Below are 115,343 nucleotides of genomic sequence, written 5' to 3' on the forward strand. Positions count from 1 at the left end.
CGCACAGGAGAAGGCCCTGAACGAGCCCGCCATGGAATGCCTGAGTGAGGTCGGGCTCGGCGCCCGCGCCCACATCCCGGCGGGGCTCCTGTCCCACGGCGAGAAGCGCCAGCTCGAGCTCGCCATCGGGCTCGCGACACAGCCGAAGCTGCTGCTTCTCGACGAGCCGCTCGCCGGCACCGGCCATGACGAATCCCAGCGCGTGGTCGAGACCCTGCGCCGCCTGAAGAGCCGCCTCACGATCGTGCTGATCGAGCACGACATGGACGCGGTCTTCTCCCTGGCCGACCGCGTGTCCGTTCTCGTCTACGGCCGCGTGATCGCCACCGACACGCCGGAGCGGATCAGGGCCCATCCGGAGGTCCGTGCGGCCTATCTCGGCGAAGAGGAGACGGTCTGATGCTCTCCGTCCGACAGCTCCAGGCGTCCTATGGCGCCGCCCAGGTGCTCTTCGACATCTCCCTTGAGGTGAAGGCCGGCGAGGTGGTGACGCTGCTCGGCCGCAACGGCATGGGCAAGACCACCACCATCCGGTCCATCATGGGCCTGCTCCGCCCCCGCGGCGGCGAGGTGCGGTTCGACGGCGCCGCCGTGACGGGCCTCGCGCCCTACCGCATCGCGCAGACCGGCATCGGCCTCGTGCCGGAGGGCCGGCAGATCTTCCCGACCCTGACGGTGGAAGAGAATCTCGTCGCCACGGCCTCGGCCCGGACGGGCTCGCGCCGCTGGACGCTCGAGGCTGTCTACGACCTCTTCCCGCGCCTGAAGGAGCGCCGAAGCAACCTGGGCACCCAGCTCTCGGGCGGCGAGCAGCAGATGCTCGCCATCGGCCGGGCCCTCATGACCAATCCCAAGCTGCTCATTCTCGACGAGGCCACCGAAGGGCTTGCGCCCTTGATCCGCGCCGAGATCTGGACGTGCCTCAAGCGCCTCAAGGGCGAACGCCAGTCGATCCTGGTGATCGACAAGAACATCGGCGCCCTGGCGAGCTTCGCCGACCGTCACGTGATCATCGAGAAGGGCCGCTCGGTCTGGACCGGGACGAGCGATGAGCTGATGACCGATCCAAGTCTCAAGGACCGGTATCTCCACGTTTGAGGATTCCTTCATGGCAGCCGACGATCTCGACCTCGAGGCCGAGTACAACAACCGGGCGCGCGTTCCCGAACACCCCGTTCACATCGCCGGCTGGCAGCGGGATTCGGCCGCTTACCGCGAAAGCGCACGCTGCGAACTCGATCTCGCCTACGGACCTGGCGAGCGCCACCGTCTCGACCTCTTCCACCCGCCGGGCGGGGACGCGGGCGGCCCGGTCGTGCTGTACATCCATGGCGGCTACTGGCAGTCGCTCGACAAATCCACGTCGAGCCACCTGGCCCGCGGCGCCAACGAGCGCGGGCTCACGGTGGCGATCCCGAGCTACACGCTCGCGCCGGCCGCAAGCCTCGCCGCGATCGTGTCCGAGATCGAGGCCGCGGCCGATTTCGTCATGCAGCGCACGGGCCGGCCTCTCGTGGTCAGCGGCCATTCCGCCGGCGGGCACCTGACGGCGTGCCTCATGGCGCGCTCCGGCGGGCTCCAGTTTCCGGTCCGGGTCGCGATGCCGATCTCCGGTCTGTTCGATCTGCCGCCACTGGTCACGACCTCGATCAACAGGGCGCTCGGGTTGAGTATCGAGGAAGCGCACCGCCTGAGCCCGCTGGAATGGGATCCGCCCGCGGGCGGTCGTCTCGTCGCAGTGGTCGGGGGAGCGGAGAGCGACGAGTTCCGGCGCCAGTCCCGCGCCATCGCGGATCGCTGGGGCGAGGCGGGCGTTGCGACTCGCTATCACGAGGTGCCGGGCGCAAACCACTTCGACGTCATCGCCGGGCTCGCCGACCCGAGCGACCCGCTCGTGGACCTGATCATGGATCTGGCAGCCGACGCTTGAGCGACCTGCCGGTCGAACGGGAACCCGCGCCGCCGTCCGACGTTGCGATTCTCGGTGACGCTGACATGGATCGGCTGGTGACGCATGCCTGTCGCGCTGGCACTTCTTCTCCTTTTCGCGATGGCCTGGCCGCAGGCGCTCCTGGCGTCGGAGGATGCCTGGCAGGCGTTGCGGCACGGAGGCACCGTGGCGCTCTTTCGTCACGCGCGCGCGCCGGGGACCGGCGACCCGGCCGATTTCCGGCTCGAGGATTGCGCGACCCAGCGCAACCTCTCGACCGAGGGCCGAACGCAGGCGCAGGCGATCGGAGCGGCGTTCAGGTCGCGGCAGATTCCCGTTGAGCGCGTGCTCTCGAGCCGCTGGTGCCGCGCGCTCGAGACCGCCCGCTTGGCCTTCGGCGCCCTGGCGGAGCCCTTCCCGCCGCTGGATTCCTTCTTTTCGGGACAGGAGCAGGAGCCGGCACGGACCGAGGCCCTGCGCCGCACCGTTCAGGAATGGCGCTCGAACGGCGTCCTGGTGCTCGTGACGCATCAGGTCAACATCACGGCCCTCACCAGGATCTTTCCTGGCGAGGGAGAAATGCTCGTTCTCAGGCCGAAGCCCGGCGCCGGGTTCGACGTGGTGGGACGGGTGAAGCCTTAGCGCATCGTGAGGAAAAAATGGCCCGGTATTCACTAGCGTGGCCCTTCGGGTCGCTGACGCGGTCCTGCGGGTCACTCGAGCCTCGGACGGGAAAAGTGGACACCCCTTTCGGGATTCATCCGAGGCTCCTTCTCTTGACCGGCGCATCGTGCGAGCCTTCGGGTCCGCTGAGCATCGGACGATCGGGATGGCCGGCACGAGGCGGGTGATGACCGGCTGGCCATGACATGGGAGGTTTCGACCGTGACGGGAGGGTGCCACCTTCTCCCCGTCATCACCGGGCTCGTCCCGGTGATCCCGCTTCTGAGAGGCGCTGCGCCTCACCGCATCGGGATGGCCGGCACAGGGCCGGCCATGACGTGGTGAGGGTGGCAGGAAGGGCGGAGGATGCCATGACGTGGGGAGGCTATCATCACCCGCTCTCACCATCCTCCCACGTCCCCACCGGGTTCGATCCCAACCTGGACCCGCTTTTCACGTCCGAGGCTCCCTCTCTGGACCGGCGCATCGGATGAGGCGGACCCAGCGGGCCGCGCCAGCGAAAACCGGATCCACTTTTCACTGCCGTGGCCCTCTGGGTCCGTCTGATGCGCTAGACGTTACGTATCAGCCCTCAACTGCTCGACGACACCCTGGCTCATATAAGGATGGCCCGCCTCGTTGAGCGCCCGGTCCAGAGCCTCGATGGCGACGAGGACCTTCGTGAGCTCCTCAGCCATCTCGATGGAGGGCAGCGGCGCCTCGGAAATCTGACGCGCCATCTCCCTGCGCCGCTTCACGAGGTTTTCGCGTGCAGCATTGAGCTCACTGATCTCTTCGGACGTCATGGCTTCCTCACGTTCAAGACCGTTTTACTATCAAGTCGGCTGGGCCGGATCCGTTCACGGCATTTCCGCGTCGAAGTCCCGGAATTGCGGGAGATCGTTCATCGGTCAAGCGTGCCGAGCAGACCCAGAATACGCGTGTGCCGCTCGTCCGCGTGCTCGCTCGACGCCGAGAAGATGAGCCGCTCCTTGCTCCAGTGCAGCGTCCCCTGCGATTCGTCGATCATCCGCTGCAGGGCAGGCTTCTCCGCCGCGCCAGGCCGAAACGTCAATGCGATCGCCTGAGGTCCCGCATCCACGCGGGCGATTCCGATCCGCCGGCAGAGCTGCCTGACGTTCGCCAGCCTCAGGAGGTTCTGAACCGGATCAGGGATGGGACCGAACCTGTCCTCGATCTCCGCTTCGATCTCGTCGATCGTCTCCGACGACTCGAGGCGCGCCAGACGTGCGTAGAGATTGATCCTCATCTCTGGATCGTTCACGTACGCGTCGGGAATCGTACCGGTCAGCCCGACGTTCAATTCAGGGGTCCAATCGTCATCCAGGGTCTCGCCACGCAGAGCGTGTTTGAGCATGTGCTGGTAGAGATCGGTGCCGATGAGCTTGACATGACCCGACTGCTCCTCTCCCAGAAGCGCTCCCGCCCCGCGCTGGTCGAGATCCTGCGCGCTGATGGCAAATCCCGCTCCGAGGCGATCGAGAGCAGTGAGCGTCCGCAGTCGCTTCTCCGTGGCTTGCGGAAGCTCCTCGCCAGGCTCCGTCAACAGGTAGGCCACGCCCCGGATCCGCCCTCGCCCGACGCGACCGCGCAGCTGATGGAGCTGCGCCATCCCGAAGCGGTCCGCGCGCCACACCAGCATGGTGTTGGCGCGGGGAACATCCAGGCCGCTCTCGATGATGTTGGTGGCGAGGAGGACGTCGCCCTCGCCATCGGCGAAACGGATCATCACCTCGTCGATCTCCGACGGGTTCATCTGGCCATGGGCGACCATGATTGTCAGTTCGGGAACGAGCTTCGCGAGCCGCTCTCGCATCGGCTCGATGTCTTCGACCCGGGAGCAGACGACGAAACTCTGGCCGCGGCGGCGGCGCTCGCGCATGAGGGCTTCCCGGACGCTTGCGGAATCGAACGGCGTGAGAAACGTGCGGATCGGCTGCCGGCGCGCGGGAGGCGTCGCGATGATGCTCAGTTCCTGCAAGCCGACCAAGGCGGACTGGAGCGTCCGTGGGATCGGCGTGGCCGTCAGGATGAGGACATGCCCGTCTTCCGCGAGGGTTCTGAGTTTCGCTTTCTGAGCGGCGCCGAACCGCTGTTCCTCGTCGATGATCACAAGACCGAGATCCTTGAAGGTCACCCCTTTCGCCGCAAGCGCATGAGTGCCGATGACGATGCGGATCGATCCGTCCGCCAACCCCTTCTTCACTGCCCGGGCCTCGGCCGGCGACACGAGCCGGGAGAGCTGGGCGACCTCGATGCCCAGACCGGCAAAACGCCTCTGGAAGCTCCGCACATGCTGGCGCGCAAGCACGGTGGTGGGCGCGACGACGGCCACCTGCCTGCCGGCAAGCGCGACGGCGGCGGCGGCGCGCAGGGCAACCTCCGTCTTGCCGAATCCCACATCACCGCAGACCAGGCGGTCCATCGGTCGACCAGACGAGAGATCGTCGAGAACTTCCTCGATGGCGCGGATCTGATCGGCTGTCTCCGAGAAAGGGAAGCGAGCGACGAACCGTTCATAATCGCGGCTTGGGGGCACGAGCGGCTCCAGTTTCGTGCCCTTGCGGGCTTCGACGAGTCCCGTGATCCGTTCGGCCGTGTCCTTGATCTCCGCTTCGATCGTCTCACGTCTGAGCGACCACGCATCGCTGTTCAGTTTATCGAGGGAGATCGAGTCCGTCATCGGGCCATAGCGCCAGATGCGATCCATCTCTTTTGCCGGCATCAGGAGCGTCGTGTCGGCCGCGTATTTCAGTCTGACGGCGTCGCCCATGCCGGCATCACCCGCGGGAATGGTCTCCATTCCTTCGAGCACCCCCATGCCGTGATCGATGTGGATCACGGCATCGCCGACGTGAAAACCCCCATCCATGAGACTGGAAGCGGCAGAGCTGACATCTCTCTCGACCCCGCTGCTGATACGGCTGCCCAGGATATCGCCGGCCGTGATCAGCACGATGCCGTCGCGCTCGTCGATGAAGCCTTTCCTGAGCTCGACCTGCAGGGCGAACCATTCCGCGGGAGGTCCGTCTACGACATCGCCCCAGCTCTCGACATTCTCGGCGCGCCCGATGGATTGAACGCGGCGCTTGATCCGACCGAGATCCGAGCGGGCGGCCGCAGCCAGGATGATCTTGCGGCCAGCCTCCATCTGCGCACGCAGGAATTCGGCGAGGTCCTTAGAGGGCCTCGACGCGATCGCAAAGTTCGGCACCGCAACCTGCCGTGTATCGTCCTCCGATGCGGCGTGGATATAGGTGACCCGTCGCCTCGACAGAAGGTCCGCCCACTCGTCGTCCGGCACAAAAAGCCGTTCGGGCGACACGGCGGATGTTTTGGCGCTCCCCTGCCCGCGCATGCTCGTTCGGTTGTCGTACGCATCGGCGACCTGCTCCATCACGAGCGGTCGCCTCTCCTCCGCCTTTCCGTCCACGATGACGGCCGCATCCGGCCAATAGTCGAAGACCGTCACAAGGCGCGGGCAGTATTCCGGCAGGAGATGCTCGATCCCATCGAACCGGTCGATGGAGGGATCGCTCTCTTCCGTCTGCGGCAGAACGAGTTCCGAAGCAGGTCCGATCAGGAGATGCTCGACTTCGGTTTCGGTGAGCTGGGAAATCGGATCGTAGGAGCGGATGGCCACGATGCTTCGCCCGTCGTGTTCGATCCGATAGGGCGAGGAATGGTCGGCGGGAAACAGATCGATCACCTGTCCCCGGAACGCCGCCTCCCCCGGCTCGTCCACGCGCTCGTCGAGGATGTAGCCGGCGCGATGAAGATAGTCCTTGAGGGCGTCCGACGACAGCGCTCCGCCGGTCGTGAGGCCAAAGACCGCCTCAGCCGCGATGCTGGGCTGCGGCACGCGCTGAAGGGCGGCCGCCGCACTCGCGACAAGGAGCCGCGGCTTCGCGCTCGTTCCGCTCATGCGCCGGAGCACCGCCATGCGCCGCCCCATGATCTCCCGCGAAGGCGAAGCGCGGTCGTATGGAAGACAATCCCAGGGCGGCAGGAGATCGACGTCGAGGTCGGGAGCCAAACCCCTCAAGGCCTGCACCAACAACTCGGCCCAACGCTCCCCGCCGGCGACATAGATCGCTCCGGATGGCCCGGCCGCCGTGACCTGCTCGAGCAGGCGGATGGCATGGAGTCCAAGGAGAGATGGCAAGGTAAGGTCGATCCGCCTGATATCCTCAGAGGGGGCAGGCTTGGCACGCATGGGGCACTCTTGTGACGGGGCTCGGGACCGGGGACAACGTTCGGGCGCCGTCCCAGTTGCAGGCATGCCTCCGTCGCCCCTCCGACAGCATTTTGTAAACCATCCTTGTCCATAGTCGAAGCATGACCTACGGGAATGCAAAACGTCTCTGCCTTGGACTGGCTCTGCTCTCGTGCTCCACCTTCGGGAGCCATGCGGATGCCTTTGCGGCCGCTGAAAACCCCAATCCTTCCAGCCCGGTCCAGGCATCGCCGAGCAACCCGGCCGCCCCCGCCGCGGGGACCGACCTGCGGCCGAAAGCGGCACCTGCGGCACCGGTCAAGCCGATGGAGAAGACCGTGTCCGCCCCGGTGGTCTCGATCTCGCAGGATCCCCGCCCGACCCTGGATGGGAGCACCTTCATCAACACGATGCGAGCGGCGTGGACCTACAAGCGCATCGCCGAAGCCGGAGGGTGGCCCAATCTGCCTGCCGGCACGGTTCTCAAGGCCGGCGACAAGGGCCCGCTCGTCACGACCTTGCGGCAGCGGCTCGCCGCCGAGGGCGACCTTCCGGCCGATCTGGCTTCGAGCACGACCTTCGATGCCGATCTGACTGGAGCGGTGAAGCGGTTCCAGGCACGCCACGGCCTGCCGGAATCCGGCGCAGTCCGGGCCCGGACCCTGGAGGCTCTGAACGTCCCGGCGCTCACGCGGCACCGTCAGCTGACCGCCTCCGCCCAAAGGCTCGCGGGATCCACGTTTTCGTTCGGCGACCGCTATGTCGTGGTGAACATCCCGTCGGCCGCAGTCGAAGCCGTGGAGCGCGGACAGGTCGCCCGGCGCTACGTGGCCATTGCCGGAAAAGTCGACCGTCCCTCGCCGACCGTCGAGACCCGCGTGACCGCCGTCAACGTCAATCCCACATGGACCGTACCGGTCTCCCTGATCAAGAAGGACATCATCCCCCACGTTCGGAAGGATCCCGAATATCTGGAGAAGATGAAGATCCGCATCATCGACGCGAAGGGACAGGAGGTCGATCCCAAGACCCTCGACTGGTCGACGGACAATGCGGTGAACTATACGCTCCGCCAGGATCCCGGCGCGATCAATTCGCTCGGGCAGATCCGCATCGACATGCCCAACAAGCACGCCGTCTACATGCACGACACGCCCAAGAAGCAGCTCTTCGCGCAGGACGCCCGCTTCCATTCCTCAGGGTGTGTCCGCGTGGCCGAAGTCGCCGATTTCGCCGAGTGGCTCCTGCGCGGCACGAACGGGCAGGCCGGCGGCTGGACGAAGGACGCGATCACCACGGCCATCGCCAACGCAAACCGTCAGGACATCCGTCTCGAAAAGCCCGTCCCCGTCACGTGGGTCTATCTGACCGGATATGCGACGGCGGATGGCGCCGTGCATTTCCGAGACGATGTGTACGGGCTCGATGCGGCGAAGAGCGATCCCGTTCCGGAGCCTCAGATCGTCGATGTGCCCGCGACGGCGTCGATCAAGCCCAAGCGCCTCTGACACGGCGCGGGATGCGCCATGGGCTACAGGCTCTTGCGGCGCAACAGCCGTCCGGATGACGGGATGGCCGCACGGGCCTTGTGCGACTCGAAAGCGGCATCCTGGAACACATCGATCGCGGCGACGGCCTGCGCCCGCACGGCCGCAATCCAGGCCGGATCGCGCTGCGAAAACCGGTCCGTCGCATGAGCCAATTGACGGCACCGTTCCTCGACGACACGGCGGGCTTCTCTCAGGCGGGGATTCGGGGCTGCGGACATCGCCACCTCGTCACAAAAGCGGAGCACGTCCTGGGTAAGATTCTCACCCGTGTAGAGCCCCGAATAATGATCGATCATGCTGCGGACGAATCCGAGAGAATCACGGATCTCCTGCCGCAATAGTGTCTCGCTGCTCATCGCATCCTGATCCGAAAAGAAGCCGCATTCGCGCCGGGACCGGCGACGATGTGGTATGGCCCAGAGACCTCTAAAAAGGTGTTAGCCCGGCTGCCCTGCCTGAGATTCCGCCGGGACTTTGGGTGGCGCCGGCGCCGGCACAGGCGCACCGTTGTTCTGGGTGACCGTCAGGCGAGACGACCACACTCTTTCGAGGAGGGGACCTGCAACAATTCCAGCGACGAATGCGAACGCAGCCACGATCAGGCCAATCCGGCCGCAAAGGCTCAGCACATCCCTGTATGCCATAACCCTTCCTCCCGTCTGCTTTGTTGAGAGAATCCTAAGGGACCTCTCGTTGGCAGCCAAGAGACAAACGCGCAGATTGTCGAAACGGCACCAGCTGGGCGGATGAAAAACAAGTCAGAACGTGAGGAAAATGCAAAGCTTTTCGCTCCCGCGAACCTGTGCATTATTTTTGCGCACGAGCTTCGGAGAGCGCGGCGTTGCCACAATTCGAAATATTGTAACGCCATCCATCATGACCGTCGATGTCCCGTCGAGCGGCTCTCGCGGGGGCTGCCATCGAGGTTCGCTCGATCACCCGCTTGAACTCGCTGGGAACATCTGAACATTTCGAGCGCCGTGGGATTGAACACGAGTTCACGGGATACGATGCATGCCGCCCTCCGCCGCATACCGCGCTTCGATGCGCCATCAGGAACTCGGTCCGGACTTCTACGACATCGTTCATCCGGCGCGGTTCCCGCAGCATATTCTGCGCTATCGCAACCAGCGCTGGGCGGAGCGGATCGGGCTCGGATCCCTCGGCGACGACGAGTGGCTCGATCATTTCGGGCGCTTTGAGCCGCTCCCCGGCAGCCTCCGGCAGCCCCTTGCCCTTCGCTACCACGGCCATCAGTTCCGCACCTACAATCCGCATCTGGGCGACGGACGCGGGTTTCTCTTCGCACAGCTCCACGACGGCCAGGATGGCAGGCTCCTCGACCTCGCCACGAAAGGCAGCGGTCAGACCCCGTGGTCGCGCCACGCGGATGGCCGCCTGACCCTGAAGGGCGGCGTGCGCGAAGTCCTGGCGACCGAAATGCTCGAGGCGCTCGGCGTCGAGACATCGAAATCCTTCAGCCTGGTGGAAACGGGCGAGGAACTGGAGCGCGGCGACGAACCCTCGCCCACACGCTCGTCGGTTCTTGTGCGCCTCAGTCATTCCCATATCCGTATCGGAACGTTCCAGCGGCTGCTGTACCTAAACGAGACAGACAATCTCCGCCGGCTCCTGGACTACACGATCCAGACCTATATGCCGCACGCATGGCGCGACGACGAAGCCGGTCGTGCACCGGCATTCCTGGAGGAGGTCTGCCGGCGCGTGGCCCGCATGGGCGCGCAATGGATGGCGGCCGGTTTCGTGCACGGGGTGCTCAACACCGACAACATCAACGTCACGGGCGAAAGCTTCGATTATGGGCCGTGGCGTTTCCTGCCCGTCTACGAACCCGGCTTCACGGCCGCTTATTTCGACGAGACCGGTCTCTATGCCTTCGGGCGCCAGCCCGACACGCTGCTGTGGAACCTGTTCCGCCTGGCCGAGTGCCTGCTGCCGCTTGCCGAGCAGAGCAGTCTCGAGCAGGCGCTGGGCGCCTTCGAACCCGCCCTGCACCGGGAGTTCACCGGCGCTATCATGCGCCGCCTCGGCCTTCAATCCAGGGGCTTCGAGCAGGATGGAGCCTTAGCCAAGGCGTTATGGACCTTTCTCCATGAGACCAAGGCGCCTTTCGAGCAGACCTTCTTCGATTGGTACGGCGGTCGTGCGCGTGCGGAGCGCGCGGCCGGGAGCCCCTCCGCGAATCTCTACGCGCAGGCATCCTTCGAGCCCGTTCTGGCAGCGCTCGGCACCTTCGATCCGGCCCCCGGGCTGCGGCTCGACCATCCCTATTTTTCCCGCATCACGCCCTGCACCATGCTGATCGACGAGGTCGAGGCGCTCTGGGCGCCGATTGCCGCGTCGGACGACTGGGAGGTGTTCAGGTCCAAGCTGACCGAGATCCGCGGCATGGCCGAAGCCTACGAAACAGATCGTCCCGCGCAAGCTTGATGAATGCAGGCCGGGCCTCACAGCGAGCACCGCTGCTCAGCTCGGACACCTCGAACGTCGCCAAAGCTCCCATTCCGAAAGGAGCATCATTTTCCCCACGAGATGGAACGTTATTTCCTTATGAGCGTCTTCTAGCCAAGCGGGCCGTTGCGAATGCGGCTCATCACCGAACCTATCTTGATGCAGGTGAACCCTATGAAGCGTTCATGCGCTCTCGCTTTGTCCAGCACGGCCCTCCTCCTCGTCCTGACAACGCCATCCGATGCCCAGAGTGTCGGAACCGGCCGGCAATGCGTGCCCGCCGTTGCCGATGCCTCCTTGTACCGTAACTGCCGGCTCCATGTGGTCCACGGCCAGGAAACCTGTCGCTGCGTGGTTCGACCGCAAGCGATGCGCCGGTTGGACCGTCCGGTGGACAGGGACCGGCCGGACACCGTGACCGGATCCATCGGCAGCGGTTCTGCCACCAGTCCCGGGACTGATCGTGGTGCGCCCGGGACAGTCGGCAGCGGCACGCTTGGTCCAGGCAACGCGGGCGTGACCGGCGGCAGCGCGACCCCGGGCCCTGGCGGGGCCGTGGCAGACAGCGGCACGCCCGGTCCGGCCAGCCCCGGCGGCCACAGCGGTGGCAATGCGAGCGGCTCGGCCGGCTCGACCGTCGGCGCAGGCGCAAACACGGATGCCGGCGTCGGCAGTCGCGGCAGCGGCTCATCCCATCCGGACCGCTCAAGCAACGGTGACGGCCCCGACCAGGACGGACGTGCCGGCCATGGCAATGCCGGGAACGGCGGCGGCCACGGCAACAACGGCCACGGAAACGACGACGACGGCAACGACTCGTCCAATCCGGGTCGCTCCAACAACGGCGACGGGACCGATCAGGACGGCCCTGCCGGGAATGGCGGCGGCAATGGCGGACACGGCAATGGCGGCGGCAAGCGCTGACTCGGCCTGAGCTTCATGCGACAGGTCCTTGGCGGAAGGCATCAACCAGGGACCTGCATGGTGCCATCACGTCTTCGTTCGAACGACGGCGGTACAGAGAATCGCCTCGGATCGAACGTGCGTACTCTATCCAATGAGGAGAACCAGGCCCCCAACCGCAATTGCCGCGCCGGCCAACCGGCCGACATGCGCCTGGCGGGCTGTGATGGTCGCGACCGTCATGCCGGCTCCATGCAGCAGGACGGTCGCGAGGCTGAAGCCGAGGCTGTAAAGCGCGACGCTGGCCCCGGACGGGATCTCCACACCGTGCGCATGGCCATGGAAGAGCGCGAAGACGCCGACGAAAGCGGCCGCGGCTTGGATCGGCCATTGCCGGCCCCATGTGACGACGGCGCCCAGCACGACCACGGACAGGGTGATGCCGAATTCGACGGCCGGAATCGCGATGCCAGTCAGGCCTAGGATTCCGCCCGCCAGCATCATGCCGACGAAGCTCGCCGGCAGCGCCCACATGGCCCGCCCCCCGAGCAGGGCCGCGAACAGGCCGACGCTCACCATGGCCAGCACATGGTCGATCCCTCCCAGAGGATGCGAGAATCCGGAGACGAAGCCCGATGCCGAAGCATGACCCGTATGGGCCAGGGCCGGCATGGCTGCCGCCATGAACAGCGTGGCAAGAACCGAGCGTTTGAACATGTCGATGATCCCCCTGTTAGGCTGCCGCCGACAGACCGCCGGCCCGCTCGATGAACGTCGCGATGGCATCGACACCGACGCCGTCGCGGATGTTGCTGAACACGTACGGACGCTGGCCGCGCATGCGCCTGGTGTCCTCCTCCATGATCGCGAGATCGGCCCCGACATGGGGCGCCAGATCGATCTTGTTGACCACCAGGAGATCCGAACGCGTGATGCCGGGACCGCCCTTGCGCGGGATCTTTTCGCCCCCGGCGACATCGATGACGTAGATCGTCAGATCGGCAAGTTCAGGCGAGAACGTCGCCGCCAGATTGTCGCCGCCGGATTCCACCAGCACGATGTCGAGGGCCGGGAACCGCTTGCGCATGGTGGCGATGGCCGCAAGGTTGATGGAGGCGTCCTCACGGATCGCCGTGTGCGGGCATCCTCCCGTCTCCACGCCCATGATGCGTTCCACAGGCAGCGCGCCGGCGACGGTCAGGAGCCGCGCATCCTCCTTGGTGTAGATGTCGTTGGTGATCGCGCAGATGTCATAGCGCTCGCGGAACGCCTTGCACAGCGCTTCCATGAGGGCCGTCTTGCCGGACCCGACCGGCCCGCCGATGCCGACCCGCAGGGGTCCCGTGTGAGAAGTCATGATCGAAACAACCTCGTATACTGGTTCTCATGATGGAAGGAGCCGAGATCGGCCCGGAAGGTCGAGCCGCCGATGTCGTCGAGCGTGAGACCGATCGCCTCCCGGGCGACGTCCTGCACCGGACCTGCCAAGGCGGCGGACACCCGGATGCCTGCCGTCTGGCCGATGGGCGCCAGGCGGATGGCCGCCGACACGAGCGTCTGCACGAGCCCGAAGAGATAGGCGGGCGATGTGATCGCCAGGGGAACGGCATGAGCCGCCGCCGCCATGCCGATGGCGACCGGGAAAGCGACGTCGCCCTCGAGGGGCGTCAGCCGGGGCGACGGCCATGCGGCAAGCGTCGCATCCAGGAAACTGCGCCCCTGCTGGCTGGTCTCGAGATGGAGCTCGGCGGAAGGCGACAGGGCGAGAGCGAGTTCGTTGACGGTCTCGAGAGCCTCTCGATCATCCTGCGCGATGGCTCTGTAGGCATGGCTCAGGAGAATGGCGTCGTTGCGCCCCAGGCCGAGCGTCAGGAGGTCATGCAGCCAGGCCACGAGCGACGTCTCATCGGTGATGTCGCCGGCCTCCACGGCCCATTCGAGGGTATGCGAATAGGCATAGCAGCCGACCGGATAGGACGGCGACAGCCAGGCGAAGAGCGGCAGGATCGCCGCCGTCTCGTCCAGTCCGCGCCCCTTCGGGGATCCGTCATCCATGGCCGTGCCCGTGATGGTGGGAATGCCCGCCATGCTCGTGGTGATGATAGGCGCCGCGGACCGGTCGGAAAGGCCGCTCGACGATCTCGACCCGGGCACCCAATCCGATCAGCATGTCGACCAGCACATGATCGTACCCGATGTAGATCGCCGCGCGGGTGATCTCCGCCGGCACGTGCCTGTTGCCGATGTGCCAGGCGAGGGTCAGGAGATCGAGGGGATCCTCCGTGGTGATCTCCACGAGCTTCTCCGGCGCGGCCCGCACCTCGACGAGCCAGCCGCTCTCGAGCCGAATGGCATCGCCGTCCTCCAGCACGTCGGCCCGGTCGAGATCGAGCAGGAAGGCGGTTCCGCCGTCGGCATGGAGCATGATGCGGCGGCGATGGCGATCGCCATGGTCGAGAGTGATGACGTCGACGATGCGGTCCTGCTCGACGGCGTCTCGGCGGATGATGGATGTGGCGCGGATCATATCAGAACAGGAAGTATCGTTGAGCCATGGGAAGGATTGTCGCGGGTTCGCAGACGAGCAGCTCGCCATCGGCACGGACGTCGTAGGTTTCGGGATCGACCTCGATGACCGGGGTCGCATCGTTATGCACCATGTCCTTCTTGCCGATCCCGCCGCGGACGTTCTCGACCGCGACGAGCGGCTTCTGGACGCCGAGCTTTGCCGCGAGCCCGTTCTCCACCGCGGCCTTCGACACGAAGGTGAGCGATGTCGTGGCGAGCGCCCGGCCATAGGCGCCGAACATCGGCCGGTAATGGACCGGCTGCGGCGTCGGAATCGACGCGTTGGGGTCGCCCATCAGGGCGGCCGCGATGGCGCCGCCTTTGAGCACGAGATCGGGCTTCACGCCGAAGAAAGCCGGAGTCCAGACCACGAGATCGGCAAGCTTGCCGACCTCGACCGAACCGATGTGCCGGGACACGCCATGGGCAATGGCCGGGTTGATCGTGTATTTCGCCACGTAGCGCCGGGCGCGGAAATTGTCGTTGCCGCCGCTGTCGCCCGGCAGCGCACCGCGCTGGACCTTCATCTTGTGCGCGGTCTGCCACGTGCGGATGATCACCTCGCCAACGCGCCCCATGGCCTGGCTGTCGGACGACATCATCGAGAGCGCGCCGATGTCGTGCAGGATGTCTTCCGCGGCGATCGTCTCCTTGCGGATTCGGCTCTCCGCGAAGGCAAGATCCTCGGGGATCGACGGCGACAGGTGATGGCAGACCATGAGCATGTCGAGATGCTCGTCGATGGTGTTCACCGTATAGGGTCGCGTCGGGTTGGTGGAGGACGGCAGCACGTTGGGCAGGCCAGCCACCTTGATGATGTCCGGCGCATGCCCGCCGCCTGCGCCCTCCGTGTGGAAGGCATGGATCGTGCGGCCCTTGAAGGCCGCGATCGTGTCCTCGACGAAGCCGGATTCGTTGAGCGTGTCGGTGTGGATCATCACCTGCACGTCATAGGCGTCGGCCACCGACAGGCAGCAATCGATCGCCGCCGGTGTCGTGCCCCAGTCCTCGTGCAGCTTGAGCGCGCAGGCGCCGGCCTCGATCATCTCCTCCAGAGCATGGGGTTTCGAAGCATTGCCCTTGCCCGTGAAGGCGAGGTTCATGGGAAAGGCATCGGCGGCCTCGATCATGCGGGCGATGTGCCACGGCCCCGGCGTGCAGGTGGTGGCGAAGGTGCCGGTCGCAGGTCCCGTGCCGCCCCCGAGCATCGTGGTGATGCCCGACATGAGCGCCTCCTCGATCTGCTGCGGGCAGATGAAGTGGATGTGGGAGTCGAAGCCGCCGGCGGTGATGATCTTGCCCTCCCCGGCGATGATCTCCGTGCCCGGCCCGATGACGATGTCGACGTTGGGCTGCACGTCCGGATTGCCGGCCTTGCCGATGGCGGCGATCCGCCCGCCCGTGATGCCGATATCGGCTTTCACGATGCCCCAATGGTCGAGGATCACCGCATTGGTGATGACCGTATCGACGGCCCCATGGGCGCGGGCCGCCTGCGACTGCCCCATCCCGTCGCGGATGACCTTGCCGCCGCCGAACTTGACCTCCTCGCCATAGGTGGTGAAGTCCTTCTCCACCTCGATCACCAAGGCCGTGTCGGCGAGGCGGATGCGGTCTCCCGTGGTGGGACCGAACATGTCGGCATAACCGGACCTCGAGAGGGAAGCTGGCTTTCTCGCGTTCGACATCAGAGCGCTCCCATCACGGCCTGACGGAACCCGTGGACCTCGCGCCTCCCGGAGAGCGGAACGAGCGCCACCTCGCGCGTGGCGCCGGGCTCGAAGCGCACCGCCGTGCCGGGCACGATGTCGAGACGCATGCCGCGCGCCTTCTCCCGGTCGAACGATAGGGCCGGATTGGTTTCGAAGAAATGATAGTGGCTGCCGACCTGGATCGGCCGGTCCCCGGTATTGGCGACGGTGATCACGGTGCGCTCGGCGCCCTCGTTGAAGACGATCTCGCCATCCTGCGCGGTCACCTCGCCGGGCACCTCCTTCGAGGCTGCGCCCCGGATCGGGTGATGCACGGTCACGAGCTTGGTGCCATCCGGGAAGGTCGCCTCCACCTGCACGTCATGGATCATCTCGGCGACGCCTTCCATGACCTGATCGGCCGTGATCACGTGCGCGCCGGCCTCCATCAGCTCCGCGACGGAGCGCCCGTCACGCGCGCCCTCCACGACCGTGTCGGTGATGAGAGCGATGGCTTCCGGATGATTGAGCCTGACGCCGCGCTCCAGCCGGCGGCGGGCCACCATGGCCGCCATGGCGATCAGGAGCTTGTCTTTTTCACGGGGAGTGAGTTGCATGGTTCGACCCTAGCTGAGCCAGACGCGGGGCAATGGCTCGCCGCGGAAGGCGAGCAGAAACGGGACAGCGGCCCTGCGCAGCGAATCGCTGGTCATGGCGCAGAAGCGGACGACGAGCAGCCCGTTCCAGGCACTCGCCGCCGCCTCGCAGCCGCCGGTGGAGGAGAGGTGGTCGCGCACCTCGTCGAGCCGCGCCTCGGCGTCCGGCGCCACATGGATCATCGTTGCAAGGGCGCGGGCGCCCTTTGCGACGCTGGGCTTCCGGAGGCGGTCGGCGATTGGCCCGTCGAGGCGCAGCGTGTCGGCATAGACGAGGCGCCCTCCCCGCCGGATGCGCCAGCGATCCTCGAAGAGACCGTCCGTGACGTGCTCGTCGCGCGCCTCGCGCCCGAACACGACGGCCTCGAACAGGGTCAGGCGCGCATCCTCGGGCATGTCGGCCGCGAGGCTGCGGCGCAGGCGCGCCTGGTGGAACAGAATGGTTTCCTGCGGCAGCCAATCGAGCCGACCACCGGACCCCACCTTCAGATCGACGGACAGCTCCGCGACCGGCCCGTCCGAGCGGTAGACCTTCTCGGCGGCCGGCGTCGCCACGGTGACGACCGCGCCTGAGCGCGCCTCGACCGCGACGGAAAAATGATCCCCGCAGGCGATGCCTCCCGCCGTGTTGACGAGAACGGCATCGAGCCCGCGCCCCTCGCCCTTCGGGAGCCTGATCCTCATGGATCCGCTCTCCTCGATCCGCATGGGCCGCGTGCGGCCGCCCAGACCCGCCGCACTGAACGCAACCCGTCCGACGGCACGCTGACGCTGTTGAGAGACCGGCTGGGAACTGCCATCAAATGGCCAAGCGCTGACGTACATCGTCTCCCTCGAGCGCCGAGCGGTCGCCATCCTGCACGATCTCGCCGCGCTCCATCACCACGAACCGGTCGGCCAGGTCGCGCGCGAAGTCGAAATATTGCTCGACCAGGAGGATGGCCATATCCTTCCGTTCGCGCAAGTAGGCAATCGCCCGGCCGATATCCTTGATGATCGACGGCTGGATCCCCTCCGTCGGCTCGTCGAGCACGAGCAGGCGCGGACGGGTGACGAGCGCCCGCCCGATCGCGAGCTGCTGCTGCTGGCCGCCGGAGAGGTCGCCGCCCCGGCGGCCCAGCATGGACTTCAGGACCGGAAAGAGTTCGAAGACCTCGTCGGGAATCCGCTTCTCGCCGCGCCTGAGCGGCGCGAAGCCCGTCTCGAGGTTCTCCTTGACGGTCAGGAGCGGAAAGATCTCCCGGCCCTGCGGCACGTAGGCGATGCCGAGCGCCGCCCGCTCGAACGGCTTCAGGCGCGCGATGTCCCGGCCGTCGAACCGGATGCTGCCGCCGGCAATCGGCCGGTGCCCGGCGATGGCGCGCAGGAGCGACGTCTTGCCGACGCCGTTCCGGCCAAGCACGCAGGTGACCTCGCCGACGGACGCGGAGACGGACACACCGCGCAGCGCCTGCGCGGCGCCGTAATACAGGGAGAGGTTCTCCACAGACAGCATCGTCATCGCCCCAGATAGACCTCCACGACACGCTCGTTGGCGCTCACGGCGTCGAGCGTTCCCTCGGCCAGCACCGAGCCCTCGTGCAGGCACGTGACCTTCACGCCGAGATCGCGCACGAAGGTCATGTCGTGCTCGACCACGATGACCGCCTGGGTCCTGGCGATGTCGCGCAGGAGATCGGCCGTGTCGGCGGTCTCCTGATCCGTCATTCCCGCAGCGGGCTCGTCGATCAGGAGGAGCTTGGGCTGCTGCGCCAGCAGCATGCCGATCTCGAGCCACTGCTTCTGTCCATGCGACAATTCTCCGGCCTTGCGGCGGCGATGGGCGGTCAGGCGCACGCGCTCGAGCAACGCATCGATCCGCTCCCGCTCGCGGGCCGTGCGCCGCGACAGCAGGGTCGCCAAGGGAGAGCGGTTATCCTTGAGGGCGAGCAGAATGTTGTCCTCGACGCTGTGCATCTCGAAGACGGTCGGCGTCTGGAACTTGCGGCCGATGCCGAGCTCCGCGATGGCGGCCTCGTCGAGCGCGGTCAGGTCGTGGGAGCCCTCGAACAGGGCCGTGCCCTCGTTCGGGCGCGTCTTGCCGGTGATCACGTCCATCATCGTGGTCTTGCCGGCGCCGTTGGGGCCGATGATGGCCCGCATCTCCGCATGGTCGACGGCAAGCGACAGCGCATTCAGGGCACGAAACCCGTCGAAGGAAACGGACACGTTGTCGAGGTAGAGAAGAGCCGGGGTGACAGGTGCGCTCATGGGTTACTCCGCCGCCTGCGAGACCGGCTCGGACACCGGCCTCGGCTTCAGCCGCTGCCCGGCCTGGGCATAAAGATCCTTGGCGGCGCCGAGTATGCCGCGGGGCATCAGGAGCGTGACGAAGACGAAGAGGCCGCCGAGCGCGAAGAGCCAGAACTCCGGCAGCACGCCCGTGAACCAGGTCTTGCCGGCATTGACCAGGAGAGCGCCGAGGATCGGGCCGGCGAGGGTGCCGCGGCCGCCCACGGCCACCCAGATGACGACCTCGATCGAATTGGCCGGCGCGAACTCGCTCGGGTTGATGATGCCGACCTGCGGCACATAGAGCGCGCCCGCGACGCCCGCCAGCATGGCCGAAAGGGTGAAGACGGCGAGCTTGTAGTGCTCGACCCGGTAGCCGAGGAAGCGGGTACGGCTCTCCGCGTCGCGAACGGCCACCAGAACCTTGCCGAACTTCGAGTTCACCACCCAGCGGCAGATGAGGTACCCGCCGGCGAGCGCTGCAACCGAGAGCACGAACAGGACGACACGCGTCGAAGCGGCCTGGATGGGGAAGCCGAGAATATCCTTGAAGTCGGTCAGCCCATTGTTGCCGCCGAAGCCCATGTCGTTGCGAAAGAACGCGAGCATCAGGGCGAAGGTCATCGCCTGGGTGATGATGGACAGGTAGACGCCCGTCACCCGCGAGCGGAAGGCGAACCAGCCGAACACGAAGGCGAGGATGCCCGGCACGACGAGCACCATGAGAGCCGCGAAGGGGAACCAATCGAAGCCCTGCCAGAACCAGGGCAACTCCTTCCAGTTCAGGAACACCATGAAATCGGGCAGGACCGGATCCGCATAGACGCCGCGCGGCCCGATCTGGCGCATGAGATACATCCCCATGGCATAGCCGCCGAGGGCGAAGAATGCGCCGTGTCCCAGAGAGAGGATGCCGCAGAAGCCCCAGATCAGATCGACCGAGAGGGCGAGCAGCGCGAAGCACACGTACTTGCCGAGCAGCGGCACGAGGTGATCCGACAGGTGGAACGGGGATCCCGGCGCTACTGCGCCGTTCAGCACCGGCACCAGCACGGCGGCTGCGGCCAGCAGGAGGAGGACGATGATGCTCTGACGATCGAGCACGGATTGCGTTGTCATGCTTCGACCGCCCTGCCTTTCAGCGCGAAGAGCCCGCGGGGACGCCTCTGGATGAACAGAATGATCGCAACGAGCAGCACGATCTTGCCGAGCACCGCGCCCGCATAGGGCTCGAGCAGCTTGTTGGCGATGCCGAGCGTCATGGCGCCGACCAGCGTGCCCCAGAGATTGCCGACGCCGCCGAACACGACCACCATGAAACTGTCGATGATGTAGCCCTGCCCGAGATTGGGGCTCACATTGTCGATCTGCGAGAGCGCCACGCCGGCGATCCCGGCCACGCCGGATCCGAGGCCGAAGGCGAGCGCGTCGATGCGGTTCGTCCGGATCCCCATGGAGCCCGCCATACGCCGGTTCTGGGTGACGGCCCGGACATAGAGGCCGAGCGACGTGTAGCGCAGGACGAGCAGCAGGGTGGCGAAGACCGCAAAGGCGAAGATCACGATGGCGACGCGGTTATAGGTGAGGCTCAGGCCCCCGATCTCCAGCGCGCCGCTCATCCAGGCGGGCGTTCCGACCTCCCGGTTGGTGGGGCCGAAGATCGTGCGCACCCCCTGCTGCAGGATGAGCGAGATGCCCCAGGTGGCGAGCAGCGTCTCGAGCGCCCGCCCGTAGAGGAAGCGGATGACCGTGCGCTCGATGAGGATGCCGATCAGACCGGCCACGAGGAACGCGAGCGGCAGCGCGATGAAGAGCGATACGCCGAAGAGGCCGGGCGCGTGGGTGCGGATCGCCTCCTGGACCAGGAAGGTCGTGTAAGCGCCGATCATGACCATCTCGCCATGGGCCATGTTGATGACCCCCATGGTGCCGAAGGTGATGGACAGGCCGATGGCCGCGAGCAGCAGAACGGACCCGAGGGAGATCCCGTACCAGACATTCTGCACGGCGTTCCAGAGCGCCAGCCGCGAGCGGATCCCCTCGGCCGCCTTGATGGCGGCCTCCGACACCCCCGCGGGTGTTCCCTCAGGAAGGGAGGAGAGAAGCGCCAGAGCGTCCTGATCGCCGCGGGCGCGGAGGGTTTCCACGGCGGCGAGCTTATCGGACGACGAGGCATCCGGCTTTGCCAGGAGGACGGCCGCGCGGGCGCTCTCGAGAGCTCCCTTCACGGCCGCGTCGCTCTCCTGCCCGATGGCCTTCTCGAGGGTCGGCAGTGCGGCCGCATCGCGCGAGCGGAACACAGCGCGGGCTGCGTCGAGGCGTATTCCGGCATCGGGGCTGAGCAGGGTCATGCTGCCGAGCGCGGCTTCGACGGCGCGGCGGACGCGGTTATTGACGCGCACGGGCTTGGCGCCTACGGGGGCCTCCATGGATCGCCCGGTCGCCGCCTCCACGAATTGACCTGCCGCATCGCGAATATAGACCTGCCCGGCGCCAACCATCAGCCGCCCGTCGCGCAGGGCTTCGACGAGGTTCAGCGCCTGCGCGTGACCGCTCCCGGCAACGGCGCCGATGGCGGCCTCCGTGTCGGCGTAGCTGTCGGCCGCGAACTTTGGCAATGCGTCTTCATAGGGTCCCGCCACGACGGCGGACACCATTCCGATCAGCAGAACGAAGGCCTGCAGAAGGCGGCGCAAGCTGGTCATGCAATCTTCTTCGAACGGAGGACAAGGCGAGGACGGCCGCAACGGCCGCCCTCGTTTTCGTCAGGCGGTCAGGCGCCGCACTTCTTCGTGACGGTGTTGTAGTTGCCGCACTTCAGGTCCTTCCAGTCGGCAATCAGGTCCTTCGAGCCGTCGAGATACTTGGACCAGGCGTCGCCCGGCACGAGCGCGTCGGTCTGCGACACGGTCTCGAACTGCCCGTCCTCCTTGATCTCGCCGATCAGCACCGGCTTGGTGATGTGGTGGTTCGGGAGCATCTTGGACGTGCCGCCCGTGAGGTTCGGGACCTCGACGCCGACGATCGCGTCGATCACCTTGTCAGGATCGGTGCTGCCGGCCTTCTCCACTGCCTTGACCCACATGTTGAAGCCGATCACGTGCGCTTCCATCGGGTCGTTGGTGACGCGCTTGTCGTTCTTGGTGAACGCCTTCCATTTCTCGATGAAGGCCTTGTTCTCCGGCGTATCGACCGACTGGAAGTAGTTCCAGGCCGCCAGGTGGCCGACGAGCGGCTTCGTGTCGATGCCGGCGAGTTCCTCCTCGCCGACCGAGAAGGCCACGACCGGAATGTCGGTCGCCTTCACGCCCTGGTTGGCGAGTTCCTTGTAGAACGGCACGTTGGCATCGCCGTTGATCGTGGAGACCACGGCGGTCTTCTTGCCGGCCGAGCCGAACTTCTTGATGTCCGCCACGATGGTCTGCCAGTCGGAATGGCCGAACGGCGTGTAGTTGATCATGATGTCCTCAGCCTTCACGCCTTTGGACTTCAGATAGGATTCGAGAATCTTGTTGGTCGTGCGTGGATAGACGTAGTCGGTTCCGGCGAGTACCCAGCGCTCGACCTTCTCTTCCTTGGCCAGGTAGTCGACTGCGGGAATCGCCTGCTGGTTCGGCGCAGCACCCGTATAGAACACGTTGCGCTCGCTCTCCTCGCCTTCGTACTGCACCGGGTAGAAGAGGATGCTGTTGAGCTCCTTGAACACCGGCAGCACGGACTTGCGCGACACGGATGTCCAGCATCCGAACACCGCCGAGACCTTGTTCTGGCTGATCAATTCGCGCGCCTTCTCGGCGAAGAGCGGCCAGTTGGAGGCCGGATCGACCACGACGGCCTCGAGCTTCTTGCCGAGCAGACCGCCCTTCTTGTTCTGCTCCTCGATGAGCATCAGCATGACGTCCTTCAGCGTCGTCTCGCTGATCGCCATCGTGCCGGACAGGGAATGCAGGACACCGACCTTGATGGTCTCCTGCGCCTGCGCCGTTCCCATCACGGCGCCGGAAACCAGCGCGGCAGAGGCCAGCGCCATGAGGTGTCTGCGGGTCACATTCAACATCGACATAGGTCCTCTCCCTTGGCTGCCCTGTTTCAGGTGCAGCAGCGGGACCTAACGCAAGAACCATGCCAGCAACGATCTCCTCCGGCGGCGCAGAGTGTCGGAGCCTCCGGACGAAGGACGCGGGAAAACCGCGCATGCTTGCTTTGCCCGAAAAAGCGGCACAGGCTTAAGAATAAGGCTGCAACATCATGACATGGATGACCGCCGAATGGTCGTGTTGAACGAAAAATGGGCTGAACGCGGGTTCAGCCCATTCTCTCAGCGATCCATGTGCGGCTAGGGTCACGCAAGCGCCGCCTGACGTGCCCGTTCGTAGACCTCCTGATACCGCGATGCGGAGCGGTCCCAACCATGCGGCCGCTTCATGGCAGCGCGGCGCATGGCGGTCAGGCGTGGACGCGAGCGGAACGCCTCGAGCCCGCGCTTGATCGCATCCTTGAAGCGGTTCAGCGACGGCTCGCCGAAGAGGAAACCGTTGACGCCATCCTCGATGGTATCGGCAAGGCCGCCGGTCTTATGAGCGATCGGCAGCGAGCCGAAGCGCTGCGCGTACATCTGGCTGAGACCGCAGGGCTCGAACCGCGACGGCATGAGCAGGAAGTCGCTGCCCGCATACATGCGCCGCGCGTCTCCCTCGTCATAGCCGATCTTGACGCCGACCGAGCCGGGATGGCGGTTCGCGAGCGCCTTAAGCTCGGCCTCGAAGCGCGGCTCGCCCTGGCCGATGACGGCGATCTGGCCGCCCTGCGACACGATGGTCTCGGCCGCCGAGATGGCAAGATCAACGCCCTTCTGGTGGACCAGACGGGAGACGACCGCAAAGAGCGGCCCGCTCGACAGGGCGAGTCCGAAATTCTCGCGCACGTTGTTGGCGTTGGCGCGCTTGCCCCGGCAGTTCTCGGCCGAGAACGGGCTGACGAGATAGGGATCGGTGCTCGGATCCCAGCTCGCGTCGATGCCGTTGATGATGCCGTCCAGCCTTCCCTGCTCCGCACAAGTCCGCAGCAGCCCGTCGAGACCGCACCCGAATTCCGGCCGGGTGATCTCGTGGGCATAGGTGGAGCTGACCGTCGTGATGTGGGACGAGTAATAGATGCCCGCCTTCAGGAAGGACAGCTTCCCGTAGAACTCGACGCCGTTGATCTGGAAGGCCGCGTCGGGAATGCCGAGATGAGACAGCCGGTTGCGGTCGAAGATGCCCTGATAGGCCAGGTTGTGAATAGTCAGGATCGTCGGGATGTGCTGCCCGCGCCAGGCGAGATAGGCCGATGCGAGTCCCGACGGCCAGTCATTGAGGTGGAGAAGATCGGCGCGCCACAGATGGTCGCCATTGCCGCAGGCGATATCCGCGGCCGCAAGGCCGAGCCGCGCGAAACGGATGTCGTTGTCGCTCCAGTCCGCACCGAAGCCGTCCACGTAAGGCGAGCCGTCACGATCGTAGAGCTCGGGGCAGAGCAGAACGTAAACGGTCAAGCCGTCCTGCGTCGTGCCGCGCCCCAGGCCGCAGGCGGGAATGCCGTAGGAGGCCGGCAGCCGCGCGATTTCCTCGACATGGCCGATCGCCGCCAGAACCTGACGATAGCCCGGGATCAGGATGCGCACGTCGTAGTGATGACGGAGCGCGCGCGGCAAGGCGGCCGACACTTCACCGAGACCGCCTGCCTTGATGTAATCGGCGATTTCGGATGTCACGAAAAGAATGGACTGACGGCGTTTGACCGAAATCGACGGCTGGACGCCGCCCTGCAATTCGGCATGCGCCACCGTCGGGTAAGCCCCACGGGCTTCCAGTTGAAATGATTCCAGCATGTTCGCTCAGGCGGCGCGATCCCCAGCGACCCCCCGCGCCACAGGCAGTCGCGCTGTCTAACTCTCGCACCTGCGAAATGGTTCCGAAGAAATTTCAGAAAATTTCTGGCTAGCCCGATCGGACGGATTTCCCATTCGCTTACTGCATAGCTTGGGGTGCCTGGATGCGAGCTTGGCCGTTTTTTTGCCGGCCCCTGGAACATTGCCTTATCATGCTCGTTCGCAAGTGCTTTCCTCGATGTTTTCCGGAGATCAGATGCGGCGTGTTCACTCCATGCCCTTCGGGGCTGAGATAACCCCCGATGGCGTTCGCTTTGCCCTGTGGGCGCCAACGGCCGGCGATGTGCGTCTCGTTCTCGACGGGTCCGAATTGCCGCTGAGCGCGGACCGGGACGGCTGGTACCGCGTCATATCGCCGGAGGCTCGCCCGGGGAGCCGCTACGGATACAAGATCGACGGCAAGCTCACCGTTCCTGACCCCGCATCCCGCTTTCAGCCCGACGACGTCCACGGGCTCAGCCTCGTCGTCGACCCGCTATCCTTCGAATGGTCGGATTCCGCGTGGACAGGCCGACCCTGGGAGGAAACCGTCCTCTACGAGGTCCATGTGGGCACCGCCACGCCCGAGGGCACCTATGCGGGCCTGATGGCCAAGCTCGAGGGTCTGCGCGACCTCGGCGTGACGGCGATCGAGCTCATGCCGATCGGCGAGTTCCCCGGCCGGCGCAACTGGGGCTATGACGGGGTCCTGCCTTATGCTCCGGACGCGGCCTATGGCAGCCCTGAGGACCTGAAGCGCCTCGTGGAGCGGGCACATGAGCTCGGCCTGATGGTGTTCCTCGACGTGGTCTACAACCATTTCGGGCCGTCCGGGAACTATCTCCACGCCTATGCGAAGACGTTCTTCACCGAACGGCATCCGACCCCCTGGGGCGCCGGCATCAACGTGGACGGCGAAGGCAGCTCCGTGGTTCGCGACTTCTTCTTCCACAACGCGCTCTACTGGCTCGAGGAATTCCACATCGACGGCCTGCGATTCGATGCGGTCCACGCCATTACCGACGATGGGGATCCGCACTTCATCGAGGAGCTGGCGAACCGCATCCGCCGGGCGGTGCCCGGCCGCCATGTCCATCTCGTGCTCGAGAACGAGGCCAACCAGGCGCGCTGGCTCGGCCGAGACGACGAGCTCAGGCCGAGGCTTCACACGGCGCAGTGGGCGGACGACATCCACAATTCCTGGCATGCCCTCCTGACCGGCGAGAACGAGGGATACTACGAGGATTACGCGAACAGGCCGCTCCAGCATCTCGGCCGTGCGCTGGCGGAAGGCTTCGCCTATCAGGGCGATCCCTCGCCTCACAAGGATGGCGTCGTTCGTGGCGAGAAATCGGGCCATCTGCCGCCGAGCGCCTTCGTGGCGTTCCTGCAGAACCACGACCAGGTCGGCAACCGGGCCTTCGGCGAGCGCCTGTCGCACCTGATCCCGCCGGATCGGCTCGCCCTGGCGCAAGGCATCTTCCTTCTCTCGCCTCAGATTCCGCTGCTCTTCATGGGCGAGGAATGGGGAGCCTCGACGCCGTTCCAGTTCTTCGTCGATTTCGAAAGCGAGCCCGATCTGGCAAAGGCCGTCCGGGACGGGCGGCGGGGCGAGTTCAAGCGCTTCAAGGCCTTCACCGATCCGGAGATGTCTCAGAAAATCCCCGATCCCACGGACCGGAGGACCTTCGAGCAATCCCGGATCGACTGGTCGGAGACGGGCCGGTCACCGCACCGGGAGGTTCTGTCCCAGACCCGTCATCTCCTCGATCTGAGGCGGACGGAGATCGTTCCGCTGCTCAAGAGCGAATATGGCGGCTCGGACTACAAGCTGTCGCCGGACAAGACGCTCGACGTGACCTGGACCTTCGCCGGCGGATCCCTTCGCCTTCTCGCGAATTTCGGCGATGCGCCCGTGAGCGGGACCTTCGAGAACGGGGCGCGCGTGCTCTGGTCCAGTCCGGGTGTCGACCCGGTCGGCACGAACCTGCGACTTCCCCCTTGGTCCGGCATCATCCTGAAAGGACAATCGGCATGAGCAAGCTGGACGCTCTCGTGGAGCGCATGGCCGCCCTTGTCGGTATCTCGCCCGACTACACCGACGCGTTCGGCCAGAGCGTCGAGACGAGCCCGTCGACCCGGCAGGCGCTCCTCGCCGCGCTGGGCCTCGACGTTTCGTCCGAGGCAGGCGCACAGGAGAGCCTGGCCCGGCTGGAACGTTTGAAGCGCGGGCCGGTCCCGGCCGTGGTCACGGTCGATGCGGACAAGGCCGCGACCCTCGCGTTCCGCGCCGCGCCCGGGCCCCTGTCCTGGATCCTGATCGAGGAGGACGGCGCGGTCCATGAAGGGCGGCTTGCCAGGACTGACGCTGCCGTCGACATTCCCGCCCTGCCGATGGGCTACCATCGCTTCCGGCTGGGCGACAGGGAGACGACGATCATCGCGGCCCCGTCCCGATGCTTCGAGCCCGAGGCCCTTCAAGGAGAAGCCCGGCTCTGGGGCGCGGCCGCCCAGATCTATTCCCTGCGCTCGGAGCGGGATTTCGGCATCGGCGACTATGCCGACGTGGCCCTGTTGTCCGAGACTGTCGGCCGCCTCGGCGGGGCGTTCCTCGGCTTGAGCCCCGTTCACGCGCTCTTCGCCTCGGATCGCTCGAAGATTTCGCCCTATTCCCCATCCTCGCGCCTGTTCCTCGAATCCCTCTATGTCGACCCGACCGCCGTGGAGGGCTTCGTCGAGAGCGGCGCCCAGGGACTGCTGGAAGCTCCCGACCTTCAGGAGCGGCTTGCCCGGCTCAGGCGCGCTCAGCTGATCGACTATGCCGACGTCTGGGCGGTCAAGCGTCCGCTGCTTGAGGCCCTGTGGGCGCATCATCGGACATCGGGCGACCATCTCGCCTTCGAGGCCTTCCGGCGCGCAGGCGGCGAGGCCCTGGAGGCGCACGCCACCTTCGAGGCGCTGTCGGAACATTTCCGGGATCAGGGGCGGTTCTGGATCGGCGATTGGCCGGAGGAATACCGCTCGGTCCATTCCGTGGCGGTCCGCCGTTTCCGCCTGGACCACCCGGACCGGGTGGCGTTCCATGCCTGGCTGCAATGGGTGGCCGACCTCCAGCTCGCGCAGGCGGCCGAGCGGGCCCATGAAGCGGGGCTGCCCATCGGCCTTTACCGGGATCTCGCCGTGGGCGCCGACGGAGGCGGATCCGAGATCTGGGCCGCGCCGGAGCGCTATGCCCCGAAACTCTCCATCGGAGCGCCGCCGGATCCGCTCGGCCCTCAGGGCCAGGATTGGGGTCTGCCGCCCTTCAACCCGCTGACCCTGGAGGAGCAGGGGCTGGCCGCCTTCCGCGATCTCGTGGCGGCCAACATGCGCCATGCGGGCGCAATCCGGATCGACCACGCGTTTCAGCTTCAGCGGCTGTTTCTCATCCCTTCGGGAGCTTCCGCGTCTCAGGGCGCCTATGTGGATTACCCGTTCGAGGCGATGCTCGCGATCCTGCGCGTGGAGAGCCACCGCGCCCAGTGCCTGGTGATCGCCGAGGATCTCGGCACGGCTCCGGAAGGCTTCTCCGACGCCATCATGGAATCGGGCGTCCTGAGCTACCGGGTGCTGCCCTTCGAACGGGAGGGAGCGGCCTTCAAGGGGCCGGGCGATTATCCCCGCTCGGCGCTCGCCGTCCTCACCACCCACGACCTGCCGACCTTTGCCGGCTGGTGGCGTGGCCTCGACATCGACCTGCGTCAGACGCTGGGCATCTTCGAGCCGGCGCAGGCGGCCGACGAGCGCCTCGCGCGGGCAGCCGACAAGCGGCACCTCGCCGAGGCCCTCGCCCAGGAGGGTCTCCTTGCGTCTGCGCAGGTTCCGGAGACGCCGCCCCTCGAAGAAACAATCCGTTATCTCGGCCGCACGTCGTCGGTATTGACGGGCCTGCAGATCGAGGACGCTTCGGGCGAGATGAACCAGCCCAACATGCCGGGCATGGATGTGGGCCACCCCAACTGGCGCCGGCGCCTGTCGAACACGATCGAGTCCATCGGCGCGCCCGGCGGCCTTATGCCCCGGCTCGCCGTCGCCCTGTGCGAGGAAGGGCGGGACGTCCGTTCCCGTCGAAACGCCCTTGCCTCGCCGCCGCCGCGGGCAACCTACCGCCTGCAGTTCCACAAGGACTTCACCTTCGACGACGCGGTGAAGATCGTGCCCTATCTGGCCGATCTCGGCATCAGCCACGTCTATTCCTCGCCGATCCAGACCGCAGCCCCGGGATCCACCCACGGATATGACATCGTCGACCATTCGACGATCAACCCGGAACTCGGCGGCGAGGCCGGGTTCCGCCGCCTCTCCGATGCTCTCAAGAAGCACGGCCTCAAGCTCGTCCTCGACATCGTGCCCAACCACATGGGTGTCGGCGGGAAGGACAACGGCTGGTGGCTCTCGGTGCTGGAATGGGGCCGGCTCTCGCCCGTGGCCCGGGCCTTCGACATCGACTGGGAGCGGCCAGGCGCCGACGGCAAGCTCATTGTTCCGTCCCTGGGCGGGCTCTACGGCGAGGTTCTGGAGAAGGGCGAACTGCAGCTGAAGTTCGATGCGGCGCAAGGCTCCTTCAGCGTCTGGCACTGGGAGCACCGCTTTCCGATCTGCCCCACGGCCTATCCGGCCTTTCTCGACCGCGCGCTGGCCATCCTCGACGATCCGGCGAAGGCGGGAGAGTTGCGTCGCATCACGGAGCGCCTGCGGGCGCTGGAGGATGGCGCATCACGCGGTGGCCAAGCCGACCTGCCGGATCAAGGAGAACGGCTGAAGCGCGACCTCGCGCAAGCAGTCGGCACCTCCCCCGGACTGAAGAAGGCCATCGAGAGCGCCGTTGCAGCCCTCAACGGCGTTTCCGGGCACCCTGCGAGTTTCAACGCCCTGCATCGCCTGCTCGAAGCACAGGCCTACCGCCTCTCCTACTGGCGGGTGGCATCGAGCGACATCAACTACCGCCGCTTCTTCGACATCAACACCCTGGCCGGCATCCGCGTCGAGATCCCGGAAATCTTTGAGAAGACGCATGAGCTCATCCTCCGTCTCGTCAATGAGGGCCTCGTCGACGGTCTGCGGATCGACCATATCGACGGCCTCGCCGATCCGGAGGGCTATGCCTGCGCGCTCCAGCGGAAGGTGGGACCAGGCTTCTACGTGGCGGTCGAGAAGATCCTGGAGCCCGGCGAGGAGCTCCGCCCCTGGCCGGTGGCCGGAACGTCGGGTTACGACGTGCTCAACGTGATCGACGGCGTGCTGGTGAATGCGCGGGCGGGTGACCGGTTCGAAAGCCTCTATCGGCGAGCTTCGGAACTTCAGGGCTCCTATGACGACCTGCTGAAACTCGCCAAGGTCGAGATCACCGAGAAAAACTTCGCCAGCGAGCTGGAGGTTCTCGTCTCCGACATCAAGGCGATTGCGGACGCCGACCGGCGCACGCGGGACTATACGGCCTTCTCCCTCCGCCGGGCCCTGATCGAGATCATCGCGGCCTTCCCGGTCTACCGCAGCTATCTCCGCGACGGGGACCCGGCAGCCGCAGACATCGCATTGATCGGCGAGACCATCCTGGCGGCCCAGGAGGCCAGCACCCTGGCGGATCGCAGCGTCCACGCCTTCATCGCCTCCGCCCTCCTCGGCAAGGCGGTGGCGGATCCGGCCGATATCCGGCGATTCCGGCGGCGGTTCCAGCAGCTGACCGGTCCCGTCATGGCCAAGAGCCTGGAAGACACTTTGTTCTACCGCTATGGCCGCCTGATCGCCCTCAATGAAGTCGGCGGCGACCCGGGTCATTTCGGCCTCTCTCCCGACGCCTTCCACCGGGCGAATGCGGACCGCGCCCGCGACTGGCCCCACGCCATGATCGCCACCGCGACCCATGACACGAAGCGCGGCGAGGATGCGCGGGCGCGTCTTCTCGCCCTGTCCGAGATGCCCGAGGAATGGGAGCGGGCTCTCGATCTCTGGCGCGAGGCTGCTGCCCCTCACCTGTCGCAGACGGATGGAGCGACCGCGCCCGACGCGAACGACCAGGTGATCCTGCTTCAGGCCCTGCTCGGCGCATGGCCCCTGGAGCTCCTTGAGAAGCCCGACAGCGAGCCGCTTGCGGCGTTTCGGGAACGTATGGAGGAATACCTCACCAAAGCTCTTCGGGAGGCCAAGCGGCATACGAGCTGGGTGGCTCCGAACGACGCGTATGAAGGGGCGGCCCGCAGGCTCCTCCATGCCGCGCTCGATCCCGCCGCACCCATCCTCGATCGCCTGCGGCCTTTGGGCCGGCGCCTCGCCGTTCTCGGCATGCTGAACGGTCTGTCGCGGACCATCCTGAAGATGACGCTGCCGGGCGTACCCGACATCTATCAGGGGACCGAGTTCTGGGATTTCTCGCTCGTGGATCCGGACAACCGCCGCCCGGTGGACTACGAATCCCGCAGGGCGGCGCTCGCCGCGAACGAGCCCTTGTCGACGCTTCTGAAAACCTGGCCGGACGGGCGGATCAAGCAGCATGTCCTGATGAGGCTGCTTCACGATCGTGCCAAATCTCCCACACTCTACGCCGAGGGCGGCTACCAGCCCCTGTCGACCGAGGGCGAGCAGGACTCTCGCCTCATCGCGTTCGTCAGACAGCAGGGCGAGGCGGCCCTGGTGGTCGTCGTGCCCCGCCTCTGGAGCGAGGTGTTGCGCACGGAAAGCCCGGTCGTCGATCCATCCGTCTGGGGCAACGCGGCAATTTCTCTGCCTCACGGACGGTGGCGCAACATTCTCACAGGAGACGATAGTCTTATCGACGGCGATCGGCAGCAGATTGCGTCGCTCATGTCCTCCGTTCCCTTCCTCGTCCTGAAGCGTGAGTGAGGCGGGCGCGGCGCATTAACAAAGATAGCCGCAACCTCGGCGAGAGGACCCCGATGGTTCTGGTCCAAGCCTTGGCGTGCTCCATAATGAGATCTCTCAGCGAATTGCCATGGGACGAGGCCGCTCGTCGGCGGCCACGGGACAGCATATGAAGGGGAACAGCCGAATGGATCAGCACCGCCGTGGATCGCAGAGCGCGCCGACGCGCCCGGCCGAGCCGCCATCGGTTGCGGAGATCGTCAATTCGGGCGATCCTTTCTCGGTTCTCGGCCCACACGAGATTTCTCCGGGCCGGTGGGAAATCCGAGCCATCGTGCCGGATGTCGAGGCCGTGTCGGTTGTGGGCCAGGACGGACAGACCGTTCTCGGCACCATGGAGCGGATGCCGCCGGACGGTCTCCTCGTCGCGTCCTTCAGCGCCTCCGAACGGCCCGACTATCGGCTGCGGATCGAGAAGCAGGGCAACACCGAGATCCGGCACGATCCCTACAGTTTCGGCACCTTCCTGTCGCATGACGACCTCATGGACGTCGGCAATCCGGCGAGCGATGCCGTCTACACGAAGCTGGGCGCGCATTTCCTCGATCTCGGCGGCATCCAGGGCTTCCTCTTCACCGTCTGGGCCCCCAACGCCCGCCGGGTCAGCGTCGTGGGCGATTTCAATGCATGGGATGGGCGCTGCCATCCCATGCGCCGCCGCCATGAGGGCGGAATCTGGGAATTGTTCATTCCGGACGTAAGGCCGGATCAGCGCTACAAGTTCGAGATCATCGGCCTGCACGGCAATCTTCTCGCGCTCAAGGCCGACCCCATCGCGTTTGCCGCGGAGCATCCGCCCGCGACGGCATCCATTCTCAGACACGCACCGACCTTCGACTGGCAGGACGCCGCATGGATGACCGCGCGGTCCGCGCAGAACCACCGCAAGGCCGCGATGTCGATCTACGAGTGTCATCTCGGCTCCTGGGCCCGCGTTCCTGAGGAAGGCAATCGCTATCTCACCTATCGCGAATTGGCCGTGCGCCTCATCCCCTACGTGAAAAATCTCGGTTTCACGCATATCGAGCTTCTGCCGATCACCGAGTATCCCTTCGACGGCTCATGGGGCTACCAGACCATTTCGCTTTACGCGCCCACGAGCCGCTTCGGCACGCCGGAGGACTTTGCAGCGTTCGTGGAGGCGGCGCACGCAGCCGGGATCGGCGTCATTCTCGACTGGGTTCCGGCGCATTTCCCGAACGATCCGCATGGATTGTCCTATTTCGACGGAACACATCTCTACGAACATGCCGACCCCCGGCTGGGATTTCACCAGGACTGGGGCACCTACATCTACAATTTCGAACGCCGGGAGGTGATGAGCTTCCTCGTGGCGAACGCCCGCTTCTGGCTGGAGCGCTACCATCTCGACGGGTTGCGGGTCGACGCGGTCGCGTCGATGCTCTATCTCGACTATTCGCGCAAGCCCGGCGAGTGGATCCCGAACCGCTACGGCGGCAACGAGAATCTCGGCGCCATCGACTTCATCCGCAAGATGAACGAGGTGGCCTACGCCACCTCGCCGGGCGCGATCACCATAGCGGAGGAATCCACCGCCTGGCCGGGCGTTTCACAGCCGACCTACACGGGAGGCCTCGGCTTCGGATTCAAATGGAACATGGGCTGGATGCACGACACCCTCCGCTACATCAGCAAGGACCCCGTCTTCCGCCAATACCACCATCACGACCTCACCTTCGGCCTGCTCTACGCCTTCTCGGAGAACTTCATCCTGCCGCTGAGCCACGATGAAGTCGTCCATGGCAAGGGGTCGCTCATCAGCAAGATGCCGGGCGACCGCTGGCAGAAATTCGCCAATCTGCGCGCCTATTTCGGCTTCATGTGGGGGCACCCCGGCAAGAAGCTCCTGTTCATGGGAGGCGAGTTCGCCCAGGAGCGGGAGTGGAACCACGACGAGAGCCTCGACTGGCATCTCCTTGGTGACTCCTCCCACAAAGGCATGCAGACGCTCATCGGAGATCTGAACCGCGCCTACCGGGCCATTCCCGCCTTGCACGAGCGCGATTGCGAGGCGAAGGGATTCGAGTGGCTCGTGGCGGATGACCGCGACAACAGCGTCATCGCCTGGGCGCGGCGCGGGGACGACGAGAACTCGCTTGCCGTCGTGGTGTCGAACTTCACGCCCGTTCCTCGCGAAGCCTATCGCATCGGCGTCCCTCTGCCGGGCTTCTATCGCGAGGCGGTCAACACGGATGCTGCCCAGTACGGCGGCGCCAATGTGGGCAATCTCGGCGGGGTGGTGGCCGGCGACACGCCGAGCCACGGCCAGCCCTGCTCCCTGACCCTCACGATTCCACCCCTGGCGACGCTCATTCTCGTCCTCGACCAGGATGGATCGGGTGCGAACATATAGTTCCGCTTGCGTGGGACTTAACTCAAGCCTCGCGCGTTGATGAAATGAACGTTTTGCTCCGCTTGGTTTCCGAGATTCCAGATGAACGACAAAGTCGATACCCGTGAGTTCCCGGCCGCTCAGATCGTCGCTCCGAACGTGAGACGCACGTCCCGCGTGCGGGAGGGATTGCCCTACCCGCTCGGAGCCACCTGGGACGGACTGGGCGTCAACTTCGCCATTTTCTCTGCCAATGCCACGAAGGTTGAACTCTGCCTGTTCGATCTGGAAGGCCGCAACGAGTTGGAGCGCATCGAGCTGCCGGAATACACGGACGAGGTCTGGCATGGGTACCTGCCGGATGCGCGGCCGGGAACCACGTATGGCTACCGCGTCTACGGCCCCTACGACCCGAAGGAGGGCCACCGCTTCAACCCGAACAAGCTCCTGCTCGACCCTTATGCCCGGCAGCTCGTCGGCGATCTGGTCTGGAACCCGGCCCTGTTCGGCTACACGATCGGCTCTCCGGATGCGGATCTGTCGTTCGACAAGCGGGACAGCGCGCGCTTCATGCCGAAATGCCGGGTCGTTGAATCGGCCTTCACATGGGGACGCATGCGCCGGCCCCAGACTCCGTGGGAGCGCACGATCATCTACGAGACCCATCTGCGCGGCTTCACCATGCAGCACCCGGCCGTACCCCGGGAGCTGCGCGGCACCTTCTCGGGCCTCATGCAGCACGAGGTGATCGAGTACATCAGGAGCCTCGGGGTCACCGCCGTCGAGCTGCTCCCCATCCACGCCTTCGTCGACGACAGCTATCTCATCGAGAAGGGATTACGGAATTACTGGGGCTATAATTCCATCGGCTTCTTCGCCCCGCAGCCGCGCTACCTCGCAACGCCTTTCGTGAACGAAGTGAAGGAGATGGTGAGCCATCTCCACGACGCCGGAATCGAGGTGATCCTGGATGTGGTCTACAACCACACGGCTGAAGGAAACGAGCTGGGGCCGACCCTGTCCTTCAAGGGGATCGACAACGCTTCCTATTACCGACTGGCTCCGGACAAGCGCTATTACATCAACGACACCGGCACGGGAAATACGGTCAATCTCAGCCATTCCCGCGTGCTCCAGATGGTGACGGACAGCCTTCGCTACTGGGCCCAGGAGGTGCAGATCGATGGCTTCCGCTTCGATCTTGCGACCATTCTCGGCCGCGAGCCGCACGGCTTCGACGAAGACGGGCGTTTCCTCGATGCATGCCGCCAGGATCCGGCGCTCAGCCAGGTCAAACTGATCGCGGAGCCCTGGGATTGCGGACCGGGCGGCTATCAGGTCGGCCGCTTCTCGCCCGGATGGGCTGAATGGAACGATCGCTACCGCGACACGGTGCGGGCCTATTGGAAGGGCGAAGAAGGCAAGCTGCCGGAACTGGCCTCCCGCCTCACCGCGTCGGCCGACATCTTCAACAAGCGCGGGCGCCGGCCCTGGGCCTCCGTCAACTTCATCACCGCCCATGACGGCTTCACGCTGAACGATCTCGTCTCCTACAACGACAAGCACAACGAAGCGAACGGCGAGGACAACAAGGACGGCCACGATCACAATCTGTCGTTCAACTACGGCGCGGAGGGTCCGACGGACGACCCGACGATCCGCACGCTCCGACTGCGCCAGATGCGCAACATGCTTGCCACCCTGCTCTTCTCGCAGGGCACGCCCATGCTGCTCGCCGGCGACGAGTTTGCCCGCACCCAGCAGGGCAACAACAACGCTTATGCCCAAGACAACGAGATCTCCTGGATCGACTGGGAGGGCATCGACGAAGACGGCATCGAGCTTCTCGAGTTCACCCGCAAGCTCATCCGGCTCCGCCAGGATCTGCCGATCCTGCGCAGGGGACGGTTCCTGTCGGGCGTCTACAACGAGGAGCTCGACGTCAAGGACGTGACATGGCTCACGCCTGCCGGGGACGAGATGACCCCTGAGCACTGGCAGGATCCGAATGCCCGCTGCATCAGCATCCTGCTCGACGGCCGCGCCCAGCCGACCGGCATCCGCCGGCGCGGCACGGACGTGACCCTCCTGCTGATCCTCAACGCGCACCATGACGTCGTGAAGTGCACCCTGCCCGAGGTGGTCGGCGGGGAAGCCTGGATGTGCCACATCGACACGAACCAGCCCGACCTGGAGGTGCCGACCGAGTTCAGGTTCGGAAAGGAATACACCGTCACCGCTCGTTCCCTGCTGCTCTTCCAGCTTAAGCCGGAAAGGCAGCGCAGGGCGGAGAAGAAGAAGACCACCTGAACGAGCATCGGTGGCTTGACCAGGATGGGCAGCGCTGTCCATGGTATGCGGCTCGCTTGGTGCCGGAGGAGACGCAGCATGGACCGTTTCACGGGAGGTTGCCTGTGCGGCAATGTGCGGATCGTGGCATCGGGACGGCCCTATCGCGTCGGGCTCTGCCACTGTCTCGACTGCCGCAAGCATCATGGGGCCCTCTTCCACGCTTCTGCGATCTTCCCTCAGGAGGCGGTGACAATCGATGGCGCGACGGGGGACTATGCCGGCCGGCATTTCTGCGCCCGCTGCGGCTCGTCCGTATTCGCGCGCAGCGCAGACGAGATCGAGGTGAGCCTGGGCTCCCTGGATGCTCCAGACCAGTTGATGCCGACCTACGAGCTCTGGACCATCCGCCGCGAGTCCTGGCTGCCGCCGTTCCCTCTCCGGAAGCGCTACGACCGCGACCGCGACGCGACGAGCCGTTCCGAAGAATAGCGCATCGTGCGGACCCAGAGGGCCGCGTCAGCGAAAAGTGGATCCGGTTTTCCGCTCTCAACGATGCTCTCATCTAAAGAGAATGCATCGGACCCAAAAGTGGAATCCACTTTTGGGTCCGATGCTCTAACGCCCGCGCCACTCCCGGACAGGATCGAAACGCTCTCCCGTCATGGCCGGCCGGTCATCACACACCGCTCGCCGGCCATCGCGATCTGGTGAGGTGCGGCGTTCCCAACAATCGGGATCACCGGGACCAGCCCGGTGATGACGTGGAGGGTGGTGTGAGCGGGTGATGACGTGGAGTGCTGGTAGAAGCCGGTGCTGCTCTCTCCACACGTCATGGCCGGCCTTGTGCCGGCCATCCCGATGCTGAAAAGCGCCGCGCCTCAAACAATCGAGATCACCGGGACAAGCCCGGTGATGACGACGGGGTGACCATCTGGTCGAGCCAAGACAGGGTTCCGTCCGATGCGCTAGGCCGTCACGACAGGCGCCGTGCCGGATCCACCCTCCTGCGCGGAGGGGAGCTCGTCTCGCCTCAAGGCGCTCCGGCGCACGAGCGATAGAGATTGGCGTATTGCCTCGCCGGACGGTGCCAGCTCACATCGGCCCCCATGCCGTTCATCTGCAGGCGACGCCAGGCATCCTTGTCGCGCCACAGGTGCTTTGCCCGGTCGAAGGCATCGAGCGCCGCGCCGAGAGTCACGGGCCCGAACTGGAATCCCGTTGCCGCCCCGGTGGCGATGGCCATCTCGTTCGCGTCGATGATGGTATCGGCCAGCCCTCCCACCCGTGAGACGATCGGGATGCTGCCGTAGCGCATGGCGCAGAGCTGGGTCAGGCCGCAGGGCTCGAAGCGCGATGGGACGAGAAGCGCATCGCTTCCGCCCTGGATCTGGTGGGCCAGCGCCTCGTCATAGCCGACGAAGCAACCCACCTGGCCGGGATAGACGATGCGCGCCGTCTGAAAGCTGTCTTCGAGAGCTTTGTCTCCTGCGCCGAGCAGAGCCAGTTGCGCGCCGTCCGCGAGCAGGCGGGACAGACCGGTGAGCACGAGATCGAGCCCCTTCTGCTCCGACAGCCGGCTGACGACGCCGAACAGAAGAGCATCCGGATCGGGCGCGAGCCCAAGGCGCTCCTGCAGCGCCTTCTTGTTGGCCGCTCGCGCGTCGAGGCTGTCGCGGCCGTACGATTGCGCCAGGTGCGCGTCCGTCGAGGGATCCCATACCTTGTCGTCAATGCCGTTGAGAATGCCCGACACCACGTTCGAGCGCGCGCGCAGCAATCCGTCCAGCGCCATCCCGCCTTCGGGCGTCTGGATCTCCTTGGCATAGGTCGGCGACACGGTCGTGATGCGGTCCGCAAGCTGCAGGCCCGCCTTCAGAAACCCGATCTGCCCGTAATACTCGACCCCATCCACCGTGAAGACGCTGGTGGGCAGGCCGAGCTCGAACAGGAGATCGGCCGGGAAGATACCCTGGAAGGCGATGTTGTGAATGGTGATGATCGTGCCCGGACGCGGGCTGTCGCTGAGGCTCAGATAGACCGGCACGAGGCCCGCCTGCCAGTCGTGAGCGTGAATGACGTCGGGGACGAAACCCGGGGTCAGCCCCTGGCCGATATCGGCGGCGGCCCGTCCGAGCGCCGCGAAGCGCCGGGCATTGTCGGGCCAGTCGCGGCCGTTCGGAGCAAGATAGGGAGAGCCCGGGCGTTCGAAGAGATGAGGCGCGTCGATGACGAAAAGCTCGAGGCCGGCTGCCTTGCCGGAGAGAAGTCGAGCCGCTCCGCCGAAGAAGCCAGGATATTGGTGCAGGACCTCTTGACGTTCCAGCGCCGCCAGAACCGAGGGATAGCCGGGCACGAGCGTGACCACCGTCACGCCCTCCTCGGCCAGCGCGGACGGAAGCGCTCCGGCCACATCGGCCAGGCCGCCTGTCTTGATGATGGGAAAGACCTCCGACGTGACCGACAGAACGCTCAGAGGCTTCATCCGGCCAGTCTCTCGATCATCGGCTTGGTGATGAGGCAGATGCCCTTTTCGGTGCGGCGGAACCGTTGCGCATCCTGTTCGGGATCCTCACCGACCACCAGTCCATCGGGGATGCGCACGCCGCGATCGACGACCACGTTCCTCAACCGCGCTCCGCGGCCGATTTCGACATAGGGCAGCAGGACGGCGCCCTCGACGTCGGCATGGGAATGCAGGTGCACGGCCGTGAAGACGAGCGACCGGCGCAGGGCCGCGCCGGAGACGATGCAGCCGCTCGACACCAGGGAGTTGATGGCGTGCCCGCGCCGGCCTTCCTCGTCATGAACGAATTTGGCCGGCGGCCATGTCTCGGAAAAGGTCGAGATCGGCCAGTCGCGGTCATAGAGGTCGAGCGACGGAACGATGGCGGTGAGGTCGATATTGGCCTCCCAATAGGCATCGACCGTGCCTACATCGCGCCAATAGGCCTCCGCATCGCTGCCGCCGGCCTCCGCACCCGAGCGGACGCACGAGGTCGTGAAGCGGTGCGCCACCGCCTTTCCGTGCTCGACCAGATAGGGGATGATGTCCTTGCCGAAGTCCCGGTTCGAACCTGGCGTCGACGCGTCGCGCCGCAGCTGCTCGAAGAGGAAGCGGGTGTTGAAAACGTAGATGCCCATGCTGGCCAGCGCCATGTCGGGCTTGTCCGGCATGCCCGGAGGGTCGGCCGGCTTCTCGAGAAACGAGATGATGCGGTCGGTCTCGTCGATGGCCATCACGCCGAAGCCGACGGCTTCCATGCGCGGCACCTCGAGACATCCGACGGTTACATCGGCTCCCGAGTCCACATGCTGCCGAAGCATGATCTCGTAGTCCATCTTGTAGACGTGATCGCCTGCCAGAATGATGATGTACTCGGGGTCGATGCTCGAGATGATGTCGATGTTCTGATACACCGCATCGGCCGTGCCCTCGTACCACATCGTCTCGGATACGCGCTGGCTCGCCGGCAGGATGTCGAAGCTCTCGTTCCGCTCCGCACGGAAGTAATTCCAGCCCCGCTGGAGATGGCGGATCAGGCTGTGCGCCTTGTACTGCGTCGCCACCCCGATGCGCCTGATGCCGGAATTCAAAGCATTCGACAGGGCGAAATCGATGATCCGCGTATTGCCGCCGAAATAGACGGCGGGCTTCGCGCGGATGTCGGTCAGCTCCATCAACCGACTGCCGCGTCCGCCGGCGAGAACATACGCCATTGCATGGCGGGAGAGAGGTGCGTGGGAAACGCTGGAATTCGGCAAGACCGGGTCCTCACATCAAAGGCAGCCACCTGCCCCGCTCTGTAGACGCTGAAACCGGCCGCGAGTTCTCGCTGATCTGTTCCGGATTCAGTTTTGCACTTGCCCCTTGAGCCTCCGGCCGCACGGGTCGGAGGCTCGTGTCACGACTTGCGTCAGGAGACCCGGGTCGTGCGCCGACGCTTCGGCGCTGCCACGGGGGTCTCGCTGGCTTCTGCACTCCCCTCCGCGACGGGAACGGCGGCCGGGCTGCGTCTCTTGCGGGTTTTCGGGGCGACCGGGCTCGAAAGCTCTTCGTCCGCCGTCATGCTCGTCATGCCCAAGGGGGCAGGATCGATGATCGGCGCCTTCGTGGCGTTCCCCTCGTCGCCCTCGCCGAGAACCTCCCGTTCCGCCTGATACCAGTATTCGTCCGCGCGGCCATGGATGCTCCCATGCCGCATCCAGAGCTCATAGGCCCGCTCGCGGATTCTTTCTTCGGTCTGCTTGTCCATGATTGCCCTTCAACCTGATGCCGTGCCTCGCCCCAAGGACGCGCCGAGCCGACCGGCCTCGCCGGTCGTCACAAGGTTACGCGTCCATCGGATATGAACTGTGTAAATTATTAGGCGGTTCCCGCGAATAGCAACGGCTGCATACCGAATCTGCGGCAAATGTCTGCCTGGAGTCGAACCATCGCCGAGGAAGCTTTCAGCGCTCCTCTCGGATAGGCGCCGGAGACTTGAAGGTGAAGACCCTATAGCCGTACCAGATCGCCAGCCCGGCCACGACCACGTTCGAGACCGGGTTGAGCCATTCCGAGACGCGCTCGTACTGGCTCTCCAGCAGATAGCCCGCGCCGGCCAGCAGCAGAGTCCAGAGGGCCGTTCCGAGGGAACTCCACAAAAGGAAGGTCGGGACCGGAACGCAGTTCACGCCGGCGGGAACGGAGATGAGCGACCGGATGGCGGGAATGAGGCGTCCCACGAAAAGCGCCACGCCCTGATGACGGGCGAAGAAGGCCCGGGCCTGCTCCAGCTCGTCGGGATGCATCGTGAGCCAGCGGCCGTGCCGGGCCGCGAACCGCTTCAGGCGCTTCGGACCGAACCAGCGCCCGATCAGAAACCAGAAATAGGCGCCTGCGAGAGACCCGGCCGTCCCGGAGGCGACAACGCCGGCGAAGCTGAGCGTACCCTTGGCGGCGGAAAAGCCCGCCAGAGGCATGATCACCTCCGACGGGATCGGAGGGAACACGTTCTCCAGCAGCATGAGGACCGCGATGCCGACATAACCGGCCCTATCGATGAGGCTGACAATCCAATCGAACACGGGGCTTCACCATCGTCCCAAGGCGGAGTTGCCGGCTCTATATGGCCCTAGAGCATCGGACGTGAAAAGTGGGTCCACTTTTGGGATCCATCCGATGCTTTCTTCTTGAATGAGAGCATCGGTCAGAACGGACCCAGCGGGCCGCGCCAGCGAAAACCGGATCCACTTTTCACTGGCGTGGCCCTTCGGGTCGCTGACGCGGCCCTCTGGGTCCGTCCGATGCTCTAGGCGCACGCCCGATCCACAGGGACAGGGCTCGAATCCGGCTCGGCCCCCCTCCCGGAACCTTGGCTTCAGTCCTGAGTTGGCAGAATATTCCGTTCGAGAACGTGGCTGACGTGCAACTTTTGGAAGAATCGACAGGAGCGCAGGCCATCGCCCAGGGCCATGGGTCCGCACGCGGATCAGCGGGCCCGATTCTGCGTCCGGGCCACAACTGCTGGCGCGTGGCTCAGGCCGACCGGGCCAGCGTGCTGGTCGACGGAGCACCCTATTTCGCGCATCTCGAAGCCGCCTTGCGCCGGGCCCAGCGATCGATCCTCATCATCGGCTGGGATTTCGACGGCAGCATCCGGCTGCGTCCGGACGCGAGCATCGAGGAATCGCCTCCGCTCGGTCCCCTGCTGCGCTCGCTCGTGGAGGACAATCCCGATCTCGTTGTCCGCATTCTCGTGTGGAGCGTCGCCGTCGTGCATGCCCCCGGCGCACCCGGGCCGCTGATCTTCGGTGCCGACTGGCAGAACCACCCGCGTCTGCAACTCAAGCTCGACACGCATCATCCGCTCTACGCGGCCCATCACCAGAAGATCGTCTGCATCGACGACGCGCTGGCTTTCGTGGGCGGCATGGATCTGACCGTCGAACGCTGGGATACCCACCACCATGCCTGTGACGATCCGATCCGGCTGAAGGATGACGGGACCATCTACGAGCCCGTTCACGATCTTCAGATGCTGGTCGACGGCGACGCCGGGCGGGCGATCGCCGAGGTCGGTTACGGACGCTGGAAATTCGCCACCGGTGAAGAGCTGGGCCCCGCTCCCGCCGGACCCGACCCCTGGCCACCCGGCCTGGAACCCGACTTCCGCCAGGTGCCGATCGCCATTGCCCGAACCTACCCGGCCTGGGGAGAGCAGCCTGCGGCCCATGAGGCGGCCGCCCTGACCCTCGATGCCCTCGCGGCGGCACGCAGGACCATCTACATCGAAGCCCAGTACATGACGGCACCTGCCGTAGGCGACGTCCTGGAGCGGCACCTCGCCGATCCCGACGGCCCCGAGATCATCGTCATCCAGACCCACGAATCGCACGGCTGGGCCGAGGAACTGGTCATGGGCACCAATCGGGACCGGCTGATCCGCCGCCTGCGCAAGTGCGATCATCACGGCCGCCTGCGGGTCTATTACCCGGTCATTCCCAACGACCAGGGTGGAGAATGCCAGGTCCTGATCCATTCCAAGCTCATCATCGTCGACGACGTGTTCCTGCGCATCGGGTCTTCGAACCTCAACAACCGCTCGATCGGTCTCGACAGCGAGTGCGACGTGGCGATCGAGGCCACTGCCGAGGAAATGCGCCGGACCATCGCGCGGCTCCGGGACCGTCTGCTGGCGGAGCACCTGGACATCAGCCCGGGAACGTTCAGGAAAACCGTGGACCTCGCGAACGGATCCGTCCTCGCGGCCATCGAGACGCTCAACACCGGCCCGCGCGGTCTTCGGGCGTTCGGCGCGATGTCGGACGACGGCCCCGACGTGCCGGCCGCCGGGACGGGGCTCCTCGATCCTCTCGAGCCCTTCGAGCCTCTCTCCCTGTTCCGCCGCCGGAGGGAGTAGCCGTCAGGCCTTCGCCTCGACCTCTGCACCCGGCGCGTAGGCGGTATCGCTGCGGCGATGGACCAGTTCCGTCACGGCGAACAGAGCGATCCCCAGGATCAGCGGCACCAGGAAGTAGACGAACCGGAACACCAGGAGCGGCCCGATCAGATCGGTCTGCGGCAGCAGATACATGACCACGCTCTCGATCACCCCCAGGCCACCGGGCACATGGCTGACGAGGGCCGTGGCGTTGGCGATCACGTAGACGGACGCCACACCCAGGTAAGGCACCTCGGCGACGGCCGCGAGCGCCTGATGAAGGCAGGCCGCCACGAAAGCGAAATTGATGGAGCCGACCAGGACCTGCGCGACGGCAAGCTTCAACGGCGGCATTTCGAGGGTCCATCGCCTGATCCTCAAAGGCCTCCGGACGAAGGCGGACAGGATCAGGTAGAGAGCGGGCAGCGCAAGGCAGCCGACTCCCAGCGCCAGGACGACCGGCCGCGAGAGACCGGTGATCTCCACCGCCAGCCCGGAACGCAACAGGAGCGCGCCGCCGCCGAGGACCAGGAGGCCGAGCCCGACCGTGACGCCGCAGAAGACGATCACCTTGGCGACCTCGGCGGTCTTCAAGCCCCAGCGGGTATAGAAACGGTAGCGGACCGCGCCGCTGCTCAACGCGGCCAGGCCGATGTTATGGCCGAGGGACAGGGCCGTGAACGAGGCCAGGGCGGCTTTCGGATAGGGCAGCGGCCGCTTCACGTAATGCAGAGCCAGATAGTCGAAGAATGTCAGGCACAGGTAGCTCGCGGCGGCGAAGCCGAAAGCGCCCAGAAGCCTGGGTCCGGGAACGGACGCCACGGCGGCCGTGAGCTGGTCCAGGCTGTAGCGGCTGAGCGTGCGGTAGAGCAGAAAAGCTGCAAGGCAGACGGCCGCCGCAGCGATCACGTATTTCCAGTACCGCATCCACTCTCCTTGCTTCCATCCATCCGGCCCGCAGGCAACCACTGAGGTCCATGGAACTCAACGCCGTGGCGAGCCTGGCGATCCGTCGCAGCCGCCCCGGGCCGTCTATTCCTGTGCATGGGCGAAACCGGGCTTGTTGACCTGCCCATGAGCGACCTGGAATTCGACCAGGAGGGGCAGGTGATCCGAGGCCACGCGGGCGAGCGGGGTCCGCACCGTTTCGACCCGCAAGACGCGGATCGAGCGGCTCACGAAAACATGGTCGATGCGCAGGAACGGCAGGCGGGACGGGAAGGTTGCCCTGGGCTTCGGGAGCCGGGCCTGCGCGTCCCAGAGCTGCGAAGCCAGCCGCAGGTAGGCCCGCGAGCGAGGCGTCGCGTTGAGGTCGCCCACCAGGATCACCGGCTCTCGGCAGGCCCGATGCCCGAGCCAACGGGGGCCCAGGAGAGCCTCGATCTGGGCAAGCCGCTCGTGCCGGCGCAGGCCCAGATGGGTGTTGATCACCTGGACCCCGGCGCCGCCGATCTGGACCTCCGCCCAAAGGGCACCCCGCGGCTCCAGCCCCGGCTTGCCCGCCCAGCCGGGCAGCGCCTCCGCCTTCACCAGATGCGACGGCCTGTGGGTCAGGATGGCGTTGCCGTATTCCTCCTCGAGAACTTTCAGGCTGGCGTGGAAATGCACCTGCATTCCGAGAGCCCTGGCGATCGCCAGGGCCTGATCGATCCCGCCGGTCCGGGCGCGCCCCACGTCGAGTTCCTGAAGCGCCACCACGTCCGGCTCATAGGCTGCAATCACATCGGCGATCCGCGCCGGGGAAAGCCGACCGTCCGTGCCGAGACAGCGGTGCACGTTGTAGGTCAGGATTCGCGGCACGTGGCCCCCTCTCGTCATCCACCCCGTGAAAGCGGCCGCTTCGGGAGGTCGATCAAACCGGTTTGAGGCCAAACACACACCAGGGCGGCTTGGATCCCCGCCAAGCCTGACAATTTACTCGGGGCTTTGCTCGCTCTTCCGGGACTTCGGACGAAGAGTCAGGAGTGCCGCCGCCAGGGTCACGGCGGAAATCCACCAGCCCTGCCATGCGCCGTGGCTGACCAGCGCGATCGCGCTCGCCGACATGAGGGTCATCAATCCGACCCCACGGATATCGTCCGGTGCTTTGGCAAGACACCCCATCACCCAGAGGATGAGCAAGCTCACCCAGAGAGCGCCAACCGCCCCGAGTTCGACCCATACCTGAAGGAAAGCATTGTGGGGATGGCCGACTTTCAGCATCTCACGATAAGCAGGATCGATGTCAGCCGCGACCGGATGATGGTCCATATGCGGCGACGATGCGAAGCCCGTGCCGAGGATCGGATAACGACGGGCAACGTCGCTGAAGGCTTGCCAGAGCGCGATGCGCTCCCGCGTGTGGGCCCCCTTGGTCGCCTCGACCACGCTGTCGGGCATGGATCTGACAACGATGCTGCCGAAAAACGGCTGCACCCACACGAGGCAGAGGAGCGCGACCGTCAGGAAGCGCCTCACCCAGGCGAAGGGGGCATAGCTGAGCGCGACGGTCCCGACCGCAGCCAGCAGCCCGAGCTTCGCGGCCTCGCTGTCGGAAATGAGGACGGTCGGGACCGTTGTCAGCAACAGCGCCAGACAAAGCGTCCGCCGCTTGCGCAACCCGAGCACGGCGATCACGGGCCCAAGCAGCAGAAACAGCGTCACGGTTGGTCTGTTGTGAATGAAGGTCCCTACGCGGTCGCGCAGGACATGCCGCAACGGGAAGTGGAGCAGGAGCTCCGCGGCGATCAGCGCCGCCGCGATCATCAGTGCCATGGCCAAGGCTCCGGCCAGCCATCGAGGCGGGGGCGCCGCGCGCCAGCTGAGGATCAGGATCGCGCTCGATGCGGCCGGAAGGACGGCCTCGCCCCAGGAAAAAAGCCCCACGGCCGGCTTCATGGCCCAGCCGAGCGTGACCAATGGATAGGCGATCCCGCAGAGGAGAAGGACAAGGACGCCTTTTCGCGGGATTCGCATGGCCCACCGATGCGGAGCCACAGCGCCGGTGATCAATCGCGCGACGAGGATGAAAAGAGCCGCACTGGTGAGAAGCAGAGGAGACGACCGGTTGGCGGCCACCATGGCGACCGGCAGACTGACGATCAGACCGTGCCCAATATTGTCGAAATGAAGAGCAAGGCGACGGTTTCGTTCTGTAGATCGCCTCCTGTCATTCATCTCAGCTGTCGCAAGACTTGTCACATCGTCCGCATGTTCTTGCCTATAGGCAGGTCTATATTCAGCAAACATGCGAATTCTCTTAATCTCGCCACTTCGATTTGACAATTCGATCGCCGCGGGTTCTGCAACCTGATCCTGAGCAGTCACATCGACAATCGATATGCAACACCATATCCAGTCCGAACAGGGGCGACGCTCCCGGGCCGGCTGAATCACGCAATGCCCACCCGACCCTTGCCGGGGCGGAACACCCTGACGGCGCAGAACCACGATAGCCGATGGGTCAGCTTCGCGGCAATGGATCGCTGCTTCAGCAGGATGGGACCCAGGCATGCACCGAGAGGACGACATCTCATCGGCGCACGGCGGGACAACCGAGGGCCCTTCGGCGCGATTGACTGGGTTTGGGAGAAGGCCGAAGCCAGGATGACAAGCCCGTGCCACAATGGAACGGGAGCCGTGCGTACATCCGGCAACGGCTCCCGTCTCCTTGACCGGCTGGCGCTGCAACCGGATTGAGTCATCATACTCCAGGCCTGTTCCGGGGGGACGGGGCATAGGAGGTATGAGGCTCCCCCGGTCGAGGATCCTCTCTGGCAGGCATGGGCTCAATGCACGGAAGGGGATTTCCGCGACCGCTGAGGCGGAGTATGGCATGCCGGCGCAAGGCCAAATGGAGCTGACATGTCCGAAATGTTCTCTCTTCAGAAAGACAAGATCCGCGTTCTCTTGCTCGAGGGGGTGAACGACAGCGCTGTCGAGCTGATCAGAGGCGCCGGCTACACGAACCTGACCTATCTCAAGACGGCTCTCGACGAAGATCAACTGATCGAAGCGCTGCAGGGCGTCCATCTTCTGGGCATCCGCTCCAGGACGCAGCTGACGCGGAAGGTCTTCGAGGCCGCGAACCGGCTGATCGCCGTGGGCTGCTTCAGCGTCGGCACGAACCAGGTCGACTTGGAAGCGGCCCGCCACGCCGGCATTCCGGTCTTCAACGCCCCCTTCTCCAATACCCGGAGCGTCGCCGAACTGGTGATCGGCGAAATCGTCATGCTGCTGCGGCGCACCTTTCCCAAATCGACCGCCGCTCATGCCGGGCAATGGGACAAGTCAGCGGTCGACAGCCACGAGGTCCGCGGCAAGACGCTCGGCATCGTGGGCTACGGCAATATCGGTTCGCAATTGTCCTACCTGGCCGAGGCGATGGGGATGCGGGTGATCTTCTTCGATCAGACCGACAAGCTGCGCCACGGGAACACCGAGCCGGCCGACAGCCTGAACGCGCTGCTGAGCCAGAGCGACGTGGTGAGCCTTCACGTTCCGGAGACGCCGGCCACGCACGGCATGATCGGACGAGCCGAGATCGCCGCCATGAAGAAGGGCGCCTATCTCATCAACAACAGCCGCGGCACCGTGGTCGATCTCGATGCACTCGCGGAGGCTGTGAGGAGCGGACACCTCCGCGGCGCGGCCGTTGACGTCTTTCCGGTCGAGCCGGCCTCCAACAAGGAGGCGTTCGTCACTCCCCTCCAGGGGGTCCCCAACGTTATTCTGACACCCCATATCGGCGGATCGACGGAAGAAGCGCAGGAGCGGATCGGCGCCGAGGTCGCGAAGAAGCTCGTTGAATATTCGGACGTCGGCACGACGGTCGGGGCCGTCAACTTCCCGCAGGTCCAGCTCCCGTCCCGCGCAGCCGGCACGCGCTACATCCATGTGCATCGCAACGTGCCGGGCATCCTCGGCCGCCTCAACAACGCGTTCTCGCAACGCGGCCTCAACATCACGGGCCAGCACCTGCAGACCGATGGCGAGATCGGATATGTCGTGATCGAAGCGGAAGGCTTGCCGGAGCAGAGCCGGGAGACTCTGGACGAGATCCGCGCCCTCGATGGGACCATTCGGGCGCGGCTGCTCTATGCAAGGGGATAACCTGTCCCGCGCGTGCGAGAGCTTCCTGAAGCATTTCCCCGGAAGTCATGTTACCGTCGGGCGCCTTTCTCTCGAGGAGGCTGCGTGCAGGTTGGCGGGAGCAGACGTGGGATCGTGATTGCCGATGTTCAGGTGAGGGTGCGTCGATTCGTGCGACTGGCGATGTCCGGGTTCACCCGCGCGACAGGTCTGCCCAGGATCACTGCGGACGAGTCGGAGGCTGTGCCCCATCCGTCCCCATCCCTGACAATCACCCCTCCGTCGGAGGGAACGGATCGGCTGTCAGCCGCGCTGCACGCCGTCAGCGAGTCGCTCCGGCACCAGGTCGCCGCAGACTTTCAGCCGCCTCCTCTCACCAAAATCGAAGAATTGGGACGCCTATCCGACATGAACGCTTCAGTGGATACCCTGGCCGAACAGATGCTGACCCTGGTGGAGATCGTCTCGGCTCAGGAAAGGGACATCAAGGCCCTCAAGGAGCAATGCCGCCGCCTCGAAGAGCACGATCAGGCCATCGCCGTCGCCTTCTCGACCTTTTTCCACGTTCTCTCGGCAGGCCGCGTCGCCAAGCTGAGCGAGATCGCCCACATTCTCAACAACATCATCAGGATCGCCGAACAGGAGGGCCGCCCGCCCGCATCCGTCAAGTTTCTGCAGGATCTCGCCGGCATGCTTCCGGACGACCAACGCTGAGACAGGCGGCAGCTGCCCGGAAGGCGCAGGATCTCCCCGGCGCCATGCTTAACCGTTCATTAACCATGCTCCTTCACGGTGAGCAAAGCCGCAGTGGAATTGGAGCGTGCACTGGCCTGAGTCTTTGACTCGCGGACACGGCGCATCCATGTCCCGGGCGCAGACGTGAAGGAAGCTGTTGATGTCGACGGACAGGGTCGGGGCTGCCGTAGAAACCGCCATCGCCGAACACGTCGCGGACGCATTCCGGCGCACGGCCAGGAACGAGAAGGCCGCCTCGCTCACCTCCCTCGTCCGCACTCGGATCACGGACCGACTTCCTCATGACGGGATCGAGACCGAGCAGGATAATCACCCGCCTGCACTCGTGGCCTTCTATCGGCGCATCGCCGCAGCCTTCGTGGCAGCCGAACGTGAGCCTGAAACGGCGGAACGAGACCCGCACCTGACGCAGATCAAGGGCTCTCTCGAAACCCTTCGCAGCACCCTTCCCTCGATGGCGCAAAGGGCCAGGCTCGACCACGCGAGAGGTCAGCTTCTGATCGAGCGGCAGCACTTGCTCATGAAGAACGAGTTGACGGAAGGCTTCGGGCGGATCGAGGTCTGGATTCTCTCAGTCGCGTTCCTCGCGCTGGTTCTCCAGAACGCGGTCGGGCTTCTCTGGGCCCTGCCCTTTCTGGGACTGAGTATCGGAAGAGCCTGGTACCTCGACGGGCAATGCAAGCGCCGGCTCAGGAAGATCGCCGAGATCGACGCCCTGATCGATCGCATCGGGCTGGCCGGCTGATCGCCCCTCGCAGCCTCTATCGCTGCCGCAGAACGGCCGACGCCATCACGATGCCCTGAACGGCCAGTCCGGAGAATGTCGAAACCGTAATCTGATCTAGAGCATCGGACGGACCCAGAGGGCCGCGTCAGCGAAAAGTGGATCCGGTTTTCACTAGCGTGGCCCTTCGGGTCGCTGGCGCGGCCCGCTGGGTCCGTTCGGACCGATGCTCTCATTCGAGAAGAAAGCATCGGATGGATCCCAAAAGTGCAAGTCCACTTTTCACGTCCGATGCTTTAGCATCGCGCGTCCCTGCGCCGTGCCCATGACGATCTCGCCGATTTCGAGCACTCTGCTCAGGACGGCATCGGGATCGTATGCCCGTCCCAGCTCGCCCCGCGATCCGGCCTGGCGCCTGCTGTCCGTCACGACGATATCGGCCTTAACCTCGCCCTGCTCTTCCAGCCCTACGCGGACGTCGTGCTCCACGATCTCGTGACCGAGACCGTGGTGCATCTCTCCAATCCGTTTTCCAAGCGGGAGCTCGGCGAGCCGTCGCTTCTGCACGAGATCGATTTCAAGCCGTCCGACATCATCATCGGGTCCTATGAGAAAGTGAACTGGGACGGCCGCCGCATCAAATCCGTCAGTGCCGTCCTGCGCACGAACGGCAAGTCCATCGGTATCCTGTGCATCAATATGGACGTCTCGCACTTTCATGCGGTCATGCAGACGCTGAATGCGCTCGTCGCCGTGCCGCAATCGCCCGGGAAGCCCGCCTCCCTGTTCAAGGAGGACTGGCATGACCGGATCAACGAGTATATCCAGTCATGGACCCGCGCACGCGGTCTCGCCGTCACCGAGATGAGCCGCGCACAGAAACAGCAGCTCGTCGCGGATCCGGCCGGCGATGGAGCGTTCGGCGGACGCAATGCGGCGGCCTATATCTCCCGCGTGCTCGGCCTCGGCCGCGCGACGGTCTACAACCATCTCAAGAAGGATCAGGCCCGAGGCGGAAGGAGCGCGTCGCGGATGGCCTGCCAGCTCTCCCTGTCCGGCGCGCTGATGAGACCGCCGCTGCGAGTCACGGGGCGGTAAGGCGAACCGTCGAAATGCGCCGTGTAGCCGCCGGCCTCGCGATGGATCAGCCATCCGGCCGCATGATCCCACGGCATCACGCTGGACGAGAACGAGAAGTGTAGGTAGCCGGCCGCAATCTGGCGGTAGGTGTGGGCCGCACACCGGAGATCGGCCGCCATCGCGACCTTCGGCAGGCTCCCCGTTACCGTGGGGCGAAGGTCTTCGGGCAGATAACGCCACGAGACGTTGCCCGCCATCTGTGACAAGGGCACTGGCGCGGCAACCTGAAGCGGGCTGCTGCTGCCGTCCGGGCGCTGAATCCACGCTCCTTCGCCGCGAACCGCCATGGACCAGTCGTCAGAGATCGGATCGAGGATCACGCCACCGACAATCTCGCCTTTCATGACCGCCGCCGCCATCACGCCGAAGAGCGGCAGGCCGGAGGCGAAATTCAAGGTGCCGTCGACGGGATCGAGAATGAACGCGAGGTCGGCGTTGCCGAGACCATCGAGCAGGCTCGCGTCGCGGCTCACTCCCTCCTCGCCGATGACCAGAGCTCCCGGGAAGCGGCGCAGGAGCTCGGCTTCGATGACGCGCTCGGCGGCCTCGTCGGCATCCGTCACGAGGTCGAGCTGGGAGGATTTGGTCCGGATGGAATCAGCCGACAGGTTTCGGAACCGCGGCAGGATCTCGGCCTGAGCCGTCGTCCTGAGGATGTGCGCGACGTCGAGTGCATCGGCTCGGGTGAAGGTCATGGGCGTCCGGTCTCCCTCTAGTTTCTCGGCAACCTGTCAGATCATCTCGAGTGGGCGCTTGCGCCGGGGCGGAGGAAATTCTGCGTCGATGGCTTCAAGATCCTCCGGACTGAGCCGGATCTCAAGCGCTCGATGATTGTCCCGCACATGATCGGCACGGGACGCCTTGGGGACCGCGATCACGTTCGGCTTTTGCAGAAGCCAGGCCAAGGCGATCTGGAACGGGCTTGCGCCGTAAGATTGCCCGATCGTCTGTAAAGCGCCCCCGCGAGGGAGCCTGCCCTGCTCGACCGGACTGTAGGCCATGAGCGGCATGCGGCGCTTGGCCATCCACGGAAGGAGGTCGAATTCCGGTCCACGCCGCGTGACGTTGTAGAGCACCTGGTTGGTCGCGCAGGTCTCGCCTCCCGGTGCCTGAAGCAGTTCCTCCATGTCATCCACATCGAAATTGCTGACGCCCCAATGGCGAATCTTGCCGGAGCGCCGGAGCTCCTCGAATCCGGCCACGGTCTCCTCCAGCGGCACACCCCCACGCCAATGCAGGAGGTAGAGATCCAGCCGGTCCGTCCGCAGACGCTTGAGACTCCGCTCGCACGCCTCGACGACGCCCTGTCGGCTCGCATTGTGGGGATAGACCTTGCTCACCAGGAAGAGGCGATCACGCTGGTCGGCAAGGGCCTCGGCCACGAGTTCCTCCGCGGCTCCTTCGCCGTACATTTCGGCGGTGTCGATCAGGGTCATGCCGAGTTCGACGCCGAGGCGGAGCGCTTCGACCTCCTCCCTCCGTCGGCCCGCATTCTCGGCCATATGCCACGTTCCCTGCCCGAGAGCCGGAACCGTCCCGCCGCCTGGCAGGGTTGCATTGAGGCTCATGTCGCAACCTCCTCGTCGGTTGTTGATAATCGGGACCGCACGAGCCGTAGCGGAAAACAATGTCGTCCGCAGTGCCTCGGCACGTGCGTCGACCCTTTGACGGCTACTGCAAACGGGGTCCCTTCATGAAGCGGCTCCGGTCGGCGGATCGTATCGTCACATCGAACCTGTCTCCTTCCCGCTCAAGGGTCAGGGGAACGTCGACGCCGGCAGCGCCAAGAGCCCAGATGGCGCGATAGAACTCGGCCAGCGATGTCACCGGCTGGCCTGCAACCGCATGGATCTGGTCTCCGGCCCGCAGGCCGGCCCGCTGTGCGGGCGCATCCCCGGCGAGGCCTATGATCATGATCTGATCGTCCTCCGCCTCGGCGACATAGAATCCGAGCCAGGGCCTTGGCTGGTGCCCGGTCCGACCATGGGTCAGAAGCTCGTCCAGAATTGGCTTCAGGAGATCGATGGGCACGCTCATGTTCAGAGGAACCACGGTGCCGCCGGAAGCCTGATGCTGGAGTTGCAGGGACCCGATGCCGATCAGGTCTCCCCGTGGACCGATCAACGCCGTTCCGCCCCAATTGGGGTGGGCCGGCGCGGTGAAGATGGCCGGATCGATCAGATATTCCCAGTAACCGGCAAACTCCTGACACGCGACGACCTGTGCGGCAAGCGAATGGCTCTGGCCTCCGCTGCCTCCCACGACGACCTGGTCACCGGGCTGCAAACGCCGGGAGTCTCCGAGGGTCAGGACCGGCACTCCCAGAGGCTCGAGCGCCTGCACCAGTCCGAAGCCGCTCTCGTAGTCGTAAGCGAGCACATGTGCCTGAACGACGCGACCCTTGTTGGTGGTGAGCCAGACTTCCTCCGCCTCGGCAATCAGGTACCCGATGGTGACGACCAAGCCGTCATCCCGGATGACGACGCCCTGCCCGGCCCGTTCCGTCCCAAGCGTTTCCGCCGTGAAGGCGTCGTCGGGCACCCGTGCCCTAAGGGAAACTACGGCGGCCAGGGCGTTCTTGAGATCATAGTCGAGGGTTCGCGGATCGGGCTGGTACTCAGGAGGGATTTCCCATTCGTCGGGTGATTGCATGAACAGCTCCTCAGGCTCCCTGCAGAGAGCCTGCACCCTTCAAAATGGCAGGAAACGCGGCGCCTTCAACAGGCCTCCCCCTTTTGACGCACAAAAACCGGACCTCGGCCAGCGGATCCGGCAACGATGGGCAGCCTCGGGACGAGCCCGACGCGATGAAGGCAGAGGGAGTGCGTTACGCCGCTTCGCGGGTTTCCACCACAGCCACGGTCCGGGCTTCGACCCAGATCTGCTCCTGCTTCTTGTCGAGAGTGCGCAGTGCATGCCGGGCATAAAGACGAAACTCGTGCTTGAGAACCCGCGACGCAGTTTCCCAAACCCCGGTCTCATGCCGAGCGACGAAGAATGCCCGAGCGATCTGCTCGATTTCCTGGTCTGTCTGATCCACCTGTGCCCCCACAGAAGCCCTGACGGCTCCGTCAACTGCACCGAAACGCACTTTCGGCTGCAACTGTCGGCAAGGTGTCTGATTTGCGGACTCGTGTCTGTACCCCAAAAGACACGATTCCGCCGCAAATGCGCATCGGCAGATCGTCCGCTATGGGCAGGGCAAAGGCTTCGCCGTCGGATCCGATCCGCTTCTTCAGGCGCGCTCTCAGTGTCCGCCTTGTCGAATGAAGACGGTCCGATCCGTCCTGCTCGGCATCACACCCCTGCTCAGGCGGCCCTCGCCGTCGCCAGGAACAGGTCGATATCCTGCCTCAGGCGGCGAAGCTGCTGATCCAGGGTCTGCTTCGCGCTCGAGACGTGCTGCGCCGCCGCTGCCGCGGATGCCGTCGATCCGGTCAGAGCTTCGATGCTGCGAACGACCGCATGCGTGTGATCGGTGGTCTGGCTGACGTTCACGGCAATGTCCGATGTGACCGCGGCCTGTTCCTCGACCGCGGCCGCGATGGCCGTAGCGATACCGCTCAGTTCCTCCATGATGCGGCCGATGTCGTCGATGTCGGATACGCTGCGCTGCGTCGCCTCCTGGATCGCCCCGATGCGGGAGCCGATCTCCGTGGTCGCCTTGGCGGTTTGGTTGGCGAGGGTCTTGACCTCCTGCGCGACGACCGCGAAGCCCTTGCCCATCTCTCCCGCGCGGGCCGCCTCGATCGTGGCGTTCAGGGCAAGCAGATTGGTCTGAGCCGCGATGCGCTCGATCAGGTCGACCACATCCCCGATCTGTCTTGCCTGCTCGGCCAAGCCGTTGACTGTCTCCTTCGTCCGCTGCGAGCTCTGCAGAGCATGGCGCGCGACGTCGGCCGACCGGCTCGCCTGCTGCCCGATCTCACGCACGGACGATGCCAGCTGCTCCGTTGCGGCGGCTCCCGACTGCATGTTCGACGCCGTCTGCTCGGCCGCCGTCGTGACCTGAACGGCGAGGCTGCTGGCACTTCCGGTTGCCTCGTCGAGAACCGTCGCGCTCTCGGACAGAGCGCCGCTCGCCTGGCCCGAGATATGGAGGCTCTCCTGCACGGCGTCCGAAAAGGCGGCGACGGCCTGCGACAGAACCTCGCCTTTCTTCTGGCGATCCTGGACGAAGGCATCCTGATACACGGAGATCGCGAAATCCATGTCCAGCATGACCGCTTGGTTCACCACGGTCAGCTTGCGCGCGAGCGCTGTTCCGTTGAAGCGGTGCTTTTTCGCCAACGCCCTCACCAGCTCGTTCATGATGAAGGCATAGCCGCCGATGTACCACCGAGGCTCAAGGCCGATCTTGTTGTGAATGAGCCCGATGCGCCGGATCCCCTCGACATAGGATGCGTCGAACCTGCCGCTGAATAGCCTGCTCCAGTGCTGCATTTGAGCGGACACCAGCCGGGATTGCTGGGTTCCGATCATCGTGGACAGGTGCGGCTGCCGATGCATATGGGCATAGAACAGTTCGAGGATCCGAGGCAGTTCGGACGAGATGTCCTTCCAGATGGAGGGGAGATCCTGACATACCCCTCCATCGATGCCCATGAACGCGAGCCGCTCTGCGAGCGATGAGTCATTTTGCACCGGACTTCCCCAAGATTCGACAATCGGCGAAATCTCTAGAGCGCCATGCTTGGCCGAAGCTGATCCCTCGCTCCGGCATCGGCCCGCAAGCTGCGTCAGTTTGTGCCTGTCCGGGCTGAAACCATTCCGTGAACCGAGCGTTAACCTTAGCGGTTCTGCGGGGCTTTGAGATGCTTGATAACATTGCAAACCATTCGGGTTCCTCCCATTCCGGTTCGCGGATGCTTCCGGCGAGGCACAATGTGCCGCCGCTTCCCCATGCGGTGCAGGAACATCTCGGTCAGATGCTGAGAGCCGACTATTATGAGAGGACGGAAAAGCCGCGTTACCTCGGCGATTCTGCGCTTCCGCTCGAATTCGACCCATATCTCTACCGACTCGAGCAGAAAGAGCGGGCTCTCAGGCTCATGAGGGCTCGGGAACAGGGCACGCGGGCGGTCGCCGACGCACTCTCGGGGCTCGAGTTCTAGAGCATCGGACGTGACCCAGAGGGCCGCGTCAGCGAAAAGTGGACCCACTTTTGGGTCTGATGCTCAGCCCTTTGAGGGGCGCACCGCTCGACGCGAAAAACCGGGCCCGCTTTTTCGCACGGTGCTCCACTCTTGGCTGGCGCACCGCTCGACGCGAAAAACCGGGTCCACTTTTTCGCACGGTGCGCTTGAGTGCATTCGCGGCGAGCGGAGTTCCTTGCATTCCCCGTCCCGCCTGACGGCAGGCGCCGATTCAGGTCGCGTTCAAGGTCCATGGCTCAGAAGAGCTGAACTCGAGGAAGAGCCTGGCCATCGTGCCGGTGCGTCCTGGAACTCCTCTCGCCGATGGATATGTCGAAGAGCATGGAACATGAAAGCGGAAGAGCCGTTCTGAGGCGGGCGTTCAGGCGGCTGGAGCAGGAGGTGCCGGGCAAGATCGCTCGCATTCTTCGCAGCCTCCGTCATCCGGACTCGCGCTGGGTGAGGATTCCCGCAGGGATCCTGCTCATCCTGGGGGGGATCTTCTCGATTCTGCCGTTTCTCGGCCTCTGGATGCTCCCTCTGGGCCTGCTCCTGATCGCATACGACATCCCCTTCCTGCAGAAGCCGGTCGGTCGCTTCACCCTCTGGGCGATCCAGAAATGGGCATCCTTCCGGCAATGGTTCTTCCCGCAGCCCCCGAGGGGCTGAGGCCGGTCGCGAGGACCGGCCAACCGGGTCGCGCGGGACTGCCGCTCACCTCGGAATGACGCCCCCAAGCTCATCCTCGATGTAGATGGAGATGATCTCGTCGAAACTGGATTCGGCGCGGAAACCGAGGGACTCGGCGCGGCGGGCATCGAAGCGGCGGGGCCAACCTTCGACGATCCGGATGACGGCGGGATCGGGTTCGTGACGGATCCTGGCGACGGCCTGATCCCCCGCGACGCGCCGGAGCGCATCGATCTGCTCGCCCACGGTCACCGACACGCTCGGCATGGTCAGGCTGCGGCGAGGGCCGATCTTCGACGTGTCCATGCTCGCCGCATGGATGAGGAAATTAACGGCCGATCGGGGCGAGGCATGGGCATGCCGGACATCTGTCGAGACCGGCAGGACCGCCTCCTGACCGTTGAGCGGCTCACGGATGATGCCCGAGAAGAAACCTGAAGCGGCCTTGTTCGGCTTGCCGGGGCGCACGCAGATCGTGGGGAGCCGGATTCCGACGCCGTCGAAGAACCCGCGTCGGGTGTAATCGGCCAGCAGCAATTCACCGATTGCCTTCTGCGCGCCGTAGCTCGTGAGCGGCGTCAGGAAGAACTCGTCCCCGATCGCATCCGGGAAGGGAGCGCCGAAGACCGCAATGGACGATGTGAAGACGAGCCGCGGTTTGTACCCGCCCCCGACGACCCGCACCGCATCGAACAGGTACCGGGTGCCGTCCAGATTGATCCGGTAGCCCTTGTCGAAATCGGCCTCGGCCTCGCCGGACACGATGGCCGCCAGATGAAAAATCACATCGGGGCGGCCGGCGACGAGCTTCTCCGCCTCTCCCGGCATGGAGAAATCCGACGTCATCGTCTCGACCGCGAAGGGAGCATCAGGACGCTCGGGCTCGACCACGTCGTGGAGGTCGAGATGCGTGATCGCCTCTCCCCCCAGCCGACCGTCCTTCACCAGGCGTTCCGTAAGCTTGCGGCCGACCATGCCGGCCGCTCCAAGAATGAGGATCCGCATCGATCAGCAATCCTTTCAGGTCATGCCCGGCGGCCACGAGGGACTTCCAGGTCGGGGATGTTGGCTGGCGCCGCCGCTCCGGGTCCGAGTTCGCTCAGCGCCGCTGGTTCGTTCAGACAGAATAGGTCATTTTTGCCGAACCTTGTCCAGTACCGCGTGCGTGGACGGCGGCACGAACGGGCGCCGGTCCACCGGCCCTGCTGGCCATGCCGCGTCCGGGCTTTCCGGCATGCACGCGACGGCTTGATTGACGGTCGCGTTCGGGCCTTTATGCGTGCGGCATGAAGATTTCGAACCCGGCCGATGGCGAAGTCGAGGCGGGCGCTGATCCGTTGAACGCTGTCGATCCAGGTCGCATTCTCTGACGAACGTGCCGGTTCAAGCGAGGGCCCGCGATGATGAGGAACATGGAGAATCTCTTCGATCTCTCAGGTCGTATCGCCCTGGTGACCGGATCGAGCGCCGGGATCGGCCGCGCACTCGCGAGCGGGCTCGGGCGAGCGGGAGCGCAGGTCGTTCTGAATGGGCGCCGGCCGGAGAAAGTCGCCGATGCGGCAAAGACGCTTCGGGACCAGGGCGCATCGGTGTTCGAGACGGTTTTCGATGTGACGGACCGTTCCGCCGTGATCGCGGCCGTCGACGACATCGAAGCCGGCATCGGACCCATCGACATCCTGATCAACAATGCGGGCATGCAGCGTCGCGGGCCGCTCGAGGACTACCCGGAGGAAGCTTGGCACCAATTGATGACGACGAATGTCGACAGCGTCTTCTACGTGAGCCAGGCGGTTGCCAGGCGGATGATTCCGCGCGGCCGGGGGAAAATCATCAACATCTGCTCGGTGCAGAGCGAACTCGGCCGGCCGTCGATCGCCCCCTACGCGGCGACGAAAGGCGCCGTCAAGATGCTGACGAAGGGGATGGCGATCGATTGGGGCAAGCACGGGATCCAGGTCAACGGCATCGGGCCGGGCTATTTCAAGACGGAGCTCAATCAGGCCCTGGTCGAGGACAAAGCCTTCTCCGAGTGGCTGATTGCCCGCACGCCCTCCCGACGCTGGGGAGAACTGGAGGACCTCGTCGGAGCGGCCGTGTTCCTGGCGTCGGACGCCTCCAACTTCGTCAATGGGCAGATCCTCTATGTGGATGGGGGCGTGACGGCCTCCCTCTGAACGGGCTCCGAAACCCGCCGTTAACGTTTGAGCCGTAGATCGCCATTGGCGGTTGCCATCTCGGTGCAGGATGGTTAGCAACGTCACCTGTGATTTGCCGGAAAGCTACTTGGAAAGCTACTTGGGAGGTGCTTCATGCCCCACGGAGCGTACTGCGTTGCATTCAAACATAATCGCTGGACCGTTTCTCAGTTTGGTCGGGATCTTGGATCCTTTCATTTCCGCGCGAAAGCCCTGAAATTCGCGGTCGAATCGGCTTGCTGGTCGGCCATATCGAACCGTCCCACCGTCTTCGTTCTCGATCGGACCGGCGACTTCTATACGGCCTGGCGCGGAGGGCGGGACAGCCTCAGCGCCGAGGCGTGAGTGCATTCCCGGGATCTCTGCAGATCACTCGGCCCGAATGAGAGCCGGCAAGCGCCGGCCGCGATGGCACGATCGTCTCCGCCGACACCTCTCCACCGACTGTCTGGAAACCGAGCTAAGCGACGGCCGCGGCTTGGTGGATCGCCGTGTTCTCCAACTCGACGCTCTGCGGCGTCTTCATCAGAGACTGGATCTTCTCCGCGAGGTCCGTCGCCCGATAGGGCTTGTAGAGAAGATTGAGATCCTCGAGCTTGTCCTCGCCATCGAAGTAGCCTGTGGTCAGGAGAACCTGGATCTCAGGCTGCTCCCGCTGAATGAGCCGCGCGAGGTCGATGCCGCTGAGTTCTCCTGGCATCCGAACGTCGGAGAGGACGAGATTGATGTCCTTCTGCGTCTTCAGGAGCCGGGCGGCCTCGTCGCCGGTCTCGGCTTCGAGCACCTTGAAGCCGAGAGCATGGAGGGTGGACTGCGCCACCTGGCGAACCGCCGGGTTGTCCTCGACCACGAGCACCGTGCGCCCGTCCCCGAAGGGATGAGCCACGCCTGCTTGATGATCGGGCCCGCTTTCCGCAGCCTCATGGGAACGAGGAAGGAAGAGACGGATCGTCGTACCGGCGTTCGGCGTGCTGTCGATTTCCACATGGCCGTAGCACTGCTGCACGAAGCCATAGACCATGCTCAGGCCCAGGCCGGTGCCCTTGCCGCTCTCCTTGGTGGTGAAGAACGGCTCGAAGACCTTCTCGAGCACCTCGGGTGGCATGCCGATGCCCGTATCGCTCACGGAAATCACGACGAACTCGCCGCCGGATGTGGATCTGCCCTCCTCGACCACCTGGTTTTCGACGCTGATCGTCAGATCGCCGCCGTCGGGCATGGCGTCGCGGGCATTGACCGCGAGGTTCAGCAGGGCTGCCTCGAATTGAGCACGGTCGACCTGGATAGGCCATATGCCGTCGCCTGACCGGAAGCTTGCATTGATATGTTCGCCCAGGGTTCGGCGCATCAGCTCCAGAAGGCTCGGCATCAGACTCGTGACGTCGATCGTCGAGACCTGCAGCGCCTGACGCCGGGAGAAGGTCAGGAGCCTGTACGTGAGGTCCGCACAATGCTGGGCGCTCTCCAGGGCCATGCGCACCCGGCGCTCGGCCTTCTCGTTCCCCTGGATGGATTTCTTCAGCAGGTCGAGATTGCCGATCACGACGCTCAGCATGTTGTTGAAGTCGTGCGCGATACCGCCGGTGAGGCGGCCGACGGCCTCGAGCTTGCTGGCGTGAAGCAGGTTCTGCTCCATCTGCTTGCTTTCGGTGATGTCGAACCACATGCCGAAGAACTCGCGCGGACGCCCGTCCTCATCCCGCATGAGCACCGTCTGATCGAGAAAGTAGCGTTCGACGCCGTCGGCGCACCGCCACCGGTATTCGAGGTTGACGGACCCTTCTTCCCCGAGGCGCTTGAGCTGAAGCAGGACCCGTTCCTGATCGTCCGGGTTGATCCGGGAGGACCAGAAGTCGGGCCGCTCGAGGAAGGCCGCCGGTCCGAATCCGGTGATGCGCTCGATGCTCTCGTTGGTGAAATGGAGACGCCGGTGATCCTCCTCGACGGACGCCGTATAGAGCGCGATCGGCAGGGATTGCAGGACGATCGACTGATGCTCCTCGCGCCGGCGCAAGGCCTGCTCCGCCTTCAGCTTTTCGCTGCGGACATGAAGGTTGTCCATCAGCAGGCGGCGCTCCTGCTCGGCCTGCCGGCGGATCTCCTCGGTCTTGCGATAAAGATCGACGAAGATGTCGACCTTGGACTTCAGGATCAGGGGCTCGATGGGTTTGAAGACATAGTCGACAGCCCCTGCCGAGTATCCCTTGAAGACGTGCATGTCGTCCTTGTTGAAGGCCGTCAGGAACAGGATCGGCACCCGCGATGAACGCGGCCGGTTCCTGATCAGGCTCGCAACCTCGTATCCGTCGAGACGCGGCATCTGAATGTCGAGAAGGATGACGGCGAAGTCATCCTTCAGCACATGCCTCAGGGCTCCCTCACCCGAATCGGCCGTGATGATCTCCACGCCCGGAGAGCGGAGCACTTCCTGGACCGCGATGAGGTTGCGGGGATCGTCGTCGACGACCAGGATCTTGGCCGGAATCGGGTCCGACAGGGGACGGGCCGATATGAGATGAAATTCATCCGGATTCGGACCCGTCTCCCCTCGCCTTACGTCGTCCGTCATGAGTTCAGCCCGGTCTCTGCCGCACCATTGGGAACCATCGTCCCATCCGGGATATATGTGCTCCGGCTGAGCTGCACGCGCAAGACGGCCAGAAGCTGATCCACATCGACAGGTTTCGATACGTAGTCGGTCGCACCCGCCTCGAGGCATTTCTCGCGATCGCCCATCATGGCCTTTGCCGTCACGGCGACAAGAGGAAGGTCACGGTAGCGCGAGATGTTCCGAATCGCCCGCATGGTCTCGTAGCCGTCCATCTCGGGCATCATGATATCGACGAGAGCCACGTCGACGTCCGGATTCGCCTGGAGCTTCTCGATGCCCTCCAGTCCGTTCTCGGCGAAGACAACCGAGATTCCATGCTGCTCGAGGGCGCTCGTCAGGGAGAAGATGTTGCGCATGTCATCGTCGATGATCAGCACCTTCCGGCCGTTGAGGGAACCGTCGCCGCGCCGCTCGACGATGATGTGCTTCTCTTCCGGAATCCCGCTGATCGCCCGGTGCAGGAAGAGAGCCGTGTCGTTGAGCAGGCGCTCGGACGAGCCCTCGCCCTTGACGATGAGCGTCGCGGCGATGCTCTGCAGGCGACGTTCCTCGGACTTCGTCAGGTCCTGTCCGGTATAGATGACGATCGGCAGCTCTTCGCCTCCCTTCGTCTTGCGCATGCGCTCGATCAGCTCCGCGCCGGGAAGGTCGGGAAGACCCAAATCGACGACCGCACAATCGAACTGCCGCGACTGGATCACTTCCAGGGCGCTCTCGGCCGTTCCCACCGCGGTGACGTCGACCTGTTCGCTCCTCATGAGTTCGGACAGGCTCATGCGCTGATTGTCGTCGTCCTCGACGAGCAGCAGCTTCTTCACCGGCCGGTCGATGAACTCCTTGGTGCGGTTGAGCGCCCCCATGAGAGCCTCCCGGTCGACGGGCTTCTCCAGGAACCCGAAGGCGCCGGCCTTGAGGCCGCGCTTCTTCTGATCATCCACCGAGATCACATGGATCGGCACATGCCGGGTGCGCGGATCGTGCTTGAGCAGATCGAGGAGCGCCCAGCCGTCCATGTCGGGAAGTCCGATATCGAGGGTGATCGCGTGCGGCTTGTAGCGGTGCGCGAGGGCAAGGGCCGATGCGCCGTCCATGGCGATCAGTCCCCTGAAGCCCTCCTCGCGGGCGAGCTCCAGCAGGACCGAGGCGAACATCGCATCGTCCTCGACGATGAGCACCACCCGATCACCGCTGGTGATCGCGTGCCGGTCGTCGAGCGAGGCCGAAAGCGCCATCGCGGCCGACGGCTGGCGGATCATCGATCCGGCCGACTCGTCTGAGGCGACGTATGGCCCGCTCCCATTTCCATTGGGCCTGCCGGTGGATTCGCTGCTGGCAAGTCCGTGGCTGGCCGGGGGCTCGACCGGGACGAAGAGCGTGAAGGTCGAGCCGCTTCCCGGCGTGCTCGACACCACGATCTCGCCGCCGAGCAGGCGGGCGATTTCGCGGCTGATCGAGAGACCCAGCCCGGTTCCGCCGTATTTCCGGCTCGTCGTGCCGTCCGCCTGCTGGAAGGCCTCGAAGATGATGCGCTGCTTTTCCTCCGGGATGCCGATGCCGGTATCAGTCACCGACATGGCGATCCACTGGCTGCCCGCCCGCAGGGGCGATCCCTCGGCCGATCCGATCTGAAGGGTCACGCCTCCGCGCTCCGTGAACTTGAAGGCGTTCGACAGGAGGTTCCGCAGCACCTGCTGCAGCCGCTTCGAATCCGTCCGGATGGCCGGCGGCAGCTTGGGATCGACCTCCACGTGGAAGTCGAGCCTTCTTTCCTCCGCCACCTGGCGGAAGGTGCGCTCCATGTTGTCGACCAGATCCTTGAAGGCGACACTCGACACCTCCAGGCTGACGGTGCCCGACTCGATCTTCGACAGGTCCAGGATGTCGTTGATGAGCGAGAGAAGATCCGATCCCGCCGCGTGGATCGTCTTCGCGAACTCCCTCTGCTTGTCGGTCAGGTTGCCGTCCGAATTCTCGGTCAGGAGCTTCGACAGGATCAGAAGCGAGTTCAGCGGCGTCCGCAGCTCGTGGCTCATGTTGGCCAGGAACTGCGACTTGTAGCGCGAGGTCAGCGAAAGCTGCTCGGCCTTCTCCTCCAGGGCCGTCTTGGCGACGGACACCTCCTGGTTCTTGGTCTCGACCTCCCGCTTCTGAAGCTCGAGCAGCCGTGCCTTGTCCTCGAGCTCCTCGTTGGTCTTCTGAAGCGCTTCCTGCTGCTGCCGCAGGAGTTCTTCCGACTGGCGCAGGGTTGCCGCCTGCTGCTCCAGGCGGTCGTTGGTGTTCCGCAACTCTTCCTGCTGGCTTTGCAGCTCGGTGGTCAGGAGCTGCGACTGCTTCAGCAGGCCCTCCGTCCGCATGTTGGCCGCGATGGTGTTGAGAACGATGCCGATCGATTCCGTAAGCTGCTCGAGGAAGGACTGGTGCGTCTCGGAGAACCGGCTGAACGAGGCGAGCTCGATGACCGCCTTCACCTCCTGCTCGAACAGCACCGGCAGCACGATGATGTTGAGCGGCGGCGCTTCGCCCAGGGCCGAGCTGATGGTGATGTAATCGCCCGGCACGTTCGTGAGCAGGATCCGCTTCCGCTCGTAGGCAACCTGTCCGACCAGACCTTCGCGGAGACGGAACCGGTTGTTGAGGTGCTTCCTCTCCGTGAACGCATAGGAGGCGACCATCTCCAGGATGGGCTCGCTGCCGTCGTTCCCGACCGTATAGAACACGCCCTGCTGCGCGTTCACGAGCGGGGCGATCTCCGAAAGGATCATGTTGGACACGGTGGTGAGATCGCGCTCGCCCTGCAGCATGCGGGTGAACTTGGCGAGGTTGGTCTTGAGCCAGTCCTGCTCCGCATTCTTGAGCGTCGTGTCGCGCAGGTTGCGGATCATCTCGTTGACGTTGTCCTTGAGCGAGGCGAGCTCGCCCGAGGCTTCCACCGAAATCGACCGGGTCAGATCGCCCTTGGTCACGGCCGTGGCCACGTCCGCGATCGCGCGCACCTGGGTGGTCAGGTTGGCCGCGAGCTGGTTCACGTTGTCCGTGAGATCGCGCCACAGGCCGGCCGCGCCCGGCACCCTCGCCTGTCCGCCGAGCTTGCCTTCCACGCCCACTTCACGGGCCACGTTCGTCACCTGATCGGCGAAGGTGGCGAGCGTGTCGATCATCTCGTTGATGGTCTCGGCGAGCGCGGCGATTTCGCCCTTGGCATCCACCGTCAGCTTTCGCTTCAGATCACCTTCGGCGACCGCCGTCACCACGCTGGCGATGCCGCGCACCTGTCCGGTGAGGTTGTTCGCCATCATGTTCACGTTGTCGGTCAGGTCCTTCCAGGTTCCGGCAACGCCGCGCACCTGGGCCTGGCCGCCGAGCTTGCCCTCGATGCCGACCTCGCGGGCCACGCGGGTCACCTCCGAGGCGAAGGAATTGAGCTGGTCCACCATGGTGTTGATGGTCGACTTCAGTTCCAAGATCTCGCCGCGCACATCGACCGTGATCTTCTTGGACAGGTCGCCGTTGGCGACGGCTGTCGTGACTTCCGCGATGTTACGCACCTGGCCGGTGAGGTTCGCCGCCATCATGTTGACGTTGTCGGTCAGGTCCTTCCACACGCCGCCGACCCCGCGCACCTGCGCCTGGCCGCCGAGCTTGCCTTCCGTGCCCACCTCGCGCGCCACGCGCGTCACCTCGCCGGCGAAGGAGTTGAGCTGGTCCACCATGGTGTTGATGGTGGATTTCAGCTCGAGGATCTCGCCCTCGACCGCGACGGTGATCTTCTTGGACAGGTCGCCGTTCGCCACCGCGGTGGTCACCTCGGCGATGTTACGGACCTGGCCGGTGAGGTTCGCCGCCATCATGTTGACGTTGTCGGTGAGGTCCTTCCACACGCCGCCGACCCCGCGCACCTGCGCCTGGCCGCCGAGCTTGCCTTCCGTACCCACCTCGCGGGCCACGCGGGTCACCTCGCCGGCGAAGGAGTTGAGCTGGTCCACCATGGTGTTGATGGTGGACTTCAGCTCGAGGATCTCGCCGCGCACATCGACGGTGATCTTCTTGGACAGGTCGCCGTTCGCCACCGCCGTGGTGACTTCCGCGATGTTACGGACCTGGCCGGTGAGGTTGGCCGCCATCAGGTTCACGTTGTCGGTCAGGTCCTTCCAGGTACCGGCCACGCCTTCCACGCGGGCCTGGCCGCCGAGCTTGCCCTCGGAGCCCACCTCCTTGGCGACGCGCGTCACTTCCCCGGCGAACGAATTGAGCTGGTCGACCATGGTGTTGATGGTCGACTTCAGCTCGAGGATCTCGCCCCTGACCTCCACGGTGATCTTCTTGGACAAATCGCCGTTTGCCACCGCCGTGGTGACTTCCGCGATGTTACGGACCTGGCCGGTGAGGTTGGCCGCCATGAGGTTCACGTTGTCGGTCAGGTCCTTCCAGGTGCCCGCCACGCCGCGCACCTGGGCCTGGCCGCCGAGCTTACCTTCGGAGCCCACCTCCTTGGCCACGCGGGTCACTTCCGACGCGAAGGAGTTCAGCTGGTCCACCATGGTGTTGATGGTGTTCTTGAGCTCCAGGATCTCGCCCCGGACTTCCACCGTAATCTTTTTCGACAGGTCGCCGTTCGCCACTGCGGTCGTCACGTCCGCGATGTTGCGGACCTGCGCGGTGAGGTTCGAGCCCATCATGTTGACGTTCTCGGTGAGATCGCGCCAGACGCCGCCGACGCCCTCGACTTGCGCTTGGCCGCCGAGCTTGCCCTCGGAGCCTACCTCCTTGGCGACGCGGGTCACTTCCGAAGCGAATGAATTGAGCTGGTCCACCATGGTGTTGATGGTCGATTTGAGCGCCAGAATCTCGCCCTTCACGTCCACGGTGATCTTCTTGGACAGATCGCCCCGGGCAACGGCCGTGGTGACCTCCGCGATGTTACGGACCTGGCCGGTCAGGTTGGCCGCCATCATGTTGACGTTGTCGGTCAGGTCCTTCCACACGCCGCCGACCCCGCGCACCTGCGCCTGGCCGCCGAGCTTGCCCTCGGAGCCCACCTCCTTGGCGACGCGCGTCACTTCCGAGGCGAACGAATTGAGCTGGTCCACCATCGTGTTAATGGTGTCCTTCAGCTCCAGGATCTCGCCCTTCACGTCGACGGTAATCTTCTTGGACAGGTCGCCGTTCGCGACCGCCGTGGTCACCTCGGCGATGTTGCGGACCTGGCCGGTGAGGTTCGCCGCCATGAGGTTGACGTTCTCGGTCAGGTCCTTCCAGGTGCCGGCCACGCCCTTCACCTTCGCCTGGCCGCCGAGCTTGCCTTCCGATCCCACCTCGCGCGCCACGCGGGTCACCTCGGAGGCGAAGCTGCCGAGCTGCCCCACCATGGTGTTGACCACCTTGCCGATGCGCAGGAACTCGCCCCGGAGCGGACGTCCGTCCGTCGCCAGGTCGATCGTCTGGCTCAGGTCGCCCTTCGCCACTGCCCCGATGACGCGCGCCACCTCGACGGTCGGCTGGACGATGTCGCCGATCATGGCGTTGACGGAATCGACGCATTCGCTCCAGCAGCCGGTCGCCCCCACCAGCCGCCCGCGCTCCTCGATCCGTCCCTCCTTGCCGACGACCTTGGCAACCCGCTCCAATTCCTGGGCGAGGCCGTGGTTCAGGTCCGCGATGTCGTTGAAGGCCTCGGCGATCTCGCCGTCGACGCCGGTCAGGTCGGACGGCAGACGGGCCGAGAAATCGCCTTTCCTGAAGGCGCGCAAGGTTTTGAGCAGCAGCCTGGGATCAAGCTGCGAAGTGGTGGTTTCGACTTGTGACATAAGGCCCCCCGTTACGCTGTTCCAGGCTCAAACCCTCAACCTGGATCCCCATGTGCCGACGTCCCAAAGCTATTGTGTTCGTCTTCGGATGGAATTCGACCCCGTTTAACGCTTTTCAAGCGCGAGAGTTCCGCCCCAAGGAAAATTTATGGCGGCTGGGTTAATCCGAATGTTGTATCAGAGTAACCCCGACCCGCAGTCAGGACGACGTCGCTCCGGCAGGCACCGGCCCACTTCATCATCCCACCCTGAGCTTCTCGGTCCAGCCTGACTTAACGCTACGGCATATGAGGATTTCGGAACCCGATAGAGCCCATGACAAATCAAGCCGCAACAATCATGTTGCGGCTCGGGATGTGACCAGGGATCGCAGGAGCCTGGACCCTTAAGCAAATAAGGCGAAACAAAAACCAAATAGCGCGATGCAATCGGTCAAACTGCGTCGCCACGTTGGACTCAAAGCTCACACGCCGGCGACCCTCAGAATCATCGCTATCACCTTTCGCTATGATTTGCTCGGAGCGCCGCTCAAGACGTTCGGACACTGTCGTCTTGGTCGAGCCAGATTATTGTAGGCTTCAGAAAACGCGCACCTCTGCGAGAGCGCTAAGCGTTGCCGCCAAGTCTTTCACCATAACGAACATGCCTTATCAGGTCGGGTGCCCCTCCGTATCATCGACCTCTGGCGAAGGTGCGACCGGAATCTGCTGATCCGGCACCTTCGCACTCTCGGTTGGATCGTGCGTTCCATTCTGGTGGGTTGGGTTGCCGGTTCCGTCTTCCTTCACACCACTGCGGCGACTGCTGTTGACGCTCAGGTTTTCGAGACCCGTATCCGGGTTCGGTTGCTTCGTGCCTGCCATGGCCACCTCCAGATCACATGCATCAGGTGAACGGCGTTCATGGAGCATCGTTGCCGAAGCTAGCTCGTCACCGCATGTTTGATCCGAGCAGCTCGTCTTCTACTCTCCACACAAACTGGAATTACGTTTCAGTATGGCATCATGACAAGATGCTGACGCCGGACACCATCGCGCTCCAAAGGAATGGTGTCTGTGGCGAGTCGCTCATGCCTTTCGGCGAACGAGATTGGCGATCAGGCGACCACGTGCGAGGGCAGGCTGATGCTCGACTTCGACCTGGGTTGGATCGGTGACGGTCTCGGCTTTGCGTATTTGTTTGACCGAACTTCGGGACTGAAGCGTCGCGCGAACCGGAGGCTGCTCGGTGGCGTCTTGCTTCGTTTCGTCCCGTGGCTCCATCAATGTCAGATCGGGCGCAGGCTCTTGCTCCGCGACGGGAGCGGCGGACAAGACTTCGATCCGCCCTGGAAAGTCGTTTCGGCACTCATAGAGCATCGGACGTGAAAAATGGACCCGGGTCTGGGATCGATCCGATGCTCACGTCCTGAAGCGGCACATAGTCCGAGAAACCGCGCCTGATGGGGTGTGCGCGGTCGAGAAGACCCTCGTGGATGACCTCGACCACAAAATGCGCCCCTCCGGCGTTGTCACATCGATCCGCCTGCCTTCTCGGAGAAACTCTTCCATGGATTGGCTGGATGGAGGTGGACCCGGACCTGATCCCCCACCGCGATCTTCACCTCAGCCATTCACCGATGCTCCACCCCGTGGGATCAGGCGCTGAGAGGCCCAAAGAGCAGCTTGCGTGCGGTTGGACGCTCCGATCTTGCGCAGGATGGCTTTGACATGGACCTTGATGGTGGCTTCCGTGATGTCGAGCTTGCGCGCGATGACCTTGTTCGGTTCGCCTTGCGTCAAGCATGCCAGGATTTCCCGTTCTCGCACCGAGAGCTTGCAGGCTTTCAGGTCAGACGAATTCGGCTCTGCCGTGCAGCCGTGGAGCGACTGCTCCGGGGCCTGGGGAGCACTGCCCATGACGGGGCGCAGGGCCTCGAAGGGCAGTACGGTCTCGCCGAGCATGACCAGTTCAAGCGACTTGATCAGAACGTCGGGGGCTCCGGCTGGTGAACAGAAGCCGTTCAACCCGGCCTCATCACCTGAGCGTACAAAGCCGAGATCGAACCGATCCGCCAGAGCCACAATCCGCGCCTGTGGGAAGCGCTCTCGCATCTGCCGGATGGTCCCAAGCATGCGACCGGTGGTCTGATGAGCATCGATTAGGATCAGGGCAGGCTCGAAGCTACCAGATTGAAGCAACTTTGTTTCAGATTGTGCTGTGGCGAGATCGAACGGTGTGTCCCGTAGGATGTGCCGAAGTCCTGAGCGCACGATAAGGCTGTCGCCGATCAGGACCGTCGGAATTGATGCGGTATGGGTATTGGACGATGTGGTCGTGCTCGATGAGCGATCATCTGCAAGCGTCAGCGTAGTCATTTGCGCCCCTGCTTAATTTCTCCCGTTAAGAGAAAATTAATAGATCAGGAGAGCTGCGTCTGTCGGATTCCAGACAATCCTCCAGTTAGAAGAAGACTCCTAACTGTGACATGCAGTCACAGCGGGTCAGCCTGCGGCCTGAAGGTCGCCCGCCATGGCTGACGGGAGGTGCCTCTGGAGTTCAGCAATCAGCATCACATAGGGCTGACGCCGCTCGCGGTGCCTTCGCTGAAGGTTCTCCACGATCTGCTTCTTCAGCATCGGATCAGTTCGGCTGCGCTCGAGCCGCTGCAGCTCGTGCAAATGCTCGAAATCAAGGTTCGACAGGGTTCGCGACGTGCTCTGCAACAGGCTATGCAGGTCGAAGCTTTGGTTTGCGCTGACGATCAGGCGGTTCAGCGCAGAGGAGACAGGCTGCTGGTTCTGCATTGGAGCCCCCGATTGGCCTGTGCCGAGCCGCACCTGCTCTCAGGTCGCCAAGCTCGGCACAGACTCGACTTCAAGAAACGTTCATCCCTAAACCATCCTGCTTCAGCATATGTCGGTTATGGTACGGCTCTGATCACCTCAGTAAGAGATTACTGATTGGTGCTGATCTGTACTGCTTAGATGTTTCTGCCAAAGACGCGGCACGAAGTACTGGATAAGATGGTATCTGTCTGTTGGAAACCCGACACAACATATAACTATTTCGTATAGGCTAGCCTGCGGCAGCAGGATGATATCTCCTCCGACAGATCAAACTATAATAGTAGCTTCGCTATACGACATTTATGCTTGGCCGAGGGAGGAAGCTATGCGTATCCAAGTCATTGCTGCAGCGATCTGCCTGTGCTTCTCGGCTCCCGCCATGGCGCAGGACAAAGCCACAATTCAAAGCCTGAGCGATCGGTTCGCCAAAGCCTTCAATGCCGGGGATGTCGCAGCGATCGCGGCCCTCTACACGGAAGATGCCGTCATCCTTCCGCCTGGGGGTGAGATGGCGAAGGGCAAAAGTGCCATTCAGGCGTTCTGGAAAGGCGCTGCCGAGCAACTCGGCGACGGGAAGCTCACGACCGTCGATGTGAAGCCGCTCGGCAGCGAGGCAGCACGAGAGATCGGCACCTTTACGTTCCGGACGAAAGGAGCGCAGCCGCAGGAGATCACCGGCAAGTATGTCGTGGTTTGGGAGAAGGTCGGGGGTGATTGGAAGCTCGCAACCGATATATGGAACACGAACAAGTAGCTTAGATGACCGCTCGGGCGCTTCCAGCCTAAGCTGAGCAGCAAAGCTTTTCGAGCACTGCCTTTCAGCTAGGGAGGCTGAACACCTCACCAAGCCCACAGCATAACTCCCTCCGAGTTCGCGCCGAGGGTCCCATGGATCGGCAGGAACACAGGATCGAGCGACGACTGGCGGCGATCTTCGCCGCTGATGTGGCAGGCTCATCGCGCCTGATGAACCGGGACGAGGCCGGATCGCCAACACCGCAGGCGACAGTGTCTCGGCCGAGCGCCCTTGATGCCGTCCAAGTGGCCCTCCGGGTCGCTGACGTGGCCCGCCGGGCCCGCGCCGAACGATGCGCCGCTTAAGGGATCGATCCGATGCTCTAGGCCTGAACTCGCCGCAAGGCTGCTGGAGGAACATGGGGTGGTGGCCGTCCCGGCCATGCTCTCAGGCTGCCTGTGCCGGTGCGGCTTCAGGTATAAGGAGCAGCCGATGGCGGCATAATATGTGTCCGTGCAAGCGTCCGACGCTCTCGATGGCTCAGGGGAAATCCTGCTGCGCAGGGCAATGTCACCTCACCTGAGGCAGTTCCTGCCCCTGACGAAAGAAAGGTGAACCGAACGAAGGGGCGTAGCTTCCCGTTGTCATCACATGCGCCACTTGGCGCGGATATGGCAATGGAGGAAGACATGCCTGGCAAGCCCCTCGCATTGGCTCTTCTCGGTACGATCCTCATCTCGGCCTCGGCGCTGTCGCAGACCAGCCCGCCCGCAGGCTCGACCACGGCTCCTCCGACCAGTTCAACGCCAGCACCTTCGGCGGGTGACCCCGGCTTCGGCGCGAATGAACCGGCCCGCATGAACACCGGCAACTGGATGACCCAGGAGCAGCCAGGGCAATGGCGGGCCTCCAAGCTCGAAGGCTTGGACATCTACAATCAGAACAATGAGAAGATCGGCGACGTCAGCGAACTTCTCTTGGACAGCAGCGGTAAGGTCCAGGCCGTCGTCGTGGGTGTCGGCGGGTTCCTGGGCATCGGCGAGCGCGATGTGGCGATCCCGTTCGACCAGATCAGGTTCGTGAACGAGCCCCGTGCGGTGGCGACCACAGCGACCGCGACCGATCCGAATGGCCCGGCGGCTCCAAGAGCCACCGCGACAGCCCCAGCCGCTCCGGGAACGGTCAGCCCGACACCGCCGACCACGACCGGCACAGTGGCGACGGATCGGCCCCCCGACAATGCGGCCCGCTCCGCTCCGGATCATGCCGAACTGACAACGAACATGACCAAGGATCAGCTGAAGGCGGCTCCCGAGTTCAAATACGCCCGCTGAGACGATCGATCCTGCCACGGGGGGCCGCGAGGCCCCTTTCGCTATGTTGCGGCTGCTTTCGGCGGCTGCGTTGATGCACCTTCTTGCCTCGCCTTGAGAGCAAGCGGTCTGCCGCCGCAACGTTTGGAGACTTGGCAGGATTGGCAAGCGGGTGGGCTCAGCTCATCAGCCATGGACTTCACATAGGTTAAACTATCCTGGAACGGTGCTCGCAGCCGTGGCGTTACAATGGGGTGCGGGGCTGACAAACCACTCTGAGTATCCTGGAGGGCTCCTATGGTGAACGCGTCCAGTATCAGCAGCCAACCTAATTCCGACAGTAAAGTGCCTAAGTCCCCGGAGTGTCCCCCGGATAGCAAGCTGCCCGAAAATTCGAAGGAGAACCTCGATGCAAGGCTCGACCATGCCATCGAGGAGACCTTCCCAACCAGCGATCCGGTTTCTGTGACCATCACCAAAGGTCCGGCGCCTGATCACTCTGCCCAGGAGTCCCATTCCTCATTGGCGGATGATCAACAGGGCCCACCAGAGCAAGGCTCCACTGAGCAAGTTCTGGATCAGGTGCGGGAGGCGCTCAACGACATTGCCGAGAGTGCCTCTGAGGCCGCCGGCACTGTATACGACCGAGGCAAGCGCTACGTGCGGCAAGCGGGCGAACAGTACCCTCAAGCTGAGCGCTATATTCGTGAAGGCCAAAGTCTCGTGGGCCGATATACGACTGGGAACCCACTCCTCGCGCTCGTCGTCGCTGGAGCCCTCGGCTATGCGATGGCTTGGATGATCCATGGCGAGAGGCGAAACCGAGGCAGGCACGTGCCGGATTATGCCAGAACCAGACGCAACTTTGCTTCGCAAGGTCAGCACTAACAGGAAGAGGCGCACACCAGCCCATACGCAGGAAGCGAGATCAATGATACGCTTTTGAAAGGAGGAAGTGATGGCTCAAGTCGATACGGCGACTCGCACGGATGCCTCTGGTGAGATGACGGGTAAGCCATTGATCGAGAGTGATCGGGTTGAGGGCACCGCCGTGTACGATCCGCAAGGCAACCACCTTGGCTCGATCAAGCGCATGATGATCGAGAAGATCAGCGGCAAAGTCGCCTATGCCGTGATGTCGTTCGGCGGCTTTCTCGGAATAGGTGAGGACGAGCACACCATCCCGTGGAGCAAGCTCACCTATGACACAGGCTTGGGTGGCTACCGCACGGACATCACGGAAGAGCAGTTACGCGGAGCCCCGAGCTTCTACCGAGATCGTGACGACTACGACTGGACGGACCGGGAGCGTGAGCGCGAGCTCCATGACTATTGGAGAACTCCTTACTATTGGGGCATATGAGTTTCCGGCCCGATCAACACTCACGGTGCCGTCGATGGCCAGGGGAGCCCCAAGGCCCCTTTGGCGCGTATGAACGAGGGAACTGAGGAATGCCGGACAGTCCGAATCTGCATTCGGCTTCGGCGCTTCTCTTCGATCCCATCCACAAAGCTGCTGGAGGCCAAGGTCAACATGACGAAGAACCCGTGGCTCAGCCTCTGGCTGAGTGCCGCAAACACTTGGGCCGGTGCTGCCCGTGGTTTCTGGTCGGCGGAGATGCACCGTCAGCAGAGATCTATGCTGAACGACATGACGCGACCTAAGCCTCGGACGTCGGCGAAGACACGCTCATCCAAGAATGCCGCGACGGGAACTCGAAGGAAAGCCAAGGGCTGACTCCGGCCATACCCTCGTCTTCAAAGTATGTCTCAGTAGCCTGGAACAAGACGTTGCTCGACCAGTGGCGCATCCATCTGGAACTGCACTCCCTGCACGTCGTAAAGAATCTCAACGTCGGCATTGCATTGCATGGGCAGGACCCGCTGTAACAGCGTCGAGCCAAAGCCTTGATGCTGCGGCTGGCTCACGGGTGGGCCGCCGAACTCTCTCCATTCCAGATGGAGCGTTCTGCCCGTATTCGTTTCGACCACGTTCCAACGAACCTGGATGTACCCAGCCGGGACCGACAGCGCCCCGTGCCGGACGGCATTTGAGGTCAGTTCGTGCAGCGCCATGCCAACCGGCACGGCGAGTTCCGCCGCCAACTCAAGGGGCGGACCAATTAGCATGAACCGAGGCACTCTGCTCTCAGTGAATGGCCTGAGTTCATTGAGGACGATCTCCCGCAGCGGGGCTGTCTGCCAGTAGCCCTCGGTCAGAAGATTGTGGGTTTTCGCCAGCGAGGTGATGCGATTGGCGAAGGAGCGATAGAACTCTTCAAAGCTGCCCGCGGACCGGCCTGTCGCTCCAACGAGTGCCTGAACGGTCGCCAGGGTATTCTTCACCCGATGATGAAGCTCTCTGACGAGGAGAGACTGTCGTTTCTCGATCCGGCTGGCGACCTCCAACCGCTCGTCCCGCTCGGCTATGGCACGGCGCAAGTTCAGTTGTGACATCACCTGTTGAGCAAGCAACCGGAGCGTGGCCGTTTGATCCTCAGTCAGGTCCCGTGGAGCATAGTCGAGCACACACAGCGCCCCCAGCGGATACCCATCGGGCGTCCTCAGCCCCGCGCCAGCATAGAACCGCAGACGCGGTTCCCCGGCGACGAGCGCATTATGAGCAAACCGGGGGTCTTCGCTCAGGTTTGGAACGATCATGGTTCCAGGCTCGAGCATGGCAGTGAGACAGATTGAACAATCCAGCGGCGCCTCTCGCACTCCAAGCCCCACCTCGGCCTTGAACCATTGTCTGCGCTCGTCGATGAGGCTGATCATGGCGACCGGAGCCCGACAGTTACGGGCGGCAAGATGGACGAGACCATCGAACTCCGGCTCCGGCGGCGTATCGAGAATCCGATAGCTGCGCAGGGCTGCGAGCCGGTCACCCTCGTTCCAGTGCGGGGCCAATTTGTCGTTCAACACGGGGAGCTAACACCAACGTCACAGGAATGAAAACGGGCTCGGCGCGCTTGGGTTCAGGCCAAATACCCTACTATTTCTGATAGTTTAGTTGCGGCCGAGGAGAAGCTGCTGCCGACAGACTGGTACGAGCATTGAGGGGAGAACGGGCTTCTCGTTCCCCGTGCTATGGCCGAACTCAGCCATTGGTGCTCGATCAGCCTCATAGCCTGAGGAGATTGTGAACCGGACCGCGCGGCTCCTTGGCTCCAGGGCAACCTCGCGGCAGGTGTCATCCTTCAGAGCGGCATCCAGGATTGCCGTGTCAGGCGTGGCCATACGACGTCAGTCGAGGGCGGCGGCAAAGGTCGTGGAGGGTCCGGCAACCCCATAGCCCGCTTCCTGTAACTCATCTTGGATGTAGAGTGCGGTCAGAGCTTCGTCCTCCAAAAGGAGAACAAGCGGTTTGCTGCCTGTGAGCCTAGCGCATCGTGCGGAAAAGTGGACTCGGTTTTCCGCTCCGAACGATGCGCCGCTTAAGGATGTGAGCATCGGAATCGATCCCAAAAGTGGGTCCACTTTTGGGTCCGATGCTCTAGCGCATCGTGCGGAAAAGTGGACTCGGCTTTTCGTCTCGAAAGGTGCGCCCTTCAAGGGGTTGAGCATCGGAATCGAAAGTGGGTTCACTTTTGGGTCCGATGTTCTAGCCATTATCCACAGGCTCTCTAAAATATGGTTAACGCTTCCTCAACGACCCGTTACATCTACTGGTGCGGTGATTTGGAGGCGGCAATGGGAAGCAGCGTCGAGGGTGGAAGACGGGTTTCCATGATGTCGGATGAGGAGCTTCTGCGAACCATTGGTGAGGACCTGCGTAGCCTCTACACCGATATCATCCGCCAGCCACTCCCCGCGAAGATCGAAGCTGCTTTGACCCGCATTGATCGTGCACAGCGCTTGGCCGGGAACTTGGGCCGACCGGCAGCACGTTGGGCCAAGGCTCCCCTCACGTTCTAAGCCGTTGCCAAAACAGTGATAGCCGCGACGAGTGAGGCAGCAAGGACGCTGTACTCAGCCCATGTGCGCCATTGTGGTCTGCTGTGAAAATTCACTTCACCGAGCATTTCGCATCTCCGGACGTGCGACTCACTTCAACGATCTTTGTTCTTGTCTTGTTCTCATACAACGCCTTGGTATCCCGGATCAAGTGATCAGGAACATTTTCCATCTCGACACTGCGCTTCAGATTTTTGTGAGGGCCAGAGCATCGGATCCAAAAGTGGACCCACGTTTGGATCCGATTCCGATGCTCATCCCCTTGAGTGACGCACCTTCGACTGCGAAAAACCGGGTCCACTTTTTCGCACGGCGCGCTATTCGTTTGACTGCCGGAGCCGCTTTGGTCCCATCATCAGGACACAGGTCGGCCTCACCCGTGAGGCCCAGAGCGCAAGCCAGCTTTGATCTTGCCCTGGCAACCCGATCTTTGACCGGGCCGACCACCACTTGGCACATTGCCCCAGCTTCCTCGTGGCTCAGTCCCTGTGCTGCAACCCATCGCGTCCCCAAGGCTGAGTGAAGGTCCTCGACGTCGCGCTGGCTCGGTTGGTCCGGATGCGTTTTGGGGCGCGCGGCGAGGGCTCCGTCTGGGTCTTACCAGCTCCCGCTTGTATTTGCGGCACTCGGAGCGGAAGAGATTGCGCAGGATCGTGAACAGCCATGCATTGAGGTCCGCGCCGCGCTTGAATGTGTCGGCATTGGCCCAAGGGCGCAGGATGGTGTCCTGAACCAGGTCATCCGCACGATCTCGGTCACTCGTGAGAGGTGGCAAAGGTGCGTGGGCTCAGCATGGCGGCGAGGAGTTCGTCCCGCAGCGGTTCCTCAACACTCATACAGGAGCGTCTCCGGCCGTGCCTCGATCCGGTGGACCAGCCTCTCCAAACCTGGAGGAAGGGGTCGTTGGAGCACTTCGGCATACATCTCGCGCAAGGTCGCGCCGATCCGCTCCTGCGCCTCCGACTGTATGTCGGTCCAGAGGCCATCGCCTCGCCATGCATGAGGGATAATGATGAGGTGGCCTTCCGGCCAGTCCTCGGACTCTGCATGGCTCATGGACATTCCGAACCTGATCCCTCTCCTTCATTGAGGTGGGAAATCAACCAACAATTGGCTCTTCCGTTCCAGCCGATTCCTTGGGATTCGTTAACTTGTGCTTATTTTTCGGTTGCAACAAAGTAGTAGGAACGGGAATAGCTTGGCCACGTTGCTTCCTGCATCATAGGAGGTGGACATGCCAAAGCTCGGAATGCTGCTTGTAACCCCCGTAAAGCCTTGCAGCGCTCTGGCGGTGGCTCTGATCCTTCCGGTCATCATCGGCAGCGTCCCCGCGCAAGCTCAAGGTCTCTTCGGCTTCCTACGAGCCCTGACCCAACCAGCTGCCCCGGCCCCGGCACCGCAGCCCTTCGAGTACCAGTCTGATCCCGCCCTTGAGCAGCCCCGGCGCAAAGCTCGACCGCGTCTGAAGCCTGTTGCTGTCGAGCAGCCAGAGATCAAAAAGCCAGTCGAGCCAAAACCGGTGGGAGAAATTCCCAATCCTGTTCCGATGCTGCTGGCCGACAGCACCTTGCGCGCCGGTGACATGGTGATGTTTCCAGATGGGCTGCGCGTCTTCACCGGTAAACCTGGTGGCTCCCACAATCTCACGGACTTCAAACCCTTAGCCCAGGCAGGCAAGCACCTTTCCCGTGCAACCCGCAAGCTTGTCGCCCATTTGCTTCCAGCAGAAAACATCGCATGGAACACGGATGCGGTCAGGTCTGGCAGCAAGCTCGCGGCCAACACGGATGATGTCATGATCACCGGAAGCGTGAACAGGCCCCCTCATCGCAAGGGATCAGGCTCGCGATAATGCGACCTATCAGCTGATCGACAAACGGTTGCAGCCCGGGTCGAGAGGATGCTCGCAGCATATGTATGCTCATTGCAGGAGTCGTTGCTATGTTGCTCGAACTGGAGAAGGAGCAATTGGGCGTCCTGAGGAGGGCCCTTGAAGCAAGGATGCGTGACATGCAACTGCGGCTGGGGGGCGACCCTGGCGATGAAGGCTTTCGGCGCGAAGCGACACTCACGACGCAGTTGCTTCGACGGGTTGAAGGGCTGGAACGACAGGCTGGCCACCGCGCTTGGAATATTGCGAGAATCGAGTCCGTGCCGGAAGAAGACGAGACCTGAGGATGAGGAGCCCACAGGTTCAGTCGTATCCTCTTATAGGAGGGGGAGAGGCGGAAATCGTCTTCCAGCAGCTCGATGAGCGTCGTAGGATAGTCACTCCTCGGCATTAAATGGGACCCGATCGCCAACCTATCAGACCGCCGCGCAGGCATGGTCTGCTCTGGATCGCTTCGAGCGACTGACGGTGACAATATGAGCGCGCCCATCCTTCATGAGAAAGACCAGGGCACCGGATCGCCGGTCTTGGTGTTGCTGCACTATTTCGCCGGCTCCCTACGGTCCTGGGCTCATGTGGCCGAGGATTTGTCGCGCGCATACAGGTGCCTGGAGATCGATCTTCCCGGCTTCGGCCGCTCGCCGCCGCTGCCTGCTTTCAGTGTGGATGCGGTCGGTGGAATGATCATGCAGCACATCGCAGGCCGCCGTCTTGGCTCCTATGTTATCGTCGGCCATTCCATGGGCGGCAAGCTGGCGCTCGCCTGCGCGGCCGATCCACCTCCGGGTCTCGCCGGCGTGGTCCTTGTGGCTCCTTCACCACCCTCGCCTGAGCCGATGGCCGAAAGCGAGCGTGCGCGACTGCTGGCGACCCATGGCGACCGAGCCTCCGCGGAGCAAACCCTGCGCACGATCACGCGGCGGCCGATCTCCGCGGCCTCGGCCGATATCTGCATAGCGGACAATCTGATGACCTCGGCCGAGGCTTGGCACTGGTGGCTCGCGCAGGGCAGTCGCGAGACCATCACGGCTCAGGCTGAGCGGGTGGCCTGCCCGGTTCTGGTTATGGGCGGGAGCGAGGATCCCGTCATCTCGCCTGCCGTCATCACCGCCGAGGTCATGCCGCGGCTTGCCGGTGCCTCTCGGGTCGAAATTGCAGGCGCCGGGCATCTTCTTCCATTCGAGGCTGCAAAGGAAGTCGCAGACAACATCCGCATTTTCGTCAAAGAACGGTGCCCTGCCGCGACGATGAGAGGCACGTCGTAGGAAAATAGGCCGGCAGACGCTCTGCATCTTTTCTGCGGCTGGTCGGCGCCCTATGCTTCCCTCAAAGGCCAGTTGATTTGTGTAGGCCGGGCCATCAGCCCGACCGCCTTGCTCAAGGGTGCCTGGTGGGCCCCGTTGGAGGCCCGATATGGCAGCGCCCTGGTTTATGTTCGCAACCGGCATCGAGAACAGCTATCCGACGATCAAGAACGGCACCGTCCGTGTCGATGAGATGGACAAATGCGGCCATTACAAGCACTGGCGCAGGGATTTCGAACTCCTTCAGGAACTCGACATCCGCTATCTGCGCTACGGCCCGCCGATCCACCGCGTCTGGTTGAGCCAGGGCCGGTACGATTGGAGCTTCCCGGATCAGACCTTCGGCCTCTTGAAGACGATGGACATCGTTCCGATCGTCGATCTCTGCCACTTCGGGGTTCCGGACTGGATCGGCAACTTCCAGAATCCTGATTTCCCGACGCTGTTCGCGGATTATGCACGCGCCTTTGCGCAGCGCTTTCCCTGGGTGCAACTCTACACGCCCGTGAACGAGATGTTCATCTGCGCGACCTTCTCGGCCGCCTATGGCTGGTGGAACGAGCAGATGAGCAGCGACACGGCCTTCGTGACGGCGCTCAAGCACATCGTGAAGGCGAATATTCTGGCGATGGCGGCCATTCTCGAGATCCGCCCTGACGCGATCTTCATTCAGAGCGAGTCATCGGAATATTTCCATGCCGACGAGCCTGATGCGATCGGCAACGCAGAGATCATGAATGCGCGTCGGTTCCTGTCGTTGGATCTCAATTACGGCCGCCGTGTCGATTCCGAGATGTACCAGTTTCTCCTCGACAACGGCATGGCCCGCGACGAGTACCAGTTCTTCATGACGCATCGCCTGCGGCAGCACTGCATCATGGGCAACGACTACTACGTGACGAACGAACACCGCGTCGCTCCCGACGGACGCACATGGGCTGCGGGCGAGATCTTCGGCTATGCGGAGATCACCCGGCAATATTACGAGCGCTATCGTCTTCCCGTCATGCATACGGAGACGAACCTGGCTCAAGGCGCCAACGGCGACGAAGCCGTGACCTGGCTCAGGAAGGAATGGGCGAATGTCATGCGGGTGCGCAACAGCGGCGTTCCGATCGTCGGATTCACTTGGTACTCGCTGACGGATCAGGTCGACTGGGATACGGCCCTGCGGGAGGAGAACGGCCGGGTGAACGCTCTCGGCCTTTACGATCTGGATCGGAACATCCGGCCGGTCGGCAAAGCCTACCAGCTCCTGATTCAGAGATGGCGTAGAGTTCTGCCGACACAGAGCGTCTGCCTTACCGTTCCGATCATCCAACCGAGCCAGTTTGAGAGCGCGCATGCGGTTTTCCAGCAGGAAGCGGCCCGGAGCCTGAGTCGTGCGGCCCCAGCGTCGCCGACCATGACGGACCATGCCGGCTGAAGGGGCCTTTTCGCCTCTGGCCGGGGACAGGCCTCTGCACGGCCGTCCTCTGCCGCCAGCGCGGCTGCACCCTGCCCTGTACGTGGCAGAGTTCATCGGAACGGCCCTGCTGGTTCTGGTCGGCGTGTCGGTGGTCATTCTCATGTTTGGGCAAGGCAGTCCGGGGGCAAGGATGATCCCGAGCGAAGGCTGGCGCCTGTTTCTGACCGGGGGCTTGTTCGGTTCGGTCGGCGCGCTGATCGCTGTTTCGCCGGTCGGACGCATCAGCGGCGCACATATCAATCCTGCCGTAACGGTCGCGTTCTGGTTGGAGGGCAAGCTGGCGTGGCGCGATGCCGTGTTTTACATCTTGGCTCAGTTCGCCGGCAGCGCTGCCGGAGCTTGGCCTCTTCTGGGCTGGGGTCACATGGGACGAAGCGTGGCGTTTGGTGCGACGCAGCCGGGGACTGACGTTCCCATCTGGGCCGCGACCCTCGGAGAGACAGGAGTGACGTTTCTGCTCATCCTGGCGATTTTCACCATGGCGGCCCATCCTCGTACCCGTCGTTTCACGCCGTTGGCGCTCCCGGTCGTGCTCTCGGTGTTGGTGTGGCTGGAGGCTCCCCTCTCCGGGGCCAGTGCAAACCCGGCGCGGTCATTCGGACCTGCCCTGATCGCCAGAGTCCCGATGGACCCATGGATCTACATCGTTGGGCCCTCGCTTGGGGCGGTCCTATATGCCGGCTTCGTGCGCCTTGAGGCTGTGCGTCTTCCCCGCGTCATGGTCGCGCGATTGTGCCACTTCAACATCGAGGTTTGACAGCGTTCCGGCAGGAACAGACCGCTCCGGGTCATCGTCTGCCTATCCCCTGACTTTCGGGAACGTCCGGTGTTCCTCTCGCGACCAGACTGGTCCCCTTCCGAGAGGCGCCATGAGCTGACCTTCCTGGTTTCTGTTCAATTTCTCGTCGGGTCGTTCATGGAGCACGCGCCAGGGAGGATTTTAGGGGTGTCGATCTGGTCCCCCTTGCAACGCTCTTGGCCCTTGATCTCGGTGGTCCAGGACCCGAAAGCCGTGCGGCGCGTCAGCCACGATCTCAATAGCGTGCATCCGCTCATCCCACCGGCGTGGAAGAACATCTGAGGTCGGTCCCGCGCCAGGAAGCGACCTTCCAATGGTGCTACCGGTGCCCAACCGGCGCTAGTGGCACCAATCCAAAACGTTTACGCGGTTTGTAGGTTCGCCAGCACGGTGTTGAGCGAACGTACGCGTGCCACGCGCGGCAGGATCTTCTCGACCGAGAAGCGGTGCATATCGTCAGCAAGGCTCGAGCAAAGATCTTCGACCACGATGGTGCTGTAGTTGTGCTGCCAGGCATCTCGCGCCGTGGACTCGACCCCGAAGTTCGTCATCACACCTCCGATCAGCACCGTCGCGATGTTCCGCCGTCTCAGTTGCAGGTCGAGTTCGGTGCCATAGAAGGCGCTCCACTGGCGCTTGGTGATTGCCACATCGTAGCCAGCCGTCTCGACCGCATCATCGAATGCGAGCGATGCTGCCGGGATCCCACCTTCAGGCACCCTCAGCTCGACATCGACGGGCGTGCGAACCATGTCCGCATAGCCGTCTGAGAACGCAGCCCGCGTCAGGATGACAGTGCCGCCGGCACGTCTTAACGCCTTCGCAAGTGCAACTGCCCGCTGCACGAGCTCGTGACGGGGGTGCGGCTGGATGGGCATGCCCAGGGTCCAGTTCTGCGGATCGATCAGCAGGAGAGCAGTGGCGCGGGGATCGAGGCCAAGTGCCATCGGGTCAGCCCTTTCAAGGCTTGCGGTTGACGATGAAGATGATGAATATGAGGCATCCTTCACATTATGGATATGAGGACATCCTCACATATGTCAACAGGATCGAGAGCCGATGTGGGGCGCACACCTCGCTTCGCCCGCGGCAAGGCGCGGGCTGCCGCCCTGCGAGCAGCCGCTGGACAGGTGATTGCTGAGCGCGGGTATGAGGCTGCTACGATGACGGAGATCGCTGCGCGGGCCGGTGCCTCGATCGGCTCGCTGTACCAGTATTATCCGACGAAGGAGCTGATCGCAGCCGAGGTTCATGCCGAGTACCTCGACCAACTGGATCAAGCCTTAGTTGGCCTCAGCACGGAAGCTCACACGCCAGCTGCCATGTCAGATGCTCTGTTCGACACACTGACGGGCTTCCTGGCCCGTTACCCAGCGTTTCCAACGCTTGCCGCCAGACGTGACATTGAGACATCGCGCAAGCTCGCTTCACGGACCAGGCTGGAGGAGAGCCTTGAACAGTCGCTTGCATCGACGAGGCCACCGTTGCCGCCAGAGGCGATGCCTGGGCTGGCTGTCATGCTGCTGCAGCAAATGAAGGTGGTGGTTGCGCTCGAAGCGAGTGGTCGCGAGGCGGACCGACAGGCAATCGAACATATCCGCAGGGTGCTGCGAAGGTACCTGGAGCATCTTGTGGGCTGAATGACGGATCTTTCCTGAATGATTGTTTGCACCTGGCCCTGTAGGCCCCTCCAGTTCACAGATCAGGTGTGAGACATGAAGACGTCGTCGATGAAGGTCGGCTTCGGGTCACCCGGGAATATTTCCTACATCACAGGAGCGTCGGGTGTTCGCGCGTCGAGCTGACGTTCAGTCTCCTTCCGCGATGTGCCGCTTTAGAACCAAAAATGCGATGATCTGAACATCCGCTATGCCCAGGCTTTCAGACAATCGGCCTCTGAGCCCGCGGTCGTTGAGATCTTGTTCCCGGTTCGATGGCGCCGCAGGATTTATGAGGATTGCGACCTGCTCATCAGTGCTCGGACCCCACGCCTTTGCAATGCCGAAGAAGGTCCGCAATCCCGCTCCACCAATCGTGGGCTTGTTCTGAAGCATGTGCAGCGCCAGCATGCACTCTTCGCGCAGCGGGAGCTCTGCTGTCACCTCTGCCTCCGCACCGAGGTTGTTGAAGGCGGAATGACGCCCACGTCTCGATGACCCGCCGGGCGTCTCTGCGCCATGGAATCCATGGGCTGCGGAAAGAGTGTCCGGCTTTTGCTCAACAGCTGCGCCGGAAGCGATGGAAACCCTTCACACTCCGATAGAAACTGGTTGGTTCAAGTGAAGCTAGGCCTTCGCGATGACCGATGTCAGTTTCGCCGCATCTGGTGATTGGTCCACGCCGGGCCGAGGCCTAGAGTATCGGGCGCAAAAGTGGGAACCGGTTTTGCGCGAAAAGATGCTCCAGGGCAAAGGCTTGAAGCATCGGGCGCAAAAGTGGGAACCGGTTTTGCGCGAAAAGATGCTTTAATCCAAAAGCTTGAAGCATCGGGCGTTTGTTTGATGACACGTCCGATGCTTCAGACGAAGTCCTCGCGCATGGGGGTGAAGACGTCGAGAAGCACGCCGGCCTCGATGGAAACCGCCCCGTGGACGGCGTTCGGCGGCACGAGGAAGCTGTCGCCCTGCTTCAGACGTTCGGTCCGGCCCGCGATGGTGACATCGAAGACGCCCGCCTCGACGAGGCTGCACTGGATGTGCGGATGCGCGTGGGGCGTGCCGACGGCCCCGGCCTGGAAGGCCACGCGGACCATCATGACCTCCGCATTGTAGGTGAGGACTTTACGGCGGATGCCCTCGCCTGCGGGCTCCCAGTCGATCGTGCTGTCGAAGGCGAAAGGCTCGTTGATACGGTTCATGGTTCCTCCAGTATGGTGTCAGCGCGCCAGCCAGCCGCCGTCCACCGGCAGGACGATGCCGTGGACATAGTCCGATGCGGGCGATGCCAGGAAGACGGCGGCGCCGGCGAGGTCCGCCGGATCTCCCCACCGTCCGGCCGGGATCCGTCCGAGGATGTCGGCGCTTCGCTTCGGATCGTGGCGGAGCGCCTCGGTGTTGTTGGTGACGAAATAGCCCGGCGCGATGGCGTTCACGTTGATGCCCTTGGCGGCCCACTCGCAGGCAAGAAGCCGCGTGAGGCCGGCCAGGCCGCTCTTGCTCGCCGTATAGGACGGGATGCGGATGCCGCCCTGGAAGGACAGGAGCGACGCGATGTTGATGATCTTGCCGCCGCGCCCGTCCGCCAGCATGGTGCGGGCGGCCGCCTGCGACAGGAAGAACGCGGACTTGAGGTTGACGTTCATCACGTCGTCCCAGTCCTTCTCCGTGAAGTCGATGGCATCGGCCCGGCGGATGATGCCGGCATTGTTGACCAGGATATCGATCCGGCTGCCGAGCGAGACAGCCTCACCGACGATCTGCTCGATGGGGTCCAGGCTCGACAGGTCCGCCTGGACGGCACGGAAGCCGGCGCCGGTGTCGCGGCACAGGCGCTCGGTCTCGTCCATGGCCGAGCGGCCGACCGCCACGATGGAGGCCCCGGCCTGCGCCAGCGCCACGGCGATCGCCTGCCCCAGCCCGGTATTGGCTCCGGTCACGACCGCCGTCCGGCCGGTCAGATCGAACGAGGCCGTCACCGCAGCGCCTCCATGGGCACCATATCCATATCGGTGAAGTCCTGGTTGTCGCCGCCCATGGCCCAAACAAAGGTGTAGTTGCTGGTGCCGACGCCGGAATGGATCGACCAGCCCGGCGACAGAATCGCCTGCTCGTTGGCCACCACGAGATGCTTCGTCTCGTGGGGCTCGCCCATGAAGTGGAACACGCGCGTGTCGGGCTGCATGTCGAAATAGACGTAGACCTCCGAGCGGCGGTCATGACAATGAGCCGGCATGGTGTTCCACATGCTGCCGGGCTTCAGCTGGGTCATGCCGAGGACGAGCTGGGCCGAGCGGCATACCTCCGGATGGATCATCTGGAAGATCGTCCGGACATTGCCGTTCGCGGCGTCGCCCAGATCGACCCGGCGGGCCCGGTCGAGACCGATCTTCACCGTCTCGAAACGGGCATGGGCCGGCGTGCTGACGAGATAGAACTTCGCCGGCGCGCCCTCGTCGAGGCTCTCGAAGACGACGTCCTTCGTCCCCATGGCGACATAGAGCGCGTCGCGGGGAGCGAGATCGTGCGTCTCGCCGTCGGTATGAACGCGCCCGGCGCCGCCGAGATTGACGATTCCGAGTTCGCGCCGATCCAGGAAGTTGGGCGAGCCGATCTGCTTGTGCGATCCGAGCCGGATCGCTCCGGTGGTGGGCGTCGCGCCGCCGACCACGAGCCGGTCGATATGGCTGTAGGTCAGCGTCACCGCGCCGGGGACGAACAGGGTCTCGATGAGGAAATGTCGGCGCAGCTCGGCCGAGCTGAAGTGGCGTACGGCCTCGGGATGGCATACCTGCCGGACTTCGATGGTCATCATTACCTCTTTGGTGCATTTTCGGCGAAGTGGATCCGGTTCGCCGTTGAACGATGCGGCGAACCAAAGAAGAGAGCTGATGTCACACAAGGGGAACCAGCTCTCGTGCGTGAGATCAGCGGAACAGGGCCGGGAGCCAGAGCGACAGGCCGGGGATGTAGGTGACGAGCAGCAGCACGACGATGCTGGCGCCCAGGAAGGGCCAGATCGTCTTCATGGCCTCGCCGATGGTGATCTTGCCGACCGCGCATCCGACGAAGAGCACCGAGCCGACCGGCGGCGTGTTGAGACCGATGCCGGCGTTAAGGATCAGGATCACGCCGAAATGCACCGGATCGATGCCGAAGGCCTTGATCACCGGCAGGAAGATCGGCGTGCAGATGATGATCATCGGGGCCATGTCCATGAAGGTGCCGAGCACCAGCAGGATCACGTTGATGAGAAGCAGCACCACGATGGGGTTGTCCGACACCGTCTTCATGAGCGCGATGGTCGCCTGCGGCACCTGCAGGAAGGCCATGAGCCAGCCGAAGGCGCTCGCCGTCCCGATGACGAGCAGCACCATGGCGGTGGTGCGCACGGCCCCGAGCGTCGCCTCGACGAAACTCTCCCAGTTCATCTCGCGATAGACGAAGACCGTGACGAGCACGGCATAGACGACCGCGATGCACGAGCTCTCCGTCGCCGTGAAGATCCCTGAGCGGACGCCGCCGAAGATGATGAAGATCAGAAAGATGCCCGGCACGGCGGAAACCAGGAAATAGGTCAGCATCCTGAAGCCCGGGAACGGGTCGGCCGGATAGCCGCGGCGCACGGCCACCACGTAGGCGGTGATCATCAGGGCGGCGGCCAGAAGGAAGCCCGGCACCACGCCGGCCGTGAACAGATCCGCCACCGAGATCGTGCCGCCGGCCGCGATCGAATAGATGATCATGTTGTGCGACGGCGGGATGAGCAGCGCGATGATGGCGGCGTTCACTGTCACGTTGACGCTGTAATCCTTCGCGTAACCGCGCTTCTCCATCTGCGGGATCATGATGCCGCCGATCGCGGAGGCATCCGCGATGGCCGAACCCGAGATACCGCCGAACAGGGTCGAGGCCACCACGTTCACCTGTCCGAGGCCGCCGCGCAGATGGCCAACGAAGCCCGCCGCCAGACGGATCAGGCGGTCGGCGATGCCGCCGCGCATCATGAGATCGCCCGCATAGATGAAGAACGGGATCGCCATCATGGCGAAGGCGTTCATGCCGGAATTGAGCTGCTGGAACACCACGACAGGCGGCAGCTGCATGTAGAGCACGGTGGCCAGCGACGCGATGCCGAGGCAGAACGCCACCGGCGTGCCGACGATGAGCAGGAGCGTGAAGACGCCGAAGAGAACCCAGATCTCCATTGACTCAATCCTTCACGGCGACGAGATGGGTTTCGTCCACGCGCACCAGGGGAACTTCTTCCCCGACGAGCAGGAGACGGACGAGCTTTTCCAGGGAAAAGAGCGCGATCAGAACGCCGCCGACCGCAAGCGGCACATAGTCGAACCCTTGCGGAATGGGCAGGCCCGGCATGAGAGCCGACCAGGTCTCGACCGCCAGCAGCGTGCCGTACCAGGCCATGGCGCCGCCGAAGATCATCACGAGCACCTCGGTGACGGCGAGCATGATGGTGCGCAGGCCATGAGGGGCGTAGTGCAACGCGATCTCGAAGCCGAGATGGTTGCCCTCGCGTACGCCTACGGCGGAGCCGAGAAGGATGAACCAGCTCATGAGGAGCAGGGAGGCGGGCTCGGTCCAGCTCGGCGATTCGTTCAGCACGTAACGGCCGAACACCTGCCAGGCGACGAAGGCGGTCATGAGGATGAGGCCGATCCCGGCAATCCAGAGCGCCGCCCGGTTCACGGCGGCGAGGATGCGGGACAGCGCGGCAAGTTCAGCGCGCATCGGGTGAAGTCTCCATGGAGGCGAAGACGGACCGGCTCGAGCCTCTGACCCAGAAGCGGAGCTGCCCTTCTGGGATGAGACCGATGCTCATTCCTGACGGGCGCATCGTTCTGGGCGGAAAAACGGATCCACTTTTCACTCCCGTGGTCCGCTTTCGTCCGCACGATGCGCCAGCCGGTCCGAGGCGACAGAGGTGCAGGCCGGGTCAGTTCATCGCCTGGATGCGGGAGACGAGCTCCTTCACCTTCGCGTCCTTGGCGTATTTCTCGTAGACGGGCTTCATGGCGTCGATGAAGGGCTGCTTGTCCACGTTGTTGATCTGGCTGCCGCTGGCCCGGATCTTCTTCTCGGCCTCCTTCTCGCGGGCCTCCCACAGTTCGCGCATCTTCACGACGGATTCCTTGGCCGTCTCGCGCACCGCCTTCTGGTCCTCGGGCGACATCTTGTCGAAGCTCTTCTTCGACATCACCAGCACCTCCGGCGACATGGAGTGCTCGGTGAGCGAGTAGAATTTTGCCACCTCGAAGTGACGGAAGGAATCGTAGCTCGGCCAGTTGTTCTCGGCCCCGTCCACAACGCCGGTCTGGAGCGCCGAATAGACCTCTCCCGGAGGCATCGGGGTCGCGTTGGCCCCGAGGGCGTTCACCATGTCGAGGAAGAGGTCCGACTGAATCACCCGCACCTTCATGCCCTTGAGGTCGGCGGGCGTGTTGATGGCGCGCTTGGAATTGTAGAAGGACCGGGCGCCCGAATCGTAGAAGGCCAGCGCCACCAGCCCATGGGGCTCGAAGGCTTTCAGGATCTGGTCGCCGACGGGGCCGTCCATGGTCTTGCGCATATGGTCGACCGACCGGAAGATGAAGGGCAGCGACGGCACCAGCGTCTCGGGGATGAGGTTGTTGAACGGGCCCATGTTGATCCGGTTCAGATCGATCACGCCGAAGCGGGTCTGCTCGATCGTGTCCTTCTCCTGGCCCAGCTGCGCGGTGTGGAACACCTGCACCTTGTACCGGCCGCCGGTCTTCTTCTCGAGCAGGGAGCCGAAATACTTCACGGCTTCGACCGTGGGGTATCCGTCCGGGTGGATGTCGGCCGACCGAAGCGTCGTCTGGGCCCCGGCCGCGCCGCTCATGAGGGCCGCCCACACGCCGAGGGCGGTTGCGGCGAGAGTTCTTCTGGTGAACATCATCTTCTCCTTAGGCTTCCTCAGATGCTTTATGGTTTCGGACCGAGCCTTCGGACGGCTTGTCCTCCGCCCCGGGCCCATGCGACCCATCGGGACGAGACCAGACGCCGCTTGCCGCGGCTTACCTGGTCGACCAATGTATGGTAGTATGCACTTATATGTTACGCAACCCGCCAAAAGAATGAGAGTGCCGTGAACACGACTTTTCCCGTCGGCCAGGGCTCAGCGGCCCAGCGCATCGAGAGCGAGTTGCGCCGCCTGATCATCGCCCTGGAGCTGCCCCCCGGAAGCCGTCTTTCCGAGCAGGACATCGCGGAGCGCCATGGGGTGTCGCGCCAGCCGGTGCGGGAGGCGCTGATCGGCCTGGCGCGCACCCGGCTGGTGGAGATCCAGCCGCAGCGCGGCACCACGGTCGTCAAGATTTCGGTGCGCAAGATGATGGAGGCCCGGTTCGTCCGGGAGGCCATCGAGACGGCCGTCGTGCGCCGCGCCTGCTCGTCCTTCGACCCGCAGAGCCGGGAGCGGATCGAGAACCTTCTCGAGATGCAGGAGCAGGCGGCCCGGCGGAACGACCACGACGCCTTCCAGCGTTACGACGAGCTGTTCCACATCGCCCTGGCCGAGGGCGCCGGCTGCCCGCTGGCCTGGGAGGCCGTTCAGGACATCAAGGCCCATATGGACCGGGTGTGCCAGCTGACGCTGCCGAGCCCGGAGGCCATGCTGCCCCTGATCGACCAGCACCGCGCCATCGTGACGGCCATCGACGGCCGCGACGAGGATGCCGCCGCCGAGGCCATGCGCCGGCATCTCACCGAGATCCTGCGCGCCCTGCCCCGGGTCGAAGCCGAGAACCCGGAGCTCTTCAGCGCCTGAGCCTCCTCGCCGGCGCCACGGAGGCGCGAAAGCCGTTGCCTCCCCCGGGACCTTGCGCTCTCATGGCGGGTGCCGCACCGGCATGTCCATGCGGCCAACGACATTCGATCTCCAGGGAGCCGCAATGCCATTCCCCTCCAGCCCCACGCGCCGGGTTCTGCTCGGCCTTGCCCTGAGTGCCTCCGCCTGTCTCGCCGCCGGATCCGCGCCCGCCCAGCTGGCCGCCTATCCGTCCCGGCCCGTGCGCCTGATCGTGCCGTTCACGCCAGGCGGCACCACGGACATCTTCGCCCGGCTCGTCGGTGAAAAGCTGTCCCAGTCCCTCGGGCAGCAATTCGTCATCGAGAACCGGGGCGGCGCGGGCGGCAATATCGGGACCGATGCGGTCGCCAAGGCCGATCCCGACGGCTACACGCTGGTGATGGGAACCGTCGGCACCCACGCCATCAATCCGAGCCTCTACGCCAAGATGCCCTATGACGCCCTCACGGATTTCGCCCCGGTCGCCTATGTGGCGGGCGTGCCGAACCTGATGGTGGTCAGCCCCAAGACCGTGAAGGCGACGAATGTCCAGGAATTCATCGCCGAGGCCAAGGCGGCGCCACGCAAGCTGACCATGGCGTCCTCGGGCAACGGCACCTCCATCCACCTGTCGGGCGAGCTCTTCAAGCAGATGACCGGGGTCGAGATGCCCCACGTTCCCTATCGCGGCAGCGGCCCGGCGGTGAACGACCTGATCGGCGGCCAGGTGGACGTGATGTTCGACAACCTGCCCTCCTCCATCGAGCAGGTCCGCGGCGGCAACCTGCGGGCGCTGGCGGTCACCTCGTCCAAGCGGTCGCCCGCCATACCGGACAAGCCGACCCTCGCCGAGGCGGGGCTGCCGGGCTTCGAGGCCTCGAGCTGGTTCGCCCTGTTCGCCCCGAAGGGCACGCCGCCCGAGATCACATCGAAGCTGAACCAGGAGGTCCGCAAGGCCCTGGAGACGCCGGAGCTGCAGAAGCGCTTCGCCGATCTCGGCGGCGAGATCCGGCCGATGAGCCCGGACGAGCTCATGGCCTATGTGAGGTCCGAGCACGAGAAATGGGCCAAGGTGGTGAAAACCTCGGGCGCCAAGGTCGACTGATCCTCGCGAACGGGAGGCGCCGGCGGCGCCTCTCCCTCACGGGCTCAATATTCCATCTCGAAGCCCAGCCCGACGGAGCTGCCGCCTTCGGCGTTGACCTCGCCCTGGGCCTTCAGGCGCCGCGTCAGGTCGATGTCGACCGTCACGCCGCTCTCGTTCGGCTGCGCGCCCGCTCTGACGCCGACCCGCACGTTGTCGCTGATGTAGCGCGAGACGCCCACGCCCGGGCCCCCGCCCGCCCCGACCGTGATGTCGAGGCTGTCGACCCCGAGCGACCGGCGCAGCTGCTCGAACGCGTCGTTGCCGGACCCGCCGGAGAGCTGCGCGACCGCCTGTGCGAGCTGCAGGGCCTGTCCGGCCGAGAGCCCGCCCGAGGGCCGCTGGAACAGGATGCGCGAGAGCACCTCGTCCTGCGGCAGATCGGGCTCGGAGCTGAAGGTGAATTGGGGGCTCGAGGCCGGTCCCGTGACGCCGATGCGCGCGGTGACGTCGCCGGCCTGCGTCTCGGCCAGGAAATCGAGCGACGGCGTGAGGTCGCCGGTGAAGTCCAGCCGCCCGCGGGTGAAATCGAGCCGCTGGCCCAGAAGGTCGAAGCGGCCGCGCCGGAGCTCGAAGGCCCCGATGGCGATGGGATCCTGGGTCGTGCCCTGGAGCCGCAGGTCGCCGCCGAGTTCGGCATTGATGCCGCGTCCGCGCACGAAGATGCGGTTCTGCGCCGTCAGCGTCAGGTCGAGCTCCGCCCGGAACGGCGTGCCGCGCGCGGACGCCGATTGCCGCCGCTTGGCGAGGGCCAGCCGGGCCGCGGCGGTCGGGGTCGGGCGCACGTGCCGGGTGCCGGGCAGCGGTCGCAGGGTGGTGGGCAGCCGATCGGGCACGGAGACGTTCATCGAGATGATGTTGATCCGTCCCGCGGCCCGCGGCCGGCTCAGGAGCGGCCCCGAAAGCGTCAGGTCCAGGTCGGCGCTCGCCTCTACGGTCTCGTTGGAGACGAGCTGGGCCCGGTTGCCGGTGATGCGGATGTCGCCCGGCAGCCCCGCGGCGGGATCCATGGCCACCTGGCCGCGGGCCGCCAGGGATCCGCCGGCCGGCGTCTGGGCCGTGAGGTTCTCGATGGAGAGCACCTTCCCGCGAGCGACGAAGCGCCCGGCGATGCCGTTGAGCTGGATGCCCTGGAGGGCGTCGACGAAGCTGCCGTTGGCCAGCGTGACGCTGCCCTCGATCCGCGGGTTCGAGAGCGCGCCGGCAATCGACAGGTCGAGATTGGCAGCTCCTGTCAGCCGCCGACCGGATGCGGACAGGAAGGAGTTCGCGATGGCGAGATCGGTGCGTCCCGACACCCTCAGCGCAAGCTCCTCGGACGGGCTCAGGGGGACGCTGCCCGAGACCTGCAGGGTTCCGCCTCGGCCGATGGCGATCCTCGCGTCGAGACCGGCGCGCTGGTCGGCGAGCCGCCCCTGTGCGTCGATGGTGAGCGCCGGCAGGCCGGCCCGGCGGGTCTCGGCCGTGGCGAGACCTGACACATTGACCCGGTAGGTTCCGGTCGGACTTGCCACCGTCCCGCCAATGGACGCATTGCCGTTGACCGTGCCGGCGAGGCCGAGATTGGGCACCACGATATCGGCGACCTGAAGCGGCAGGCTGCGGACGTCGACCGTCAGATCCAGCCTGTCCGCCACCGTGCCGTTCAGGGTGACCCGGCCCTGATCCGCCGCGATCACCAGGTTGGACAGGGTGACGGCGCCGTTCTGAAGCGTGATGGCGGCCGGCTGCGCCAGAGCCAGGCGCCGGCCGCCGCGACGGGCGCTGAAGCTCGCCAGCTCGATCCGTGTCGCGTCGCCGGGGATGAGACGGCCCTGCGTGTCGAGATCGAACCCTTGGCCCACGGCCGATGCCGTGAACTGCGAGGCCTGCGGCGTGCCGTTCGCCACGAAGCGCACGGTCCGGTAGGTCTGTCCGCCCGCCGTCAGAGCCTCGGTGGACACCGTCCCGTCGATCACCGGACGGCGATAGAGATCCTGGAGGGTGAGCCTGGCATCGAAGTCCCTCACCGATATGTCCGCCACGGCGAAGCGCGCGCCCCGCGCGGTCACTTGAGCGTTCTGACCGCCGTTGCCGACGTTGAGCGAGACCACGGCCTCGAGGGCGCCATCGAGCTTGGTCAGCGCGAGCGGCGAGAGATCGTCGAAGTTGCTTCCGGACAGCCTGACTTCGCCCTGCGCCAGATTGCCGGCACTCAGGGTGAGATTTCCGTTCAGCGCCACGGAGCCGATGTCGATGTCGAGCCGGTCGAGAAGCCATCCTCCGGCCTGTGGCCTTGTGAGATGCAGGGAGCCCGTCGCGGGCTTTCCGTCCACCTGTCCATCCAGCGTGAGCGCCGCGTCCAGGGCGCCCGTCACATCCTTGGCGTCAAGGCTGACGGCGAGGCTCGGCACGGACCGGTTGAGGGCCCGTATGTCAGTGAAGGTCGCGACCCCTTTCACGTCTGGCCGCTCAAGGGAGCCTGCGAGACGAGCCATGACGTTGGCCCGGCCGGCGGTGATCCGCGGATCCACCTGCTTGAGCTCGTCGATGGTCACGTCCAAACCCAGGTCGGCCGCCGACTGGGTGGCGCGCCCATCGATCCTGGCGTCGAGATGCGCCCCGTCGAGCCGGAGGTTCTCGAAGCCGAAGCCGTTGGGGATGCGCCGCACCGTGCCGGCAGCCGTGACTGTCCGCCCGAGAAGACCGTCGACCGACGGAACGCCAGTCGAAAGCTCCCGTAAACGCGCATCGACGACGGCTGCCATGTCGTAGCGGCGCGGGTTGCCGGACAACTGCGCGGTCAGCGTGGCCGATCCCTGGAGGGGCCGGCCCGCGAGGCCCGAGAAGGAAGACAGGGCCGGAACTCGGGCATCGACCTTGCCGTCGAGAACCGTGCTCCCGACCCGTCCGGAGAATCCGGCCTGGGCCGTGGATGTCTCGATGCGCGCCGTCTCCACATCGGCAACCCCGTCCAGACCGAAGGAACCGCGCGAGGTGACCGAAAGCGTCGGCCCCACCGCGCGGGCGAGCGCCCGGTCGACCGGCCGGATCCCCGCCGCGTTGGCGTCGATGGCGAAGGAGAACCGGTCGGGCGGCGAGACGCCTTCCACCGGGTTCATCGCGATACGGGCGGTCAGCGTGTCGAGCGCGCCTTCCGGCAGGCGGATCTCGGCGGCGTCGAGCGAGCCGTTGATGCGGGGAGCCGTCAACGGCCCCTGCACCGTGCCGTCGAAGTTGAGCCGGGCGATTTCCGCCTCTCCGGCGCGGGTCTTCGTGCCGTCGGTCGGCAGGGCACGGGCGTTGAGGGTCAGATCGAGAACCTGACCGGAGCTGACCGTTCCGGTCATGTCGAACCGGGCGACATTCGACGTGATGCGGACCGGCTGGAACCGCACGCTGCCGTCGTCGCCGACCGTGACGTTGCCGACCACCTCGGTGGTGCCGCTGAAGACCGGAGCGGCCGGTGCCGGCAGCAAGCCCTCGATGCGGGCCGCGAGATCCAGGTTCGCGTCGTAAGCCGCGTTTGTCCGTCTGACGGTCGCGGTCCCGGCGGCACCGATCGTCGGCCCGGCGGAGAAATCGAGCCGGGCGGCGAAGTCGCTCAAGGGCCCCTGCCCGGCGAGCTTCAGATCGACGGGTGGCAGTCCCGGCAGATCCATCAGCCGGGCGGCGATACCGCCGGCCGGTTCCTGATGCATGAGATTGAGAGCCAGTCGATTCGTCTGCGGCACGTAGGTGAGATCGATCGACATGCGACCGGGCGCATCGAGGCGCTGCGCCTCGAAGGTCAGGTCGAGTCCCTCGGAAGGGTTTCCGAGCTGGGCGGAGCCCGCCGCCGAGAGCCTCGCCTGCGTGCCGAGCACCGGCTGGCCGAGGCTGAGTTCCTGGAGAGCGAAACGATCCACGATCACCCGCACGGGCAAGTCGGGCAGGATCGGCTCGTCGGAAACGGGAGCATCCTCCTCGGCCGGCAGCGGTCTGCGCGCGATCTGAAGACGGTCGATGCTCAGCTCGTCGACCTGGAGGCGCCCGGTCAGGAGGGCCGTGCGGCTCCAAACGAGGCGGGCACGATCGAGGTTCAGCCACACGCCATCCCGATCGGCAATGCGCACGTCGCGGATGACCGCGTTCGACGAGAGCGCGCCCTCGATGCTGCCGATGGTGACCCGTGTGGTCGGCGTCGACAGAAGACGTGAAATCAGGTTGGCCAGAACGCCCTGGTCGCTCTGAGCCTGGCTGGGGCGTCCTCCGATCAGCCAGAAGGCCACGAAGGTGAGCGCGGCGACGATCGACAGGAGAGCGAGGGAGCGGATTGGCTTGATCATCAGAAGGCCTGCCCGATTCCGACATAGATGGCATAGGACGGATCGCCAGGCCCCGGATTGACCGGGATCGCGACATCCAGGCGGATGGGGCCGATGGCCGTATAGTAGCGCAGGCCCAGGCCCGCCGCGACACGGATGGTCTCGTCGAAGTCCGGGAAGCTCGACTCGAAGGCCGTGCCGGCATCCACGAAAGGAACGATGCCGATGGTATCGGTGATCTTGATGCGGGCCTCGAGCGAGGCCTCGAGGAGGCTGCGGCCGCCGATCGGCTCCCCGAGATAGGTCGGACCGAGAGTGCGGTAGCGGTAGCCACGCACCGAACCGCCGCCGCCGGCGTAGAAGCGCCGGTTGGCCGGGATCTCGTCGAGATCCGCGCCGACGATCGAGCCCAGGCCGATCCGGCCGGCGAGGATGTAGCGGGCCTCTTCGTCGAGAGAGAAATACGCCGAGGCCGTTCCCTTCGCGATGGTGATCGGCACCGTGGAGCCGAGGAATTCCGGGTACGGCGCGACCGAGGCGAGCACCCGCATGCCCCGGGTGGGATTGAGGAGGTTGTCGGTCGAATCGTAGCTGACGGACAACGGAAAGCCGACCAGGGTGTAGTCGATCTGTCCGAGGACGTCGGTGGCCTGCCCCTTCTCGTATTCGATTCCGCCCTGGATCGAGAAGGTGTCGCTGAAGCGGTGGCGGATGCCGGTGCTCGCATTCACGAGGCGGCTCGTATAGCCCTCCGTCCTGTCCCGCTCGACGAGGCCGTCGACCAGCCAGTCGTTGCGAGTCCCCCAGAGGGCGGGCTTGAGGAAGCTCGCGCGGAACCGTCCCCCGAGGTTGTCCCAGGTGAAATCCTGGTTCCGGTTCGGATCGCCCCCGTCCTCGGTGAGATAGAAGATGCTGCCCTCCAGCCGCAACCGCTCGGCGCCGCCGAACAGGTTGCGATGCGCCCAATAGGCCCGGACCGCAGGTCCGTCCGTGGTCGAATACTGAACCGATGCCCCGATGACCCGCAGCGGGCGCTCGGTCAGTTCCACGAAGAGAGGCAGGTTGCCATAGGCGTCGAGGGTCGTGCCCTCGCGGATGCGCACCGACGACAGGGCCTCGATCTGAGAGATCGACTTGCGCATGGATGCGAGTTCCGCGGGCGAGTACGGATCACCGGGCTCCGTGTAGATAAAGGAGCGAACCACCGCGGGATCGACATTCTCCGCTCCGCTGATCGAAATTTCCCCGATCCCGGCGCGGGGACCGGGCTCGACCGCGAGGGTCACATCCATGGCCGCGGCCGGATGGATCACCACGGGATCCTGCCGCTGGATCTTGGCGAAGGGACGCGATTGGGCGCGGAAATGATCGACGATCCGTGCTTCGGCGGCAACGATGTCGGCGGAGCGCGCCGGGTCTCCCGGCTTGATCTGCACGACCCTGGGCGGAAGCTCGCTCGGCGGGAAGGGACGTCCCGTCCTTGCGTCCACGACAGCGACTTCCCTCAGGGCGAATTGCGGCCCCGGATCGGCCACGATGTGGACCGGCACGAGAGCACGCGCGAGATAGCCCGAAGCCGCCCGGGTCGCCGCATCCGTCCGGGAGGCCTGCAGCATCAGCGGGACCCCGGCCACGGTGATCGTAACGCGGGCATTGTAATACCCGGCCCCCCAGAGCGCATCGATCAGGCGGGGCAGATCGGCCTCGGCGCGGCTGACCAGCGCAGCGGCATCGGGCGGGGGATCCGATTGCAGGCTCTGAAGGGTCGAGGCGTCCTTCAGCGTCTGCTTCAGGTCGCTGTTGTCGCCGCCCACGACGATATCGAGGGAGTAAGGCAGGGCCTGTGGGCTCGGCGGGGGCGGCGCGTCGCTCGTGCCGCGGAACCATCCGAAGAGATCAAGAGCGAAGGCAGGCGCGATCGGCAGGCTGCTGGACAGAACGCCTACGAGAACGGGGACTACGATCCGTCGTTTGTTACTCAGCCACCGCAATTGAGGCACGATCTCCCTGGCCAACTCGGATCTCTTCCCGGTCCACCAGCCCATCGCGCCCAGTTCGGCGTACGGTCCCGATCTGCCTAGTTGACCGGGAGGCACCTAATCACAGTTTCCCCAACGGCAAAACCCTGACGTTCCGATTTTGGAATGATAGTTGAGGAAAGGTCACAGGCGCCATCGAGGAAAATATACTTTCAATAGAAGATGCGGGTTATCCGAGATGGCTCGGGCTCGAATGGTCCTTCGCCTGTCGGCCGACAACATTCGTGGCTGACCGGAAGCCGGTTCACCTTCGCATCGTGCGATTGCGCCGAATGTGGCAAAAATGAGAACTGTTCGTCGACCACCGGGAAAATCGCGTAATTCTATCCTGTACTGTGGAGCGATAGCCAAGGCTCATTGACCCGGCGGATGACCCGGTGTAACTTTTTGACGGAGCTGCTGGCTAACATCAAGTTGCTCAGATGTAGAGCAGCTCGCCTACAGCTGGCTTTGCTTACGGTTTTGTTTCGGTTGAATTCTCTTGTGGAGTTTTCCGACCAAAATCCATGTAATCGCGTCGCGAAGTTATTGCCTTCTGCTTCAGATCCGAGGCCTCTTACGGCAAGGATGGGTGAAGAATGGCCGTAGCGCTCATACTGGTTCTGGTAGCCATCGGGTCGGTTGTATTCCACCTCGTCAGCCCCTGGTGGTGGACGCCGATCGCTTCGAACTGGCGCTACATCGACAGCACGATCATCATCACCTTCTGGATCACCGGAGCGGTCTTCGTCGCCGTTGTCCTGTTCATGGCCTATTGCATCTACCGGTTTCGCCATCAGAGCGACCGGCAGGCGCATTACGAGCCCGAGAACAAGCGTCTCGAATGGTGGCTGACCATTGTGACCGGGCTCGGCGTGGCCGCCATGCTGGCGCCGGGCCTGTTCGTCTGGAGGCAGTTCATCACCGTTCCGGACGACGCGACCGACATCGAGGTCTTCGGCCAGCAATGGCAGTGGAGCTTCCGCCTGCCGGGTGCGGATGGCCGCCTCGGCACCTCGGACACGCGCCTCATCAGCCCGGACAACCCGCTGGGGCTGAACAAGGACGATCCCAAATCGCACGACGACGTCGTCATCGAAGGCGGCGAGTTGCATCTGCCGGTGGGCAAGCCGGTGAAGGCGCTTTTGCGCTCCGCGGACGTCCTTCACGACTTCTATGTGCCGGAGTTCCGCGCGAAGATGGATATGGTGCCGGGCCAGATTTCCTACATCTGGTTCACGCCGACGCGAACCGGGGAATACGAGATCCTCTGCGCGGAACTCTGCGGCGTCGGACACCCGCAGATGCGCGGAAAGGTGATCGTTCAGGAAGCAAGCGATTATCAGGCATGGTTGCAGGATCAGGCGTCGCGAAACTTCGCGCGCCTCGTTCCCGCGGCCAACTGACGAGGCGGCCGCGCCTCGTCACGGGGAGAAGGAACGGTACTGATCGAGGAGAGCCTCCCGATGGTCGACATGCCACTTGGTCCTGCCGGAGTCGGCGTCCCGGCGGATGTCGAAGATGTCGAACTCTATCATCCCCATAGCTGGGTGACGAAATACGTCTTCAGCCAGGATGCGAAGGTCATCGCCATCCAGTATTCGTTCGTCGCGCTCTCGGTCGGGCTGATCGCGCTCGTGCTGTCGTGGCTGATGCGGTTGCAGCTCGGCTTCCCGGGCGTGTTCTCCTTCATCGATGCCAACGCCTATTACCAGTTCATCACCATGCACGGCATGATGATGGTGGTCTATGTGCTCACGGCCCTGTTCCTGGGCGGCTTCGGCAACTACCTCATCCCCCTGATGGTCGGCGCGCGCGACATGGTCTTTCCCTATGTCAACATGCTGAGCTTCTGGGTCTATCTGCTCGCCGTCCTGGTCCTGGTGGGGAGCTTCTTCGCGCCCGGCGGCCCGACCGGCGCAGGCTGGACGCTCTATCCTCCGCAGGCCATCCTCTCCGGCACGCCGGGCGGCCAGGAATGGGGCATCATCATGATGCTCGTCTCCCTGATGATCTTCATCATCGGATTCACCATGGGCGGTCTGAACTACGTGGTGACGGTTCTGCAGGCGCGGGCGCGCGGCATGACCCTGATGCGCATGCCTCTCACGGTGTGGGGGATCTTCACCGCGAGCTTCATGGCTCTTCTCGCCTTCCCGGCCCTTTTCGTCGGCGCCGTGATGATGCTCTTCGACAGGATCTTCGGGACCAGCTTCTTCATGCCGGCCATCGTCGAGATGGGTCAGCCCCTGGAACGCAACGGCGGCTCCCCCCTGCTCTTCCAGCACCTGTTCTGGTTCTTCGGCCATCCCGAAGTCTACATCGTCGCCCTGCCGGCCTTCGGCATCGTGTCGGACCTGATCAGCACCCATGCGCGGCGCAACATCTTCGGCTACCGCATGATGGTCTGGGCGCTGCTCGCCATCGGGGCGTTGAGCTTCGTGGTCTGGGCCCACCACATGTACGTGAGCGGCATGAACCCCTATTTCGGCTTCTTCTTCGCCACCACGACCCTGATCATCGCGGTGCCCACGGCGATCAAGGTCTACAACTGGATCCTCACGCTCTGGCGGGGCAACATCCACCTGACCGTCCCGATGCTGTTCGCCCTCGCGTTCATCGTCACCTTCGTGAACGGAGGCCTTACGGGCCTGTTTCTCGGCAACGTGGTGGTGGACGTCCCCCTGTCGGACACGATGTTCGTGGTCGCGCATTTCCACATGGTCATGGGCGTTGCCCCCATCCTGGTGATCTTCGGGGCGATCTATCACTGGTACCCGAAGGTGACCGGGCGCATGCTCGACGACACGCTCGGCAAGATCCACTTCTGGGTCACGTTCCTGGGAGCCTACGCGATCTTCTTTCCCATGCACTATCTCGGCCTGATGGGAATCCCGCGCCGGTATTACGAGCTGGGCGAGATGGCCTTCGTCCCGCCATCGGCCCATACCCTCAACGCCTTCATCACCATCGTGGCCCTGATCGTCGGCGCGACCCAGCTGGTCTTCGTGTTCAACCTGTTCTGGAGCCTGCGCCACGGACGGCCGTCCGGCGGCAACCCCTGGCGGGCCACCACCCTGGAATGGCAGACTCCCGAGACCCCGCCGCCCCACGGCAATTGGGGCAAGGACCTGCCCGTCGTGTATCGCTGGGCCTACGATTACAGCGTCCCTGGTGCCGATCAGGACTTCCTGCCGCAGAACCAGCCCGGGATCACCCGGGCAGCGCCGGGATCGCTCCATGGCTAGCATCCTGCTGTTCCTGGGCCTGCTCGCCGTCGTTGCCGCCTGGTGGCTCGCCCGCCAGGGCCTGGCTTCGAAGCCCTGGCTGGAACACGGAGCGACCGGCGCCTTGCCGGAAGCGGATCCGATCCCGCCGTCCAAGATCGGGCTCGGAATCTTCCTGGCGGTCGTCGGCTCCCTGTTCGCATTGTTCATCAGCGCCTATGCGATGCGCATGCAGCTGCCGGACTGGCGCGACGTGCCGATCCCAGGAATTCTGTGGCTCAACACGGCGATGCTCGCCCTGAGCAGCCTTGCGCTGCATGGGGCCGGGACGGCTGCCGGGCGGGACGACCTGCCTGGGCTCAGGGTCGGTCTGCTCGCCGCGGGCATTTCCGCCCTGGCGTTTCTCTCGGGCCAGCTCCTGGCCTGGCGGCAGCTGACCGGCGAAGGCTACCTTCTGGCCGCCAATCCGGCCAACGCCTTCTTCTATGTCCTGACCGGCGTCCACGGTCTTCATCTGCTCGGCGGACTGGTCGCTCTGGGAAGGACCATCGAGAGATCATGGCGCGAGACCGCCACCCGCTCCCTTCGGCTCTCCGTGGAGCTCTGCGCCACCTACTGGCACTTTCTGTTCCTCGCCTGGCTCGTCTTCCTGAGCGTGCTGACCGGCTGGGCGGGAGACTTTGTGGACATCTGTCGGCAATTGCTGACCTGAGAGGGGTTCTGCACATGGCGGAACAGGTTCTGACGGAGTTGAGGACGACCCACGCGGAGGCGACGGGGTTGCGCAGCATCGCGACCGACTTTTCCTCCGACCGGCAGGCCTTCCGGAACGTGTCCTGGGGCAAGGCCATGATGTGGATCTTCCTGCTCAGCGACACCTTCGTCTTCAGCTGCTTCCTGATCTCCTACATGACGGCCCGGATGTCGACGACCGTGCCGTGGCCCAATCCGAGCGAGGTGTTCGCCCTGACCATCGCAGGCAGATCCCTTCCCCTGATCCTGATCGCCATCATGACCTTCGTGCTGATCAGCAGCAGCGGAACCATGGCGATGGCCGTGAACTTCGGCTACCGGCGCGATCGCAAGAAGACGGCCGCCCTGATGCTGGTCACGGCTCTGCTCGGCGCGACCTTCGTGGGCATGCAGGCGTTCGAATGGACCAAGCTGATCCACGAAGGCGTCCGCCCCTGGGGCAACCCGTGGGGCGCGGCGCAGTTCGGCTCGTCGTTCTTCATGATCACCGGGTTCCACGGGACCCATGTGAGCATCGGCGTGCTGTTCCTGCTCGTCATCGCCCGGAAGGTCTGGCGCGGCGATTACGATCATGAGCGGCGGGGCTTCTTCACCAGCCGGAAGGGGCGCTACGAATCCGTCGAGATCATGGGACTCTACTGGCACTTCGTCGATCTGGTCTGGGTCTTCATCTTCGCCTTCTTCTATCTCTGGTGAGAATGCACCATGGCACATTCAGCAACCCACGCGCAGGGCCAGCAGCATCCGATCAAGCTCTACCTGATGGTCTGGGCCTGGCTGTTCATCCTGAGCGCCTGCTCCTATTTCGTGGACTATTTCCAGCTCCAGGGGCTGCTCAGGTATTCCCTCATCATCCTGTTCATGCTGCTGAAGGCGGGCCTGATCGTCGCCGTCTTCATGCACATGGCATGGGAGCGCCTGTCCCTCGTCTACGCCATCCTGGTGCCGATCAGCGCCGTCCTGGTATTCGTGGCCATCATGGTGCTCGAATCCGACTACACGCTCCTGTCCAGGATCGCATTCTTCGGACCAGGGCCCTGAACGGCGAAGGCGGCCCGCCGAGGGCCGCCTTCGGGACACTCCCTAGAGCATCGGACGGACCCAGAGGGCCGCGCCAGCGAAAAGTGGATCCGGGTTTCGCTGGCGCGGCCCGCGGGGGCCGTTCTGACCGATGCTCTCATCCAAGAAGAAAGCATCGGATGAATCCCAAAAGGGCAAGTCCACTTTTGGGTCCGATGCTTTAGACGTTCCTCACCTCACCGGGTGAGCATCGTCAGGATGCGGCGGCTCCACGACCCGGCGGTAGAGGTGCCACGTGGCGTGTCCCAGCACGGGCATCACGATGGCGAGTCCGACGAAGAGCGGGATCGACCCGATGAGGAGCGCGGCCGCCACGATGAGGCCCCACAAGGCCATGGTGAGCGGGTTCATCACCACCGCTTTGACCGACGTGTAGACGGCGACGGCAGCGCCGACGTCCCGGTCGAGGAGGAGCGGAAACGAGATCACACTGATGCTGAGCACGGCCACGGCGAAGACGAACCCGACGATGTTGCCCAGGACGATCAGGCGCATGCCCTCGGATGTCGTGAGCACCTGGCTGATGAGCTGCCCGAAGGATGCCGGCACCTCGTAGCCGAAGATCGATTGATAGAGGAGGCGCGCCGTCGTCAGCCACGTCAGGAAGATCGCCAGCAGCAGGACGCCGAGCGCGATGATCGACGGGATCGAGGGTGACTTCAGGACGTTGAACGCATCCTGCCAGGAGGTCGACAGGCCGAGTTCCCGCCTGCGGCTGATCTCGTAGAGGCCGATGCCGGCAATAGGGCCGATCAGCGCGAAGCCGGAGGCCAGGGGATAGAGGAGCGGCAGCGCATTGTTGCTGAAGGTGAGAGCGGCGAGGCAGACGCCGACGACAGGATAGATCAGCCCGAGAAACACCAGGTGTGACGGCATGGCCCAGAAGTCGTCGAACCCCTTCGCCAGGGCTTCCTTCAGATCGGCAGGCGTGATCCTTCTGACGACCGGATGTGCCGGAACCTCGCTTGCTCCGGCGACAATGTGAAAGTTGGCCATAATCGCTCCTCCAGGGCTGAAACCTTGGCAGTTGAGATCACGGCCGTGCGTGCGGCATCCGGTGGGTCACGCGAAACCGTAACCTATGCTTTGAGTATACGCCCGAACAATCCGCCTGTCGCCCCGGATCGGGACCGGAAACCTCGCGGCTCCGATCCGAAGGCGGCAAGCCAGTCACGCATGACTAACGTGCGAATGCGGCCAGAATCCGAGCCCATGAGCGGATGCCGTGATGGAAGCTCGACAGATCGTACTTCTCGTTCGGCGAGTGCACGCGGTTGTCGAAGCGTGCGAAGCCCACCATGAGCGCATCCATGTTGAGCATCCGCTTGAAGTCGCCGACGATCGGGATGGACCCGCCGGTGCCGGCCAGAGCCGCCTCGCGGCCCCATTCCTCCGTGAGCGCATCCAGGGTCGGCTTGAGCCAGGGCCCGTCGAGCGGCAGGCTGAGAGCCGGGCTGCCGCCGTGCTCCTTGAACGTCACGGAGCAATCCGTCGGAACCCGGGCGCGCACGTGCGCACGGAAGGCCTCGCGAACCTGGGCGGGGTCCTGACCCGTCACGAGCCGGAAGGACACCTTGGCCGAAGCCGTCGACGGAATGACCGTCTTGAAGCCCTCGCCCGTGTAGCCGCCGACGATCCCGTTGACCTCGCAGGTCGGCCGGGCCCAGATCTGCTCCAGGATGCTGCGCCCCTGCTCGCCCGCCGGAACGCTCAGTCCCACCTGTCCGAGGAACCCGGCCTCGTCGAAGGGGAGACGGCTCCACTGCTCCTTCACGGCGGCAGGGAGTTCCTGCACCCCGTCGTAGAACCCCGGCAGGGTGATCCGGCCCTCGCCGTCCCGCAGCGTGGCGAGGATCTCGGCCAGCACATGGATCGGGTTGCGCGCGGCCGAGCCGAACATGCCGGAATGGAGGTCCCGGCTGGCGCAGGTGATCTCCACCTCCTCGCCGACCAGGCCGCGCAGCATGGTGGTGACGGCCGGCGTGTCGTTGTCCCACATGTCGGTGTCGCAGACGAGGGCGACGTCCGCCGACAGTTCCTCCCGATGGGCTTCGAGGAACGGCTTGAGGCTCGGGCTGCCGGATTCCTCTTCCCCCTCCAGCAGGATCGAGACCCGGACGGGCAACGTGCCGGAGACCGCCTTCCAGGCCCGGCAGGCCTCGATGAACGTCATCAGGGCGCCCTTGTCGTCGGAGGCTCCCCGCGCGACGATCCAGGTGTCGCCGTTGGGGGCCGCCACGAGGGTCGGCTCGAAGGGAGGCGTGGTCCACAGCTCGATGGGATCGACGGGCTGCACGTCGTAATGGCCGTAGAACAGCACATGCGGCCCCCTCGCCGCCTGGACCTGATGGCCGACAACCATGGGATGGCCCTGGGTCATGCGCGCCGAGGCATCGAAGCCCAGGTCACGCAGTTCGGCCGCGAGCCATTCCGCCGCCCGACGGCACTCCGCCTGGTAGGCCGGATCCGTCGAGATGCTGGGGATGCGGATGAACGCGAAGAGACGCTCGAGGCTCTTGTCCAGGTCGGCATCGATCTGATCGAGGACGGCGGGAAGATGATCTGTCACGGGAGGTTCCTCTTTGCTCGCCCCGATGACACGGCCATGGCGCAGAATATCCGGGCGGGGCGTGTGTTCTACCGGCTCCGCCGCATCCGTAAAAGGAGAATCGTCGCTTCCGACGGCAAGGCCCCGCTCCTGCCGGTTTGCCAGACCGTCGCCGGAATGGTCAGATGGGGCATCATGGCGAGTCAGACATGAACGCTCCGGAGCGCATCGACGGGATCTCGCGCTGGCTGATCGAACGGGCACCGCACGAGACTGTGAGGGACTTGTTCGCCGGCTTCTGCCGCGAGCTCGTCCGGGCGGGCGAGCCGATCTGGCGCGCATCCCTCGGGTTGGAGGTCCTGCATCCGGAAGTCAGCGGCTGGCAGCATGTCTGGATGGACGAGAGCGTCTCCGTGCGGGAATCCGACAGGGCCACCGCAGCGACATCGCCGTCCTATCTCAACAGTCCGACCCGCATCGTGGATGAAACGAGCGCACCTTTCCGCCGCAGGCTCGATGCACCCTGCCCTGGGATGCCGCTGCTCGAGGAGCTGAGAGCGTCGGGCGCGACGGATTACGTGATGTACCCGCTTCCGTTCCTGGATCAGACCCGTACCGCGGCGATCTCCTTCGCCACGCGCGATCCCCGGGGCTTCGATCCGTCCGAGATCGACCGGCTGGGATACGCCGCGAAGCTGCTGAGCCCCTACCTGGAGCGCCATGTGCTGCGGCGGATCGCCATCGACCTGCTCGACACCTATGTCGGACCTCGCACGGGCCAGCGCATCATCGAGGGCCGGGTCGATCGCGGCGCGGTGGAGCTCATCGAAGCCGCGATCTGGTTCACGGATCTGCGCGGCTTCACGTCCCTGTCGGAGCACTCGCCGATTCCGGACGTGCTCGCCGACCTGAACGCGTGGTTCGGGATCATCGGCGAGGTGGTCGAATCCCATGGCGGCGAAGTGCTCAAATTCATCGGCGATTCCGTCCTGGCCATCTTCCCGACGTCACCGGAGCAGACCAGCGCGTCCGCATGCCGGAGCGCCCTCGCGGCCGCCCGGGAGTTCTGTTCGAGGACTGAGACCGAGAACGGCGTCCGCAGGTCCGCGGGCCGAGCGCCGCTGACGCACAGCCTCGCCCTGCATGTCGGCGAGGTCGCCTATGGCAACGTGGGCGCGTCTCACCGGCTCGACTTCACGGTCATCGGCCCGGCCGTGAACCGCGCCAGCCGGCTCCTCGATCTGGCCAAACAGCTCGATCGACCGGTGGTCATGTCCCGGGTCTTCGCCCGGGAGCTCGGTCAGCCGCTCGTCGATCTCGGCCGCCATCGCCTGCGAGGCGTCGACCGTCCCCAGCAGGTTTTCGCTCCTCCTGATTGAGCTTCTGCTGTAGATAGCGACCTCATCCGCTGCGACTTCGCGCGAAGCGATGAGGAGGATCCGCCATTGGCAGACTGGAACGCTGGGCAGTACCTGAAATTCGAGGACGAGCGCACCCGCCCCTCCGTCGATCTCCTCGGGCGTGTTCCGCTGGAGGCCGCGACGCACTGCGTCGATATCGGCTGCGGCCCGGGAAACAGCACGGAGCTGATCGCCAGGCGCTATCCGGGAGCGCGGATCCTCGGTCTCGACAATTCACCGGACATGCTCGCCAAGGCGCGCCAGCGCTTGCCGGATCTGCAGTTCGAGGAGCGCGATATCGCAAGCTGGCAACCGGACGAGCGCTTTGACCTGATCTTCGCCAATGCCGTCCTCCAATGGCTTCCCGATCACGCCCGGCTCCTCGCCCGCCTGATCTCGTTCCTGAAGGAGGGCGGATGCCTGGCCGTTCAGATGCCCGACAACCTGGACGAGCCCTCCCATCGGCTCATGACCAGGGTCGCGCAGGAAGGACCGTGGGCCGATCGGCTCGCGCCGGCTGCCGATGCCCGGGAGGCGATCGGATCCTTCGCCGACTATTACGGCTGGCTGCGGCAGGCCGGATGCGCGGTCGATCTCTGGCAGACGACCTATGTTCATCCGCTCGACGGCCCCGAGGCCATCGTCGCGTGGTTCAAGAGCACCGGATTGAAGCCCTATCTGGATGTCCTCTCCGACGAGGACCGTCTGGAATTTCTGCGCCGCTACGAGGCCGAGATCGCGCAGGCCTATCCGGTGCAGCGCGATGGAAAGGTCCTGCTGCGATTCCCGCGCCTCTTCTTCGTCGCACGCAGGCTGTGAAGACATCGCGCCATCGCATCGACGGTTCGAGGCGGCACGGATTGCCCGGAGCGGAACGTGCTATCCAGCACATCCCTGGCCCGGCTTCGGCTTCCATAGTATAAGCGGCGAAATTTGTCCTCCTGCAAGAACCTGCCTGTCGCCGGCGCCGGAATTGAAGCATGGCATTGTGTCAGATCGGCCCCTCCGCACCGCGTGCGGCCGTCACGCGGCTCCTCCTGCCCGGTCTCGTCCTGTGTCTTGCCGGGATCGGGCGCGCCGACGCACAGGGCATCGGCTGCGTCATGCAGCCGACGGCAGCGCCGCAGAGGCAGGTTCTGCGCTGCCATGACGGCCTCACGATCGAGGCGGAGACGGGAGCCGAATTCGGTCTCGTCGACCAGAACCGCGACGCCCGTCCGGACGCGGTCGATTTGAGAAGCCGCGCGGTGTTGGTCGACGCGCCGGCAACAACCGGCAGGCGGAGTTTCCAGGTGCGCACGCCGCAAGCCATCGCGGCCGTGCGCGGCACGCAATGGGCCGTCGATGTCGCGGGAGGCAGGACCTCGGTTTTCGTGGTGGCCGGCCGCGTCGCCGTGCGGCGAACGAGCGGCGGACCCGGAAGCGTCACGCTCAGCCCCGGCGAAGGCGTCGACGTGGAGGCCGGGACGGCGCCTCTTGTGGTCAGGCGATGGCCCGCCGCGCGCGCGGCCGCGCTCCTGGCGCGGTTCGGGCGATAATCTCCTCATGAGGCTGCGCCATGCCTCGACCCTGATCGCCGCAGCACTGGCCGGGCTCTGGGGGGCCTGCCTTGCCCTGCCGCATTGGCGAGGCGGCTCCGATCTCCTCGACCGCGTGGAAGCGCCGCTGGCCGATCTCCGGTTCGTGATCCAGGGGCCGCGTCCCGCTCCGGACGCGATCACCATCGTGGCCATCGACGACCGGACGATCCAGACGACCGGGTCCTATCCATTGCCGAGAGCCACCATGGCGCGGCTGGTTTCGTCCCTGGCGCTTATGAAGCCCAACGTGATCGCCCTCGACATTCTGTTCATCGACCCCGGCCCACCGGAGGGCGATCTCGCGCTCGCCGAGGCGCTGCGAAAAGCGCCGAGCGTTCTGGCCGCCGCAGGTGTCTTCAAGCCGGGCGAGCACGCTTCGCGCGATCCGGGCGACCGCGGCCTGGACGCCCGCCTCCCTGAGGCGGCCAACGTCCTCCTGCCGCTCGGCTCCCTGGCCGGCGCAGCGGCCCTTGGCGTGGTCAACATCGCGATCGACGCCTCAGGCGTTCCGCGCCACGTCCCCCTCCTGCTCCGGTCGGGCGACCGGATCGTTCCGTCCTTCCCGCTGCGGGCCGCCTCCGTGGCCGCGAAGCAGGATCCCGTTCTGCGTCCGGACGGCATCGACCTCGGCGGCGCATCGATCCGAACCGAGGCGGGATACGCCCTGCCGCTCCGCTTCTACGGCCCGGGCGGAACCATCCGCACGGTCAGCGCCTCCGAGGTTCTGAACGGCACCCTCGCGGAGGACGCCGTTCGCGGCAGAACCGTCGTGATCGGCGCGACGGTCACGGGCGGCGGCGACACCTTTTCGACCCCCTTCGACCCGGTGCTTCCCGGCGTCGAGGTTCTGGCCACGGCGATTGCCCATCTGACGGAAGGCGACGGCCTCGTGAGGGACGGGAGCGTGCGCTCGGTCGATGCCGCCATGGCGGTGATCCTTCCCGTCCTGTTCGTTCTCCTGCTCTCGTGGCAGCGCAGCGCCTGGGGCTTCGCGCTGATCGCCGGTATCGCCCTCGGGTGGATCGGCGTCACCGCCGCGGCCTTCACGCGCGGAATCTGGCTCAGCGCATCCCTGCCTCTCCTGGCCGCCGGACCGGCGGTCGCATTCTTCGGGGCAGCGCAGCTCTGGCTCGACCGCCGCCGGGCGGATCACCTGAGCGCGCAGAGCAGGACCCTGCGGAGATTCCAGCCTCCGAGCCTGACCGAGCGACTGACGAAGGACCCGACGTTCCTCATGCAGCCGATCCGCCAGCAGGCGGCGGTGATCTTCATCGACCTGTCGGGGTTCACCGGCATGACCGAAATCATCCCCCTCGACGAAACACGGGAAGTGCTTCGAGGCTTCCACACCCTCGTCGACGAGGAAGCGGTCGCTCATCACGGGATCGTCGCATCCTTCATGGGCGACGGCGCCATGATCCTGTTCGGCCTGCCGGACCCCTCGCCCCAGGATGCCGGCAATGCCCTGGCGGCCTGCCTCGCGCTTTGCGCCCGCATGGAGATCTGGCTCGCCGCCCTGCCGGTGCGGATCGCGACGCGCCTCGGCTTCAAGATCGGCGCCCACTACGGCGGCATCCTCGCGTCGCGCCTCGGGGGCGACAGCCACCAGCACATCACGGCGACAGGCGACACGGTCAACGTCGCGAGCCGCCTGATGGAAGTGGCGGCCGCACGCGGTGCCGACGTCGCCTTGAGCGACGCCCTCCTGCAGGCGGCCGGACCCATTCGCTCCGTCCTTCGATCGGGAAGCCTCGACGGCCCGCAGGCGACCCCGATCCGCGGTCGCGCAGGCTCGATCCCGGCGTGGTTCTGGCGAAGAGAGCCGCCCCCGGCGAGGTGATGGAGACGGCTCGGATGGCCCGTCGGAGCCGTCTTAAAGCATCGGACGTGAAAAGTGGACTTGCACTTTTGGGATCCGTCCGATGCTCTAGGGCCTTCCGTCCGAGGCGAACGGTTCAGAGCCGATCCGGCGCCGGCATGTCCGTGCCGAACCAGTTCTTCCGCATCAGGGCCTCGGCTTCCTCGACCGTTGTCCGATCGTTCAGCGCTTGCGCGGCGCGGAGCAGCCCCGCGGCCGCCCATCCGTTGTTCGGCGAACGCTGGAGCGCGGCGCGGAACGCCGCCTCGGCCTCCGCCGGCTTTCCCTGGGCCATGAGCGCCGCGCCGAGGGATTGCTGCACCGGGTAGTACCAGTAGGGCGGTTCCATGTAGGGCAGCCGGTCCTGGATGGCGGCCGCCTCCGCGAACAACGACGCCGCCTTCGCCTGATCCCCCGCGGCCTGCGCGATCCGGGCCTCGATCTCATGGGCCGCGATGGTCATCACATCCGGCCCCGGCACGCCGGCATCCGGCAGTGCGGTAATCTCCGGCCTCTTCGCCAGATTCTCGATCGCGGCCGCTTCGGCCCGGGCTTCGTCCGCCCGCCCGAGACGGGCGAGGGCCACGCCGCGGGCGTAGTGCCAGGCCGCCTCGACGAAGGGGAAGTCTCCCTCCGGCTTCGGGAGAGCCAACACATCCTCAGGCATCGAGAAGAGCGCATGCGCGTTGTAGGGCGCGGCGGCGATCGGCTGCGTCCAGGGTACCTCGCGCTTGGCCCGATCCGACACGATGCCGGAGAGCTTCTGCGCGGCTGCGACCGCGGTGCGTCCATCGCCTCCGGTCAGAGCAGACACCATGACGAAATGGACGTTATGGGCGTAATAGGCCTCGGAATAGAGAAGGCTCGCGCTTCCCTGCTTCAGGAACGCCTCGTCGGCCGCCTCCGCACGCACATTGGCGTCGAGACTGTCGCGCCAGCGGCCGAGCCGGTACCAGAGATGGCTCGGCATATGCACAAGATGACCGGCGCCCGGGATCAGCTTCTCCAGCCGCTCCGCGTGCGGGACAGCCCGCTCCAGATTGTCCGACGCTTCGACCGCATGGATGTAGAGATGGATCGCGCCGGGATGATCGGGATACGCCTCGAGCGGCCCGACCTGTCGCGCTCCGAGAACGCCTTCGATCAGTTCGACGATCCTGGCCGTCTTTCCCTTCGGCGTCTTGCCGCCATCCGTCCAGTAGTCCCAAGGCGTGAGGTTCATGAGGGCGTCGGCCGTGAGCAGCGCCACATGGGCGTTCTGCGGGAAGCGGGCCTGCACCTCCTCCATGGCGTCCGCATAGGCCTGATCCAATGCTTTGCGATCCGCCTTGGGATCGGCCGAGTGGCGTTTCGAGAGCGCCGCCACCAGGGCGACCTGGAGGTCTCCGTTGTCCGCCGCGAGGCTGCGCGCCTTCTCCAGCACGACGAGGGCGCGCGCATTCGCGTCCGCATCCATCGGATAGTTGATATGCGGGCCGAGAACCCAGGCCTCGCCCCACAGGCACATGGCGCAGTTCGGGTCGAGTTCCTGCGCGGCCCGGAAGGAACGCGCCGCCTCCGCGTGATTGAAGCCCCAGCCCAGACGGTAACCCTGATCGAAATAGGCCTGCGCCTGACCGGTCCGGTCCTTGGTCACGGCCCAGGACAGCTGGCCCAGATTGCCGTAGAGGGGCGGCCGTCCGTCCGCGCGCGGGGCCGCGGCGCCCTTCGGCAGGTCGCGGCTGTAGGTGCCGAGTTCCGTGCGCTTCGGCTGCCCTTGAAGCTGGGCGACATCCCGATGATGCGCCGCGCCGGACGAGCCCGACATCTGCAGGGCGTGGAGCATGCGAACCCGCGGGCTGTCGTGAGATCCCAGCGGGCATGCGACGGCGGAACCTGCCGTGGCGATCACCGTTGCGGCGCTTGCGGAGAACAGCAGGGCTCGCGCCGAGAGGCGGCTGCGCTGGGAGATGAGGGGCGTCATGAGCACAAATTCCCGTTGTGATGGAAGGGAATGGCGTCGGCGCGCGCGTCCGGCACCAGCCGCAAACGCGGCGAACTCCGCTCGACTGTGCCTGGAAGTTCGCTTGCCCGGGAGAGGCGATCATGACAACGTGAGGGGGCAAGACTGCCAGGGAGACGCACGATGCTCCATGTGGTCGTTCTGTTCCTGAATGGCGGATGCGCCTCGACGGCCCTTCTCCCGATGGAAATCTTCCGCAATGCCGGAACCCTCTGGAACCTTCTCAGCGGCACGGCACCGGAACCGCGATTTCGCGTGACGACGGCCTCCCTGGGAGGTGGCCCGGCCGTGACGGACCATCTGGTGTCGCTTCTTCCCTCCAGCGCCGTCGAGGCCGTGGAGCGACCGGACCTCGTTTTCGTGCCGGCAGGCGGGCTGCCGCTCGAGACGCTGATGCAGACGGGCTATTCCATCGACGCGGTCATCGAGCGCAATGCCGGCGTCATCCCCTGGCTGCGGACATGGTCCGAGGCAGGAGCGAAGATCGCAGGTGTCTGTTCGGGCGTCGCCCTGCTCGCCGAGGCTGGACTGCTCGACGGGGAGCGTGCAACGACCCATTGGGCCTTGGCGGATGTGTATCGCGAGCGCTTCCCTGACGTGGACTGGCAGCCGGATTACCTGATCACCGATGCCGGAAACGTCGCCTGCAGCGGGGGCATCAACTCGGCCGCCGACCTGAGCCTTTATCTGGTCGAGCGGCTTGCAGGCCGCGACATCGCCCTGCAATGCGCCAAGGCCCTGCTCATCGAGATGCCGCGGACGTGGCAGGCGACCTTTGCCGATGTCGTCCTGCGCAGGGACCACAGGGACGAGAATATCCAGCGCGCGCAGGATTGGGTGCACCAGCATTTTCGCCAGTCCATCGGCGTGGATGCCATTGCCGCGAGAGTCGGGATGAGCCCGCGCAATTTCATCCGCCGCTTCAAGGATGCGACCGGGCACACGCCGATGAGCTACATTCACATCGTCCGGGTGACCATGGCGAAGCGATTGCTGGAGGACGGGCGGCAGACGATCCAGGAGGTGAGCCGGGCTGTCGGCTACGACGACGTGATTTTCTTCCGGGATCTGTTCAAGCGCCACACGGGCATTTGTCCGACGGATTATCGAAGCCGCTTCGGAGCGTCGTCCATTGCGAGTCCCGTCGATCGGCGCGGCTCACGCATCGAGGTTCCTGCAGGACCCCCATGGTGAAAGGCAAAGAGCCGCGCCGCCGTTTTCAAGACTGCGTCGAACGCGCGTCTGTCACGCGCTCTGCTCTTCGCCCGAGCGCTCGACCCGGACCGAACGCCTTCTCTCACGCCGCAGGCGTTTCATCAGAGCGATCGATGCGACCATCGTGCGTTCCAGTTCAGACAGAATAGTGCTCGTGTCTGCGGGAAGCGTTAGGTTCTTTCGTTCCAATTTCATCAGCAGCCTGTTTCGCTTTTCCAATGTTTCAACGTCATTGTGCTTCAAGCTAAGCGTCGCAGTGCGGCTGGAATATGGCAGATTAGGGATAGGGTTAATCGCTGTTCTTACTATAACGAGTTAATGCATCGCGAACGATCTAACGATACATAAACACTTCTTATCGAACACGAGATGGCCGGACGCTGGGTGATCCCTGTCGGGCATCCGTCGACTTGCGTCCAGCAGCCCGACGGTGCTCCAGGGGCTTTCAGGCTGCATCCTTCTGCACAAGGAGATGCCATTCGGCACCATACTCCGGAAATGCGGCCGGGAGCCGGCTGAAGGCGGGTGCGTGCTCCTCCTTCGGCACGCGCGGATCTGACGATCCGAGCGCAAGGAGCGCCGCCCCGATGCTCGTCCCGGTCGAGCCGGAGACGGGAATGACCGTGCGCCCGACCGCCTTCGACAGGGCTTCCGCATAGAGGGCGTTGCGCGCGAAAGGGCCCTCGAGGATGACCGGGCCTGCCGCGCGGGTGAGATCGAGACAGACCTTCGTCATGAGAGCCGCGTAAAGCGAAGCCGCCACATAGGTCTCATCGGGGTTCAGATCGTTCGAAGCGTTGACGATCCGATGGCGTGCAGCGGGAAACGGCCCGCATCCGGGCACGACGCCGGGCGTCAGGAGGATGCGCTCCTCCACGATACGGCGGACGGCGTCCGGCGTCGCCGTCCCCTGGCCTTTTGTCAGCAGCTCGAATTCACGCCCTCCCATGAAGCGGGCCGATGGCACCGCGCGCCCGAGGGCGTCCACGTTCGCGAGCGTATCGCGCTTGGGGTCCAGGTGATCGAGGTCGCCGCCGACCGCGAAGATCACCACCCATGTGCCGGTCGAGACCACGGCGAACGGCGCCCGGTGCTGGCCGAGATGAGGCAGCAGCGAGGCATTGGAATCGTGAATGCCGCAATAGACCGGCACGGGACGGGCAAGACCGATCATTGCGGCGATGTCCTGCGCAACGAAGCCGAGACGATCGGACGGCTTTTGGACGGGGGACAGCCTGTCACCGATCTCCAGCCTCTCGACGAGCGAGGAGAACGTCCCCTGCCTCGGCCGCCAGAGATCGGTGTGGCAGCCGAGGGACGTCACCTCCGTCGCGGCGATGCCGGTGAGCCGCCAAGCCCAATATTGCGGATACGTGACGATGGACTGCACATCTGCGAAAGCCCGCGGGAAGGCGGTCTTCTGATAGTGGAGCTGCGCTCCGAGATTGAGGCCGCCGGGCAGGCGCGGCGAGAATGTCTCCGAGAAGGGCGGCCTGATCGCGTCATACGCGGCGTCGATCTCCGGCGCGTAGCGGAACTCGTAGTCGAGGACCGGCAGCGCGAGCCCGTCGGTCCCGAGAAGCGCGCCGCTCGCGCCATGGGCGGTGATCGAGACGGCATCGAACCCGTGCTCAGCGTTGAGCTCCTTCAGGGACTGCATGAAGAACGCGAAGATCCCGTCCACGTCGAAATGCGGATAGGGCCCGTCGGTCAGCACCCGGTTGGGGCGCGTGCGGGCGGCAAGCTCACGCCTCGCGCCGGCATCGACGATGACGGCCTTCACGTTGGTCTTGCCGACATCGAGCACGGCGACTTTCATGGGATCACGCCATGTGGAAGACGGTGACGAGCGGCTTGTCGACCGGCGAATGGTCGGGGTTCGTCGCCATGATGTCGGCCATGTGGGCCCACCAGCGCTTCATCACCGGATGGCTCGGCAGATCCCCCATGCGGTGGTCCGTCCGCCGCCACAGAACGCCGAACAGG

98 protein-coding genes (2 of these 98 only partly in view) are annotated in these 115,343 nt (G+C 64.6%); 44 read left to right on the forward strand and 54 right to left on the reverse strand.

Features of this window, described 5'->3' with window-relative positions; translation table 11 throughout:
* The 4 genes from OCW50_RS03550 to OCW50_RS03565 form a co-directional block, all read left to right on the forward strand.
* A protein-coding gene (locus tag OCW50_RS03550) for an ABC transporter ATP-binding protein (RefSeq protein WP_262296465.1) crosses the window boundary here: on the forward strand, window positions 1-400 show its 3' portion. Its footprint begins 356 nt before the window's first position; 400 of the gene's 756 nt are visible here — the last part of the coding sequence; the start codon falls outside the window, past its left edge; its stop codon occupies window positions 398-400.
* Window positions 400-1,098 carry an ABC transporter ATP-binding protein gene (locus OCW50_RS03555; RefSeq protein ID WP_262296466.1) on the forward strand — a complete coding sequence of 233 codons (699 nt, stop codon included), beginning with the start codon at window positions 400-402 and terminating at the stop codon, window positions 1,096-1,098. Before OCW50_RS03550 ends, OCW50_RS03555 begins: the two co-directional genes overlap by 1 nt.
* A gap of 10 nt (window positions 1,099-1,108) precedes the next feature.
* Window positions 1,109-1,930: an alpha/beta hydrolase gene (locus tag OCW50_RS03560; protein ID WP_262296467.1), complete on the forward strand. Its 822-nt coding sequence runs from the start codon at window positions 1,109-1,111 to the stop codon at window positions 1,928-1,930.
* Between the two features lie 84 nt (window positions 1,931-2,014).
* On the forward strand, window positions 2,015-2,572 hold the full coding sequence (locus OCW50_RS03565; RefSeq protein WP_262296468.1) for a histidine phosphatase family protein: 558 nt from the start codon (window positions 2,015-2,017) through the stop codon (window positions 2,570-2,572).
* Between the two features lie 599 nt (window positions 2,573-3,171).
* Here the strand turns inward: OCW50_RS03565 and OCW50_RS03570 are convergent.
* Together OCW50_RS03570 and mfd are read right to left on the reverse strand one after the other, a co-directional pair.
* Window positions 3,172-3,399 (reverse strand): hypothetical protein, encoded by a 228-nt coding sequence (locus OCW50_RS03570; RefSeq protein WP_262296469.1) that lies wholly within the window; start codon window positions 3,397-3,399, stop codon window positions 3,172-3,174.
* 98 nt (window positions 3,400-3,497) lie between these two features.
* Window positions 3,498-6,830, reverse strand: coding sequence for a transcription-repair coupling factor (gene mfd / locus OCW50_RS03575; RefSeq protein ID WP_262296470.1), 3,333 nt, complete (start codon window positions 6,828-6,830; stop codon window positions 3,498-3,500).
* Between the two features lie 122 nt (window positions 6,831-6,952).
* On the opposite strand from mfd, the gene OCW50_RS03580 reads away from it, so the two are divergent.
* A complete protein-coding gene (locus OCW50_RS03580) occupies window positions 6,953-8,338 on the forward strand; it encodes a L,D-transpeptidase family protein (RefSeq protein ID WP_262296471.1) in 1,386 nt (461 codons plus the stop codon).
* A 23-nt stretch (window positions 8,339-8,361) separates the two neighbouring features.
* On the opposite strand, the gene OCW50_RS03585 is transcribed toward OCW50_RS03580, so the two are convergent.
* Complete coding sequence (locus OCW50_RS03585; RefSeq protein WP_262269537.1) at window positions 8,362-8,676, reverse strand: hypothetical protein; 315 nt, start codon at window positions 8,674-8,676, stop codon at window positions 8,362-8,364.
* Window positions 8,677-9,394: 718 nt separating this feature from the next.
* Between OCW50_RS03585 and OCW50_RS03590 the strand changes: the two genes are divergently transcribed.
* Both OCW50_RS03590 and OCW50_RS03595 read left to right on the forward strand, forming a co-directional pair.
* Window positions 9,395-10,831: a protein adenylyltransferase SelO gene (locus OCW50_RS03590; RefSeq protein WP_262296472.1), complete on the forward strand. Its 1,437-nt coding sequence runs from the start codon at window positions 9,395-9,397 to the stop codon at window positions 10,829-10,831.
* Window positions 10,832-11,026: 195 nt separating this feature from the next.
* Window positions 11,027-11,776, forward strand: coding sequence for a hypothetical protein (locus OCW50_RS03595; protein ID WP_262296473.1), 750 nt, complete (start codon window positions 11,027-11,029; stop codon window positions 11,774-11,776).
* Between the two features lie 126 nt (window positions 11,777-11,902).
* On the opposite strand, the gene OCW50_RS03600 is transcribed toward OCW50_RS03595, so the two are convergent.
* The 13 genes from OCW50_RS03600 to glgA (OCW50_RS03660) all read right to left on the reverse strand — a co-directional run bounded on the left by OCW50_RS03600 (window position 11,903) and on the right by glgA (OCW50_RS03660) (window position 24,810).
* A complete protein-coding gene (locus OCW50_RS03600; protein ID WP_262296474.1) occupies window positions 11,903-12,472 on the reverse strand; it encodes a HupE/UreJ family protein in 570 nt (189 codons plus the stop codon).
* A 16-nt stretch (window positions 12,473-12,488) separates the two neighbouring features.
* Window positions 12,489-13,115: an urease accessory protein UreG gene (gene ureG / locus OCW50_RS03605; protein WP_262269556.1), complete on the reverse strand. Its 627-nt coding sequence runs from the start codon at window positions 13,113-13,115 to the stop codon at window positions 12,489-12,491.
* The gene (locus OCW50_RS03610; protein ID WP_262296475.1) at window positions 13,109-13,810 is read right to left on the reverse strand and encodes an urease accessory protein UreF; all 702 of its coding nucleotides are present in this window, start codon (window positions 13,808-13,810) and stop codon (window positions 13,109-13,111) included. The genes ureG and OCW50_RS03610 overlap by 7 nt, the downstream gene beginning before the upstream one ends.
* A complete protein-coding gene (locus OCW50_RS03615; protein ID WP_262296476.1) occupies window positions 13,803-14,282 on the reverse strand; it encodes an urease accessory protein UreE in 480 nt (159 codons plus the stop codon). The genes OCW50_RS03610 and OCW50_RS03615 overlap by 8 nt, the downstream gene beginning before the upstream one ends.
* Before the next feature lies 1 nt (window position 14,283).
* Entirely contained in the window at window positions 14,284-16,011 is a 1,728-nt protein-coding gene (ureC, locus tag OCW50_RS03620; RefSeq protein WP_262269532.1) for an urease subunit alpha, read from the reverse strand.
* The gene (locus OCW50_RS03625) at window positions 16,011-16,631 is read right to left on the reverse strand and encodes an urease subunit gamma (protein ID WP_262296477.1); all 621 of its coding nucleotides are present in this window, start codon (window positions 16,629-16,631) and stop codon (window positions 16,011-16,013) included. Before OCW50_RS03625 ends, ureC begins: the two co-directional genes overlap by 1 nt.
* A gap of 9 nt (window positions 16,632-16,640) precedes the next feature.
* On the reverse strand, window positions 16,641-17,495 hold the full coding sequence (locus tag OCW50_RS03630) for an urease accessory protein UreD (protein WP_262296478.1): 855 nt from the start codon (window positions 17,493-17,495) through the stop codon (window positions 16,641-16,643).
* Complete coding sequence (gene urtE / locus OCW50_RS03635) at window positions 17,470-18,165, reverse strand: urea ABC transporter ATP-binding subunit UrtE (protein ID WP_262269554.1); 696 nt, start codon at window positions 18,163-18,165, stop codon at window positions 17,470-17,472. The genes OCW50_RS03630 and urtE overlap by 26 nt, the downstream gene beginning before the upstream one ends.
* Window positions 18,166-18,167: 2 nt before the next feature.
* On the reverse strand, window positions 18,168-18,920 hold the full coding sequence (urtD, locus tag OCW50_RS03640; RefSeq protein WP_262269529.1) for an urea ABC transporter ATP-binding protein UrtD: 753 nt from the start codon (window positions 18,918-18,920) through the stop codon (window positions 18,168-18,170).
* 3 nt (window positions 18,921-18,923) lie between these two features.
* The gene (urtC, locus tag OCW50_RS03645; RefSeq protein ID WP_262296479.1) at window positions 18,924-20,060 is read right to left on the reverse strand and encodes an urea ABC transporter permease subunit UrtC; all 1,137 of its coding nucleotides are present in this window, start codon (window positions 20,058-20,060) and stop codon (window positions 18,924-18,926) included.
* Window positions 20,057-21,646 (reverse strand): urea ABC transporter permease subunit UrtB, encoded by a 1,590-nt coding sequence (gene urtB / locus OCW50_RS03650; RefSeq protein WP_373371299.1) that lies wholly within the window; start codon window positions 21,644-21,646, stop codon window positions 20,057-20,059. Before urtB ends, urtC begins: the two co-directional genes overlap by 4 nt.
* A gap of 68 nt (window positions 21,647-21,714) precedes the next feature.
* Window positions 21,715-22,971, reverse strand: coding sequence for an urea ABC transporter substrate-binding protein (gene urtA, locus OCW50_RS03655; protein WP_262269552.1), 1,257 nt, complete (start codon window positions 22,969-22,971; stop codon window positions 21,715-21,717).
* A 312-nt stretch (window positions 22,972-23,283) separates the two neighbouring features.
* Window positions 23,284-24,810: a glycogen synthase GlgA gene (gene glgA, locus OCW50_RS03660; RefSeq protein WP_262269527.1), complete on the reverse strand. Its 1,527-nt coding sequence runs from the start codon at window positions 24,808-24,810 to the stop codon at window positions 23,284-23,286.
* A gap of 256 nt (window positions 24,811-25,066) precedes the next feature.
* Here glgA (OCW50_RS03660) and treZ point away from each other — a divergent pair, with 256 nt between their 5' ends.
* From treZ to OCW50_RS03685, 5 genes are all read left to right on the forward strand, one after another.
* Window positions 25,067-26,887 (forward strand): malto-oligosyltrehalose trehalohydrolase, encoded by a 1,821-nt coding sequence (gene treZ / locus OCW50_RS03665; RefSeq protein ID WP_262296480.1) that lies wholly within the window; start codon window positions 25,067-25,069, stop codon window positions 26,885-26,887.
* Window positions 26,884-31,728: a malto-oligosyltrehalose synthase gene (locus OCW50_RS03670; protein WP_262296481.1), complete on the forward strand. Its 4,845-nt coding sequence runs from the start codon at window positions 26,884-26,886 to the stop codon at window positions 31,726-31,728. Before treZ ends, OCW50_RS03670 begins: the two co-directional genes overlap by 4 nt.
* 166 nt (window positions 31,729-31,894) lie before the next feature.
* A complete protein-coding gene (glgB, locus tag OCW50_RS03675) occupies window positions 31,895-34,141 on the forward strand; it encodes a 1,4-alpha-glucan branching protein GlgB (RefSeq protein WP_262296482.1) in 2,247 nt (748 codons plus the stop codon).
* Between the two features lie 81 nt (window positions 34,142-34,222).
* Window positions 34,223-36,430 carry a glycogen debranching protein GlgX gene (gene glgX, locus OCW50_RS03680; protein WP_262269523.1) on the forward strand — a complete coding sequence of 736 codons (2,208 nt, stop codon included), beginning with the start codon at window positions 34,223-34,225 and terminating at the stop codon, window positions 36,428-36,430.
* Window positions 36,431-36,508: 78 nt separating this feature from the next.
* Window positions 36,509-36,901 (forward strand): GFA family protein, encoded by a 393-nt coding sequence (locus tag OCW50_RS03685; protein ID WP_262269522.1) that lies wholly within the window; start codon window positions 36,509-36,511, stop codon window positions 36,899-36,901.
* 541 nt (window positions 36,902-37,442) lie between these two features.
* On the opposite strand, the gene glgA (OCW50_RS03690) is transcribed toward OCW50_RS03685, so the two are convergent.
* From glgA (OCW50_RS03690) to OCW50_RS03705, 4 genes are all read right to left on the reverse strand, one after another.
* A complete protein-coding gene (gene glgA / locus OCW50_RS03690) occupies window positions 37,443-38,894 on the reverse strand; it encodes a glycogen synthase GlgA (RefSeq protein ID WP_262269521.1) in 1,452 nt (483 codons plus the stop codon).
* Window positions 38,891-40,174 carry a glucose-1-phosphate adenylyltransferase gene (glgC, locus tag OCW50_RS03695; protein ID WP_262269520.1) on the reverse strand — a complete coding sequence of 428 codons (1,284 nt, stop codon included), beginning with the start codon at window positions 40,172-40,174 and terminating at the stop codon, window positions 38,891-38,893. Before glgC ends, glgA (OCW50_RS03690) begins: the two co-directional genes overlap by 4 nt.
* Before the next feature lie 152 nt (window positions 40,175-40,326).
* A complete protein-coding gene (locus OCW50_RS03700; RefSeq protein WP_262269519.1) occupies window positions 40,327-40,665 on the reverse strand; it encodes a DUF2934 domain-containing protein in 339 nt (112 codons plus the stop codon).
* Window positions 40,666-40,861: 196 nt separating this feature from the next.
* Entirely contained in the window at window positions 40,862-41,479 is a 618-nt protein-coding gene (locus tag OCW50_RS03705) for a DedA family protein (RefSeq protein ID WP_262296483.1), read from the reverse strand.
* 338 nt (window positions 41,480-41,817) lie between these two features.
* Between OCW50_RS03705 and OCW50_RS03710 the strand changes: the two genes are divergently transcribed.
* Entirely contained in the window at window positions 41,818-43,314 is a 1,497-nt protein-coding gene (locus OCW50_RS03710; RefSeq protein ID WP_262296484.1) for a phospholipase D-like domain-containing protein, read from the forward strand.
* 3 nt (window positions 43,315-43,317) lie between these two features.
* Here OCW50_RS03710 and OCW50_RS03715 read toward each other — a convergent pair whose 3' ends face one another.
* The 3 genes from OCW50_RS03715 to OCW50_RS03725 form a co-directional block, all read right to left on the reverse strand.
* Window positions 43,318-44,262 (reverse strand): lysylphosphatidylglycerol synthase domain-containing protein, encoded by a 945-nt coding sequence (locus OCW50_RS03715; RefSeq protein ID WP_262296485.1) that lies wholly within the window; start codon window positions 44,260-44,262, stop codon window positions 43,318-43,320.
* A gap of 105 nt (window positions 44,263-44,367) precedes the next feature.
* Window positions 44,368-45,135, reverse strand: coding sequence for an endonuclease/exonuclease/phosphatase family protein (locus OCW50_RS03720; protein ID WP_262296486.1), 768 nt, complete (start codon window positions 45,133-45,135; stop codon window positions 44,368-44,370).
* A 114-nt stretch (window positions 45,136-45,249) separates the two neighbouring features.
* Window positions 45,250-46,290, reverse strand: a complete 1,041-nt coding sequence (locus tag OCW50_RS03725; RefSeq protein WP_262296487.1) for an O-antigen ligase family protein — start codon at window positions 46,288-46,290, stop codon at window positions 45,250-45,252.
* Between the two features lie 888 nt (window positions 46,291-47,178).
* On the opposite strand from OCW50_RS03725, the gene serA reads away from it, so the two are divergent.
* The 3 genes from serA to OCW50_RS03740 all read left to right on the forward strand — a co-directional run bounded on the left by serA (window position 47,179) and on the right by OCW50_RS03740 (window position 49,906).
* Window positions 47,179-48,426: a phosphoglycerate dehydrogenase gene (serA, locus tag OCW50_RS03730; protein ID WP_262296488.1), complete on the forward strand. Its 1,248-nt coding sequence runs from the start codon at window positions 47,179-47,181 to the stop codon at window positions 48,424-48,426.
* A 387-nt stretch (window positions 48,427-48,813) separates the two neighbouring features.
* Complete coding sequence (locus OCW50_RS03735) at window positions 48,814-49,119, forward strand: hypothetical protein (protein WP_262269512.1); 306 nt, start codon at window positions 48,814-48,816, stop codon at window positions 49,117-49,119.
* Between the two features lie 181 nt (window positions 49,120-49,300).
* Window positions 49,301-49,906: a hypothetical protein gene (locus OCW50_RS03740; RefSeq protein ID WP_262296489.1), complete on the forward strand. Its 606-nt coding sequence runs from the start codon at window positions 49,301-49,303 to the stop codon at window positions 49,904-49,906.
* A 261-nt stretch (window positions 49,907-50,167) separates the two neighbouring features.
* Here OCW50_RS03740 and OCW50_RS03745 read toward each other — a convergent pair whose 3' ends face one another.
* Complete coding sequence (locus OCW50_RS03745) at window positions 50,168-50,401, reverse strand: hypothetical protein (protein ID WP_262269510.1); 234 nt, start codon at window positions 50,399-50,401, stop codon at window positions 50,168-50,170.
* Here OCW50_RS03745 and OCW50_RS03750 point away from each other — a divergent pair.
* Window positions 50,393-50,983, forward strand: coding sequence for a helix-turn-helix transcriptional regulator (locus OCW50_RS03750; RefSeq protein WP_262296697.1), 591 nt, complete (start codon window positions 50,393-50,395; stop codon window positions 50,981-50,983). The genes OCW50_RS03745 and OCW50_RS03750 overlap by 9 nt on opposite strands.
* On the opposite strand, the gene OCW50_RS03755 is transcribed toward OCW50_RS03750, so the two are convergent.
* The 5 genes from OCW50_RS03755 to OCW50_RS03775 form a co-directional block, all read right to left on the reverse strand.
* A complete protein-coding gene (locus tag OCW50_RS03755) occupies window positions 50,887-51,720 on the reverse strand; it encodes an inositol monophosphatase family protein (RefSeq protein WP_262269509.1) in 834 nt (277 codons plus the stop codon). The genes OCW50_RS03750 and OCW50_RS03755 overlap by 97 nt on opposite strands.
* A 36-nt stretch (window positions 51,721-51,756) precedes the next feature.
* The gene (locus tag OCW50_RS03760) at window positions 51,757-52,593 is read right to left on the reverse strand and encodes an aldo/keto reductase (protein WP_262296490.1); all 837 of its coding nucleotides are present in this window, start codon (window positions 52,591-52,593) and stop codon (window positions 51,757-51,759) included.
* A gap of 103 nt (window positions 52,594-52,696) precedes the next feature.
* Entirely contained in the window at window positions 52,697-53,677 is a 981-nt protein-coding gene (locus OCW50_RS03765) for a S1C family serine protease (RefSeq protein ID WP_262269507.1), read from the reverse strand.
* A gap of 175 nt (window positions 53,678-53,852) precedes the next feature.
* Window positions 53,853-54,065: a hypothetical protein gene (locus OCW50_RS03770; protein WP_262269506.1), complete on the reverse strand. Its 213-nt coding sequence runs from the start codon at window positions 54,063-54,065 to the stop codon at window positions 53,853-53,855.
* Between the two features lie 269 nt (window positions 54,066-54,334).
* Window positions 54,335-55,669, reverse strand: a complete 1,335-nt coding sequence (locus OCW50_RS03775; protein ID WP_262296491.1) for a globin-coupled sensor protein — start codon at window positions 55,667-55,669, stop codon at window positions 54,335-54,337.
* A 242-nt stretch (window positions 55,670-55,911) separates the two neighbouring features.
* Between OCW50_RS03775 and OCW50_RS03780 the strand changes: the two genes are divergently transcribed.
* Window positions 55,912-56,139, forward strand: coding sequence for a hypothetical protein (locus OCW50_RS03780; RefSeq protein WP_262269502.1), 228 nt, complete (start codon window positions 55,912-55,914; stop codon window positions 56,137-56,139).
* A 363-nt stretch (window positions 56,140-56,502) separates the two neighbouring features.
* Window positions 56,503-56,829, forward strand: a complete 327-nt coding sequence (locus OCW50_RS03785; protein ID WP_262296492.1) for a hypothetical protein — start codon at window positions 56,503-56,505, stop codon at window positions 56,827-56,829.
* A 45-nt stretch (window positions 56,830-56,874) separates the two neighbouring features.
* On the opposite strand, the gene denD is transcribed toward OCW50_RS03785, so the two are convergent.
* Window positions 56,875-57,855, reverse strand: a complete 981-nt coding sequence (gene denD / locus OCW50_RS03790) for a D-erythronate dehydrogenase (RefSeq protein ID WP_262269500.1) — start codon at window positions 57,853-57,855, stop codon at window positions 56,875-56,877.
* A gap of 407 nt (window positions 57,856-58,262) precedes the next feature.
* Between denD and OCW50_RS03795 the strand changes: the two genes are divergently transcribed.
* Window positions 58,263-59,027 carry an SDR family oxidoreductase gene (locus tag OCW50_RS03795; RefSeq protein ID WP_262269499.1) on the forward strand — a complete coding sequence of 255 codons (765 nt, stop codon included), beginning with the start codon at window positions 58,263-58,265 and terminating at the stop codon, window positions 59,025-59,027.
* Window positions 59,028-59,508: 481 nt separating this feature from the next.
* Here OCW50_RS03795 and OCW50_RS03800 read toward each other — a convergent pair whose 3' ends face one another.
* From OCW50_RS03800 to OCW50_RS03825, 6 genes are all read right to left on the reverse strand, one after another.
* Window positions 59,509-61,617, reverse strand: coding sequence for a response regulator (locus OCW50_RS03800; protein ID WP_262296493.1), 2,109 nt, complete (start codon window positions 61,615-61,617; stop codon window positions 59,509-59,511).
* Window positions 61,614-67,463, reverse strand: coding sequence for a HAMP domain-containing protein (locus OCW50_RS03805; protein ID WP_262296494.1), 5,850 nt, complete (start codon window positions 67,461-67,463; stop codon window positions 61,614-61,616). Before OCW50_RS03805 ends, OCW50_RS03800 begins: the two co-directional genes overlap by 4 nt.
* A gap of 650 nt (window positions 67,464-68,113) precedes the next feature.
* Window positions 68,114-68,326: a hypothetical protein gene (locus tag OCW50_RS03810; RefSeq protein ID WP_262296495.1), complete on the reverse strand. Its 213-nt coding sequence runs from the start codon at window positions 68,324-68,326 to the stop codon at window positions 68,114-68,116.
* Window positions 68,327-68,530: 204 nt separating this feature from the next.
* Complete coding sequence (locus tag OCW50_RS03815; protein WP_262269495.1) at window positions 68,531-68,776, reverse strand: hypothetical protein; 246 nt, start codon at window positions 68,774-68,776, stop codon at window positions 68,531-68,533.
* Between the two features lie 291 nt (window positions 68,777-69,067).
* Entirely contained in the window at window positions 69,068-69,556 is a 489-nt protein-coding gene (locus OCW50_RS03820) for a LuxR C-terminal-related transcriptional regulator (RefSeq protein WP_262296496.1), read from the reverse strand.
* A gap of 390 nt (window positions 69,557-69,946) precedes the next feature.
* Window positions 69,947-70,249 carry a hypothetical protein gene (locus OCW50_RS03825; RefSeq protein WP_262269493.1) on the reverse strand — a complete coding sequence of 101 codons (303 nt, stop codon included), beginning with the start codon at window positions 70,247-70,249 and terminating at the stop codon, window positions 69,947-69,949.
* A gap of 367 nt (window positions 70,250-70,616) precedes the next feature.
* Here OCW50_RS03825 and OCW50_RS03830 point away from each other — a divergent pair, with 367 nt between their 5' ends.
* From OCW50_RS03830 to OCW50_RS03850, 5 genes are all read left to right on the forward strand, one after another.
* Window positions 70,617-71,045, forward strand: a complete 429-nt coding sequence (locus OCW50_RS03830; protein ID WP_262296497.1) for a YybH family protein — start codon at window positions 70,617-70,619, stop codon at window positions 71,043-71,045.
* 134 nt (window positions 71,046-71,179) lie between these two features.
* On the forward strand, window positions 71,180-71,392 hold the full coding sequence (locus OCW50_RS03835; RefSeq protein ID WP_262269491.1) for a hypothetical protein: 213 nt from the start codon (window positions 71,180-71,182) through the stop codon (window positions 71,390-71,392).
* A 324-nt stretch (window positions 71,393-71,716) separates the two neighbouring features.
* The gene (locus OCW50_RS03840) at window positions 71,717-72,361 is read left to right on the forward strand and encodes a PRC-barrel domain-containing protein (RefSeq protein ID WP_262296498.1); all 645 of its coding nucleotides are present in this window, start codon (window positions 71,717-71,719) and stop codon (window positions 72,359-72,361) included.
* 276 nt (window positions 72,362-72,637) lie between these two features.
* Complete coding sequence (locus OCW50_RS03845) at window positions 72,638-73,228, forward strand: hypothetical protein (protein WP_262296710.1); 591 nt, start codon at window positions 72,638-72,640, stop codon at window positions 73,226-73,228.
* 70 nt (window positions 73,229-73,298) lie between these two features.
* The gene (locus OCW50_RS03850; protein WP_262296499.1) at window positions 73,299-73,703 is read left to right on the forward strand and encodes a PRC-barrel domain-containing protein; all 405 of its coding nucleotides are present in this window, start codon (window positions 73,299-73,301) and stop codon (window positions 73,701-73,703) included.
* Window positions 73,704-74,110: 407 nt separating this feature from the next.
* On the opposite strand, the gene OCW50_RS03855 is transcribed toward OCW50_RS03850, so the two are convergent.
* Window positions 74,111-75,265 carry a sensor histidine kinase gene (locus OCW50_RS03855; protein ID WP_262296500.1) on the reverse strand — a complete coding sequence of 385 codons (1,155 nt, stop codon included), beginning with the start codon at window positions 75,263-75,265 and terminating at the stop codon, window positions 74,111-74,113.
* A gap of 1,405 nt (window positions 75,266-76,670) precedes the next feature.
* Window positions 76,671-77,072: a sigma factor gene (locus OCW50_RS03860; RefSeq protein WP_262296501.1), complete on the reverse strand. Its 402-nt coding sequence runs from the start codon at window positions 77,070-77,072 to the stop codon at window positions 76,671-76,673.
* A 459-nt stretch (window positions 77,073-77,531) separates the two neighbouring features.
* Between OCW50_RS03860 and OCW50_RS03865 the strand changes: the two genes are divergently transcribed.
* From OCW50_RS03865 to OCW50_RS03885, 5 genes are all read left to right on the forward strand, one after another.
* Entirely contained in the window at window positions 77,532-78,149 is a 618-nt protein-coding gene (locus OCW50_RS03865) for a hypothetical protein (RefSeq protein WP_262296502.1), read from the forward strand.
* 89 nt (window positions 78,150-78,238) lie between these two features.
* Entirely contained in the window at window positions 78,239-78,472 is a 234-nt protein-coding gene (locus OCW50_RS03870) for a hypothetical protein (protein ID WP_262270135.1), read from the forward strand.
* Window positions 78,473-78,664: 192 nt separating this feature from the next.
* Window positions 78,665-79,453 carry an alpha/beta fold hydrolase gene (locus tag OCW50_RS03875; protein ID WP_262296503.1) on the forward strand — a complete coding sequence of 263 codons (789 nt, stop codon included), beginning with the start codon at window positions 78,665-78,667 and terminating at the stop codon, window positions 79,451-79,453.
* Window positions 79,454-79,601: 148 nt separating this feature from the next.
* A complete protein-coding gene (locus OCW50_RS03880) occupies window positions 79,602-80,918 on the forward strand; it encodes a family 1 glycosylhydrolase (RefSeq protein WP_262296504.1) in 1,317 nt (438 codons plus the stop codon).
* Window positions 80,908-81,717 carry an MIP/aquaporin family protein gene (locus tag OCW50_RS03885; protein WP_262270138.1) on the forward strand — a complete coding sequence of 270 codons (810 nt, stop codon included), beginning with the start codon at window positions 80,908-80,910 and terminating at the stop codon, window positions 81,715-81,717. The genes OCW50_RS03880 and OCW50_RS03885 overlap by 11 nt, the downstream gene beginning before the upstream one ends.
* Before the next feature lie 404 nt (window positions 81,718-82,121).
* Here the strand turns inward: OCW50_RS03885 and OCW50_RS03890 are convergent, their stop codons facing one another.
* Window positions 82,122-82,706: an isochorismatase family protein gene (locus OCW50_RS03890; RefSeq protein ID WP_262270139.1), complete on the reverse strand. Its 585-nt coding sequence runs from the start codon at window positions 82,704-82,706 to the stop codon at window positions 82,122-82,124.
* Between the two features lie 90 nt (window positions 82,707-82,796).
* Here OCW50_RS03890 and OCW50_RS03895 point away from each other — a divergent pair, with 90 nt between their 5' ends.
* A complete protein-coding gene (locus OCW50_RS03895; RefSeq protein WP_262296505.1) occupies window positions 82,797-83,399 on the forward strand; it encodes a TetR/AcrR family transcriptional regulator in 603 nt (200 codons plus the stop codon).
* A 168-nt stretch (window positions 83,400-83,567) separates the two neighbouring features.
* Here OCW50_RS03895 and OCW50_RS03900 read toward each other — a convergent pair whose 3' ends face one another.
* From OCW50_RS03900 to OCW50_RS03930, 7 genes are all read right to left on the reverse strand, one after another.
* Entirely contained in the window at window positions 83,568-83,861 is a 294-nt protein-coding gene (locus OCW50_RS03900) for a hypothetical protein (protein WP_262296506.1), read from the reverse strand.
* A gap of 416 nt (window positions 83,862-84,277) precedes the next feature.
* The gene (locus OCW50_RS03905) at window positions 84,278-84,616 is read right to left on the reverse strand and encodes a cupin domain-containing protein (RefSeq protein ID WP_262270142.1); all 339 of its coding nucleotides are present in this window, start codon (window positions 84,614-84,616) and stop codon (window positions 84,278-84,280) included.
* A gap of 18 nt (window positions 84,617-84,634) precedes the next feature.
* Window positions 84,635-85,393, reverse strand: a complete 759-nt coding sequence (gene kduD, locus OCW50_RS03910; protein ID WP_262296507.1) for a 2-dehydro-3-deoxy-D-gluconate 5-dehydrogenase KduD — start codon at window positions 85,391-85,393, stop codon at window positions 84,635-84,637.
* The gene (kduI, locus tag OCW50_RS03915; protein WP_262296508.1) at window positions 85,390-86,226 is read right to left on the reverse strand and encodes a 5-dehydro-4-deoxy-D-glucuronate isomerase; all 837 of its coding nucleotides are present in this window, start codon (window positions 86,224-86,226) and stop codon (window positions 85,390-85,392) included. Before kduI ends, kduD begins: the two co-directional genes overlap by 4 nt.
* Window positions 86,227-86,341: 115 nt before the next feature.
* Entirely contained in the window at window positions 86,342-87,622 is a 1,281-nt protein-coding gene (locus tag OCW50_RS03920; protein WP_262296509.1) for a TRAP transporter large permease, read from the reverse strand.
* Between the two features lie 4 nt (window positions 87,623-87,626).
* Entirely contained in the window at window positions 87,627-88,166 is a 540-nt protein-coding gene (locus OCW50_RS03925) for a TRAP transporter small permease (RefSeq protein ID WP_262296510.1), read from the reverse strand.
* Window positions 88,167-88,371: 205 nt separating this feature from the next.
* A complete protein-coding gene (locus tag OCW50_RS03930) occupies window positions 88,372-89,352 on the reverse strand; it encodes a TRAP transporter substrate-binding protein (RefSeq protein WP_262296511.1) in 981 nt (326 codons plus the stop codon).
* A 192-nt stretch (window positions 89,353-89,544) separates the two neighbouring features.
* Here OCW50_RS03930 and OCW50_RS03935 point away from each other — a divergent pair, with 192 nt between their 5' ends.
* Both OCW50_RS03935 and OCW50_RS03940 read left to right on the forward strand, forming a co-directional pair.
* A complete protein-coding gene (locus OCW50_RS03935; RefSeq protein WP_262270148.1) occupies window positions 89,545-90,225 on the forward strand; it encodes a GntR family transcriptional regulator in 681 nt (226 codons plus the stop codon).
* 124 nt (window positions 90,226-90,349) lie between these two features.
* Window positions 90,350-91,351 carry a Bug family tripartite tricarboxylate transporter substrate binding protein gene (locus tag OCW50_RS03940; RefSeq protein WP_262296512.1) on the forward strand — a complete coding sequence of 334 codons (1,002 nt, stop codon included), beginning with the start codon at window positions 90,350-90,352 and terminating at the stop codon, window positions 91,349-91,351.
* A gap of 44 nt (window positions 91,352-91,395) precedes the next feature.
* On the opposite strand, the gene OCW50_RS03945 is transcribed toward OCW50_RS03940, so the two are convergent.
* Together OCW50_RS03945 and OCW50_RS03950 are read right to left on the reverse strand one after the other, a co-directional pair.
* Window positions 91,396-95,697, reverse strand: coding sequence for a translocation/assembly module TamB domain-containing protein (locus OCW50_RS03945; protein ID WP_262296513.1), 4,302 nt, complete (start codon window positions 95,695-95,697; stop codon window positions 91,396-91,398).
* A complete protein-coding gene (locus tag OCW50_RS03950; protein ID WP_262296514.1) occupies window positions 95,697-97,691 on the reverse strand; it encodes an autotransporter assembly complex protein TamA in 1,995 nt (664 codons plus the stop codon). The genes OCW50_RS03945 and OCW50_RS03950 overlap by 1 nt, the downstream gene beginning before the upstream one ends.
* 602 nt (window positions 97,692-98,293) lie before the next feature.
* On the opposite strand from OCW50_RS03950, the gene coxB reads away from it, so the two are divergent.
* From coxB to OCW50_RS03975, 5 genes are read left to right on the forward strand one after another with little or no spacing between them, the layout of a single operon-like run.
* On the forward strand, window positions 98,294-99,100 hold the full coding sequence (gene coxB, locus OCW50_RS03955; RefSeq protein ID WP_262270152.1) for a cytochrome c oxidase subunit II: 807 nt from the start codon (window positions 98,294-98,296) through the stop codon (window positions 99,098-99,100).
* A 60-nt stretch (window positions 99,101-99,160) separates the two neighbouring features.
* Window positions 99,161-100,942, forward strand: a complete 1,782-nt coding sequence (gene ctaD, locus OCW50_RS03960; protein ID WP_262296515.1) for a cytochrome c oxidase subunit I — start codon at window positions 99,161-99,163, stop codon at window positions 100,940-100,942.
* The gene (locus tag OCW50_RS03965; protein ID WP_262296516.1) at window positions 100,935-101,633 is read left to right on the forward strand and encodes a cytochrome c oxidase subunit 3; all 699 of its coding nucleotides are present in this window, start codon (window positions 100,935-100,937) and stop codon (window positions 101,631-101,633) included. Before ctaD ends, OCW50_RS03965 begins: the two co-directional genes overlap by 8 nt.
* A 14-nt stretch (window positions 101,634-101,647) precedes the next feature.
* Window positions 101,648-102,370 (forward strand): heme-copper oxidase subunit III family protein, encoded by a 723-nt coding sequence (locus OCW50_RS03970; RefSeq protein WP_262296517.1) that lies wholly within the window; start codon window positions 101,648-101,650, stop codon window positions 102,368-102,370.
* A gap of 9 nt (window positions 102,371-102,379) precedes the next feature.
* Window positions 102,380-102,715 carry a cytochrome C oxidase subunit IV family protein gene (locus tag OCW50_RS03975; protein ID WP_262296518.1) on the forward strand — a complete coding sequence of 112 codons (336 nt, stop codon included), beginning with the start codon at window positions 102,380-102,382 and terminating at the stop codon, window positions 102,713-102,715.
* A gap of 210 nt (window positions 102,716-102,925) precedes the next feature.
* On the opposite strand, the gene OCW50_RS03980 is transcribed toward OCW50_RS03975, so the two are convergent.
* Entirely contained in the window at window positions 102,926-103,750 is an 825-nt protein-coding gene (locus tag OCW50_RS03980; protein WP_262270157.1) for a DUF2189 domain-containing protein, read from the reverse strand.
* A 184-nt stretch (window positions 103,751-103,934) separates the two neighbouring features.
* Complete coding sequence (locus OCW50_RS03985; protein ID WP_262296519.1) at window positions 103,935-105,323, reverse strand: dipeptidase; 1,389 nt, start codon at window positions 105,321-105,323, stop codon at window positions 103,935-103,937.
* Between the two features lie 36 nt (window positions 105,324-105,359).
* Here OCW50_RS03985 and OCW50_RS03990 point away from each other — a divergent pair, with 36 nt between their 5' ends.
* The 5 genes from OCW50_RS03990 to OCW50_RS04010 all read left to right on the forward strand — a co-directional run bounded on the left by OCW50_RS03990 (window position 105,360) and on the right by OCW50_RS04010 (window position 110,122).
* Window positions 105,360-105,515: a hypothetical protein gene (locus OCW50_RS03990; protein WP_262296520.1), complete on the forward strand. Its 156-nt coding sequence runs from the start codon at window positions 105,360-105,362 to the stop codon at window positions 105,513-105,515.
* A complete protein-coding gene (locus OCW50_RS03995; RefSeq protein WP_262270160.1) occupies window positions 105,512-106,681 on the forward strand; it encodes an adenylate/guanylate cyclase domain-containing protein in 1,170 nt (389 codons plus the stop codon). Before OCW50_RS03990 ends, OCW50_RS03995 begins: the two co-directional genes overlap by 4 nt.
* A 66-nt stretch (window positions 106,682-106,747) precedes the next feature.
* Window positions 106,748-107,521 carry a trans-aconitate 2-methyltransferase gene (tam, locus tag OCW50_RS04000; RefSeq protein WP_262296521.1) on the forward strand — a complete coding sequence of 258 codons (774 nt, stop codon included), beginning with the start codon at window positions 106,748-106,750 and terminating at the stop codon, window positions 107,519-107,521.
* Between the two features lie 161 nt (window positions 107,522-107,682).
* Complete coding sequence (locus tag OCW50_RS04005) at window positions 107,683-108,240, forward strand: FecR domain-containing protein (protein ID WP_262296522.1); 558 nt, start codon at window positions 107,683-107,685, stop codon at window positions 108,238-108,240.
* A 7-nt stretch (window positions 108,241-108,247) separates the two neighbouring features.
* Window positions 108,248-110,122, forward strand: a complete 1,875-nt coding sequence (locus OCW50_RS04010) for a CHASE2 domain-containing protein (protein ID WP_262296523.1) — start codon at window positions 108,248-108,250, stop codon at window positions 110,120-110,122.
* A gap of 115 nt (window positions 110,123-110,237) precedes the next feature.
* Here OCW50_RS04010 and OCW50_RS04015 read toward each other — a convergent pair whose 3' ends face one another.
* Window positions 110,238-112,103: a tetratricopeptide repeat protein gene (locus tag OCW50_RS04015; RefSeq protein WP_262296524.1), complete on the reverse strand. Its 1,866-nt coding sequence runs from the start codon at window positions 112,101-112,103 to the stop codon at window positions 110,238-110,240.
* A 162-nt stretch (window positions 112,104-112,265) separates the two neighbouring features.
* On the opposite strand from OCW50_RS04015, the gene OCW50_RS04020 reads away from it, so the two are divergent.
* On the forward strand, window positions 112,266-113,336 hold the full coding sequence (locus tag OCW50_RS04020; RefSeq protein ID WP_262270166.1) for a GlxA family transcriptional regulator: 1,071 nt from the start codon (window positions 112,266-112,268) through the stop codon (window positions 113,334-113,336).
* A 51-nt stretch (window positions 113,337-113,387) separates the two neighbouring features.
* Here the strand turns inward: OCW50_RS04020 and OCW50_RS04025 are convergent, their stop codons facing one another.
* The 3 genes from OCW50_RS04025 to rhaM all read right to left on the reverse strand — a co-directional run.
* The gene (locus OCW50_RS04025; RefSeq protein ID WP_262270167.1) at window positions 113,388-113,600 is read right to left on the reverse strand and encodes a hypothetical protein; all 213 of its coding nucleotides are present in this window, start codon (window positions 113,598-113,600) and stop codon (window positions 113,388-113,390) included.
* A 202-nt stretch (window positions 113,601-113,802) separates the two neighbouring features.
* A complete protein-coding gene (locus OCW50_RS04030) occupies window positions 113,803-115,176 on the reverse strand; it encodes an FGGY-family carbohydrate kinase (protein ID WP_262296525.1) in 1,374 nt (457 codons plus the stop codon).
* Between the two features lie 4 nt (window positions 115,177-115,180).
* Window positions 115,181-115,343, reverse strand: partial view of an L-rhamnose mutarotase gene (gene rhaM / locus OCW50_RS04035; RefSeq protein ID WP_262270169.1) — the 3' portion only. It continues 161 nt past the right edge of the window; 163 of the gene's 324 nt are visible here — the last part of the coding sequence; its start codon lies beyond the right edge, outside the window; it ends in the stop codon at window positions 115,181-115,183.

Origin of the sequence: Microvirga sesbaniae, assembly GCF_025460805.1 — a bacterium.
In the GTDB taxonomy this organism is placed as follows: Bacteria; Pseudomonadota; Alphaproteobacteria; order Rhizobiales; family Beijerinckiaceae; genus Microvirga; species Microvirga sesbaniae.

Bases quoted from the DNA above. Each gene is read 5' to 3' on its own strand.
- mfd (WP_262296470.1), bottom strand. From the start codon at position 6,830: ATGCGTGCCAAGCCTGCCCCCTCTGAGGATATCAGGCGGATCGACCTT.
- OCW50_RS03880 (WP_262296504.1), top strand. From the start codon at position 79,602: ATGGCAGCGCCCTGGTTTATGTTCGCAACCGGCATCGAGAACAGCTAT.
- OCW50_RS03940 (WP_262296512.1), top strand. From the start codon at position 90,350: ATGCCATTCCCCTCCAGCCCCACGCGCCGGGTTCTGCTCGGCCTTGCC.
- OCW50_RS03845 (WP_262296710.1), top strand. From the start codon at position 72,638: ATGGTGAACGCGTCCAGTATCAGCAGCCAACCTAATTCCGACAGTAAA.
- OCW50_RS03805 (WP_262296494.1), bottom strand. From the start codon at position 67,463: ATGTCACAAGTCGAAACCACCACTTCGCAGCTTGATCCCAGGCTGCTG.
- OCW50_RS03875 (WP_262296503.1), top strand. From the start codon at position 78,665: ATGAGCGCGCCCATCCTTCATGAGAAAGACCAGGGCACCGGATCGCCG.
- OCW50_RS03970 (WP_262296517.1), top strand. From the start codon at position 101,648: ATGGCGGAACAGGTTCTGACGGAGTTGAGGACGACCCACGCGGAGGCG.
- urtE (WP_262269554.1), bottom strand. From the start codon at position 18,165: ATGCTGTCTGTGGAGAACCTCTCCCTGTATTACGGCGCCGCGCAGGCG.
- OCW50_RS03995 (WP_262270160.1), top strand. From the start codon at position 105,512: ATGAACGCTCCGGAGCGCATCGACGGGATCTCGCGCTGGCTGATCGAA.
- OCW50_RS04015 (WP_262296524.1), bottom strand. From the start codon at position 112,103: ATGACGCCCCTCATCTCCCAGCGCAGCCGCCTCTCGGCGCGAGCCCTG.
- OCW50_RS03905 (WP_262270142.1), bottom strand. From the start codon at position 84,616: ATGAACCGTATCAACGAGCCTTTCGCCTTCGACAGCACGATCGACTGG.
- OCW50_RS03755 (WP_262269509.1), bottom strand. From the start codon at position 51,720: ATGACCTTCACCCGAGCCGATGCACTCGACGTCGCGCACATCCTCAGG.
- OCW50_RS03810 (WP_262296495.1), bottom strand. From the start codon at position 68,326: ATGGCAGGCACGAAGCAACCGAACCCGGATACGGGTCTCGAAAACCTG.
- kduI (WP_262296508.1), bottom strand. From the start codon at position 86,226: ATGACCATCGAAGTCCGGCAGGTATGCCATCCCGAGGCCGTACGCCAC.
- glgA (WP_262269527.1), bottom strand. From the start codon at position 24,810: ATGCTGGAATCATTTCAACTGGAAGCCCGTGGGGCTTACCCGACGGTG.
- glgA (WP_262269521.1), bottom strand. From the start codon at position 38,894: ATGAAGCCTCTGAGCGTTCTGTCGGTCACGTCGGAGGTCTTTCCCATC.
- OCW50_RS03745 (WP_262269510.1), bottom strand. From the start codon at position 50,401: ATGCACCACGGTCTCGGTCACGAGATCGTGGAGCACGACGTCCGCGTA.
- OCW50_RS03840 (WP_262296498.1), top strand. From the start codon at position 71,717: ATGCCTGGCAAGCCCCTCGCATTGGCTCTTCTCGGTACGATCCTCATC.
- OCW50_RS03555 (WP_262296466.1), top strand. From the start codon at position 400: ATGCTCTCCGTCCGACAGCTCCAGGCGTCCTATGGCGCCGCCCAGGTG.
- OCW50_RS03885 (WP_262270138.1), top strand. From the start codon at position 80,908: ATGCCGGCTGAAGGGGCCTTTTCGCCTCTGGCCGGGGACAGGCCTCTG.
- OCW50_RS03580 (WP_262296471.1), top strand. From the start codon at position 6,953: ATGACCTACGGGAATGCAAAACGTCTCTGCCTTGGACTGGCTCTGCTC.
- OCW50_RS03630 (WP_262296478.1), bottom strand. From the start codon at position 17,495: ATGTACGTCAGCGCTTGGCCATTTGATGGCAGTTCCCAGCCGGTCTCT.
- OCW50_RS03930 (WP_262296511.1), bottom strand. From the start codon at position 89,352: ATGTTCACCAGAAGAACTCTCGCCGCAACCGCCCTCGGCGTGTGGGCG.
- denD (WP_262269500.1), bottom strand. From the start codon at position 57,855: ATGCGGATCCTCATTCTTGGAGCGGCCGGCATGGTCGGCCGCAAGCTT.
- OCW50_RS04030 (WP_262296525.1), bottom strand. From the start codon at position 115,176: ATGAAAGTCGCCGTGCTCGATGTCGGCAAGACCAACGTGAAGGCCGTC.
- OCW50_RS03670 (WP_262296481.1), top strand. From the start codon at position 26,884: ATGAGCAAGCTGGACGCTCTCGTGGAGCGCATGGCCGCCCTTGTCGGT.
- ctaD (WP_262296515.1), top strand. From the start codon at position 99,161: ATGGTCGACATGCCACTTGGTCCTGCCGGAGTCGGCGTCCCGGCGGAT.
- OCW50_RS03765 (WP_262269507.1), bottom strand. From the start codon at position 53,677: ATGCAATCACCCGACGAATGGGAAATCCCTCCTGAGTACCAGCCCGAT.
- OCW50_RS03715 (WP_262296485.1), bottom strand. From the start codon at position 44,262: ATGCGGTACTGGAAATACGTGATCGCTGCGGCGGCCGTCTGCCTTGCA.
- OCW50_RS03740 (WP_262296489.1), top strand. From the start codon at position 49,301: ATGTCGACGGACAGGGTCGGGGCTGCCGTAGAAACCGCCATCGCCGAA.
- OCW50_RS03870 (WP_262270135.1), top strand. From the start codon at position 78,239: ATGTTGCTCGAACTGGAGAAGGAGCAATTGGGCGTCCTGAGGAGGGCC.
- coxB (WP_262270152.1), top strand. From the start codon at position 98,294: ATGGCCGTAGCGCTCATACTGGTTCTGGTAGCCATCGGGTCGGTTGTA.
- urtC (WP_262296479.1), bottom strand. From the start codon at position 20,060: ATGACAACGCAATCCGTGCTCGATCGTCAGAGCATCATCGTCCTCCTC.
- OCW50_RS03760 (WP_262296490.1), bottom strand. From the start codon at position 52,593: ATGAGCCTCAATGCAACCCTGCCAGGCGGCGGGACGGTTCCGGCTCTC.
- OCW50_RS04020 (WP_262270166.1), top strand. From the start codon at position 112,266: ATGCTCCATGTGGTCGTTCTGTTCCTGAATGGCGGATGCGCCTCGACG.
- OCW50_RS03570 (WP_262296469.1), bottom strand. From the start codon at position 3,399: ATGACGTCCGAAGAGATCAGTGAGCTCAATGCTGCACGCGAAAACCTC.
- OCW50_RS03595 (WP_262296473.1), top strand. From the start codon at position 11,027: ATGAAGCGTTCATGCGCTCTCGCTTTGTCCAGCACGGCCCTCCTCCTC.
- OCW50_RS03685 (WP_262269522.1), top strand. From the start codon at position 36,509: ATGGACCGTTTCACGGGAGGTTGCCTGTGCGGCAATGTGCGGATCGTG.
- OCW50_RS03835 (WP_262269491.1), top strand. From the start codon at position 71,180: ATGGATCGGCAGGAACACAGGATCGAGCGACGACTGGCGGCGATCTTC.
- OCW50_RS03830 (WP_262296497.1), top strand. From the start codon at position 70,617: ATGCGTATCCAAGTCATTGCTGCAGCGATCTGCCTGTGCTTCTCGGCT.
- OCW50_RS03560 (WP_262296467.1), top strand. From the start codon at position 1,109: ATGGCAGCCGACGATCTCGACCTCGAGGCCGAGTACAACAACCGGGCG.
- treZ (WP_262296480.1), top strand. From the start codon at position 25,067: ATGCGGCGTGTTCACTCCATGCCCTTCGGGGCTGAGATAACCCCCGAT.
- OCW50_RS03975 (WP_262296518.1), top strand. From the start codon at position 102,380: ATGGCACATTCAGCAACCCACGCGCAGGGCCAGCAGCATCCGATCAAG.
- OCW50_RS03945 (WP_262296513.1), bottom strand. From the start codon at position 95,697: ATGATCAAGCCAATCCGCTCCCTCGCTCTCCTGTCGATCGTCGCCGCG.
- OCW50_RS03980 (WP_262270157.1), bottom strand. From the start codon at position 103,750: ATGGCCAACTTTCACATTGTCGCCGGAGCAAGCGAGGTTCCGGCACAT.
- OCW50_RS03795 (WP_262269499.1), top strand. From the start codon at position 58,263: ATGGAGAATCTCTTCGATCTCTCAGGTCGTATCGCCCTGGTGACCGGA.
- urtD (WP_262269529.1), bottom strand. From the start codon at position 18,920: ATGAGCGCACCTGTCACCCCGGCTCTTCTCTACCTCGACAACGTGTCC.
- glgX (WP_262269523.1), top strand. From the start codon at position 34,223: ATGAACGACAAAGTCGATACCCGTGAGTTCCCGGCCGCTCAGATCGTC.
- urtB (WP_373371299.1), bottom strand. From the start codon at position 21,646: ATGACCAGCTTGCGCCGCCTTCTGCAGGCCTTCGTTCTGCTGATCGGA.
- ureC (WP_262269532.1), bottom strand. From the start codon at position 16,011: ATGTCGAACGCGAGAAAGCCAGCTTCCCTCTCGAGGTCCGGTTATGCC.
- OCW50_RS03610 (WP_262296475.1), bottom strand. From the start codon at position 13,810: ATGGATGACGGATCCCCGAAGGGGCGCGGACTGGACGAGACGGCGGCG.
- OCW50_RS03925 (WP_262296510.1), bottom strand. From the start codon at position 88,166: ATGCGCGCTGAACTTGCCGCGCTGTCCCGCATCCTCGCCGCCGTGAAC.
- OCW50_RS03820 (WP_262296496.1), bottom strand. From the start codon at position 69,556: ATGCGAGAGCGCTTCCCACAGGCGCGGATTGTGGCTCTGGCGGATCGG.
- OCW50_RS03785 (WP_262296492.1), top strand. From the start codon at position 56,503: ATGGAACATGAAAGCGGAAGAGCCGTTCTGAGGCGGGCGTTCAGGCGG.
- OCW50_RS03965 (WP_262296516.1), top strand. From the start codon at position 100,935: ATGGCTAGCATCCTGCTGTTCCTGGGCCTGCTCGCCGTCGTTGCCGCC.
- OCW50_RS04005 (WP_262296522.1), top strand. From the start codon at position 107,683: ATGGCATTGTGTCAGATCGGCCCCTCCGCACCGCGTGCGGCCGTCACG.
- urtA (WP_262269552.1), bottom strand. From the start codon at position 22,971: ATGGCGCTGGCCTCTGCCGCGCTGGTTTCCGGCGCCGTGATGGGAACG.
- OCW50_RS03990 (WP_262296520.1), top strand. From the start codon at position 105,360: ATGGCGCAGAATATCCGGGCGGGGCGTGTGTTCTACCGGCTCCGCCGC.
- OCW50_RS03565 (WP_262296468.1), top strand. From the start codon at position 2,015: ATGCCTGTCGCGCTGGCACTTCTTCTCCTTTTCGCGATGGCCTGGCCG.
- OCW50_RS03735 (WP_262269512.1), top strand. From the start codon at position 48,814: ATGAACGCTTCAGTGGATACCCTGGCCGAACAGATGCTGACCCTGGTG.
- OCW50_RS03825 (WP_262269493.1), bottom strand. From the start codon at position 70,249: ATGCAGAACCAGCAGCCTGTCTCCTCTGCGCTGAACCGCCTGATCGTC.
- OCW50_RS03865 (WP_262296502.1), top strand. From the start codon at position 77,532: ATGCCAAAGCTCGGAATGCTGCTTGTAACCCCCGTAAAGCCTTGCAGC.
- OCW50_RS03585 (WP_262269537.1), bottom strand. From the start codon at position 8,676: ATGATCGATCATTATTCGGGGCTCTACACGGGTGAGAATCTTACCCAG.
- serA (WP_262296488.1), top strand. From the start codon at position 47,179: ATGTCCGAAATGTTCTCTCTTCAGAAAGACAAGATCCGCGTTCTCTTG.
- OCW50_RS04010 (WP_262296523.1), top strand. From the start codon at position 108,248: ATGAGGCTGCGCCATGCCTCGACCCTGATCGCCGCAGCACTGGCCGGG.
- OCW50_RS03700 (WP_262269519.1), bottom strand. From the start codon at position 40,665: ATGGACAAGCAGACCGAAGAAAGAATCCGCGAGCGGGCCTATGAGCTC.
- OCW50_RS03725 (WP_262296487.1), bottom strand. From the start codon at position 46,290: ATGCGAATCCCGCGAAAAGGCGTCCTTGTCCTTCTCCTCTGCGGGATC.
- OCW50_RS03625 (WP_262296477.1), bottom strand. From the start codon at position 16,631: ATGCAACTCACTCCCCGTGAAAAAGACAAGCTCCTGATCGCCATGGCG.
- glgB (WP_262296482.1), top strand. From the start codon at position 31,895: ATGGATCAGCACCGCCGTGGATCGCAGAGCGCGCCGACGCGCCCGGCC.
- OCW50_RS03615 (WP_262296476.1), bottom strand. From the start codon at position 14,282: ATGATCCGCGCCACATCCATCATCCGCCGAGACGCCGTCGAGCAGGAC.
- OCW50_RS03920 (WP_262296509.1), bottom strand. From the start codon at position 87,622: ATGGAGATCTGGGTTCTCTTCGGCGTCTTCACGCTCCTGCTCATCGTC.
- OCW50_RS03600 (WP_262296474.1), bottom strand. From the start codon at position 12,472: ATGTTCAAACGCTCGGTTCTTGCCACGCTGTTCATGGCGGCAGCCATG.
- OCW50_RS03850 (WP_262296499.1), top strand. From the start codon at position 73,299: ATGGCTCAAGTCGATACGGCGACTCGCACGGATGCCTCTGGTGAGATG.
- OCW50_RS03890 (WP_262270139.1), bottom strand. From the start codon at position 82,706: ATGGCACTTGGCCTCGATCCCCGCGCCACTGCTCTCCTGCTGATCGAT.
- OCW50_RS03895 (WP_262296505.1), top strand. From the start codon at position 82,797: ATGTCAACAGGATCGAGAGCCGATGTGGGGCGCACACCTCGCTTCGCC.
- OCW50_RS03800 (WP_262296493.1), bottom strand. From the start codon at position 61,617: ATGACGGACGACGTAAGGCGAGGGGAGACGGGTCCGAATCCGGATGAA.
- OCW50_RS03590 (WP_262296472.1), top strand. From the start codon at position 9,395: ATGCCGCCCTCCGCCGCATACCGCGCTTCGATGCGCCATCAGGAACTC.